The following is a 115,343-nucleotide window of genomic DNA, read 5'->3' as shown; positions in this document are numbered from 1 at the left end:
ACCCGACGACGCGAGTCCTCGGCCTGCATCGTTACGACGTTGCTCAAGGGTTCCAGCCTCGATCGGTCGGCTTCGCAGGCCGCTCGTCCGGGGACGTCATGACACAGGCCGCGACGGCTTACGGGAGTATCCCATCAGAAGTGTGGTCCTCAGCAGACACCGAAGGGTGGCATGCTCCGCCCGCGATCTGGGCGCAGTGGGGCCGTTGATCGTGGGCTGGGATCGTGAACTCGTGCGGCGATGGGTGGAGGAGTCGTGTGCTGCTCAGGGTGTGCCGGTGGCTGTGACTGATGCTGCGGTGGTTGACCGTCTTGGAGTGCTGTTGAGAGGGGCGGGCGTTCCGGCGACGGCCCGGAGGGTCGAGCGGAACGCCGCCCTCTCACAGCTTCCAAACGGGGGCCACGCGGGAGGGGTCTAGCGTTCGGGCGCCTGGGGTTCCGGCGTTGATCGTCGCGTAGTCCAAGACCGCTCGAACGATTGCTGCTTGTCTGTCGAGGTTCAGGGTGTCCCAGGCTGCCGCCAGCTCAGAGCCTCGCCCAACGAGCCCGCTCAGAGTGTCGGTTCCGCGCAATAGAGCTATCTGTCGTCGGGCTGCTTCGAGACGTGCTTCGAGCGTCTTTCGCGCTCGCGACCAATCGGCCCGGGAGATCTCTCCTTCGGTCCACATGTCGGTGAGCTCGTTCATCTTGTCCTCGACCGCTCGGCTCTCGTCGACGAGGATCTGATACTTGTCGTCGTGCTGCTCTCGACCCGTCAGCGTGTCCGCCATCTGCGGGGTGTCGAGTCGGAGAAGCACCGCGTCGGCAATGAGCCCTTCGACCGGTGGAGCGACGACCGTCAGCCGCCCGCACCCGCCGTGATCCGGACCCGAGAGGCAGACGTACCGGCGGCGGTCCTCGCGAGAGGAGCTGAACAGCGTGTGTCCGCACTTCCCGCACTTCAACAAACCGGACAACAAGTAGCGGCGCGGAGCACGGCGTCCCGACGCTTGACGACTTGCAAAGGTCAAGAGGATACGTTCGCGCTGCTCCGGAGAGATGATGGCCGGCCACGCCGCCGCACCGACGACTTGACCTCGGTGCTCGCGGAGGCCGGCGATGCGTCCTGATCGTAGAATCCCGCGAACGGTCGTTGTCCGCCAATCCGTGCCGCCAGCGGTCGTCGGCACGTCGCTCGCGTTCATCCACGCCGCCAATGAACGGACGGACTCGCCCGCCAGGAATCGCTCGGCGAGTGATCGGACGATCTGTGCCTCAGCTTCTCTGACGGTCATGCGGTCGTCCTCGAATCCGAACGGACGTTGCGCGCCTCCGTTGGGGAGACCCAGTTCGACGTTCTCTGCGATCTTCCGTCTGATACGCGCCGACTTGCGGTCCGACTCATTGGCCGCGACCGCCGCCGTGATGCGCGCGATCAACATCCCGTTGTCATTACCGAACGCAATATCCGACGTGACGGTGACGAGCTGCTCAACACCCGCACGGTCGCACAGCTCGACGAACTGCTCCCACTCGATCGGACGCCGCGTCAAACGATCCTGGTGGTACGCGATCACCGCGTCACGAGAACCGGACTCGATGTCCGCCAGCATCCGCTCATATGCGGGCCTCGCTTTGCCGCGAAAGGCCGACGTGTCATTGTCGACATACTCTTCGGCGACCGTCCAACCCCGCTCGGCCGCGAGCTTGCGACAGTCCTTCAACTGGCGCTGGACGCCCAGCCCCTCGCCTGTTTGATCGGACGAGATGCGAGCGTAGATTGCAGCCTTCGTGACCTTCTTCACGGGGGTCATATTACGGACGTGTCAGTAACGGCGTGCTTCTCTGCTGGTGGCATCATCGGATCATCGATTCCGGGCCCTGGCGGCTGCAGATGCAACGCGGAGTGCCTCACGTCCGCGGGCCCGGCCATCACAACTGGACCGTCGCGACCAAACGACGCACCATGATCACCGAACTCCGTGCGCCATCTCGTCGGTGGCGTGCCTCAGACGGACCGGAGCTCCGGAAGTCGGGATGACGAGAACTTCGGAAGTCGGGATGGAGTCATGGTCGTGCTCGGGACTTACGAGATTCCGACACGGCTCGACCCTGCCGGAATTCTGGCGCTGCGGCTGTGGCGGCTGCGGCGGCTGCGGCTGCGGCTCGGGTGGCCGCAGCCGAGATCAGCGTCGCCGAGTGGTTCCCGGCTCAGTCGAGGGTGGGGACCGACGCGAGCAGGCGTCGCGTGTAAGCGTGCTGCGGAGCGGCGAGCACCGTGTCGGTCGCGCCCTGCTCCACGACCTCGCCCTCCGTCATGACGACGACCCGGTCGCACAACCGGGCGACCACGCCGATGTCGTGGGAGACGAGGACGAGGGTGAAGCCGAGGTCCTGCTTGAGCGTGCCGACGAGGTCGAGGATCGACGCGCGCACCGTGACGTCGAGGGCGCTGAGCGGCTCGTCGCCCACGAGGAGCTTCGGCCGGTGCACGAGCGCCCGAGCGATCGCGACCCGCTGACGTTGACCACCCGACAGCTCGTGCGGGTAGCGGTCGCCGAACTCGGGACCGAGGCCCAGAAGCCGGAGCATCTCGCGCACTCGGCCGCGCCGGTCGCCGTCGACGCCGAGGGCGACGAGAGGCTCGGCGACGATCCGTCCGACCGTCATGCGGGGGTCGAGCGACGCGTACGGGTCCTGAAACACCACACCCACCTCGCGGCGCAGCCACCGTAAGGAGGCGTCCGAACGACCCGAGACGACCTGCCCGTCGAACAGCACCTCGCCCGAGGTCGGGGTGTCGAGGGCGGTGAGGAGCCGCACGAGCGTCGACTTGCCGGAGCCCGACTCGCCGATGACACCGAGGGCCTCGCCGGACTGCACGGCGAGCGTCGTGGGTGCGAGGGCGTGCGTGACCGCCGGGCGCGTGAAGAGATTCGCGCGCGGCAGCGTGTAGTCACGCGAGACGCCACGCAGCTCGACGAGGGGAGTGCCCGGCGTGACGCGTGGGGAGGCCGGAGTGGTGCTCATCGCGAGCCCTCCTCGTCCGTCGGAGCATCATCGAGCACGGGTATCCCTGATGTTCCGGGCATGTCGGGCGCCCCGGGCATGTCGGGTATCTCGGGCTCTCCGGGCGCCGTCGGTGCCCGGGGCGCTCCGGGCGCTCCGGGCGTCGTGGGCATTCCGGGCGTCCCGCGCTCTCCGGGCGTTTCGGCTGCGTCGGGAGCGCCTGCCGTCGCCGACCAGCTCGTCGCGCGCGCCGACGCGACGAGCCGGCGCACGAGCTCCGTGCGGGGCCGGTGAACGAGGTCGTCGACGGTGCCGTCCTCGACGATCGCGCCGTTCTGCAGCACGACCGCGCGATCGGCGATACGGCGCAGCACTGCGAGATCGTGCGTGATGAAGAGCAGGCCCGTGCCGAGCTCGCCGACGAGGCGATCGAACAGGTCGAGGATCTCCGCCTGGATCGTCACGTCGAGGGCCGTTGTCGGTTCGTCTGCGATGAGCAGCCGAGGGCTTCCGGCGAGAGCGAGAGCGATCGCCGCGCGCTGCAGCTGTCCGCCCGACACCTGGTGGGGATACCGGCGCACGATGGCCTGCGGATCGGGCAGGCGCACGAGCCGTGCGAGTTCGACGGCGCGAGCGGCGGCCTCCGTGCGGGAGACGCCCGCGAACCGCCGGACGGGGTCGGCGAGCTGACGGCCGATCGATCGGATCGGGTTGAACGACGACCGCGGCTCCTGGAACACGATGCCGACGCGGCTGCCGCGCAATCGCGCGACGTCGCGGTCGCTCGCACCGACGACCTCCTCGCCGTCGACGCGGATGCTGCCGGTGGCAACGGCGCCGTCGGGCAGCAGGCCGAGGATCGCGAGGGCGGTGAGCGACTTGCCCGACCCGGACTCGCCGATGAGGCCGACGCGCTCGCCGTCCTCCACGCGGAAGCTGATGCCATCGACGACGGCGCGCCCGTCGATCACGACCCGGAGATCCCTCACCTCGAGGCTCATGCGGTCACCACCGGAGCGCGAGTGAGCCGCGGATCGGTCACGTCACGGATGGCGTCGCCGAGGAGGTTGAACGCGAGCACCGTGAGGGTGATGGCGAGACCGGGCCACAGCACCGACCACGGATGGATGCCGATGTACGACTGCAGTTCGGCGAGCATCCGGCCCCAGGACGGCGTGTTCGACGGCGCGCCGTACCCGAGGTAGGAGAGTCCGGCCTCGGCGAGGATCGCGACCGCCATCGCCCACGACAACTGCACGATGAACACGGGCGCGACGTTCGGCAGCAGGTGCGTCGTGAGGTTGCGGACGGGACCCCGGCCCGCCGCGCGGCCGGCGAGGACGAAGTCGGCCCGTCGGACGCGTCGTAGTTCCGGCCGTGACACCCGACCGATGTTGACGCCGAACGAGAAGCCGACGGCGAGAACGACGACGAGCAGAGACCCGCCGAAGGCCGACGCGAGCATCATCGCGATGAGCAGCGTCGGGAACGCGATGAGCACGTCGACGAGCACCGCGACCCCCTCCCGGAGCCACCGAGCGGTGAGGGCACCGAGCGCGGCGAGACCGATGCCCACGACCGCCGCCACGAGAGCGCTCCCGACGGCCACCCCGACCGTGACACGCGCGCCGACGAGCAGCACGCTGAAGATGTCGCGGCCGATGTTGTCCGTCCCGAGCAGGTGCTCGAACGACGGAGCCAACCACTGGTCGTAGGGGTTCGCGCGCTGCGGGTCGTACGGCGTCCACACGTACGACAGCGCGGCGCCCGCGAGCAGCAGCACGATCACGGTGCTGCCGTAGATGGCCGAGGGGTGCCGGACGAAGGCCGCGAGCCAGCGCGGCGAGCGACGGGGCCTCCGCGGCACAGCCTCCAGCCGCGGCGGGTTCTGCTCACTCATGTCGTCTCCCGCTGTCGCGGATCGATCAGCCGCGCGAGGACGTCGATGAGCGCGCCGATCACGAGCACGATCGCGGTGAAGACGAAGACGGCACCCTGCACCATCTCGAGGTCGCGGTTGCCGACGTTCGTGACGAGCAGCCGACCGACGCCCGGGAGCGTGAAGAGCTGCTCCACGATGACGGCGCCGACGAGCAGTCCGGCGACCTGGAGCGCGAGGACCGAGACGACGGAGAGCGCCACGTTGGGAAGTCCGTGCGTGAGGAGCGCGCGCCGCCGCGTGAGTCCCGTGGCCGCGGCCGTGCGCACGTAGTCCTGGCCGGTCGCCTCGAGAGTCGCGGAACGCACGAACCGGAGCAGGACGGAGCCCTCGACCACGCCGATCGTGAGCGCCGGGAGCAGCAGCGAGCGGATCGCGTCACCCGGTTCCTCCCAGCCGTCGCGCGGGAATCCCTGCGGCGGCAGCCAGCCCAGCCACACGGCGAAGACGATCACGAGGATCATGCCGGCCCACACGACGGGAACGGCCGCGAGGGCCTGCGCCGTCACGGCGAACGCGGTGCCGGCGGCCGTGTTGCGCCGGAGCGCTGCGAGCACGCCGAACGGCACGCTCACGAGCAGGGCGATCACGAGGGCGAGCAGCGCGAGCGGCACCGTGACGGTCGCCTTCTCGGCGAGCTCCTCCACGACGGGGGTCCCGGTGACGAGCGAGGTGCCGAGGTCGCCGCGCAGGATCCCGCCGATCCAGTCGAGGTACTGGAGCGGCAGCGGCACGTTCAGCCCGAGCTGCTCCCGGATCTCCGCGACCTGTTCGGGCGTGCCCTGCGTACCCGCGATGATCTGGGCGACATCGCCCGGCAGCACGCGGAGGGTGAAGAAGATCAGTGCGCTCGCGATCACGAGACCGACGACGAGCAGCACCACGCGGGTGAGGACGAACCGGATCACCGAGGTGGTGCGCTTCCGGTGGCGCGGACGGTCACGTCGCTACTCGACCGCGAGTTCGCCCAGGTCGAGTCGTGCGTTGGGGGAGTCCGTCGGGAAGCCCGTGATCCCGTCGGCGATGGCCGTGAGCGCCGTGGCGTTGTAGAGCACGTCTCCGGCGTGGTCCTCGGCGACGATACGTGCGGCCTCGGCGAGCAGAGCGGATGCCTGCTCCTCGTCCGTTGCGGCGATCGACTCCTGGAAGAGCGACTGCACCTCCGGGTTGTCATAGCCGAAATAGTATTCCGGGTCGGCCCAGTTGCCGAAGTCGCGCGCCTCGAGGTGGTCGACGTAGCTGAGGTCGAAGTCCTTGTTCGTGTAGACGTCCTCGAGCCACGCGCCGAACTCGACCGACTCGACGTCGAGCGTCACGCCGACGTCCTTGAACTGCGACACGAGCAGGTTCGAGACGGTCGTCGCGTAGATGTTCGGGATCGTGAGCGTCAGCTCGAGGTCGCTCTGGCCCGCCTCGGCGAGGAGAGCCCTCGCGCGGTCCGGGTCGAACGGACGCACGTCGGTGAGGTCCTCGAAACCGGGGTCGAGCTCCGGGATCGGGCCGCCCTGCTCGATTCCCGCGCCGCCGATGGCGGCGATGATCGCCTCGTGGTCGATCGCGAGGCGGAGCGCCTCGCGCACGCGCACGTCGTCGAGCGGTGCGCGCTGGTTGTTGAAGGCGAGCGTGTACTTGTCGGTCGTGCGGCCCTCGGTGATCGTGAGCTCGTCGACGGCCTCGACCTGATCGCGCAGGTTCGCGTCGACCGGCGTGAGCACGTCGATGTCGCCCGCGACGATGGCGTTGACGCCGGCGGTCGCGTCGGGGATGTACTCGAAGACCACCTCGGAGACGTGAGCGGACTCGCCCCAGTAGTCGTCGAAGCGCGCGAGCGAGATGCTCGAACCCTGACGCCAGCGGTCGAGCGTGTACGGGCCGGTGCCGTTCGCGGCGGTCGACAGGTCGGTGTCGTCGGCCTCCTCGAAGACGAGCCCGCCGCGACCGGTGAGGTTCCAGAGGAAGTTCGAGTCGGGGGCCGACAGCGTGATGACGACGGTGTCGTCGCCCTCGGCCGCGATCGTTGCGACGTTCTCGAAGATCGCGTGGTCGACGAGGGCGTCGTCGTCCTTCACACCCGTGAGCGACCAGACGACGTCGTCGACCGTGAGCTCGTTGCCCGAGTGGAACGTGACGCCGTCATTGAGCGTGAACGTGTAGGTGAGGCCGTCGTCGCTGACCTCATGGCTCGCCGCGAGAGTGTCCACGATCTCGCCGTCGGCGGTACGCGACACGAGTCCTTCGTAGACGTTGTCGATGAGGACCTGCTCGAGGGCGGCGCCCGACGTACGACGGATGTCGAGATCCGTGGGTTCGAGGACGAGTCCGACCGTCACCGAGGAGTCGTCGCCGCCCGTCGGGTCGGTGTCGTTGCCCGAGGTGCACGAGGTGAGGGCGAGGGCCGCGACGAGCGCGAGCCCGACCACGGCGTTCCGGCGGAAGCGGGACATGACGGACGAGTTCCTTTCGACGTGCTGCAGGCCGGGGAAAAGCGTACCCGGCATCGGGTCACGCGCTGTGCGTGTCGGAGGACGAGGGGGACGGCGGGGAATCCGTGGTCCCGGTGGAGCGGTTCAGCGCCGACGCGATCGCCTCGGCGAGGGCGATCGGAGCGTCCTCCTGCAGGTTGTGCCTGCCCTCGATCGTCACCGAACGAGAACCCGGGACACGCGCGAGGAATTCCTCCTCGAGATCGTCCGTGAGGAAACCGCACGACGCGCGGACGAGGAGCACGGGGACGGTGAGGCGCTCGAACGCCGACCAGAGCCCGGACGTGTCCGCGTCGAAGAGGGGAGCGGCGCCGCCCCGCAGATTCGCGAGGTGGTGGCGGAAGATGAAACCGCCCTCGACGGGCTTCGAGTTGAGGAACACTCCGCGCGCGAGAGCGTCCCGGTCGGAGCCGATGCCGAAGGCGACGGCGCGATCGACGATCTCCTCCCGTGAGGCATAGACGTCGGGTCCGTCGAGGAAGTCGCGGACCGCTGCAGCACCCGTCGACGTGTCGACGCTCGGCGTGATGTCCACGACGACGAGGCCGCACACGGTGCCGGGGTTCGTTGAGGCGAGAGCGGCTGCGGTGAGCCCGCCGAGGGATTGCCCGACGACGAGCTGGCAATCGGCACCCACGTGCTCGAGCACCGAGAACACGGCTGATGCGTTCGTCTCGGCCCGGTAGTCGAGGTCGTCGCGCCAGTCGGAGTGCCCGTGCCCGGGGAGGTCGATCGCGAGCGCGGGGCGCCCGAGGGCGAGCGCCGTCGCGTCCCAGGTGTGGGCGTTGAGACCCGCACCGTGCAGGAAGGTGACCTCGGGGCCGCCCGTTCCCCATTCGATCGCACTCACGGTGCGACCGTCCCGATCGGTGACGTGCGCCCGGCGGTGAGGCGGGACGGACGCGGCGACGGGCTCGTCGACGGGACCGCCTCGAGCCGCCGAGACGGCGGCGGCCTGCTCCGGCAGGTAGCGGAACTCGTCGGTCGTGTCGACGTCGCTCATCGGGGTCTCCTTGATTTCCGTACTCGGTACAGTCTGGTGCATCGGTCGAGTCCGGCGATCCATCGCGACCGGATCGTGACGATCGGTGACGCCGGTGCCTGGGCGACCCCTGACAGGCATGCTGCGGTGAGGTTAGGCATGCCTATACTTGAGCTGTTATGTCGACCCCCTCTCGCGAGTCCTTCCGGCGCCGCTCGTCCGCAGCGGAGAGCCGCCGTCTCGCTCCCTTCCTGCTCGCATGCGACGAGTCCGCGATCGCGGAACTCGAGGCGATGATCGCCACCCTCCCGCTGTGCGCGAGCGGTCGCGTCTTCATCGAGGTGGCATCCGTCGACGACATCGGCATCGTCTCGGTGCCCTCGCGCATGACCGTCACATGGTTGGCGCGATCGTCGCGATCGGGTGCTCCCGGATCGGGCGCTGCGTGCGCTCGAGGCGAGGCGCTCTCCCGCGCCGTCCGCGCGTGGGCCGACGAGATGCTGTGCGACGCTCCCGAGAGCCGCGCCGGCGAAGTGCAGGTCTGGCTCGGCGGCGACTACCGCGGCGTGGCTCCCGTTTTCGAGCACCTCGTGCACACGCGCAACGTCGACGCCGACCGCGTCACGGCACCCGCGAGCTACCGCTTGTCCTGAGGTCTCTGCGCCCTACCACTCCGGGTTGGACTCGCGCGGGGTGAGGAAGAGCGCTTCGACGTGAGCCGTGGGCGGGTCGGCCGGGGCGTCGCCGCTCCGCAGGTCGACGCGCGGAGCGGCCGAGAGCACGATGTCGGAGCGGATGCTCTCGAGCACGGACGTGTTGCCCGATGCCGACGCGACCTTGTTGTGGTTGATGAACCCCTCGACGACCTCGATCGCCGGGCCGACGACGCCCGCGAACAGCCGCAGCGGCAGGTACCACGAATCCGATGCGAGGGCCGGGTCCCTCTGCTCGAAGCTGTTGCCGGCGGAGGGGGAGACCGCATAACCCACGGCGTCGCCGTTGACGAGTCCGTAGATGTAGCGTGTCACGTCATTGCCCGCCGCGTAGGCGACGTAGCGCGTGGTCTCCGACGGCAGCCACCCCGCGACCATGCCGACGCCGCCGAGCACGATTCGTGTCTCGAAGCGCGTGCCGAGCATCTCCGCGACGCCGCCGACGCTCGACCCGAAGCTGTGCTCGACGGAGGTGCGTGCGAGGGAGCCGACCGCGGTCGTGTCGAGCCCCTCGTTGAAACGGTGGAAGGAGACGCCGAGCTCGATCGAGCGGCGGTTGTCGAGGGGGCCGTCGCTGACGCTCCACTCGGGGAAGGACCCGATCTTCGAGACGAAGGCCACGGTCGGCTGCGACACGGGTGCCTTGGCGACCTCCCAGGAGGCGAGCGACTGCATGTTGCCCGTGTAGAAGTCGGTGAGAGACGCGGTCGTGCCGGGCGTGAACACCAGGGCGCGAGTCGCCGTGCCGGGGTCGCCGACGATCTCGACGATGGAGTCGCGAGCCACGTCGAAGGCGTAGAGGGACACGATCCCGGACGCGGCCTTCGCGAGGTAGGAGGCCTCGGCGCTCGCGAGGTCCGAGCCCGTGCGCGGGTAAGCGGCGAGAGTCCGCGCCGCCGTGAGCCGGTTCGCGGCGACGCGATCCTCGAGTGAGACTCCGTCGAGGTTGCCGACGAGGACGGGAGCCGCCGTCATGAGCCCGGCCCGCTCCGCCGCGTCCAGTCCGTTCCACCAGCGTTCGACGATCACCGCGGGGAGAGCGGCGTCGAGGACCCGGGTCACGGTCGAGGGGTTCGCGAACACGGTCGGTGTGGCGCGCGCGGAGTCGAGGAGGGCCATGGCGCTCTCGCGTTCGTCGAGGTCGACGTGGGCGGCGACGGCGATGGCGTGTCGCGTCGAGTCGGCCGCCGTGGTCGCTGCGGCCGTCACGGCGGAGCTGACCGTGGCGGCACCCGTGGAGACGGCGCTCGCGACGGTGACGGCTGTAGACATCATGGGGCTCAACCCGCGGCCCTCCTCCGACAACGCACCGCCGAGGAGCTGGACGACGAGCACGAGGCAGACGAGCAGGGGCAGGCGGCGGACGACCGGGAGGCGCCCGATCGGCTGGAGACGGCCGACGAGGGCGAAGCCGCTGATTTCGGGCTCGACGAAGACGCCGCTGGCGCTTCGGCGCAGGGTGACGTCGAGGAAATGCATGGCCGGCTCCCGCCGTCGGCTCACGTCGGGCTCTCACCGTGCGGGCTGGGGGGAATCCCTCACGCGGAACCGTCTCCCTGAGGGTACCCGGAAGGGGGGGTGGCGCGCACGTGATTCCCGTGATTCCACCCCCTCGGGTCACGATTCCGGCGCGTCGCCGTCCCGCCGAATGCGTCGGCGAGTAGGGGCCGCCGGCGTCGGGGCGGCCCCGGTCGTCGCGCGCCGACCGCTCCGACGTCGCGTCCGCACGTAGCCGCCCTTCTCGAGGCCCGCCTCGATCTCGAAGCGGTTCCGCAGCGGGTCACGTCCTGCGACGAAGTAGAGGAGCGGGAAGAGCATGCCGTAGCGCTGCCACTGCCGCTTGTGGACGGCTTCGTGTTCGAGGATGTCGTCTGAGACGTTCGTGTCGGTGAGGTAGCACCCGCCGACGCAGGATCCGCCGCGGCCGAATGCGTGCTTCGGCATCCCCGTGAAGACGAGCAGGCCGTTCCGCCGCTCGACAGGACCGGTCGACATCAGGAAGCCCCACGTCGCGCCCACGGCCGTGGCGAAGTAGTAGCCGGCGCGACTGACCGGGGAGTCGAGCAGGAACGACGTCACGCGGGGTACCGTTCGGTCTCGAGGATCCGGAGCCAGACCTCGTTCATGGTCGGGTAGGCGGGCACGGCGTGCCAGAGGCGGTCGAGCGGCACCTCGCCGACGACGGCGATCGTGGCGGCATGCAGCATCTCGGACACGTCCTGACCCACGAACGTCATCCCGAGGATGATGCGCCGTTCGATGTCGATGACGGCGCGGACCGTCCCCGTGTACCCGTCGGCGTGGACCGCGGAGCCGGCGACGGAGCCGAGGTCGTAGTCGATGACGCGCACGGGGTATCCGGCCTCCTGCGCGGCCGTCGAGGTGAGGCCGACGGTCGCGACCTCCGGATCGGTGAAGACGACGGACGGGACGTGCTCGTGGTCGGCCGTGGCCGCGAAGTCGCTCCACGGTTCGGGGCGCGCCGAGGGGGCCGCCGAGAGCGTCCCGGCGGCTCGGGCCGCGATCGCGAGGCCCGCTGCGCGGGCCTGGTACTTGCCCTGGTGGGTCAGGAGAGCGCGCCCGTTGATGTCGCCGACGGCGTAGAGCCAATCGTCGTGCACCCCTGCGACACGCATGGAGTCGTCGACCCGGAGGTCCTTCGGCTCGACACCCACCGTCTCGAGGCCGAGGTCCGATGTGGCGGGGTGCCGACCCGTCGCGACGAGGAGCTCACGCGCCTCGATCGCGGGGGCGTCCTCGCCGAGCTCGACGCGGACGAGGCCGTCGTCGTCGCGGCTCACAGCCGACGGCGAGCCCGTCACGATCCGGACGCCCGACTCCTCGAGACTCGAGCGCACAGCGTCGGAGGCGACGTCCTCGAGCGAACCGAGGAGGCGGCTCCGCACGATCATCGTGACCTCGGCGCCGAGCGAGCGGAAGATGGTCGCGAGTTCGGCGGCGACGACTCCGCCGCCGATGATGGCGATCGACTCCGGCACCTCGGTCATCGAGGTCGCCTCGCGACTCGTCCACGGCTTCGCGTCCGCGAGGCCCTCGATCGGCGGGAGGGTCGGCGTCGAGCCGGTGCACACGGCGACGGCGTGCGTCGCAGTGAGACGGCGGACGGTGCCGTCCGACTGGGTCACGTCGACGGCGCGCGGTCCCACGAGGCGACCGCGGCCGCGCACGAGGTCGATGCCGGCGCCCTCGAGCCAGGAAACCTGGCTCGAGTCGTCCCACGCGCTCGTGAATCCCGTGCGGCGTTCGAGCACGGCGGCGACGTCGAGGTCGCCCGTGATCGCTGCGCTCGCCCCCGCGACACGCCGAGCCGCGTTGAGCACGGAGGACGGACGCAGGAGGGCCTTCGAGGGCATGCACGCCCAGTACGAGCACTCGCCGCCGACGAGTTCGGCCTCGACGATCACCGTGCGGAGACCGCCTTTGGTGGCATAGTCGGCCACGTTCTCACCGACCGCTCCGGCTCCGATGACGATGAGGTCCCACGTGTCTGTCGTGCTCTCGGTCATGTGCGGACTCCTTATTGTCGGTGTCGGTGTCGGTGTCGGTGTCGGTGTCGGTGTCGGTATCGGTATCGGTGTCGGTATCGGTGCTCGTGCTCGTGCTGGTGTTCGGCGTGGGCGTCCGACCGGATGTCAGCGTCCCACGAAGTCGGGCGTCGTGCGGGTCGCGAAGGCGCGCATGCCGATGGCCGCGTCCTCGCTCGCGGCGAGGGACGCGAGGGCCGGGCCCAGTGCGGCCTCGGCGACGGCGTCTCCCTCGCGCACGGCGGTGCGAGCGTTGGCGAGGGCCGCCTGAACGGCGAGCGGAGCCTGCGCGGCGATGCGCTCGGCGAGCTCGAGAGCGCGATCCCGCTGGGCACCGGGTTCGACGACCTCCTGGACGAGGCCGATACGGTGCGCCTCCGCAGCATCGAAGGTGTCGCCTGTGAGGATCCAACGCATGGCGTCGCCCCAGCCCGCCACACGCGGGAACCGGATCGTCGCCCCTCCGAAGGGGAGGATCCCGCGGGAGACCTCGAGCTGTGCGAAGCGCGTGTCCGACGCGGCGACGACGATGTCACTCGCGAGCGCGAGCTCGATACCGAGCGTGAAGCACGTGCCCTGAACGGCGATCACGACGGGTTTCCGGAGGCTCCGTCCCTCGACCTGCCACGGGTGGATACCGCCGTCGGGGACGAAGTCCAATCCATCGGAACCGAGCCGCGGGCCGATGTCCGCGAGATCGAGTCCGCCCGTGAAGTGGTCGCCGACGGCCCAGACGACCCCGACGCGCAGCTCCGGGTCGTCGTCGAGCTCGCCGTACGCGGCGGCGAGCTGCTGCAGCATCTCGAAGGTCGCGGCGTTGCGCTTCTCGGAGCGGTTGAGGCCGATGAGGAACACGTGTCCCCGTCGTTCGGTGAGGACGAGCGACTCTCGCGTCGCGGGGGAAGGGGACGTCGCGGGAGAAGGCATGGCCTCATTCTGCCCGCCGTGATCCGCGTCCGTCGAGGGGTCTCCGGCGCTCGCCGCCCCGCCGCTCGCCGCCCCGGCGCTCGGTGACCCGTCCGGCGCCCGGATCAGGGACGCAGCGCACCGATGAGGCGCAGGATCGTCGTGAGGTCGTCGCCGATCGCCACGGAGTCGGCCGCATCGGAGTCGTCGGGCGCGAACTCGGTGATGCCGGCGCCGGCGAGGTCGAACTCCGCGCGGATCGCGCGCACCGTGTCGAGCAGCCCGGTCACCGAGAGTCCGAACGGTTCGGGGTGGTTCACGGCCGTGACCGACGACGGGTCGAGCACGTCGAGATCGATGTGGAGGTACACGCTCGACGCTCCCGTGGAGCGGAGTGCCGTCAGCACGGCGTCTGTCGTGGCGTCGTCACCCGGCAGGACGTGCACCCCTGAGGACGCGGCGAAGGCCTCCTCGCCGGGGTCCATCGATCGCGCGCCCGCGAGGACCGTGCGATCGGCCGGTACGGCGGCGCGGGAGGCGAACGCTCGCGGTCCGCCGCCGAGGATCGACCGGAGGACCATCCCGTGGAATGCGCCGGACGGCGACTCCTCGGGCACGTTGAGGTCGGCGTGGGCGTCGAACCAGACGACCGCGAGGTCGGGGTGCTGCACGACCGCGTGCTCGACCGCGGCGAGTTCGACACCGCAATCGCCGCCGATCGTGACGACGGGCACGGGCGAGTCGCCGAGCGTGGCGGCGAGGGTCTCGCGGACGCGCAGTACGGACGACGCGCGCACGACGCCGGTCTCGAGCGCCGAACCGGCCTCGAGGGGCACCTCGACGATCTCGGTCGCGGCGCGGGGCAGCTCGGCGGCGATGCGCTCGGCGCCGGTCGCGAGTCGCATCGCGCGATCGGATCCGGAGCCCTGCCACTGGGGCACCACGACGAAGCGGGCCATCGTCAGACCGTCGATCTCGTCGTCGCGGCGCTGGATCGCCGCACGAGGGAGCACCGCGGGGCGGGGCGAGTCGAACTCGCCCCGCCCCGCGACGCGAACGGAGTGATCGTCACTGACCGGGCGTGTAGGAGGTGCCCGGCGTCGCTTCCACGGCGGGGAGCGACGTGGCGGAGCCACCGCTCTTGAGGGCGGCGAGGCGCGCCTCGACCTCCGTCAGCTCGCCGAGGTCCTCGAGCGACTCGAACTGCGCGTCGAGGCTCGACGCGGCGAGCTCGGCCTGACCGGCGGCCTTCGCCTCCTCGCGACGGATCTTGTCCTCGAAGCGGGAGACCTCGCTCGTCGGGTCCATGATGTCGATGCTCTTGACGGCGTCGTGCACGCGCTGCTGGGCCTCGGCCGTCTTCGCGCGGGCGATGAGCTCGCTGCGCTTCGACTTCAACTGCTCGAGCTTGCCCTTCATGTTGTCGAGACCCGACTTGAGCTTGTCGACGACCTGCGTCTGGGCGGAGATCTGCGGCTCGGCGGCGCGCGCCTCGCGCTCTTCGCTCAGCTGGCGCTGCAGAGCCACCTTGGCGAGGTTGTCGAACTTGTCGGCGTCCGTCGTGTTCCCGGCGGAGCGCAACTCGTCGGCCTTGCGGCTCGCCGCGAGGGCCTTCTGGCCCCACTCCTGGGCGGCACGCACGTCCTCGGCGTGGTCCTGCTCGAGGAGGCGGAGGTTGCCGATGGTCTCGGCGATCGCGCTCTCCGCGTCGGCGATCGAGTTGGTGTAGTCGCGCACCATCTGGTCGAGCATCTTCTGCGGGTCCTCGGCCTGGTCGAGGAGGGCGTTGATGTTGGCGCGGGCGAGTTGGCTGATGCGTCCGAAGATCGACTGCTTGCTCATGGGGTGTTCCTCTCGTTGTGGTGCTGTCGTGTGGGGTTCGAGTCGACGGTGGTCACGTAGCCGGGGGTGAAGCCTGGGGGACCCGGCGAGGACGGTCTCGGCATCAGAACCGGCCGCCGCCGCGTCGGGAGCGTCCGCCGCCGCCTCGGGATCCGCCGAAGCTCGATCGCGATCGGGATCCTCCGAAGCTGCCGCCACCGGAGCGGGAGCGTCCGCCGCCGCCGAAGCCTCCGCCGAAGCCGCCGCTGAAGCCTCCGCCGAAGCCGCCGCTGAAGCCTCCGCCGCCCCCGCGTCCGCCACCGCCGAAGAGCATGTCGGTGAGGATGTTGCCGATCACGGCTCCCGTTGCGGCGTCTCCGATACCGCTGCCGGTCGACATGCGCGACGAGGAGTACGACCCCAGGTCGCTCTGCGCGGAGCTCATGGCCTCCCGCGCGAGCGCCTCCGCTCGCTGACCGTGCTGCAGGGCCGTCGCGGGGTCGGAATCGGCGAGCTGTTCGGACATCGAGAGCGCTTGTGCGGCGCTCGCGAGGCGAGTGCGGGCGTTCTCGCTGATCGCACCGCGGCGGGCGGAGATGAAGTCGGCGGCGGCGCTCACCTGGGCGCGCGCGGAGACCAGCACGGATTGCAGCATCCCGTTCGCACGCCGCCTCGCCTGTTCGGCCTCCCGGACCTGGTTCGTCGCGGCCTCGATGGCCTGGTCGGCGGTCGTGAGCCGATCGAGGGTCGCGAGGGGATCGGTCGGCGCTCCGCTGGATCCGGCCGCGCGCACCTCGGCGACGACCGTCTCGGCTCCCGCGATGGCGGCGGCGAGGTCACCACCCCGCGTCTCGCGGGCTCGGCCCGCGGCGATCTCCGCGTCGAGCTCCGAGAGAAGGCCGGGGATGGCCTGTTCGGCCTGCCCGAGCTGCTCGAGGTGCCGGTCGGTCGCGTCGAGGAGCGACTCGGCCTGGTCGACGGCCGTCTCGGCCGCGCGGATCGCGACGGCGGCCTCTCCCGTCCGTTGCGCCGCCATGTGGCCGCCTGCTTCGCCGAAGCGTGCGTCCGCGAAGGACAGGAGACCCGCGGCCTCATCGGCGTTGTCGACGATGGGCGCGAGGGCGCTCGGGGCGTAGCGGGCGGCAGCCGCGGCGATTCGCTCGCGGGAACCGGGGAGGCGCGTCGCCGCCGTCGCGGCATCCGTCCGGACCGAGGCGAGGACCTCCGGGGCCTTCTGTTCGATCGCTCGCAGCTGTGCGAACGACTCCGCCTGCGAGTCGAGGGCGTCGTCCGCCTCGTCGCACAGCGCGACGATGCGGGCGTTCCACTCGCGGACCTGCTGCTCCGAGTCCTCGATGTGGTCGTCCAGCTGCTGCTTGAGCGCGAACGCCTCGGTGAGCTTCGCCTTCGCCGCGTCGATCGAGGCGCGGTAGGGGGTGACGGCCTCGGAGCCGTACTGCGCGAGGGCGAAGCTCAGCTCCTGTTCGCTCGACCGCACGGCGTCGTCGGTCTGCACGAGCGCGACACCCGCCTGCCGCTGCAGCTCCTCGAGCGGCGCCGGGACCGGAGCGGAGGCCGAGCCCGTGACCCCTCCGCGCGACCGGCGGGACCGGACCAGGAGGAAGATGATCGCGCCCACGACCACGGCGCCAATCACGATGAACCAGAAGACTCCACCGCCTCCGCCGCTTCCGCCACCGCCCGACGAGGGCTCTTCGCCGATCGTGCCGCCCGTCACGACGGCGCGGAGCCCGTTCGCGGCGGCGACACCCGCTCCGGCCCAGTCGACGTCACGGAGTTCGGGGAGGATCGCGTCCTCCTCGATGCTCGTCAACTGCTCACCGGTCACGGGGCCGGACGTGTCGCCGGAGAGGTAGAACGTGCGACCCTCGGTCGCGACCGCGAGAAGGTACTGGCTCGGACCGAGACCGTTCTGCTCCGCCGTCGTGTTGGCCCACGACTCGGCGTCGGTAGGCGACTCGAACTCGTCGACGTACACGACCCAGAGGTCGAGACCCTCGTCCTGCAGCGTGGAGACGGCTTCCTCGATCGCGGCCGTTCCCGTCGCGTCGAGGGCACCGGCCTCGTCGACGATCGCTTCGGAACCGAGATCGACGGGCGACTCGGCGGGGACGGCGGCGAGACTGGCCGAGATGGCGGGTGAAACGAGGGATGACGATGCGGCAGAGGTGGCCGTCGGAGAAGCGACGGCGGGGGAGACAGCGCTCGTGAGCGCCACCATGACGGCGGCGAAAGCCGTTCCGAATCTCGCCAGCATCGGCCCACTCTCCCGTTTCCGCGCGTTCCTCGAAGTCTAGGCGGCGGGCTCCGGCGTCGTCCATCCACCCAGCTGGGTCCCAGTGCTCGCTCAGGAACCCCGACGGGAACCACCGATGCGCGGTCGACGAGGAGCGGCGTGGCTCGGCGGCTCGTCCGAGCGGCGGATTAGCGTGTCAGGGTGATGGACTCCCGCGACCCCTTCGACCGTTACGGAACGGACGTGCTCGCCGGCGACTGGCGCGGAGCCGGCAAGAAGGTCGCCCGCACGGTCCCCGTGGAGCGCGACCTCGTCGTCGAGGAGCTCGCGAGCGGCTGGGTGGGGGCCGTCGTGCGCGTCGACGCCCGCATGGTCGAGCTCGAGGACCGCCGCGGCATGGTCCGCGCCTTCCCCCTCGGCGGGGGCTTCCTCATCGACGGGGAGCCCGTCGTGCTCACAGCCGCGGCCGCGGCTCCCGCCGGCAAGAAGCGCACCGCGTCCGGCTCCTTCGCCGTCGAGAACCTCACCGCGCGCACGGCGCGCGCGAGCCGCATCTACGTCGAGGGACGGCACGATGCCGAACTCGTCGAGAAGGTCTGGGGGCACGACTTGCGCGTCGAGGGCGTCGTCGTGGAGTACCTCGGCGGCGTCGACGATCTCGCGAGTCACCTCGACGACGTCGCCCCGAACCGGGGCCGCCGGATCGGCGTGCTCGTCGACCACCTCGTCGAGGGGTCGAAGGAGAGCCGCATCGCCGCACGGGCCGTGAAGCCCGCCTACCGCGAGCACGTCCTCATCGTCGGTCACCCGTTCATCGACGTGTGGCAAGCGGTCAAGCCGTCGAGCCTCGGCATCCGGGCGTGGCCGACGATCCCGCGCGGCATCGAGTGGAAGAAGGGCATCTGCCAGGCGTTCGGCTGGCCCCACGAGACGCAAGCGGACATCGCGCGGGCGTGGCAACGGATCCTCTCGCGCGTCAACGGCTTCGGCGACCTCGAGCCCGAACTGCTCGGCCGGGTGGAGCAGCTCATCGACTTCGTCACCGAACCGACCGACTGATCACCCGGGAAGCGACCCGCTGACGCCGCCACAGGTCCCTCGCTAGGCTGCTCCTCAGCGAGGGAGGGGCCCGGTGGTCGTGACCGCTGCGCCACCCTCGTGGTGCTCTCGCCCGTGCGCTGGACCGCTGTGGGACTCGACGCCATCGCAGCGCTGCTCTCGGTCTCGAACCTCGTCTTCGCCGCGTGCGCGACCGACTACTTCGCTGACGGCCTCGTCCCGAGCCCGTTCCTGCATACGTGGTCGCTCGGTGTCGAGGAGCAGTTCTACCCCGTCTGGCCCGTGCTCATCGTGGGCGTCGCGTGGATCGCCCGACGGATGGGTGCGCGTCCCCGGCGCGCGCTCGCCGCCGCCTTCCTCGTCACGATCCTCTTCTCGTTCCTGCTCTCCGTGATCTGGACGCCGGTCCAACCGTCGTGGTCCTTCTACCTCCTGCCCGCCCGTGCGTGGGAGTTCGCGCTCGCCGGGCTGCTCGCCCTCGCGCCCCTCGAGCGGGTCGTGCGATCTCGCACGGTCGCCGACGTGTTCGCCGGGCTCGGAGTCGCGCTCCTCGTCGTGAGCATGCTCGCGATCGACCCCGGGTCGCCCTTTCCCGGCTGGATCGCGACGCTTCCCGTCATCGGCACCGTGCTCGTGATCGCGTCCGGATCGGGGCGAGCGCACGGACGGGTGTCGCGAGTGCTCGCCGCGCGACCGCTGCAGTGGATCGGCTCCGTGTCGTACTCCTGGTACCTGTGGCACTGGCCGTTCATCGTGCTCGCGGCCGTCGCCGTCCCCACGCGGTCGGTCGCCGACGGGGTGGGCGTCGGTTGCGCGGCCGGCCTCGCCTCGCTCGGCGCTGCGGCGCTGACGTCGCGGTTCGTCGAGACGCCCATCCGCTTCCGGCCGCGGCTCGTCGCCTCGCCTCGACGTACCGTCGCCGTCGTGGGAGGTGTGACCGCCGGCGCCCTCCTCGCCGCCGCGGGTCTCGCTGGCGGGGGAGTCGCCGTCACTTCGCACGAACCGTACCGCACCTTCGCGGAGGCGCTGTCCGCCGTCCCCGACCAGGCATGCACGCGCGAGAAGCCGGCCGCGAGCGGGCCGGCCGTGTGCGAACTCGGCGACGTCGACTCGGGCACGACCGTCATGCTCGTGGGCGACTCGCACGCCGGCCACTGGAAGGAGGCGATGAACGAGGCGGCACTCGCCGCCGACGTGCGGCTCGTCGTCCGTTGGCGATCGTCGTGCCCCGCGATCCCCGTCGCGCTCCTCGACACGGACGGCGTGCCCGACGACGAGTGCGCGCGCTTCCAGGAGGACACCCTCGCCCTCCTCGGCGAGGTCGGGCCCGACGTCGTGGTGCTCGCGCAGTCCGCGGCCTACGGCGCGCGCATCCTCTCGCCGGAGCTCGGACGTCTCGGCCCGGACGAGCGGCTCGACGAGTGGGAAGCGGCGATGCACGAGTTCTTCGACGTCGTCGACGTGACCGGTGCCCGACCGGCGCTCGTCGTCGACAACCCGCGGCTCGATTTCGACCCGATCGAGTGCGTCGCCCGCAATGCGGCGGACGAGAGCGAATGCTCGGCGGAGCGCTCGCATGCCCTGCACAGCGTCGAGGGCCTCAACGGCGTCGGGCTCGACGTGGTGAGCGAGCGGGGCGCCGTCGCGACCTTCGATGTGACCGACGACATCTGCGACGCCGAGCGGTGCTACGCCGCACGCGACGGGGTACCCGTCTTCCGCGACGGAAACCACCTCGCCGAGGTGTGGACGACGGGACGCGCCGACGACCTGCGCGACTGGCTCATCACGCTCGTCCGCTGAGGCCCCGCACCGGCCTCGGGCGCACACCAACCGGTCTCCGCCGCGTCACGCGTCGTTCATCCGCGAGTCGCCGTGTCGTCGCGTCGCGGTCATAACCTCCGGGTGGCAACCGAGTCCGACCCGTCCTCGGTGCACCACGAGAGGAAATGATGTCCACACGTCGAGGAATCGCCGCGCTCGCGGCGGCCGCGTCCATCACCCTGCTCCTCGGAGCATGCTCGTCCGGCCAGGCCGACGCCGACTCCGCGTCGTCGACCGATGCCGCGACGGCGACGAGCCTCGCCGATTTCGGTTCGCTCGAAGACCTCGAGGCCGCAGCGAAGGCCGAGGGACAGCTCAACGTCATCGCGCTGCCGCGCGACTGGGCCAACTACGGCGCCGTCCTCGACGCGTTCGCCGCGAAGTACCCCGAGATCACGATCAACGAGGCGTCGCCCGACGCCTCGAGCGCCGAGGAGATTCAGGCCGCCGAGACGAACGAGGGCCTCGACACGGCGCCCGACGTCTTCGACCTCGGCCTCACGGTCGCGCTCGAGAACACGGACATGTTCGCCGAGTACAAGGTGGAGCAGTGGGACGCCATCCCGGACGAGCTCAAGGATCCCGACGGCCTCTTCACCGGTGACTACGGCGGGTACATGTCGATCGGGTACGACTCCTCGAAGTTCGACGAGCCCGAGGCGCTCGAGGACCTCCTCGGCGACGAGTACCGTGGCTCCGTCGCGATCAACGGCGACCCGACGCAGGCGGGCGCGGCCTTCGCGGCCGTCGGTCTCGCGACCGTGCAGAACGGCGGCGACCTCGACGACTTCGGCCCCGGCATCGACTTCTTCTCGGAGCTCAACGCCGCGGGCAACATGCTGAAGCTCGACGTGACGAGCGCGACCGTCGCCTCCGGTGAGACCCCCGTCGTCTTCGACTGGGACTACCTCAACGTCACGCACGCGGCCGACAACCCCGACTGGAAGGTCAAGATCCTCCCGGGCACCGGTTACGCGGGCTACTACAACCAGGCCGTGAACAAGGACGCGCCGCACCCCGCTGCGGCTCGCCTCTGGCAGGAGTTCCTCTACAGCGACGAGGCGCAGAACCTGTGGCTCGCGGGTGGAGCCCGTCCGGTCCTCGCCGACGCGATGGCCGAGGCCGGGACCATCGACCAGGAGCTCTTCGAGGCCCTCCCCGAGGCTCCCACCGAGGTCGTCGTCCCGACGTCCGACCAGAGCGCCGCTGCCGGTGAGCTCCTCGGCAGCGAATGGGCCGCCGCGGTCGGCTGAGCCCCTTTCGTGGCGACAGCAGTACACGAGCGCGTCGGTGTCGTCGACTCCGGTCGACGGCGCCGGCGCGCCCCCGCCCCCGCAGCCCTCGGGTTGCTCCCGTTCGGCGTCTACATCGCCGTCTTCCTCGCCCTCCCGACGGGCATCGCCCTGGCGAGCGGTCTCTTCACCGCCGACGGCGCCTTCACGTTCGAGAATCTCGGGGCCCTCGGCGACCCGGTCATCCTCTCGGCGTTCGGGAACTCGATCTGGCTCTCGTTCCTCACCGCGATCATCGGTGCCGTCGTCGGCGCCGCCCTCAGCTACGCGATGCTCGGCTTCCCCGAGGGCGGCCGCGCCCGCGCGATCGTCGACGCCGCGAGCGGCGTCCTCGCCCAGTTCGGCGGCGTCATGCTCGCGTTCGCCTTCATCGCGACGATCGGCCTGCAGGGCGTCGTGACGCTCCTGCTGCGCGACGGCTTCGGCATCGACATCTTCGCGGACGGAGCGTGGATCTACGAGCTCCCGGGACTCGTCCTGCCGTACGTCTACTTCCAGGTGCCGCTCATGGTCATCACGTTCCTCCCGGCACTCGCCGGGATCAAGCCGCAATGGATGGAGGCGGTCCTGACCCTCGGAGGCACGCCCGGAGCGTTCTGGCGCAGGGTCGGCATCCCCGTGCTCGCGCCGTCGTTCCTCGCGAGCTTCCTTCTGCTCGTCGCCAACGCGTTCTCGTCCTACGCGACGGCCGCCGCGCTCTCGAGCCAGGGCTCGTCGATCGTGCCGCTCCAGATCCGCACGGCCCTCACGAGCGAGACCGTGCTCGGACGCGAGAACGTCGCGGGCGTGCTCGCCCTCGGCATGATCGTCATCATGGCGGTCGTCATGACCGCCTACGCGCTGGTCCAGCGGAGGGCGGCACGATGGCAGGCCTGAACAGGGCAGGCCTGAACCGGGCAGGCCTGAACCGCACCGCCCCGAACCGGACCGGGATCGCGCCGCGGCCCGTGACGACGGGGGTCATCCTCGGTGTCGTCGGGCTCGTCTTCCTGATCCCGATCGCGTCGATGATCGAGTTCACGCTCCGGGGTGTCGGGGGCGGCTACGACGGCAGTCACTGGGCCGCTCTCGTCGACCCCGCGAACGCCGGGAAGTACGCGCCCATCTGGCGCGGGCTCCAGGGCTCGCTCGTCCTGAGTCTCACGACCGTCGCGATCGTCCTGTTCCTGCTCGCGCCGACGATGATCCTCGTGACGCTGCGGTTCCCCGCCCTGCGCCGACCGCTCGAGTTCCTGTGCCTCCTGCCGCTGTCGATCCCCGCGATCGTGCTCGTCGTGGGCCTCTCGCCGATCTACCTGACGATCGGTCGCAGCGTCGGCACGGGTGTGTGGACGCTCGCCTTCGCGTACGGCGTGACGGTCCTCCCGTACGCGTACCGGGCGATCCAGGCGAACCTCGACGCGATCGACGTGCGCACGCTCACCGAGGCGGCACGCTCGCTCGGCGCCGGGTGGGGGAGCGTGCTCCTCACGGTGCTCGCCCCGAACCTGCGCGTCGGGCTCCTCTCCGCGTCGCTCATCTCGGTGGCCGTCGTGCTCGGGGAGTTCACGATCGCCTCGCTGCTCAACCGGCAGAACCTGCAGACGGCGCTCTTCGTCGTGAACAAGCAGGACCCGTACGTCGCCGTCATCCTCGCCCTGCTCGCGCTGCTCTTCGCGTTTCTGCTGCTCCTCGCGATCGGTCGCGTCGGCACGGCGGCGGCGCTCCGTCGCACCACCCCGAAGAAGGACCCGACATGACCATGGACACCAACGCCCACCCGAGCCAGGGCGTCCCCTCCTCGCTCGAGGCCGAGACCGACTCCCGCACGACGGGGTCGAATCCACTCGTCGCCTCGGGCGTCGACGGCGCGAGCGTCTCGTTCCGCGGCGTCGTGAAGGAGTACGGAGGGCACCGCGTGCTCCACGGACTCGACCTCGACATCGCGGCGGGCGAGTTCGTGTCGCTCCTCGGCCCGTCCGGGTGCGGGAAGACGACGGCGCTGCGCGTGCTCGCGGGACTCGAGTCCCCCGAGGGCGGCGTCGTGAGCATCGGCGGCACCGACGTCTCCCGGGTGCCCACGAACAAGCGCGACCTCGGGATGGTCTTCCAGGCGTATTCGCTCTTCCCCCACCTCACGGCCCTCGAGAACACGATGTTCGGGCTCGGCATGCGCAAGGTGAAGAAGACGGAGGCGCGGGAGCGCGCCGTCGCCGCGCTCGAACTCGTCGGGCTGCAGGCCTTCGGTGACCGCTACCCGGCGCAGCTCTCGGGCGGCCAGCAGCAGCGCGTCGCCCTCGCGCGTGCGCTCGTGACCGAGCCGCGCGTCCTCCTGCTCGACGAGCCCCTCTCGGCACTCGACGCGAAGGTGCGCGTGCAGCTGCGCGACGAGATCCGACGCATCCAGCTGCGACTCGCGATCACGACGGTCTTCGTGACGCACGACCAGGAGGAGGCGCTCGCCGTCTCCGACCGGATCGCTGTCATGAACGCCGGCCGCATCGAGCAGATCGGTTCTCCGGAGGACCTCTACCGCGATCCCGCGACGACGTTCGTCGCCGACTTCGTGGGGCTGTCGAGCGTCGTGCCGGCGACGGCGGCCGGGGGAGCGGTGACGGTCTTCGGGGCGTCGCTTCCGATGCGGTCGCGTCGCGCCGACGGCGAGGTCGAGGTGCTGCTGCGACCGGAGAACGTACGCATCGCGACGGACGGCCGGGGCGAGCGTGCGACGGTGCTCGAGAGCACCTTCCTCGGTTCCCTGCGCCGCACGCGACTCCGTACGGACGACGGCGTCACCATCCGCATGCAGCACTCCGCGGACGAGCGACTCTCCTTCGGCGACGTCGTCCGGATCGAGGTCGCGGCGGACTCGGTCGCGGTCCGCTAGCGCGGCTGCACGGTCCCTGAGCCTGTCGACGGGCGGAGACCCCCTTGAAGGGCGGCGACCCCTCAGGAACGGACGCCGACCCGACGATGCCGCCCCACGAGGAACAGTGTGCCACCCAGCACGACAGCACCGACCCCGAACCAGATCGCCGCGAGCCCGGATCCGCCCGTCACGGCGAGGCCGTCTCCGGACGCATCCCCTTCCCCGGCCGGCGCATCCGGGTCGAGGACCGTGAACGACGCGACCGCCGCCGCTCCGGAGCTGACCCCGAACGCGGACACCGTGCAGGTTCCGCTCGCACCCGCCGGGACCGTCAGCGGCGTGCTCGTGCTGCCGTCTCCGTCGGCGGTGTCGTCGATCTCCACGTCCCTGAGTCCGGGGCACGAGACGACGAGAGTGACGGTCTCTCCGGAGAGGAAGACGCGGTCGAACTGGGCACGGAGGACGGCACCGGGAGCGGGTCGGCCGGTGACGGACCCGGCGGAGACCTCTCCCGGAACGTAGGCGGAGGCGGCACTGGGAGTGGCGAGCAGGAGGGCGACGAGCACGCCGAGACCGGCGGCGAATGTCTTGAGCATGGTGTCCTTCGTATGGCGGTGGGCGAGGGCATCGCCGCTCCGCGCGACAGCGACAGCACCGAGCAAGCGACACCTGCACGGTAGGGCCGGCCGCGGCTGAGCAGTGCTCACTCGGACGGAGGCTGTGGAGAACCGCCCGTCAGTCGTCGAGGACACGAAAAAACGAGAAGGCCCCCGGACGAATCCGGGGGCCTTCTCGTCGTGACGCAGGGTCACGTGGTGGAGCTTCGATCAGACGGCGCCCGGAAGATCCGAGAGCCTTCGTCGGTGGTGACGCGCGTATTAGGCGTTCGAGTTACGGCGCAGCGTGCGGACCAGGAGGAGCACGATACCGAGGCCGAGGGCGCCGGCGGCGATCCAGATGGCAGTGAGCGCGGTGCCACCGGTGACGGCCAGGCCGTCGCCGTCCTCATCGCCCGCGCCGGAGCCGTCCTCGGCGACGACGGTGATGTCGGCCTGCGCGATGAGGCCGGACTCGAGGCCCGTTGCGGTGACGGTGTAGGTGCCGGTCGCGTCGGTGGGCAGGGTCACGTCGAAGGCGACCGTTCCGTCGACGGCGCTCTTCACGACGCTGTCTGTTGCGGCCTTGAAGATCGCGATCGTGGGCTGGCCGTTACCGGAGACCTGGCCGGAGACCTGCTCGTCTCCCTCGAAGACCTCGTCGAACGTGACCTCGACGGTCTCGCCCGGTGCGGGCTCGCCGTCGACGACGACACTCTCGTCCGGTCCGTAGACGGCCTGCGCGGCAGCGGGAGCGGCGAAGACGGCGACGAGAGCGATTCCCGCCCCTGCAATGATTTTCCTGAACAAAATGATCCCCCGTGAGGTCTAGGTGACTGCGATGTCTCGGTGGTGCGTGACCGAGATGACGGTGGCGACCCGAGTCGTGCGTGACCGGTTCCCCTGGTGCCGTCCGGTCGTGAGACCGTTGGCCGGTGCGAGCGGATGGCGTCCGCCCGAGACCAGTCTAGGGAAACTCGCAGCTAAACCGAAGGGTTTCTGTTGCGAATTGTTGAACGCCTGGCGTCATCTCTGTAACCGGGCGGGTCGTGAAATCCTCCGGTGCGAGGAATCTGGCGTGAATCGTGGCGGACTCGCCGGGTGCCAGTTCGACGGTCGTGAGAGTGACAGGAAGGTCGAAGTCACGCGCGGTCTGCGCCGGGATCGTTTCTCCATCTCGGGTGATCCCGACGAACTGGGAGTCGGTGGCGCCGTAAAACGACACGATAAACCGCACATTACCAGGGGTTACTCCGAACTGTCCGTTTCCCGTGACGTACGGGGGGAGACTCGTTGCCGCGTCGGCCGGAGCGGTGCTCGTGACCGTGAGCTCGATGTCGTGGAAAGGACGGCCGTCGTTGCGACACGTCGTGTCGCCGGTCGCGAGACGGTAGTCGAGGTAGACCCCCATCTTGGAGCCGGTCGCGTCGTTGACGTACACCCCGTACCGGTCTTGTCCCCCGTTTTGGGTGAGGTCTCCGTTGAGCGTCGTGCCGTCGAGAATGGCCTGCTCGGTCGCGTCCGAGCTCCAGACGAGTACGCGCCGCTCCTCGGACGCCTGGGTGAGGGCACCGATGAAGGCGACGGGATCGACGTCTCCCGACGAGACCGCCGAGAAGACCTCGGCGGCCGTCGACGCGAAGAACGCGTCCTGGACGCGCGGTTCCGGATACCGCTCGTAGACGTCCTGGAGGAGAAGCTTCACGGCGTTGTCCGGGGTCAACTCGTCACCCGTCGCGAGCGTGAGAGGACCGGTCGCCTCGAGCAGGTAGCTGAGCGTCGTCGGATCGAGAGCGATGACACCGTCGACCTCGGTGCCGAAGGAGTCCTGCCACCAGGCCTGCGCCATCCGACCGGAGAGCGGGAACTGAGGCGTGATGGTCGTGTTCTGTACGTAACGACCGGTGATGTCTCCATACAGGTTGACGGTCTCGGTCGGGAGGTCGATGATCGGCGTGTCTCGTCGGGGGAAGTCGCCGGCGGATGCCTGCTGCGTGAGCGAGATCACGCCGTCCTCCGTATGAACGAGCGCCATGGCGCTGGGGTTTCCGCCGCCCGACCGAGGCTCGGCCGAGTTCTGGAACAGCAGCAGGTAGTTGCGGGGCCGGTCGCTTCCGAGCACGAGCGGGAGAAGGCGGACCGCACGGTCGGCCGCGTCCGTCGCCGCGTACGCACTGTCGACGAGACCGCTCAAACGGCCGACGGCGTCCGTCACCGGTTGGAAGGTGCCGGACGTGTCGATCGCCTGCACGCGCTGGCGAGCCGCCGCCGTCGCGGCGGCGGCCCGGGCGACCGTGGGCTGCGCGTCGATGAGCGGCTGCACGTCGAGCCGGCCGTCGACCGGTTTGAACTGCTCGAGCCCGAACGTCTCGGTGAGGTCGAGGACAGGGGTGACGGCGTCGCGCGCGAGGCCGTCGACGGAGCCGGCGACGTCGCGGACGGCGCGCAGGTCGTCACCCACCCACGGCAGGATCTCGAAGGCGCGCCAGATCGGATCGCTCGTGAGGCTCGCCGCCGCCATGGTGTGGGAGACGAGTGCGCGCGACGTCCGGTGAGCAGCCGCGGTGTCGCCGTCGCCGATGGAGTCGGTGATGCGCGTCGCGAGCGGGACGGCGGCCTCGAGTTCGTTCTTCGCCAGGAGGGCTCGGCTACCGACCCACGCCACGGCCGCGATGAGAACGACGACGACGGCTGTGAGCGACCACCCGACGATGCGGCGACGACGGCGCAGACGGCGGCTCGACTGCTTGCGTCCCTTTCCGCCGCGGCCGGTGCTTCCTGTCCGCGCATCGGACCGCCTGCCGCTCGACGAGTCGGATCCGGCTGCCTCGAAATCCTCGAGGAACGTGGAGACGGCCTCGTCGTCGTGCCGTGGAGTGTCGTTCGTCACCAGGTGTTTCCTCCGTCGGTCGAGATGAGAAGCCGGTCGTCCACCCATGCCCAGATGGCGTCTGCAGTCCAGTCGATCGCCGTGGCGGTCGCGAGCTCGGATGCGCCGAGGGGGCTCTGCACACAGCCGACGTCGGTGCGGGCGCCATCGGAGTCGAAGGCGGCGAGCCGCGCGCCGTCGCATTCCGATGTGCCGACGAGCGCGACGAGGAAGCCCTCCTCGCTCTCCGTGAGAGCGACGGCTCCGTCCGTGTCGTCGATCCGAGTCCAGGTCTCGCCGGCGTCGGTCGTGACGTGGAGGGAGCTGTCGTCGCAGAGGACCGCGGCGCGGGCGTCGTCGAGCGGCGAGACGACGACGGCGCTCTCGCAGGGCGCGGCGACGTCACCGCCAGGGGCGTGCACGGTGTCCGAGCCGACGGGGGAGAGGTGCCAGGTGCCGTCGAGCTGCTCGGTGTTCTCTGCGAAGTCGTCGCCCGCCACGAAGGTGCGCACGAACTCCGGGTCGCACTCCTCTCCCGTGGCTCCGATGAAGGAGGCGGTATCCGCGCTCGTCACGAGGATCCGCTGCAGAGCACGGACATCGGTGCTCGCGGTGATGTCGGTCGACTTCCAGGTCGCACCGCCGTCGGTCGTGAGCTGCGGCATCGCCGGCGCGTCCGGGCAACTGCCGGTCGTCGCACGCCACGCCACCTGATCGTCGAGCGCGGAGAGCAGGCGCGTCGGCGCTGCCGCGGTGATGGAGGATGCGACCTCCACGTCCTCGTCCGCGTCCGCGTCCTCGTCGGTCGCCGGAGTGGCGGACGGAGTCGAGGTCGACTCACTCGAGGCGCTCGGGCGCGGCGTGGTCGGTCCGGGTGGGCGGGGTGCCGTCGATTGCAGCGCGAGCACGACGAGAAGGACGTCGACGACGAGGAACACGATCAGCGCGGTGAAGATCCACCAGGGCCTACGTGACTCCCGCGCTGCCGACTGGCGGCGTGACGTCGCCATCTCAGACGAGCCCGGCCGGAGTGGCGGACGTCGTGAGCGAAGCAGCGCGACGAATCACACGCGCCGCGATCTCCGCCGCGGGAACCAGCTGGGCGGCTGACTCGCGATAGACGGCCTCGCTCCGACGGTACGGGTCGACGATGTCGTCCTCCGCGGCGTCGAGCGGTCGCTCGACGAGTCCGCGGCGGGCGGTGACGGCGCGCACGAGTTCGGTGAGCCGCTCGGATACGGAGTCGAGGGGGAGCGCGGCCACGTCGACGAGCTCGTCGTCCGAGATGCCGTCGCTGAGCCGGGCGAACTCGCGGAGAGTGAACGTGATGCGCGTGGCGCGCGGACGCATCTCCACGATGGAGCGGCGGTGGTCGCGCGACATCGCGAAGATGAGCCCGCCCCCGTCGATCATCGCGGGCGTGAGGTCGCGTGCGATGTGGTGCTCGGCTCCGAGCCCACCGAACTCGGCCGAGAGAGCCGCAGCCTCCGGGGTCATCGGCCTTCCGGTGAGCGAGTAGACGCCGGCGCTCGCGACCGATACGCGAGGCAGGTCGCTCAACCGGGCACGCAGAACCTGCTCGGCCAATGGTGATCGGCAGATGTTCCCGGTGCACACGGTGAGGATCTCGAACATGGCGGTCATGAGGTCTCTCGGGTCGGAACGACGGAAGGGCGGTCGCGGAGATCCGCTAGGGTCGCGCCGCGGAGCGCGTCGGCTCCGTCAGGGCGTTCTCGTCGTCGTCGACGCCGTACCCGTAGCCGTATCCGTATCGCCCATAGCCGTAGGCATCCGGACCGGAGGTCGGCAGCATCGTGAGGATGATGCCCGAGACGGGAGCTCCGACGTGCTCGAGCGTCGTGACGGCGCCTTCGAGCTGGTGCTTCGTCGTGCGCCCGGCCGCGACCACGACGAGTGCGCCGCCGACGAGCTTGCCGAGGATCGCGCTGTCCGTGACGGGAAGCAGCGGGGGAGCGTCGAAGATCACGTGATCGAACTCACGGTTGAGTTCCTCGACGAGGGCCTCCATCGCGGGGGAGCCGAGCAGTTCGCTCGGGTTCGGAGGTATGCGACCCGCGGGCAGCACGGTGACGCTCGACCGACCCCACGGCTGCAGGACGTCCTGCAGTTCCGCCCGGCCGATGAGCACGTCCGTGAGGCCGACGGCACCCTCGATGCCCATGTAGTCGGCGACCTTCGGACGACGGAGATCGGCGTCGACCAGGACCACGCGTGAGCCGGCGGCCGCGAGAGCGATCGACAGGTTGGCGGCGGTCGTGCTCTTGCCTTCCGACTCGATCGAGGAGGTGACGACGAAGCTGTGGTGGCGCTGACCCGCGCCGAGGAACTGGAGGTTCGTGCGGAGGCTGCGGAAGGACTCGGCACGGGGGCTGCGGGGGTCGTCCTGAACGATGAGCGGACGGGCCGTCGCCTTCGGGTCGAAGGCGATGCCGCCGACGATCGCGGCCTCGGTGATGCCCTTGATGTCGCGCTCCGTGCGGATTCGCGTGTCGAGGATGTCGCGGAGAACGGCAAGGCCGACGCCGAGGGCGAGCCCGACGAGGAAGCCGAGCACGATGTTGACGGGAACGTTCGGGCTGACCGGGCTGTTGGGTACCGCAGCCTGCTGGACGAGCGTGAGCTTGACAGGGGAGACGGCGCCTTCCTCGAGCGGCCGCTCCAACGTGTCGACGACGTTCGTGAGGCTCTCCGAGGCGCTGTTCGCGATGTCGGAGGCGAGCACGGGGTCCGGGTCGACGACGGTGATCTCGATGAGCGAGGTGCTCTCGGGTGCCGACGAACTGATCGAACGGCCCAACACACCGGCGTCGGCGCTGAGACCCAGTTCGGCGATCACGGGGAGAAGAACAGCTGGAGTGGACACGAGATCCGCGTACGTCTGCACTCGCTGGGTCGTGAACGTGTTGCCCTGCGCGAGGTCGGAGACGGTGCCGCCCGACTGCGTCGAGACGAAGACCTTGCTCGTGGCGCTGTACTGCGGCGTCTGCAGCAGCGAATAGGCGGCGGCTGCGGCGATGCCGAGCAGCGTCAAGACGGTGATGAGGATCCAACTCTTGCGGAGGATCCGAATGTAGTCGCGCAACTCCACGCTGGCGGCCTTCCCTCTGTCCGTCGGCGCCGACCGGTCGCCTTCGGATCATGCTCCCATACATCCGGACGGGGATCGCGCTCGACCACGCCGCGCCCGATACGGTGGCAGGCATGTCGTCCCCCCGCCAGTGGAGCCTCCTCGTGCCGTTGATCGGGCTCGCTCTCGCGGTGGTGCTGCTTCCCGTGGCGACGGCCCGGTGGGTGCCGTTCGCAGTCCAGCAGGTCCTCGGGTACCTCGTCGTGTGGGTTCCGCTGGTCGCGGCCACCGTCGCCGCGGTGATCGTCGCATCTCGTCGCTCGGGCGAGCGCTGGTGGATCGCGATGAGTCTGCGCTCCACGCTCACCGGCGTGCTGCTGGGCGCCTTCGTCGGACTCGCCCTGCGGTCGATCGCTCTCGTCGTCGAGATCCTCGGCACCGGGCGCATCGCGGGCGGCTCGGTCGGCATCGGCGGCGGACCGGGCTTGGCGCAGGTTGTCGCCGTGGTCGTGGCCACAGCGATCGTCGCTCCCATCATCGAGGAGGTCTTCTTCCGCGGGGTGCTGCTCCCCGCCGTCGTGGAGAGGTCGGGTCCCTCCGCAGCGGGTCCGTGGGTCGGAGTGGTCGTCACCGCGGCCCTCTTCGCCGGGGTGCACGCCCTGGCCGGTGCTGACCTGCTCGGCACCGTCGTCACCTTCGTCGCGGGCATCGGATTCGGATTCGTCGCGCGTTCGTCGGGACTCGTCGCCGCCGTCGTCGCGCACGTCGTCTTCAACTCCTCCGGGATCGCGCTCGTGCTTGCGAACACGCCGGTGTCCCCCCTTGGGCCGACACTCGGACTGGGGTGAAGCGTCATGCGCCTGCACTCCGTCGCCGCGTAGGATTGACAGGTCGCGGGATGTCAGGATCTACGCGAGCAACCACCAGGGGGTCCCGTCGTGGGCACGAACGTCGAGGTGGGAGATGTGCTGCCGATGTCGTCAGCTGAAGCTCCGTCGCAGAGCGACACGAAGCGCCAGCGCGACTGGCGCCGATCTTATGCGCGCCGTCTCGCGGTCACCGACCTCGTCGCGCTCGTCTGGGTCGTCTTCGGGGTCCAATTCCTCTGGCTCGGCAATGACGGCGACGCGATGTCGATCCGGCAGCCGGGCGACGCTCCGCTCGTCGTCAACTACACGGTCATCTCTATTGTCCTGACGGGCCTATGGGTTCTGTCGCTTCGGCTCGGCGGCACTCACGACTACCGTGTCGTCGGCCAGGGGTCGACCGAGTACAAGCTCGTGGCCGACGCCTCCGGGCGACTCTTCGGGCTCGTCGCGATCGTGGCCTTCCTCTTCAAGATCGACCTCGCACGGGGCTACATCCTGCTCGCGTTCCCGGTCGGGATCCTCGTGCTGCTGTTCTTCCGCTGGGCCTGGCGACAGTGGCTCGCGGTCGAACGGGAGCAGGGAAGGTTCGCGTCGAACGTGCTGCTCATCGGGTCCGAGCAGAGCGTTCGTCACATCGCCACCCAGTTGGCTCGAGACACGAGCGCGGGATACCGCGTCGTCGGCGCCTGGGTGAAGGGTGTGCCGGCGGGGGCGGTCGTCGACGAGGTGCCCGTGCAGACCTCCGAGGGGTCGGATTCGATCGTCGAGGCGCTGGACTCGTTCGGCGCCGACACCGTCGTGGTGACGAGTAGCGACGCGTTGACCGCTGAGGAGTTGCGCGAGTTGAGTTGGCAGCTGGTCCCGGGTGTGCACCATCTCGTGCTCGCGCCGAGCCTCACCGATGTCGGTGGCCCGCGGATCCACACGCGCCCCGTCGCGGGCCTCCCGCTCATCCACGTGGAGACGCCGAGGAACGAGGGGTGGAAGAAGTACGGCAAGCGGTGGCTCGATATCCTCGGCTCTGCGTTCTTCCTCCTGCTTCTGAGCATTCCTTTGCTGGCCGTCGCCCTGCTGGTCAAGCTGACGAGCCGAGGGCCGGTGTTCTATCGCCAGGAACGGGTTGGCCTCAACGGTCAGCCCTTTCAGATGCTGAAGTTCCGCTCTATGCGGGCGAACGCGGATGCGGAATTGCATACGCTTCTCGCCGCTCAGGGCTCGGACGGTAAGCCACTTTTCAAAGTCAAGGACGACCCCCGGATCACACCTGTCGGCAAGTTCCTGCGGAAGTACTCGGTCGATGAGTTCCCGCAGCTCGTCAACGTGCTGAAGGGTGAAATGAGTCTCGTCGGACCTCGACCGCAGCGCGAGGCGGAGGTCGCGCTGTACGACAACATCGCGTATCGCAGGCTGCTGATCAAGCCGGGTATGAGCGGCCTCTGGCAGGTGAGCGGTCGGTCCGAGCTGTCGTGGGAGGACGCGATCCGGCTTGACCTCTTCTATGTCGAGAACTGGTCGTTGATGGGTGACATCGTGATCCTGTGGCGGACCGTGAAAGCCGTTGTCGCGCCCGGAGCGTCGGCGCATTGAGTATCGACGGCGGACTGCTCGTTCATGAGTGGATCTCGAAATCCGGAGGATCCGAAAAGGTCTTTGCGGAACTTGTCGCCACCTTTCCCACGGCAGATCTTCGGGTGCTCTGGTCGGATGTGCAGGCCCCATTCGGGGCCAGGCGCGTCGTGGAGTCGTGGCTCGCCCGGACTCCGTTGAGGAAAAGCAAGGCAGCTGCCCTCCCGTTCATGGTGGGGGCCTGGCGCCGGCTGCCGTCCGATCGTCCGTACGACTGGATGCTCGTGAGTTCGCACCTTTTCGCGCATCACGCTCGTCTGCGTCGAGGTTCGCAGCCCTTCGTGAAGTTGGTTTATGTCCACACGCCGGCGCGCTACATCTGGACCCCCGAATTGGACGCGCGCGGAAGCGGCCTCGTCGCTCGGATCGCCTCCACATTCTTGAAACCGCTCGATCGTCGGCGCGCCGCGGAAGCAAGCGAGATCGCGGCCAACTCGGAGTACGTCCGTGAGCGGATCCGTGACACCTGGGGCCTCGATGCACGTGTGATTTACCCGCCCGTGGACACGGCTCGGATTGCGCACGGTGCTCCCTGGGCCGACCGTCTCGACGAGGATGAGGCCGGGCTCCTCGCCTCTCTCCCGGAGGGCTTCGTTCTGGGGGCGTCCCGCTTCATTCCATATAAGCGGCTCGAGCTCGCGATCAAGGCGGGCGAGTCCGTGGGGCGGCCCGTCGTCATCGCTGGATCCGGTCCGGAGGAGGCTCGGTTGCGGGACGCGGCTGCCCAAGCCGAGGTGCCGGTCCACTTCGTTCTTAAGCCGTCGGACGCCCTCTTGTTCGCGCTTTACGAGAGGGCGTCTGTCTACGTGTTCCCGGCCGTGGAGGATTTCGGGATCATGCCGGTGGAAGCGATGGCGTGTGGGACACCGGTGATCGCGAATACAGTCGGTGGGGCGGGTGAGAGTGTCGGTGTCTGCGGCGGCGGAGTCCTTCTCGATGCGTTCGACCGACAGTCGCTCAGGACAGCGATCGAAGCTGTGCAGACGATCGACCGCAGCGCCCTGCGCGAGCGAGTCGGTCGGTTCTCAGCGGAAAGGTTCCGGTCGGAGATCCGCGAATGGGTAACCTCCTCGATGGGACGGGCGGCGACGTGACCGGTTCGTTGTGGATCGACACACGCTGGAACGGAGTGAGCGGGATAGGCCGGTTCAGTCGTGAGGTCACCAGCAGACTTCGCCCCGGTTGGAAGTCTCTCAGCTGTGGTTCTCCGTCGTCCGCGCTCGACGTCGTCAATCCGCGCCGGTTGTCCGCCGGACCGTCTGACCTGATCTACTCGCCCGGTTACAACGGGGGATTGGCACGCGCCCCTCAACTCCTCACGCTCCACGATCTGATGCATCTGAGGAGCGAACGATCCGAGCTGCGTGCGCGCTACTACGATCTCGTGATCCGGCCGATCGTCAAGAGATGCGGCGCGGTCCTGACAGTGTCGGAGGCGAGCCGCTCGGTTATCGAGGAGTGGCTCGGAGACGGCAGTGTCCGCGTGATCAATGTCGGCAACGGGCTGTCCCGGTCGATCGAGGCCGCGCCGGCGTCGACGTCCGCTTCCCGCCGCGTGCTCTATGTCGGCAATATGAAGGATCACAAGAAGTTCCCCCTCGTCGCGCGGGCGCTCGCCGGCATGAGCGACTGGTCACTCGACGTCGTCACCACGGACCCCGCGGAGGCCGGCGAGATGATCGGATCGTTGCCCGAGCTCGACGGCCGCGTGCGACTTCTCAGCCGGATCAGTGACGACGAGCTGGCGGGTGTCTACGCCACGGCCTCCGTGATCATGATGCCGTCGTCGGAGGAGGGCTTCGGGCTCCCCGCGATCGAGGCCCTTGCGGCCGACCGACGAGTCGTCTACTGGAGCGGCTGCGATGCGATCGGGGAAGTTCTCGGCAAATTCGGTGTCTGCGTCTCCGAACCCGACGACATTCGGGAGTGGCAAGCTTCCATTGTCCTCGCCGCCTCGATGACTCTGCCCTCGGAGCAGCCGGGCTACTCGGAGTGGCTGCAGCGATACGACTGGGACGATGTGGCCGGTCGAGTGCAGTCGGTGCTCGACGACCTCGGAGCCGCTCCACGGAAGGGTGACGCCGAATGACGCGACACAGCATCCTCTTCCTGAGCCACTCGAACGTCTTCGAGCACTTCAAGGTCGGGAGCCACCACTACGCCGCTGAACTGGCTCGTCGGGGTCATGACGTGTTCCACGTGTCCACGCCGATTTCGCTTATCCATCGCATACTCGGCCGGGCGGGTTCCGCGAGTATCGACGCGGTCAAGCGCGGCTGGATGACCGACGAGAACAATGTTCACCACCTCGTCCCCTCCTCGATCATCCCCGCCGGTCTCGTGGCCGGAACAGCCAATCGGATTATACGATCACTCCCCGAGGGGCAATTCGATCTGACTTTCGTGGACCAGCCGCTCCTGTGGTCATCGGAGGTGAGGACGGCGTCGCGCACGCTCGTCTACCGTCCGACCGACATCTACGACGAGGGGCGCAAGCGCCGACTCCAAGACGAGGCTATTGCGCAGGCCGACGGGGTCGTCGCGACCTCAGACGAGGTTCTTCGACGGCTCGGGCTTTCGGAGAGCAGGCCCAGCCTCGTTCTCCCGAACGGAGTCGACCTCCGGAACTTCGCCGTGCAAACCGGCACCCGCCGCGATGTCGCCGTCTACGTCGGGGCGCTGGATTCCCGTTTCGAGTGGAATGATGTGCGATTCCTCGCGGATTGCTTCCCATTGTGGCGCTTCGAGATCTACGGGCCGACCGGCAATGAACCGGCGGATCTCCCTGCGAATATTCAACTCAAGGGTGCCGTCGACTACGACGACCTCAACGCCGTCTTCTCGGCGAGCCGCATCGGCCTTCTACCGCTGACCGACGTGCCTGTGAACGCCGGTCGAAGCCCGATGAAGCTCTACGAATACTTGGCAGGGGGGCTTGGAGTACTGTCGACATCGACGCCGACCATTCAGGAGAACGACGCCGTGGGACTCCTCACCTACACATCGCAAGATGAACTCCACACGAAATTCGCGATGCTTGCTGTGGCCGCTCCCAACCCGGCCGGGAAATCTCTTGCTGTCGCAAACTCGTGGGACGCGAAAGCCGACCAACTGCTCCGGTTCGCGGAGTCTCTGTGAGGGACAAGCGGTCCTCGCGCGGTGGTGAGTTTGAAGCTCAACCTCCGGTGGGGCCTCGGATCAGGCGATTTTTTACACCCGTCTCCCTCATTCTCCTTCCGGTGCTCTTGAGCGCGCTTGCCTGGTTAATTCCGGGCGAATCGATCATTCTCCGGGGATTCTCCGAACGATCGGACGTGACTGGTATCGGAATACTCACTCTCGGCGTTTGGTATGGGTTAGTGGTCGCTGTGGCATCTCTTGGGACCTCGTTGGGCCGACGAGTAAGGCCGTCAGCGCACCTCAACTGGTCGGATCAGGACCAGGCGCGAGAGAAAGCCCTCTACCTAATCCTCACGATTTTCTCGGTGATAGGTATGGCAACGGTTCTGGCGAACGCTGGGGGAATCTCGGGTTTTCTCGCTGCTCTCAACGCCACCGACGCTAACTCCCTAAAGGAGGCCACAGGCGGTGCGGCTGGCCTAACGACATTGCGTTATACGACAGCAATCGCTGCGCCGCTCGGAATTCATCGACTCCTCAGAAATCGTCGAGGTTTCACTCTTGCCGCGCTTAATGCAGTACTTCTCTTCCTCAACGCAGCCGTCGCCTCGAGGCTCTCCTTGCTCATGGCTGTCATGGTGTTGCTCTATCTCTTAGTGACGAGGCCTGTTGGTTTCAGAATTCGGAAACGATGGATTTTGCCAGGGGCCGCCGCCGTCTTCGGATTGTTGACTCTCCTGAACTACACGCGGAATGCCCGCTATTACGAGGCCGCGGGCGTCTCGGATCCCGTCTCGATGAGTATCGTGCAGGCACTCACGTATCTTGGGACTCCGTTTCAGGTCGCACTTGGAACCGCCAACGCTATCCATTTCCGAGGCGCGACGTTCAGCCAGCCCCCGGATGAGTGGTGGACCGTCCTTGTCCCGACTTTCTTCCGCTCGGAGCCGCGCACAGGCGATGCGACAGGGACGAACCGGTACAGCCAGTTCGTTGACTACAACGCGTCGTTGACAACCAATTCTGCCTTCGCGGATACATTGGCGACGTTCGGGCCATGGGGTCTCGTCGCGAGTCTGGTGTTGATCGCGAGTGCTGCGCTACTCTTTGGGCACTTCGCTCAATATGGGAACGGACTGGCCCTGATTCCGGGAGTCGTGCTGTACGGGATGGCCGAGTACTGGAGAATCCTGCTTTTTAGTCAAGGCATTTTTGTCTACCTCGTTATCGCGACCCTGATCGCAGCGTGTGCGGTTGCTGCGTTTCGGGGAACTCCGAATCGATTGAGGGAACCCGACCTCGGTGGGGGCAAGCTGATGGACGCTGTTTCGCCGCGGAGCTTGTCATGAAGGTCACCTTCTTCTCCGACGACTTGTCGAGCAACTCGTTGGGCCGTGTGTACTGCCTCTGGCGGTTGGCGGATGCCCTGGGTTGGGACGCGTCGGTCATCTCACCACGCGGCGAAGAGGTGTGGGGCCCACTTCGCGACACTCCGTTCGCCCGCGCGTGTCACCGGCTCGCCGCCGACACCAAGCCAAGTCATGACGAGATGGGCGACCCGGATCTCCTCATCGCCGTCAAACCGCTCCCATCATCCTTCCTTCCTGCATGGGAGTGGAGCCGTGCACTCGGGATCCCGCTGCTCGTTGACATCGACGATCCCGACCTCGAGATGCAGTTCTCGTGGGAACGGCCGATCCGTCGTCTCGGGCGGATCCTGCTGAGGGCGCGGGGGCTTCGCGGGTCACGAGTCGTACGGAAGCGGCTGGTCGGCGTTCCACGCTTCGTGAGTAATCCCTGGCTCCAGTCGCGATACGGAGGGACACTGCTGCCTCATGTCCGAGACGATCGTGGCCCGGGAGCGGCTCACGCCTCTACTCAGCCCCGAATCGCCTTCGTCGGAACGAATCAGCAGCACAAAGGTGTCTCCATCCTTCGCCAGGCCGTCGCTGAGCTCGCCCCTGAAGGCTTCCGGCTGATCGTCACGGATGCGCCTCCCGCGGATGCGGCTCCGCACGAGGAATGGGTGGGCCGCACGTCGATGGAGGAGGGCCTCAGCCTCGTGAGTGGGTCGGATATCGTCGTGATCCCGAGCCTCGACGCGGTCCACGCGAGAGGCCAGCTGCCCGTGAAGCTCATCGACGCGATGATGTTAGGGCGCGCGATCGTCGTCACGGATGTCGATCCGCTCCCGTGGGCGATCGGTTCTGGTGGCGTCGTCATTCGCGCCGGTTCGGTGAGTGAACTCGTGCACGCCCTTCGATCGCTGTCTGATCCGAGCAAGAGGGCGCGTCTTGGGAGATCCGCACGTAGTATCGCGATCGCTCGTTACACGATCGGTGAGAATCGGCGAGCTTTCGAGGCGGCTTGCCGCGCTGCGGTTGGGGTGAGGGCTGATGGCTGAAGGAGCTACCTCACTTCATTCGCGAGGCAGCGATCAAGTGAGATCGCCAAAATGACGCGCGGGAGGGCGAGCAGACGACTTCTCGCATTCGTCGCAATTCCGATGCTCAGCGCCGTCACACCGCTACTTGCGTTTCCGGCGATCTCCTCGAATTTCGGGGCGTTCGGTTGGGCGGCGATCGCACTCGGCCAGTCCTTCGGTGCGGCAGCAGCCGTTCTGATCGAACTGGGATGGGGATTAACCGGATCCCAGCGAATAGCACGAGCCTCGGAGAAGAATCGAAGAAAACTCCTCGCCGCCTCTCTCGCGACGAAGCTGGTGGTGGTTCCGGTGGCCGTGCCGGTGGCTGTGATTGCCGCCATACTCGCTCCAGAATTCTCTACCGAAGCTGCCTTAGCTTGCATAGGAAGCGCTCTCGTCGGCTTGAGTTCCATTTGGTTCTTTATTGGCGCAGGAAGCCCAGGCAAGATCCTCGTCACGGACTCCATTCCACGGCTAGTATTCGTCACGAGCGCGGCGCTCTGGATGAACGCTGGAGGTCCTCTGGTTTCGTTCGGGCTCGCACTAATTCTTAGCTCCCTGATTGCCCTCGCCCTAGCCTTGAGGACCGCCGGCGTTCGCCCTCGCGATTTCTCAATTGTTCGCGGTCGACGGCTTTGGCTATTCCTTCGGGCCCAGATGACCGCACTCTCTGGCCGGGCTGTTAGCGCCCTCTACATCGCTCTTCCGGTCGCGTTGGTCGGAATAGTAGCGCCCTCCGTTCTGCCAGTGTTTGCTGCGGCAGAGCGCCTCCAGCGGTTGGGGTTGTCAGTACTACAGGCGGTACCCAATTCGCTTCAAGGCTGGGTAGGGGGCGCCCGAACCGCGGAGTTGCGACTGCGGAGAGCAGGCCAGGCACTAGGACTCAACGTCGTTCTTGGACTCATCTCAGGAGTCGGGTTTGTTCTGATAGCTCCCGTGATGTCGGAGTGGATTTTTGCAGGGACGGCGACTCTCCCCATTGAAATTTGCTTGGTGTCCGGCCTGGTCATCTTCTTGGTGTGCGTGTCTCGGGCGACGGGCGGCATCGTCCTCGTGGCTCTGAAGAAGGTCGGGATAATCAGTGTCAGCGCCTTCGCCGGTGCCGTTGTTGGCGTTCCCGCGATCCTCTTGCTCGCAGCTACGTTCGGCGCGATTGGAGCGCTCCTAGGCGAGGTCATTGCCGAAGGAACTGTCCTGGCTGTCCAAAGCTCAGCGGTTGTCAGGGGAATCGGTCGAGGCCGCCGCTGACTATCCCGCGCTCTAACCGCTCATGATTAGATCAGCATTGAATGCCCGGGCGGCGTAACCCGAGCTCGAGCAGACCTCCTGTAGGCGGGGGCCGGCGCCCACGTAACCGCGGCCGCAACTCGCAACCCTGGCCGTGGAGCGGCACTTAATCGGTGCTGGCGCCTACCTTCCGGGTTTAGTCCCGCGGAGGGAGCGGACTCTGCTGACCCGAAAGCTTCTCGGGTTCGGTCTCCCCCGATCGGGCCGACTCAGGCTGCCCGATCCTTCGGGCAATTGTGTGGATGGGCCGTTCGATGTATCGGAGAAGTACTGTCACGAACTCAAACGAGATTGCAATGGACACCCCGGGAGCGACCCAGCCGGGAGAACCTTGAAATGCAAAAGCGCAGGCAATAATGATTGGCTCGTGAGTCAGGTAGAGCTGAACGATACTTTGCGGAGCCAGCGGAGCACCCCTCGATCGCTCCGCCCGCATCTACGTCGCGGGTCACCGTGGGCTCGTCGGGTCCGCGATCTGGCGGAAACTCGAGGCCGAGGGCTTCACTGACATCGTCGGACGCACCTCGTCGGAGCTCGACCTGAAGGATCGCGCCGCCGTCTTCGCGTTCTTCCAGGAGACGAAGCCGCGCCACGTCGTGCTCGCCGAGGGGTGGGTCAGGAGCCGAGGCCGGAGCGTGCTTCCGTGAACAGGTCGGAGAGGTCGCCGGACACCTCGCGACGCCCCGCGGCGCGGGAGAAGACGATGGCCGGTCCGGGAGCGGTCGCGGACACGGCGGTGCCGTCGATCCGGGCCGCGTCATCGTCCACTGCCAGCCAGGTGCCCTCGCGCAGGCCGAGCACCGGCACGTCGTTCTCCTCGAGGAACTCGGTGAGCCGTTGTTCGCGTGTCTCGCCGCGGTGGGTGCTGTCCGGGTCGGCGTCGAGGTAGTGCGGGTTGAGCTGGAACGGCACAAGCCCGAGTGCCTCGAAGGAGGTGGGCTCGACGATCGGCATGTCATTGGTCGTACGGATCGTGGGACCGGCGATGTTCGTGCCGGCACTCGCGCCCATGTACGGCATCCCCTCACGAGCGCGGCGGCGCAGAGTGTCGAGCAGACCGAGCCGCTGCAGCGTATCGAGCAGGCGGAACGTATTACCGCCGCCGACGAACACCGCCTCCGCCTCGGCGACAGCGGCGACAGGGTCCCCAGCGGTGTGAATGCCCCGGACCTCGACGCCGTGGGGTTCGAGGGCGCCGGCGACCTTCGCGGTGTAGGCGTCGCGGTTCGCGAGCGCATACGGCACGAACGTCAGGCGGGCGCCGGCGAGGAAACCGGTGACCGTCTCGATGGCGTGTTCGAGGTAGCCGGAGGCATGGTTGGTCGAGTTGGACAGCAGCAGGAGACGCATCGGGGTCCTTTCCGGACGTCGGGCGGTGGTCAGCGGCGAGGAGCGAGCGTTCGGCCGCGGCGCCAGTCGCGCTGGGGCAGCGCGGGCGCACGGTTGGACAGGAGATCGGCTAGTCGGGCGGCTGCAGCCTGAAGGGCGGGTACATGCTCGCGGAGGTCGTCGTCGAAGTGGAAAACCTTCGGCTCGACCACCGACATCGATCCGACCGGCGTAGTGCCGATGAGTACGGGAGCGGCGATCGCGCGGGTCGTCGAGTCGTATTCGCCCTCGGAATACGCCCAGCCCGTGCGATAGGTCTCATCGAGCATCCTCTCGAGGCGGGCCTCGTCCACCTCGGTGAGTTCGGTGTAGCGGGCGAATGGACGGCCGGCGAGCATGTTGCGCCGCTCCAACGGGTCGAGGAAGGCGAAATGCGCGCGTGAGGTCGCGCCTGCGTGCGCGGGATACAGGTCGCCCACGAGCGGATGGGAGCGGACGGGCCCCTGTTCCCCGTCCACGGCGGCGATGCAGCGGACGTGGAATCCGTCCGGCACGGTGAACGACACCGTCCGTCCGGTGTGTGCCGCTAGACCCGTGAGGACGTGCTCGGCGAGTTGGGCGAGCCCCCCGCCGCGTTCCCAGAGCGCGGCCATGTGCCACATGGCGGGGCCCAAACGATAACGGCGGCTGTACGGGTCGGCGATCAGGAAGCCGCGAGCAGCCAGTGCCGCGAGCAGCCGCTGGCTCGTCGACTTGTTCCAGCCGAAATCCTCGGCGAGCTCGAATACGCCCCACTCACGCCGCGTCTCGCTGTACGACAGCAGGATCTGGAGCGCACGGTCCACGGTTTGCAGTGGCGACGGTGCACTCTCGGACGCAGGCTGCGGCATCGGTTCTCCTCGGGGTCTGCGCCGAGCGTAGCGTGATGGTTCGAAATATGACTGTAACTCCCAGATAGCGGGATTCGGTTGCATCGCCGGGCGCATCCAGCGGAGCGTAGTCCACTATCCGGGAACCGTTCCTCCGCTGCCCGGGACTCCCCTGAAGACGAAGGAATACCGCTATGCACGCTTCCGAGACGCGTTCCCCGGCCGACACCGACACGCGCCACCCCCGGGCCTTCGAGCCGACGACGGCGATCATCACGCTCATCGTGAGCGTGCTCGGTGCTGCGATCGGCATCCACATGATCACGACGCTCGGGGTGTCGCCGAATACGAGCGTCATCGGTGCCGTGATCGCGATGCTGATCGGCCGGGTCGGATTCCTCGGGCTGCACCGCATGCGCGATGTGAACCGGCAGAACCTCGTCCAGTCGTCCATCTCCGGCGCGACCTTCGCCTCCGCGAACTCGCTTCTCACGCCGATCGCGATCCCCTTCCTGTTCGGTCGGCCCGACCTGGTCTGGCCGATGCTGCTGGGTGCCAGCCTGGGACTCGCGATCGACGTGTACGTCCTCTACCGTGCCTACGGCTCTCGCTTCTTCCCGGCGAACGCCGCCTGGCCCCCCGGAGTCGCCGCGGCAGAGACGATCAAGGCCGGGGATCAGGGTGGCAAGCAGGCCGCACTGCTCGTGGGCGGCGGTGTGGTCGGCTTCACGGCCGCGGCCTTCGGACTGCCGATGTCGGCGGCGGGCATCGCGATGATCGGCAACGTCTGGGCGTTGCTGATGTTCTCCGCCGGCCTCCTCATCGCCCAGTACGTGCCGACGCTGTTCGACGTCAACCTGGCGGCCCTGTACGTGCCGCACGGGGTGATGATCGGTGCGGGCATCGTGGCGCTCATCCAGATCGGCATCATCATGTTCGCCCGCCCGTCCGCCAAGCAGCTCGAGAACACAGCGGCGCTGGACAAAGCGGCGCTGACCGATCCGTCGCTCCTTCCCACAGTGGACGAGCCCACACTGCGCCGCGCACTCGGCTCCGGGTTCGTGATGTTCACCGCCGGAGCTGTGGCGCTCGCCGTCGCCGGTGGCCTGTGGGTCGAGTTGCCCTGGTGGGGCATCATCGCCTTCGCGCTCTTTGCCGCCGTGGCAGCGATCGTGCACGAGCTCATCGTCGGACTCGCCGCCATGCACGCGGGCTGGTTCCCCGCGTTCGCGGTCACGCTGATCTTTCTCATCCTCGGCCTGATCCTGCAGTTCCCCGCCATCCCGCTCGCGCTCCTGGTCGGCTACTGCGCCTCCACCGGCCCCGCCTTCGCCGACATGGGGTACGACTTCAAGGCCGGATGGATCCTGCGGCGCGACCGGCGTCCGTACACGGAGTACGAGCTCGACGGACGGCGCGAGCAGCTCAAGGCGTCGATCCTCGGCTTCGTCGTCGCGATCGGCATGGTCGCTCTCGTCTGGCCGAGCCTGTTCGCCGACGGGCTCGTCCCGCCCACCTCGCGGGTCTACGCGGACACCATCGCCGCCGGGCTGACGGACCCGAGTGTGCTTGTGAACCTCTTCATCTGGGCCGTGCCGGGCGCGATCGTGCAACTCGTCGGTGGACCCAGCCGCCAGATGGGTGTGCTCCTGGCCACCGGTCTGCTCGTGGCGACACCGAATGCGGGATGGCTCGTCCTGGTCGCGCTGGTGGTCCGGGTCCTCTGGCGGCGGTGGCGCGGTGAGGAGGGCGAGCGCGAGACGGCCCTCGTCGGTGCCGGCCTGATCGCGGGCGACTCCATCCACTCCGTGAGCAAGATGGTCTGGCGATGAACGCCATGAGACTCGGTGTCGTCACGATCGGGCAGACCCCCCGGGTGGACCTCGCACCGGAGCTCGAGGACCTCCTTCCCGGCATCGAACTCGTCGAACGGGGCGTGCTCGATGGCTGCAGTCAGGAGGAGATCGCCTCCTTCGCCCCGACCGACGGCGATCACGCGCTCACCACCCGCCTCGCCGACGGAGGCTCAGCCATCATCGGCGAAGCATCCGTGATGCGGCGACTGCCCCGCATCCTCATCGCTCTCGAGGAGGAGGTCGACGCGATCCTCCTCGCGTGCACGGGCCCATTCCCTGCGATGCCCCTGTCGAAGCCGTTCTTCGTCCCGGATCGGATCATCGCTCACGCCGTCGCGGCGACAGCTCCCCACGGCGCGACCGTCGGAATCATCGCGCCGCTGCCGGAGCAAGAGGCCGACACGCTGCAGAAGTTCCGCACGGTCGTCGGCGTGGACGTCAGCGTCATCGTGTCGGCCGCATCCCCGTATACGGACACCGAGGAACGGCTGAGGGAGGCCGCACGCGAGCTCGCGTCGGGCGGCGCGAGGCTGATCGCGATGGACTGCTTCGGCTACACCGCGGCGATGCGCGCGGCCGTTGCCGCCGAGACCGGCTTACCCGTCGTTGTGGCGCGCTCCGTCGCTGCGCGCCTCGCCGCCGAGACGCTCGGGGTGCCGGTGACGGGAAGCGGAGTCGCATGAGGATCGGCGTGATCCGTGTGCTCACCACCGACGACCCGCACCTGCTCGATCAGCACGGCACCGTGATCCGCGCCACCTACGGTGTCGAGACGGTCTCCCGAAGCATCCCCGAGCAGCCACGCGGCGTGTTCTCCGAGGAGACGTTCGCCCTCGCCGCGCCGAAGGTCGCGGACCTCGCTGCGCGGATGGAACGCGAAGACGGCGTCGAGGCGATCGTGCTCAGTTGCGCCGCGGGCCCCGGCCTGGCAGCAGCGCGTGATCGCGTCACCGTGCCTGTCCACGGGGCAGGCGCATCGGCGGCACGTGCGGCACTGGGACTGGGGGACAGGGTCGGGGTGCTCGACCTTACGAAGGACACGCCGCTCGCCGTCACGGAGGTGCTCGGAGACCGGCTCGTCGCTGCGGTCGTCCCCGACGGGGTCAGCGAGACGCGCCACCTCCTCACCCCCGAGGGCCTCAGCGCGGCCGTCGCCGCCGCCCACCACCTCGTCGACCGCGGAGCGAACGTCATCATGTTCGCCTGCACGGGTATGACGACGATCGGTCTGAAAGCGACCCTCGCCGAACAGATCGACGTGCCGATCGTCGACGCCGTCCTAGCCGCCGCCGACGCGGCCATCCACGACCCGGCCATCACCGGGCGCTGACCGAGATCCACAACGCACACGCACCATCAACGGGAGGAAACACACCATGTCCTGGTCCCATCTCATCACCGCCTACGATCTGCTCGATGACCCGGCGGTGCGCGGCACCGCCGTCGCCGACTACCTGCGGGGGATCTCCGCCGGCGCTGACATCGCTGTGGAAACCGTCGCAGGCGACCGTGGCGAGACGGACTTCGTGCGCATCACGATCCCCGGCACGGACGGCCGCGCCGCAGGCGGCTCGGCGCCGACTCTCGGGATCCTCGGCCGCCTCGGGGGGCTCGGCGCGCGCCCGGAGCAGATCGGGTTCGTCAGCGACGGCGACGGCGCCCTCGCCGCGGTGACCATCGCGGCGAAGCTCCTCGCGATGTCCGAGCGGGGAGATCGCCTGCCCGGTGATGTGATCGTCGCCACGCACATCGACCCGGACGCGCCGACCCAGCCGCACGACCCGGTGCCGTTCATGGGATCCGTCATCGAGCAGGACGTCAGCAACGCTCACGAGGTCACCGCCGACATGGACGCGATCATCTCCATCGACACGACCAAGGGCAACCGGGTCTGCAATCGGAAGGGGATCGCCATCACCCCGACGATCGCCGACGGCTGGATCCTGCGCGTCTCCGAGACGCTCTTGGACATCGTCGGCCGCACCACCGGCCGAGCGCCGGTGGTCATGCCCATCACGACGCAGGACATCACCCCGTACGGCAACGACGTCTACCACGTGAACTCGATCGTGCAGCCCTGCACCGCGACGAGCGCTCCCGTGGTCGGTGTCGCGATCGTCACCGAGACGGCCGTCGCCGGATCGGCGACGGGCGCGACCGATCTGCACGACGTCGAGCAGGCCGTCCGATTCGCGATCGAGACCGCGAAGGACTTCGGACGCGGCATCGCGTCGTTCCACGACGAGGTCGAGCTCGCCCATCTCATGTCGCTGTACGGGAGCATGTCGGTGCTGCGGACCCGCGGGACGAACTGACCGGCTCTGAGCTGTCCAGAGCGCGCGGGAGCGCCCGATGAGCTACGGACGTCGGGCGGTCCCGCGCCACGGTTGCGATGCAGCGAGCCGAGACCGGCCGACTGGACGAAGCGATCCTGTCCGCGCACGAGAACTGAGCTCTCCTCGACCAGGCTGTGACGTCGTGTGAGGCGGCCCACGAGCGGAGCCGCCGCAACGCACGAGTCCGAAGCCCCAACATCACCCATTCAGCTGCATGTTGGGACTTCGGACCTTGGGTGCCCCCGGAGGGATTCGAACCCCCGACCTTCGGTACCGGAAACCGGCGCTCTATCCCCTGAGCTACGGAGGCGCAGTGCTCTGCCACGTTAGCAGATGCGGCAGTGGCTCCCGCGCGCCCAGCTCCCCGAGGGTGGCGGGGCTCACGAGCCCGGCCCCGGAACGGGGGGACGAGAGAGGGGACGGCCGTCCGATAGTGTCCAGAGCGGACCGTCCGCCCTGTGCACACCCGAATCGATACACGTGCGCTGCGACGGTCCCCTTCTCCCCGTCGCCTAGCCCCAACGGACACGATGCTCTCCACCCTGCCCGGTCGCGCACGCCTGCTCGCAATGTCGATCGTCACCGCCCTTCTCGCCGCCGTCCTCACCGTCGGAGTCGTGGCTCCCGCGGCCCAAGCCGACGGCGTCATCTCGCTCACGGCCACGACGCCCGAGAGCATCCTCGCGGGGGAGACGGAGACGGTGGCCCTCGAGGCGCGCAACTCCTCGTCGACCGATCGCTACAACCTGTCCTTCCGGTACGAGATGCTCCCCGGCATCTCCTACGTGGCCGGCTCGACGGTGCCGGCGGGGCTCGGCGATCCGACGATCGTGACGGTGACCGACGGCACCGAGCCGCTCGTGACCCACCAGGTGCTCCTCTGGTCGAACGTCTCCGACCTGGCGGGAAACGACGTCTCGGGCATCCGGTTCACCATCCGCGCCGACCCCGAACTCTTCCCCGTGGGGAGCGTCTATCGGGCAGAGGCCGGCGCGTTCGCCCACTCCGACGCTCGCATGGTTCCGAAGTTCGACGCCACAGGGGTCCCGATCGCGTCGTCGTACACCGACGACGATCAGCTGACCTCCGAAGCCACGAGCGTGAGCGCCCTCGACCTCACGAAGTCCGAGCCGAGCCCCGAGCACGAGCTCCTGCGCGGCGTCCACGATCAGGCGACCGTCTACTCCATCCGCGTCGTCAACACCGAGGAGGGGGCGACGACGGGCGTGACGGTCGTCGACTACCTCCCGTCCTGGCTCGAGTTCCTCGGCTGCGGTCGCGTCGACAACTCCACGACCGGTGTCGAGTACGACGGGGCCCCCGCCCTGACCTCCACGACGGCTCCCGGGCTGACGCCCGGCGAGTGCACGACGCCGACCTCGGTGGAGACGGTCGAGAACCCGAGCGGGCGCCCCGCCGGGATCTACACGAAGGTCACCTGGACGCTCGGGACCCTCGCCGCGGGAGCCTCGCGAACGATCGACTACGCCGCGGCCGTCCCGTTGCGAGCGAACACGATGGCCTTCGCCGCCGGCACCCCGGCCCCGACGAGCGGTGGCCAGGCGGCGAACCTCGACAACAACACGGGGGCGTCGACGCGACATGTCGACGACGCTTCGGCCATCACGAACACCGCCACGGCCTCCGGCACATACACAGGTCTCGTCGCCCCCGGCGCCACGACGACCACGGTCTCCTCCGACAGTGTCACCGTGACCGCGTCAGACCTCTCCATCATCAAGTCGGTCGACCGGACCGATTTCGAGGCGGGTGAGATCGCGACGTACGAGCTGCTCCTGCGTGCGAGCGAGTATGCGAGCACGTCAGCCATGACGATCGTCGACACGCTCGACAACGGGCTCTGCCCCGCCTTCCCCGTCGGGACGACGCGCCTCGGCGACACGTTCCCCGCGGAGTGCGACCCGGCCCGCGACCCGCGGCTCGACGAGGCGCCGTCGGGCGCGACGATCGAGAGCGTCCGCTTCACCGCCGCGACGGGTGAGTTCGAGATCACCATGACGCCGGACACGGCGACGCTCGCGACGAACGCGACGGCGACCATCTCGTATCCGGTCCTCATGCGCAGCACGTTCTCGGGAAGTCTCGGCGGCCCGACCGCAGCGGGGGACACCTTCGACAACGCCGTCGAGATCGACGGAACGAGCACGGCCCGACCGGCGACCGAGCAGTCGCCGACGACGCAGCCGGTCCGCGACGACTCTCACGCCGCCCTCGCGACGGATGAGACCCGCATCTCGAAGTCGGTCCTCGAGCGCACGCCCGTCTCGACCGCCGCAGAGTGCGCCGCAGCGCCCACGACGGGCTACACGACGACGCCGACCTCCGCCTTCCTGCTCGGCGACGCGCTCTGCTTCCGGCTCGAGATCGACTTCGCCGACACGACCGAGAGTCGGAACGCGCGTGTGACGGACATGGTCCCCGTCGGCACGACGTTCGCCGGCTGGGCGTACGGCGCCGAGAGCACCGTCCCAGCTCCCCAGGTCGTCCTGGCCTCCTCCGGCGAGACCCAGGCGACGTGGAACCTCGGTCGCGCGGAGGGAACGAGCGGGCGCTATGTCGCGAAGGGTCAGGTCGCGGTGCTCTACGTCCTCGCGACGATCGACGCGCAGGGGTCGAACGCCGCGAAGCCCGACCTCGTCGACAACCTCATGAAGTACCGGCAGGAGAACTCGGTCGGGTCCGTCGCCTCGCTGCGCACGAACGTCGGCTATGCGGTCGCGTCGGCGCCGTCCGTCGCTCTCGACAAGGCCATCGTGTCCCGCAACGGCTCGGCCGTCGCCCCGACCTCGAGCACGACAGCGGGCGGCGGCACGGCCCTCGGCTATCGCCTGTCCGTCTCGAACACCGGCACGGCGGCCGCCGGCACGGACGTCCCTGTCGGCTCCGTCACCGTGTGGGACGCGCTGCCCGTGGGCGTCGCCTGCGAGGACGTGTCGGGGATCACCGCGGGCGGCACGTGCGGTCCGGCCCCCGCCGGCATCGCCGCGTCGCACGCCGACCGGGACGTGATCCTGTGGACGATCGCGAGCCTCGCGCCGTCCGCCGTGTCCGAGCTCGCGTACACGGTCACTGTGCCCGCCGGCATCAGCGTCTCGTCGCGTCTCGTGAACGACGCGTCGGTCACGCGCTTCTCGACCGTCACGACCTCGGGCGCCACCACCACGTACCGCACGCGCGACTCCCTCGACGCATCAGCGCCCGCGGAGGGCGACGGCTCGGCTCCTGCAGCGAACGACACCGCGACGGTGACGCTTCCCGACGCGACCGTCGCGAAGACGGGCGGCGGAGTCGCGAGCGCCGCGACCAACGTCAGCGGGGCCTCCGCCGTGAACGGACAGGGTGTCGAGTACACCTACTCCGTCACCATCCCCGCCGGGACGACGGTGTTCAACGGATCGCTCACCGATCCGTTGCCCGCCACGCTCGACCCCTCGAACGCCGCATACACGGTCACGGGACCCGACGGAGCGGTGCACGAGCCCGGTGCCTTCGCCGCCACCGCCGGTGCGAGCGCCGACTTCTCGCTCTCGACCGACGGAACCGTCGAGTTCCCCGCCGTCTTCCGCAACGACGGTGCGACGCCCCTCGTCTTCACCGTGCGCGTGACCGGCCTCACCGTCACGCCCGGGGCCGCTCTCGGCACCCTCCGCAACACGGTGCGCTTCGACAGCACGACGACCGAAGCAGGCACGACGGCCGTGCCGACGCGCACGGCGAACCGCGACCTCACCGTCGTCGCCCCGTCGCCGCGCATCACGAAGACCGCGAGCAAGACGGCGGGACTCACGGCGGGGGAGACCGTCACGTTCACGCTCACGGCGAGCAACACGTCGAGCGCGACGGGAGCGGACGTCGTGATCGCCGACTGCCTGCCCACCGGGCTCACGTTCGCCTCCTATCAGTCGCCGCTGCCCGACGGTGTCATGACGTTCGGTCCCGATGACGCTCCGGCAGGCATCGGCTGCTCGACGGGCACTCGTGCCTACGGCTACCTCGTCCCGACCCTCGCCAACGGGGCGTCGCGGACCCTCACGATCTCCGCGACGATCGACACCGCCGCCGCCGGCTCCGCCTCGTACACGAACACGGCGCGCGTCGTCACGTCCTCGCTCGCCGACGGGCAGCGCGACACCGCCGTCGAGAGCGTCCAGTCGGCTTCGAGCGGGGACGTCGTCGTGACGGTGGCGCCGCCGACCATCGGCAAGACGGTCACCGTCGGCGATGCGACCGGCGCGACCGGCAACGTCCCCGCCGGCGGTTCCGCGAGCTACACGCTCACGGCGACCGTCCCCGCGAGCGTCAACCTCTACGACGCCGTGATCGTCGACGCGCTGCCGACCGGCGTCACGGTCTCCGGCGCCCCCACATGCTCGGTCGGCACGACCGGGCTCGCGTGCTCGCAATTCACGACGGGCACTGCGAGCCCCGTCGGATTCGCGCTCGGCACCATCTCCGCAGCCCCGACCGCCCGCACACTCACCGTATCGATCCCCGTCACCGTGACCGCGGCGGCGGCAGCGGGGACGAGGTACGACAACCGGGCGTACCTCGCCTGGAACTCGACGGCGAAGGGCACCACCCCGAGCACCACGACCACCTCGCCGACCTACACGAACCGGGTGGCTTCGCCCGTGGCATCGCTCACGGCGACGGTCCCGTCGGTGTCCATGTCGAAGGCGGTTTCGAACGGCGCGCCGAAGCCGGGTGACACCTTCACCTACACCGTGACGGCCACGAACGCCGCGACGGCGACCTCGAGCACGGCCCACGACGTCACGATCGTCGACAACGTCCCGGTGGGCGTCGTCGTCTCGGACGTCCCGGGCGGCGGCGTCGTGAGCGCCGACGGCCGGACCGTGACGTGGACCGTCACGGCGATCCCGACGGGCGGCTCGGCGAGCTTCACGTACCGCGGCGTCCTCGCCGCGTCCGCGGATCTCGACGGGACCGCGCAGGTCAACACCGTGCGCGCCACGGAGTACTTCTCCCTGCCGGGCGCGAGCGGGGGCCGTTATGCGAGCGCTCCTGCGTCGGCGGCGGTGACTCCGGTCTTCCCCGAGGTCACAGCCACCAAGTCGACCGTGACGACGTCGCCCGCGACCATCGGTTCGGCGTTCACGTGGGGCGTCTCGCTCCAGAACACGGGATCGGACGCTGCGCGCGTGCGCGCCGACGACGTGCTGCCCGCGAACTGGACGTTCGTGAGCGGCTCGGCCACGATCACGCGCGGTTCCACGACGACGGCCGTCGCCGACCCGACCGTGTCGACAGCCGACGGGGTCCAGACGCTCGTCTGGACGGACCTCGGCGGGCTCGCGGGCGGCGAGACAGCGGTGCTGCGGTACGCGGCCGTGCCCACGGAAGCCGTCGTCGACGCCCCGGGAGTCGGGGCGAGCGTCCCGCACACCAACCGTGTGTCGGTGACCGCCTACGACGCCACGGGAGCGAGCTCGTCTCAGGCCGGACCGTACGCGGGACCGGACGCCTCCGCCTCCACGTCGATCCACTCGGCCGACCTCTCGATCGAGAAGGTCGCCTCGGCCGCGCCGCTGACAGCGGGCACGAGCGGAACGGGGTGGACTCTGTCCGTCTCGAACGACGGCCCCGACGCGGCCGTCGGCCCGATCACCGTGACCGACATCCCGGAGCTCCCGGCCGGCGTCACCGTGACGGGGGCGGCAGGCGCGGGCTGGTCGTGCTCGGTTCCTGAGACCGACGGCTCCTTCACGTGCGTGCCCGCCGACAGGACCGCGACGCTCGCACCAGGCGCGTCGTTCCCCGACATCACGGTGACCGTGGGCGTCGCCTCGAGCGTGGCCGCCGGAACGAGCATCCCGAACACCGCGACCGTGTCCTCGGCGACCCACGACGGGGACCCGACAGGCGACACGTCGACGGCGGAGCTCGAGACGGCCGCGACCGCCGACCTCTCCATCGAGAAGATCACCTCGGGCGCCGTCGGCGCCGGGCGGACCGTCTCGTGGCTCCTGCGCGCGGCTAACGCCGGTCCGTCGGACGCCCTCGGGACCGTCACGGTCACCGACGACGTTCCTGCCGGCGTGTCCGGCGTCACCGCCGACGGCGGCGACGCCTGGTCCTGCGACGTCGACGGCAACACCGTCACATGCGAACGCGACGGACTCGCACGAGGCTCCTCGGTCGAGCCGATCGTCGTAACCGGACGCGTGGACTCGGGCCTCACGGGAACGCTCGCCAACACCGCGACCGTCGAGAACGACACGAACGACCCGGTGAGCGACGACAACACCTCGAGCACCGAGGACGCGATCGACACCGACACGACGCTCGCGGTCGAGAAGACCCTCCCCGGCGGCGAGCTCGTACCCGGCACGCGAGCCACGTACCGGATCGCCGTCACGGCGACCGGAGACGCGGACGCCCGGGACGTGTCCGTCGCGGACGCCCTGCCCACCGGTCTCAGCTTCGTGTCGGCGGCCTCGGTCGCGGGCGACTGGAGCTGCGCGGCCGCGGACGGGACGAACGTGGTGTGCGAGCTCGACGGCGTCATCCCCGCCTCCGAGACCCGCACGCTGGACGTGACCGTCGCGGTCTCGCCGTCGCTCACGGGCGACGTCGTCAACAGGGCCGTCGCGAGCGCGGAGAACGCGCCGGACGCGACCGGATCCTGGACGAACGCGTCGACGCCCCTCGCGGACCTGACCGTGTCGAAGAGCCACCCGGCGGGTGACGTCGTCGCGGGCACTGACCTCGACTACACGATCGTCGTCGGGAACGCCGGCCCGTCGGACATCCCCTCCGGCTCGCCGACCACCGTCACGGACGTGCTCCCCGCCGGCCAGGAGTTCGTCTCCGCCAGCGGCGACGGGTGGACCTCGTCCTACGAGTCGGACACCCGCACCGTCACCCTCACGACGTCCGCGGCCGTTCCGGTGTCCGGGTCGTTCCCGGCCGTCACGCTCACCGTCGCCCTCGACGCGAGCCTCACCGAGCAGTCGATGCGCAATACCGTGACCGCGGTGAACGCACTCGCGAGCGGTTCCGTCACCGCGTCGGACGACGTGCTCGTCACCACGGAAGCCGACGTGAGCATCGAGAAGTCGCTCACGAGCTCCCCGGTGGCCGCCGCCGGAACCGAGGCGACGTTCGACATCGTCGTCTCCAACGCCGGTCCCTCGAACGCCGCTGCGCTCGAGATCGCGGATCTCCTCCCGCCGGGGATGACGGCGACCGAGATCTCGGGCGACGGCTGGACCTGCGACGTCGAGGCCGTGCAGTGCACGCTCGCGACGCTCGCGCCCGGCGCGACGACGGTGTCCGTGACCGTCGCCATCGATCCGGCTGTGCGTGCCTCCCGTCTCGAGAACACCGCGACCCTCACCTGGACGGACTCCGACGGCGGGCACTCCGACCAGTCCTCTGCGACCGTCGAGGTCGTCGAGCGCGCGGACATCTCGCTCGAGAAGACCGCTGTCGACGAGGACGGAAAGGAGGTGTCGACGGCCATCGCAGGTCTCGAGCAGCGCTACAGCATCGTCGTCTCGAACGCGGGACCGTCAGACGCGTCCGGACCCGTGACCGTCGTCGACACCCTGCCGGAGGGCGTGTCGTTCGTGGGATCCAACGACGGCTGGACCTGCGCGGTCGACGCCGTGGACGCTCGCACGGTGACGTGCTCGACTCGCGGAGCCATCGCGGCCGACGGAACGGGGCCGGAGCTGATCCTCACGACGGCGATCGACGGATCTCTGCCCGCCGGTGAACTCACGAACAGCGTCACCGCCTCCACGGGTTCGCCGAGCGGCATCCCGGTCGAGCCGGCCGACGCCACGGTCACGGTAGAGCCCCTCGCCAACGTCTCGATCGACATCGCCCATGCGGGCGATGGGGCCATCGACGCCCGCGTCCCGTTCACGGTGTCGGTCGCGAACGACGGGCCCTCGGCGGCCCGCGACGTGACGGTCGTCGTCCACGTCCCCGCCGGGCTCCGGATCGACGGAACGCTCGGATCGGACCAGCGGTGGACCTGCGCGGAGCCGGTCTCCACCGACACCGGCGCCGACGTCACGTGCGTGCTCGACGGCGTCCTGGCCTCGGGCACGTCGGCACCGCCGCTCGTGCTCGGGACCATCGTGACCGGCGGCGCCTACCCCTCCGTCTCCGTGACGGCGGAGGTGTCGACCTCGACGCCCGAGCCGACGCTCGAGGACAACGCCGACGTCGACGCCCTGCCCGTGGCCGCGCTGTCGTCGTTGTCGATCACCAAGACGCACGAGGGTCCGCTCACGCGCGGCGAGACGGTGGATTACACCATCACCGTCACGAACAGTGGGCCCACCGAGGACCCCGGCCCGGTCGTCGTGACCGACGCCTTGCCCCGCGGGCTCGCCTCCCTCGCCGTGTCGAGCGACGGTGCGACGTGCGAGCTCGGCCAGATCGTGCGCTGTGTCGTCGACGGACCGCTCGGCGCCGGCGAGTCCGTCGTGGTCGAGCTCACCGCTCGCGTCGCCGCGGATGCACCGGAGCGGGTCGTCAACACCGCGGTCGTCGAGACGGAGAGCGCCCAGGTGTCCGACTCCGGTCCCGTCGAGGGCGCCAGGACGGCAGAGGATCCCGCCGAGGTGACGGGCGAAGCCGCGCTTCCCTTCACGGGAGCCTCCGTCTGGTCGCTCCTCGTGATGGCGATCGCCGCTCTCGCCGCCGGAGGCGTGCTCCTGCTCGCCCGACGGCGCGCCCCGTCGGTCTGACGTGCGGCGGGGAACCGGTGATCCGGTTCCCCGCCGGCGCTCGTCGGCACCGCGACCGCCTACCACGTCGTCGGTGCGAGTGTCGCCCCGTCGGGACTCGCGTCGGACGTTTGTAGGCTCGCGCTATGACAACCGGCCACGATGTGTCCTTCCGCGACGTCCTCCGCTCGATCCCGACGCGTCCCAGCGAGCAGCCGGTGCTGAGTGCCACGGGCGCGCCGGCGAATCCGCTGCACCTCCTGAGGTCGTGGCTCGAGGAGGAGGCGGACAGGGGAACCCACGTGCCGCACGCCTTCGCCCTCGCGACGGTCTCGGCCGATGGAGCGCCGCAGGGCCGCACCGTGATCCTCAAGGACCTGGACGACGAGGCCCTCTGGTTTGCGTCCTCCGCCCGCAGCCCGAAGGGACTCGCGATCTCGGAGAACCCCGTCGCCGAGGCCGTCTTCTATTGGGCCGAGACGGGTCGGCAGATCCGGGTGTCCGGGCCGGTCGCGCCGGGACCCCGCGAAGTCTCCGACGCCGACTTCATGGGGCGGCACCCGAAGGCTCGAGCCGGCGTCATCGTGGGCCGCCAGGGCACCGAACGGCCCGACCCGGACGAGGCGGGCTCCCTCCTCCGCGACGCCCTCGCGCACGTCGAGGCGGACCCGGACGACGTCCCCGGGCACTGGATCGCGTACCGTCTCGAGGCGCGCTCGGTGGACGTCGTCCAACTCCGTCCCGCGAGCGGTGGAGAACGCATCCGGTACGAGCGGGGCGACGACGGCTGGGCGGTCGTCGACCTCTGGCCGTGACGGGCCTCCCGTCCGCACCGTTGCGCCCCGCCGCGTGTGAGGATTGACCCGATGCCCGCCACCGTCTCCTCGACGCTCGAATTCCGGCTCGCCGCCCCGAGCGACGTCATCCTGTCCATCGCCGTCGCCGCGGGCACCCCGATTCAGCACGAATCGCTCATGGTGTTCGGGAACGGACTGCAGCATCCCGTGCACGAGGTCGTCGACCGCCACGGCTCCCGGCTGCACCGCTTCTCCGCTCCCGCCGGCTCCTATCGCGTCGACTACGCCGCCGCGGTCCTCGGGCAGCGTCCGCCGTCGCCGACCACGGAGATGGACCTCATCGAGTACCTCCGTCCGAGCCGCTACAGCGAGTCCGACGAGGTGTACGGCTTCGCGAAGCAGACGTTCGGCCACCTGAGCGGCGGTCACCTCATCGACGCGATCAGCAGCTGGGTCGCCGACAGCTTCTCCTACGTCTCGGGTTCGACGACGGGTACCGACAGCGCCTCGACGACTCTCGCCACCCGCCAGGGCGTCTGCCGCGACTACGCTCACACCGTCGTCGCGCTCTTGCGCGCTCGCGACATCCCCGCGCGGATCGCGTCGGTCTACGCTCCCGGGGTCTCGCCCATGGACTTCCACGCCGTCGCCGAGGCGTGGATCGAGGGCCGCTGGTTCGTCATCGACGCCACCCGACTCGCACCGCGCCCGTCCTTCGTGCGCATCGCGACGGGCCGCGACGCCGCGGACGTCGCGTTCCTCACCAACCACTTCGGCGCCCTCACGCTCGACAGTGTCATCGTGTCGGCCGTCGCAGACGTGCTGCCCTTCGACGACTACCGCTCGCCGCTCAGCATCGGCTGAGGCCGCACGGCGGCGTATCCCGTCTTGCCTCCCTGACCCGGGCCGCCAGTCTGTCGAGCAGGAGTTCGCCACTGGTGACGTCGATCTCGACGAACGGGGGCGACCGTTGGCCTATACCGTCGCTTCCGGCGACGTGCTGGACGTGATCGGTGACCCCTTCTGCATCGTCAACGGCGGGGCGCTCTCCACGCTGGACAACTACCACGGTGGCGCCGTGATCCAGCCGGGTGACGTGATCATCCCGTACGCGGACGACGCGACGATTTCGAATACCCCTACGCGACCGGATAGAGAGTGCTCGCGACGGCGCCCGTCGGCAAACTCAGGGCCGTGCGTCAGAGGTCGAGGTTCGCGAGGATCGGCGCGACGATCTCGCCAGCGTCGGTCGCCTCGCCGAAGAACGGGCTCGAGACGACGATCCAGTGGTCGCCCGCGAAGACCTGCGCGACACCCGCGCCGTCGACGACGTCGAAGAAGGCCGCGTCCCCGCCGAGGCCCGGCGCCGGCGTGCTCGACGACGCGTCCTCCTCGACGCGGTCGAGGTTCTCGGACCCGGGGATCGTCACTGCGATGTCGACCGGTGCCGAGTTCGTGTCGTTGCTCCAGCGACACAGTCGACCGCCGAGGTCGGCGGCCTCGGCGAGAGCCGATCCGGCGGCGGGAGTCGGTGCGGCGACGGCGCTGTAGTTCGGGTTGTAGGCGTACACGTCGTCGGCGGAGAGCACGTCGGTGCACTCGGGCGCCGCCTCGCCGAGGTCGGGCTGCTCCGGGAGGGTCGCCGTGGGATCGGGTGATTCCGCTCCCGGCCCGGACGAGGAGGGACTCGGGGACGCGCCGCCCGACGGCGTCGGGCCGGGCTCCGGAGTGCACGCGCTCAGCAGGAGGGCGCCGCCGGCGAGCATCGCGGCGGCGGCGGTGATGCGCACCTCGACGCGCGGGGAGCGGAGCCTCATGACGAGTCCTCTTTCTCAGGAGCTGGGGGCCCGGCGGAGGTGCGGACAGCCCGACGATAGCAACTACGCCACCGCCGCAGTCGCTCTCCCGGCGGCGAGCCCCCTCCGCCCCGGTAGAATCGACCCCCGTGACCCCGACTGATCTCGCCCAGACCCTGTACGACCTCGTCCTGCCGCTCGCCGAGCGACGCCAGGCCGGTTTCGCAGAGTCGATCACGCGCGAGTCCATCACGATCGAGCGGCCCAAGAACCGCGAGCACGGCGACTGGACGTCGAACCTCGCGATGCGCCTCGCGAAGCCCCTCGGCACCAACCCGCGCGAACTGGCCACCGAGCTCGCGGAGGGCCTCGCCCAGGTCGACGGCATCGATTCCGCCGAGGTCGCTGGCCCCGGCTTCATCAACATCCGACTCTCCGCTTCCGCGGCAGGTCAGCTCGCGAAGACGATCGTCGACGCCGGGCCGGACTATGGAAAGGGAGACCTGTACACGGGCATCCCGATCAACCTCGAATTCGTCTCCGCGAACCCGACGGGCCCCATCCACATGGGCGGGGTCCGCTGGGCGGCCGTCGGCGACTCGCTCGCGCGCGTCCTCCAGGCGGAGGGCGCATCGGTGACGCGCGAGTACTACTTCAACGACCACGGCTCGCAGATCGACCGTTTCGCACGCAGCCTGCTCGCCCACTACCTCGGCGAGCCGACCCCGGAGGACGGCTACGGCGGCGCGTACATCGGCGAGATCGCCGAGCGCGTCGTCTCCGAGTACGACGGCGACATGTCGACTCTCGACCGCGACGCGCAGCAGGAGATCTTCCGCTCGCGCGGCACCGAGATGATGTTCGAGGAGATCAAGCGGAAGCTGCACGGCTTCGGCGTCGACTTCGACGTCTACTTCCACGAGGACCACCTGCACGAGTCGGGTGCCGTCGAGCGCGCCATCGAGCGGTTGCGCGCGCTCGGCCACGTCTTCGAGGAGGACGGCGCCGTCTGGCTCCGCACCACGACCTTCGGCGACGACCGCGACCGCGTCATCATCCGCAGCAACGGTGAGCCCGCCTACATCTCGGGCGACCTCGGCTACTACCTCGACAAGCGCGAGCGCGGCTTCGAGCAGAACCTCATCATGCTCGGCGCGGACCACCACGGCTACGTCGGCCGCATGATGGCGATGGTCGAGGCGTTCGGGGACGTCCCGGGCGTCAACCTGCAGATCCTCATCGGCCAGATGGTCAACCTGCTGAAGGACGGCGAGCCCGTCCGGATGTCGAAGCGCGCCGGCACGATCGTGACGCTCGACGACCTCGTCGACGCCGTCGGCGTCGACGCCGGCCGGTATGCCCTCGTGCGCTCCTCGAGCGACTCGCCGCTCGACATCGACCTCGACCTGCTCGCCAAGCGTTCGAACGACAACCCCGTCTTCTACGTGCAGTACGCCCACGCGCGCACGAGCGCCGTCGACCGGAACGCCGCGACGGTCGGCGTCGACCGCTCGGCGTTCGCGCCGGAGCTCCTCGAGCACGAGACCGAGTCGGCGCTCCTCGGTGCGCTCCAGGAGTTCCCGCGCATCGTCGCTCAAGCGGCGGAGCTGCGCGAGCCGCACCGCATCGCGCGCTACCTCGAAGAGGTCGCGGGACTCTACCACCGCTGGTACGACAACTGCCGCGTGCTCCCGCTCGGAGACGAATCCGTCTCCGACCTGCACCGCACGCGCTTGTGGCTGAACGACGCGACCGGTCAGGTGATCCGCAACGGACTCGGCCTGCTCGGCGTGTCCGCACCCGAACGGATGTGACATGACCGACGACTTCTTCGTGGCCAGACCCGTCGAGAAGAACCCCAGCAGAGGACGGCGCTGGGTGATCGGGCTCGTCGTCGCGATCATCCTGATCGTGCTCGGCGTGATCGCGCTGTTCGCGGGCGACTCGATCGCGCGCGCGATCGCGGAGGACGTCGTCAAGAGTCAGGTCGAGCAGCGCCTCCCCGAGAACGTCGAGGCGGATGTCGACGTGTCGATCGAGGGCGACTGGGTCATCGCGCAGCTCGTCAGCGGTCGGCTCGACAACGTCGTGATGAGCGATGAGAACGCGGTGCTCGACGGGGTGCCCGTCGGCATCCGCATCGACGCGACCGACGTACCGACCGACGTGAAGCAGACCGTCGGCCACGTCGACGCCACCGCGACACTCGACGCCGCCGCTCTCAACGCGTTCCTCACGTTGCCGGCGGGGGACCCCGACCTCTCCCTCGGCGACGGCACGCTCGCCTACGAGAACAGCTCGGCGTTCCTCGGCATCCCCTTCTCGTACCTGTTGAGCGTCACTCCTCAAGCGGCCGGGACGTCGCTCATCCTCACGCCCGAATCGGCGGAGCTCACGACGGATCTCGGTTCCGTCGATGTTGCGCCGGTGATCGAGAGGCTCGTCGGCGACGCGCCCGTGACGGTGTGCGTCGCGGAGTACCTGCCGGAGGGTGCTCAGCTGACGGCTCTCGCGGTGGCGCCGGAGGCAGCGGATCTCACGATCAGCATGTCGGACGTCGAGCTGTCCGGTGCGCTCCTCGAGTCGCGCGGCAGCTGCGGCTGAACGGACGCGGTCCTGGATTCCCGCGGCGGAATCCGGCGTGTGCGACGATCGGTAGACTTCCGGGAGCCTCCACCGAGGCCCAGACGGCGACGTTCCCACCCATCCGCGGGGCCGCTCCAGTCTCTCGAACGATCAGAACCACAGCATCGATCAGAACCACAGCATCGATCAGAACCACAGCATTGACCAGAACCACAGCATCGACCAGCACCTCCACGACCCGAGGCTTCCCGTGATTCCAGAACAGTCGTCGCCCGCTCCGACGGGCGGATCGAATCCGCTCGCGCCCGACTGGCTCGCCGTGCCCGCCGACGTCAACGCACTCGCCCCCGGCGTGTGGCCGACCGGTGCCGACCGTCGTGACGACGGGGTCGTCGAGATCGCGGGAGTCGCCGTCACCGATCTCGCCGCGTCCTTCGGGACCCCGCTCTACGTCGTCGACGAGCAGATGGCGCGCGACAACGCGAAGCGTATCTCCGGAGCGCTGAACGACGCGATGACCGCGATCGGTTCGAGTGCCACGTGCTACTACGCGGGCAAGGCGTTCCTCTCCGCTGACGTCGTGCGGTGGATGCTCGACTCCGGGCTCGGGATCGACGTGTGCTCGGGGGGAGAGCTGGCCCTCGCGCTCGCGGCCGGCGCCCCGCCCGCCCGCATCGGCTTCCACGGCAACAACAAGTCCCAGACGGAGATCGACCGGGCGGTGACGAGCGGCGTCGGCACGATCGTGCTCGACAGTCTGCAGGAGATCGACCGCGTCGCCGCGGCCGCCGCCCGCCACGGCGTCCGCCAGGGCGTGCGGTTGAGGATCAACTCGGGCGTGCACGCCCAGACGCACGATTTCCTCGCGACGGCCCACGAGGACCAGAAGTTCGGCCTCGCGCTCACGGCGGCGGAGAGCGCCGTCGCGGAGATCCGCGCCCACGATTCCCTCGACTTCATCGGCCTGCACTGCCACATCGGTTCGCAGATCTTCGATGCCGGCGGATTCTCGGAGTCCGCGCACCGGCTGCTCGCCGTGCACGCTCGCCTCCTCGAGCACGGCCCCGTTCCCTCGCTCAACCTCGGAGGCGGATTCGGCATCGCCTACACGGAGGCCGACGAACCGACGGCGATCGAGACGATCGCGGGGCGGATCGCGGAGACCGTGGAGGCGCGCTGCGTCGAGCTCGGCATTCCGGTCCCCGCGCTCGCGTTCGAGCCCGGCCGATCCATCATCGGGGGAGCGGGAGTCACCCTCTACACGGTCGGCACGACGAAGGACGTCACCGTCGACGTGGGCGTCGACCACGACCTCGGCGTCGGACCGGGCGCGGAGGGCCGCACCGACGGGGCCGCCGCTGCGGCGACCTCGGGCGAGAGAGAGGACGGAACGGCCGACGGAGGCACGGCACTCCGCCGTTACGTGAGCGTCGACGGCGGCATGAGCGACAACGCCCGCCCCTCGCTCTACGGAGCGGACTACACCGTCCGCATCGTCGATCGGGCGTCGGACGCCGAACCCCAACTCGTCCGTCTCGCGGGAAAGCACTGCGAGTCCGGCGACATCGTCGTGAACGCCGACTACCTCCCCGCCGACGTGCGCCCCGGCGACCTCGTCGCCGTGCCCGCGACGGGCGCCTACTGCTTCTCCCTGGCGAGCAACTACAACTTCCTCACGAGACCCGCGGTCGTCGCCGTCCACGACGGTCGCGCCCGCGTCCTCGTCCGAGGAGAGACCGAAGACCAACTGTTGGCGCGAGACGCCGGATTGGATGGCCGATGAGCGACACCCGCAGCCTTCGAGTGGCCCTGCTCGGGGCAGGAACGGTCGGCGGCCACGTCGCCCGGCTCCTTCTCGAGCACCACGACGAGCTCGCCGCTCGGGCGGGCGTCTCGATCGACCTCGTCGGCATCGCCGTGCGCGACGTGAACGCGAAGCGCGCCGTCGACCTGCCCGCCGAGCTCTTCACGACCGACGCCGAGACGCTCATCCAGGGCGCAGACATCGTCGTCGAGCTCATCGGCGGCATCGAGCCCGCGAAGTCCTACATCCTCGCGGCGATCGGCTCGGGAGCGGACGTCGTGACGGGCAACAAGGCGCTCCTCGCCGAGCACGGCGCCGAGATCTTCGCAGCGGCCGCCCGCGTGGGTGCCGAGGTCTACTACGAGGCGGCCGTGGCTGCGGCGATCCCCATCATCCGGCCGCTGCGCGACAGCCTCGCGGGTGACCACGTCGAGCGCATCCTCGCGATCGTGAACGGCAGCACCAACTACATCCTCGACCGCATGGACCGCTTCGGCGACAGCATGGAGGACGCGCAGCGCGTCGCCCTCGAGCTCGGCTACCTCGAGGCGGACCCCACGCTCGACGTCGAGGGCTACGACGCGGCGCAGAAGGCCGCGATCCTCGCGGGGCTCGCGTTCCACACCTCGGTTCCCGCCGCGGGCGTCCACCGCGAGGGGATCTCGTCGATCACGCTCGAGGACGTCGAGTCGGCCCGCGAGGCCGGCTACGTCATCAAGCTGCTCGCGATCGCGGAGCGCGTCGTCGACGACGCCGGTCTCGAAGGCGTGTCGGCGCGCGTGCACCCCGCGCTGGTGCGCCGCGACCACCCGCTCGCGAGTGTGCACGGCGGCAACAACGCCGTGTTCGTGGAGGCGGAGGCCGCCGGCCCGCTCATGTTCTACGGTGCGGGAGCCGGGGGAGTGCAGACCGCTTCCGCTGTCCTCGGCGACGTCGTCTCGATCGCGCGTCGCCACCTCGCTGGTGGCGTCGGTGTCGGGGAATCGGTCGCCGCGGACCTCCCTGTCCACCCGATCGGCGCCGCCGAAACCCGGTACCGCATCAGCCTCGAAGTCGACGACCGTCCCGGCGTCCTCGCGGAACTCGCGGGCATCCTCGCGAGCCGCGGCGTCTCGGTCGAGACCCTGCAACAATCGGCGAGCACGCCCGCCGACGGGGAGGCCGATCGCGCCACCGCTACGCTGGTGATCGGCACCCACACCGCGCGCGACGCGGCTCTCGCAGCCGCCGTCGACGCCCTCTCGGCCTCCGACGCCGTCGAGTCCGTGCGAAGTGTCCTGAGAATCGAAGGAGCCTGACGATGGCCAAGCAGTGGCGTGGAGTCCTGCACGAATACCGTGACCGCCTCGATGTGACGGACGCGACGCCGATCGTGACGCTGGGGGAGGGCGGCACTCCGCTCATCCCCGCTCCGGCGCTGTCGGCCCGCACGGGCGCTCGTGTCTTCGTGAAGTACGAGGGCATGAACCCCACGGGCTCCTTCAAGGATCGCGGCATGACGATGGCGATCTCGAAGGCCGTCGAGCACGGCGCGAAAGCCGTCATCTGCGCGTCGACCGGCAACACGTCGGCGTCGGCCGCTGCGTACGCGGCCCACGCGGGGATCACCGCGGCTGTGCTCGTGCCCGAGGGAAAGATCGCCATGGGCAAGCTCAGCCAGGCCATCGCGCACAACGGTGAGCTCATTCAGATCCAGGGCAACTTCGACGATTGCCTCGACATCGCGCGCGAGCTCGCCGAGCACTACCCCGTCCACCTCGTGAACTCGGTCAACAACGACCGCATCGAGGGCCAGAAGACGGCGGCCTTCGAGGTCGTCGAGGTCCTCGAGGACGCGCCGGACCTCCACTTCATCCCCGTCGGCAACGCAGGCAACTACACCGCATACACGCGCGGCTACTCCGAGGAGCTCGAGCGCGGCGGCGCCACGAAGCTGCCCCGCATGTTCGGCTTCCAGGCCGCCGGCAGCGCGCCGCTCGTCTCGGGTTCCGTCGTGAAGCACCCCGAGACGATCGCGAGCGCGATCCGCATCGGCAACCCCGCGTCGTGGGAGCTCGCCCTCGCCGCCCGCGAGAAGACCGACGGCTACTTCGGCGCCATCGAGGACGACCAGATCCTCGAGGCACAGCGCATCCTGTCGCGCGAGGTCGGCGTCTTCGTCGAGCCCGCGTCGGCGATCTCCGTCGCGGGGCTGCTCGAGCGCGCCGAGGCAGGTCACGTGCCGGCCGGATCCGTGTGCGTGCTCACGGTCACGGGCCACGGCCTGAAGGACCCGCAGTGGGCACTCCGCACCGCCGACGGCTCCGACGTGACGCCGACGGTCGTCGGTGCCGACGTCTCCGAGGTCGCGGGAGTCCTCGGGCTCCGGGCGGAGACAACGGAGTGAGCCTCGTCGGCCGCCGCGTCGCCGTTCGGGTGCCGGCGACCACAGCGAATCTCGGGCCGGGATTCGACACGCTCGGCCTCGCGCTCTCCGTCTACGACGAACTGACGGTCGAGGCCGTCGAACGCCCCGGCGTGCGCGTGTACGTCGAGGGCGTCGGCGCGGGGGAGGTGCCGACGGACGAGTCCAACCTCGTCGCGTCCTCCCTCCTGCACGCGCTCTCGGCTCTCGCCGTCGAGGCTCCGGGTCTCGAGCTGCACGCGCGCAACACGATTCCGCACGGGCGAGGGCTCGGCTCCTCCGGAGCGGCCGTCGTCGCGGGCATCATGGCGGCGAAGGGACTCGTCGAGGGCGTCGTCGACGTCGACGACGAGACGCTCCTGCGGCTCGCGACAGAGATCGAGGGACACCCGGACAACGTCGCGCCCGCGCTCTTCGGCGGTCTCGCGATCGCGTGGACGACCGTAGCGGGTCCCGCACAGAAGACGCTGCTCGTGCACCGCGGCGTCTCGCCTCTCATCCTCGTGCCGGAGACGACACTCTCGACGAAGGTCGCCCGGAGCCTCCAGCCCGAGCACGTCCCGCACGAGGACGCCGTGTTCAACGTCTCCCGTTCGGCGCTCCTCGTCGCGGCCCTCACGCAGAGCCCCGAGCTGCTGTTCGCGGCGACGGAGGACAAGCTGCACCAGAGCTACCGCGCGTCGGCCATGCCGGAGACCGCGCAGGTCGTCGCGCTGCTCCGTGAGCACGGCCTCCCCGCCGTCGTCTCGGGAGCCGGTCCCTCGGTGCTCGTGCTCGCCAACGGGGCCGGCGAGCGGCTCGAAGCCGCCGATCTTATCGCGCGACACGCAGGCGTGCACTGGACTCCGCTCATGCTGGCCGTCGACGTCAAGGGTGCTACAGTGGAGAGGATCCCGGGGGATCCCGCCTAGCACGCGGATTCGCCGCTCGGATCGATTCCACTCACTCATCACCTTCGCTCTGGTCGATGCGTCCGCGCCCTCTTGCGCGGACATCCCGGCAGCGTGCTTCGAGAGGCAGTGTTCTCTCCAGGCCGACGCCGGGCCTGATCGCCGACGAACGGCTCTCCTCTCGTGGTCATCGGACCACACCGTAGGAGAAAGGAAAATCTCTTAGTGTCAGACGTCAGTCTCCGCGATCGCATCGCGGACAACAGTGTCGCCATCGGATCCCTCAAGGTCGCCGAACTCAAGCAGTTGGCCGCCGAATGGGGCATCGCCGATGCATCCAAGCTCCGTAAGGGCGAGCTCGTCGAGGCGATCACCGCCGCGAGCAACCAGCTCGCCTCCGTCGACGAGTCGGGCGACAGCACGCTCGACGGCTCGGCGGCGCCCACCGAGGCGAGCCTCGCGACCGCCGGTGTCGCCACCGAGGTCGACGTCGACGAGGCGAACGCGCCCGCCGGCGACGCGCCCGAGCAGTCCGCCGCACAGGCAGAGGCTGCTCCCGCCGCCGTCGCGCCGTCCGCCGCGGTCGAGACGGCTCCCGCCACGGCCCCGACGGGTCGTCGTCGCGGTTCGCGCCGCGCCACGAGCGAGGACGTGCAGCGCGCGTCCGTGCCGGCGGCCGGTCACGTCAACGCCGACCAGCCCGCGCAGATCCCCTCGACCCCCGCCGTGCAGCCCGTCGACGTCGTCGCCGACGCTTCCCCCGCGGCTCCCGTCGAGGCCGACGCGCCCGCCGAGGTCGCGGCTCCGTCCGAGTCCGTGTCGGATGAGTCGACCGGCGCCGAGCAGCAGAACGACCAGCAGGGCGAGCAGCAGAACGCCGACCAGCAGGGTCGCGAGCGCCAGAACAAGCGCGGCAACCGTCGCGGTCGCGGTCGTCGCAACAACGACCAGGACCAGCAGGACCAGGACCGCACCGAGGACTCCGCCGAGCAGCAGCCGGAGGAGGAGCAGCCCGAGCGCGCCGAGCAGACGGACGGCGGGGAGCAGCAGCCGCGCCAGGGCCGCTCGCGCGGTCGCAACCGCAACCGCGGCGGCGACCAGAACGGCAACGCTTCCGCCCAGAACGGCAACGGGCAGAACGAGCAGTCGCAGAGCGGTCAGTCCGGAAACGGCCAGAACGCCGCAGCCCAGAACGGCAACGGCAACGGCAACGGCAATGGTCGCGGCCAGAGCAATGCGCAGGCCGAACAGCAGGGCCGCGATCGCACCGAGAAGGCGGACAACGAGCAGCAGGGCCGCGACCGCAACCGCACGACGGCCCAGCAGCAGCAGGACGACGCCGAGGGTCGCGGCCGCGGACGCTACCGCGACCGCAAGCGCCGCGGGGGAGCAGCCGGCGAGGACGCCGAACCGGAGATCTCCGAGGACGACGTCCTGATCCCCGTCGCGGGCATCCTCGACGTGCTCGACAACTACGCGTTCGTCCGCACCACGGGCTACCTGCCCGGCACCAACGACGTGTACGTGTCGCTCGGCCAGGTCAAGAAGTACAACCTCCGCAAGGGCGACGCCGTCGTCGGCGCCATCCGTCAGCCGCGCGAGGGCGAGAACAACTCGCGCCAGAAGTACAACGCGATCGTCAAGGTCGACAGCGTCAACGGCCAGCCGGTCGACGAGGCGGGCACGCGTGTCGAGTTCGGCAAGCTCACGCCGCTCTACCCGCAGGAGCGCTTGCGCCTCGAGACGGAGCAGGGCAAGCTCACGCAGCGCATCATCGACCTCGTCGCGCCGATCGGCAAGGGCCAGCGCGGCCTCATCGTCGCGCCCCCGAAGGCCGGCAAGACGATCGTGCTGCAGCAGATCGCCAACGCGATCTCGATCAACAACCCCGAGGTCCACCTCATGGTCGTGCTCGTCGACGAGCGCCCCGAAGAGGTCACCGACATGCAGCGCACGGTGAAGGGCGAGGTCATCGCCTCGACCTTCGACCGTCCCGCCGAGGACCACACGACGGTCGCCGAGCTCGCCATCGAGCGTGCGAAGCGCCTCGTGGAGCTCGGTCACGACGTGGTCGTGCTGCTCGACTCCATCACGCGCCTCGGCCGTGCGTACAACCTCGCAGCCCCCGCGTCGGGACGCATCCTCTCGGGCGGTGTCGACGCATCGGCCCTCTACCCGCCGAAGCGCTTCTTCGGAGCCGCGCGCAACATCGAGAACGGTGGCTCGCTCACCATCCTCGCGACGGCGCTCGTCGAGACCGGGTCCAAGATGGACGAGGTCATCTTCGAGGAGTTCAAGGGCACCGGCAACTCGGAGCTGCGCCTCTCGCGTCAGCTCGCCGACAAGCGGATCTTCCCGGCCGTCGACGTCAACGCGTCGTCCACGCGTCGCGAGGAGATGCTCCTGTCGAACGACGAGGTCAAGATCACCTGGAAGCTGCGTCGGGCCCTCGCGGGTCTCGACCAGCAGCAGGCGCTCGAGGTCGTGCTCGGCAAGCTCAAGGAGACGAGCTCGAACGTCGAGTTCCTCGTCCAGATGCAGAAGTCGATGCCGCAGCCCGCGGCGAACGGCCACAGCCACGGTCACGAGCGCGACCACCGCTAGCGACCCCACCGAACCCACCCGGAGAGCCGGAGGCGAGAGCCTCCGGCGCCGCCGGGTGGGTTCGTTGCATTCCGCGTAGGGTTTCTCAGGAGGAAGTCACCATGTTCGAATCGGTCGAGGTGCTCAAGAAGGAGCACAAGGAGCTGCAGGACGAGCTCGCCGACCCCGCGCTGCACGCGGATCCCGCACGATCGAAGCGCGTGAACCGTCGGTACGCCGAGCTGTCGCGCATCGTCGCGGCCGAGGCCGCCTGGAACCAGGCGAGGGACGACCTCGAGGCCGCTCGCGAGCTCGCCAAGGAGGACGAGGCGTTCGCCGAGGAGGTGCCGGCGCTCGAGGAGCTCGTGCAGAGCTCGCAGGAGAAGCTGCGCCGCCTCCTCATCCCGCGCGACCCGGACGACGGCCGCGACGTCATCATGGAGATCAAGGGCGGCGAGGGCGGAGCGGAGAGCGCACTGTTCGCGGCCGACCTGCTGCGGATGTACCTGCACTACGCCGAGTCGAAGGGCTGGAAGACAGAGCTCCTCGAGCGCACCGAGAGCGACCTCGGCGGTTACAAGGACGTGCAGGTCGCGATCAAGTCGAACGCGACGGACCCGTCGCAAGGTGTCTGGGCTCACCTCAAGTACGAGGGCGGCGTCCACCGCGTGCAGCGCGTGCCCGTGACCGAGTCCCAGGGGCGCATCCACACCTCGACGACCGGTGTGCTCGTCTTCCCCGAGGTCGACGAGCCCGAGGAGGTCGAGATAAACCAGAACGACCTGAAGATCGACGTCTACCGTTCGAGCGGTCCCGGCGGTCAGTCCGTCAACACGACCGACTCCGCCGTACGCATCACGCACCTCCCGACCGGGATCGTCGTGTCGATGCAGAACGAGAAGAGCCAGCTCCAGAACCGCGAGGCGGGAATGCGTGTGCTGCGCGCTCGCATCCTCGCGCGACGCCAGGAGGAGCAGGCCGAGCTCGACAGCGCCGCGCGCAAGAGCCAGATCCGCACGATGGATCGCTCGGAGCGTATCCGCACGTACAACTTCCCGGAGAACCGCATCGCGGACCACCGCACGGGCTACAAGGCGTACAACCTCGACGCGGTCATGAACGGCGCGCTCGAGCCGATCATCGAGTCGGCGATCCAGGCCGACGAGGAGGCCCGCCTCTCCGCCGTCGCCGACTGACCCCCGGCACATTGATTCGGCGATGGTGCGCGCAACTACGCGCACCATCGCCGATTCAATGTCCTCAGATGAGGTATTCGGGGGTCGGAAGGCCGTGCGAGGCCGCGGTTCCGCGCGGGCGGGCGCGTGCGGGTACTCCCACGAGGAGCGAGTCAGGGGGAGCGTCCTTCGTCACGACGGCGTTCGCGCCCACGATGCTGCCGTGACCGATCAGGATCGGGCCGAGGATCTTCGCGCCCGCGCCCACCTGGACGCCGTCGCCGAGCGTGGGATGGCGCTTGCCCCTGCCCCTGCTCTTCCCGCCGAGAGTGACGCCGTGGTACAGCATGACGTCGTCGCCGATCTCGGCCGTCTCCCCGATCACGACGCCCATACCGTGGTCGATGAAGAAGCGACGCCCGATCGAGGCACCGGGGTGGATCTCGATGCCGGTGAGGAACCGCACGAACTGCGACCCCAGCCGCGCCGGTAGCCGCAGTCCAGCCCGCCACAATCGGGCGTTGACGCGATGGGCCCAGATGGCGTGCAGACCGGAGTACCCGAGCACGATCTCGAGATCGGTGCGTGCCGCGGGATCGTGGACGCGCGCGGCGATCACGTCCTCACGGAGACGGGAGAACAGAGTCACGGGGCGACTAGTCGGAGAGGTCGGCCCAGAGCGGGGTCGAGATGTACCGCTCGCCGGTGTCGCACACGATCGCGACGATCGTCTTGCCCGCGTTCTCGGGCCGCTTCGCGAGCTGGAGGGCCGCCCACATGATGGCGCCGGAGGAGACGCCCGCGAGGATGCCCTCCTTGGCGGCGAGATCCTTCGCGACCGCGATCGCGTCGTCGAAGGAGACGTCGACGACGTCGTCGTACACGGTCGTGTCGAGCACCTCGGGGACGAAGTTCGCGCCGATGCCCTGGATCTTGTGGGGGCCGGGCTTGCCGCCGTTGAGGATGGGGGAGTCGAGAGGTTCGACCGCGACGACCTGCACGCCGGGCTTCCGCTCCTTGAGCACCTGTCCGACGCCGGTGATCGTGCCGCCCGTGCCCACGCCAGCAACGAAGATGTCGACGCCGCCGTCGGTGTCGCGCCAGATCTCCTCCGCGGTGGTCTTCCGATGGATCTCGGCGTTGGCGGCGTTCGCGAACTGCTTCGCCCAGATCGCGCCGGGCGTGGACTCGACGATCTCCTGCGCCTTCTCGACGGCCCCCTTCATACCGAGAGCCGGCTCCGTGAGGACGAGTTCGGCCCCGAACGCGCGCAGCAGCACGCGACGCTCCTGGCTCATCGACGACGGCATCGTGAGGATGACGCGGTATCCGCGTGCCGCGCCGACGAGGGCCAAGGCGATGCCCGTGTTGCCGCTCGTCCCCTCGACGATCGTTCCGCCCGGCTTCAACTCTCCCGACCGTTCCGCCGCGTCGACGATCGCGACGCCGAGCCGGTCCTTGACGCTCGAGCCGGGGTTGTAGAACTCGAGTTTGGCGAGGATGGTCGCGTCGGTCTCGTCGGCGAGACGGTTGATGCGGACGAGGGGGGTGTTGCCGAACGCCGCGGTGATGTCGGAGTGGATCGTGCCGGTCATGAGGGTCCTTCGTCGGAGAGATGCGTCGATGAGTACAGGGCCCAGCCTAAACCGCGGTCCCGCACGTGTCCCGGAGATGACGAGGACCTGCGCATGGGGCACGCGGGGGCCGCCGATTGGCTAGGCTGTGTGACCGACCCCCGCCTTCTCCGTCGGAACCCCCATGAGCACCCCTCCCGAACCCACCCTCGCCGCTGCGCGCGCCGCCGCCGTCGAGCGACTCGCCGCCGCGGGCGTCGCCTCGCCGGAGGTCGACGCCGATCTGCTCATCGGGCACGTCACGGGACTCGGTCGGGGTGAGCTCGCCGCCGCCATCGTCGTGGGCCGGTCGCTGTCCGCGCGCGACGCGGCCCAGCTCGACGAGTACCTCGCGCGCCGAGCCGCGCGCGAGCCCGTGCAGCACATCACCGGTACGGCGTGGTTCCGTTCGCTCCGCCTCTCCGTGGGACCCGGCGTCTTCGTCCCGCGTCCCGAGACCGAACTGCTCGTGCAGTACGCGATCGACGAATTGCGCGCCCTGCCCGACCCGGAGCCCGTCGCGGTCGATCTCGGCACGGGATCCGGTGCGATCGCGCTCTCGATCGCCACCGAGGTGCCTCAGTCGACGGTCTTCGCCGTCGAGAACTCGGTCGACGCGTTCGTCTGGGCGCGCCAGAATGCCGAGCAGGTGGGCGCGACCAACGCGACGGTCGTCTTCGACGACATCTCGCACGCCCTCGCCCGACTCGACGGGACGGTCGCGCTCGTCGTGTCGAACCCGCCGTACGTTCCCGACGCCGCGGTCCCGCGCGACCCCGAGGTGCGGCTGCACGACCCGTCGCACGCGCTCTACGGGGGAGCGGACGGCCTCGACGTCGTGCGCGAGGTGTCCACGACGGCGCTCCGGTTGCTCCGCCCGGGCGGCCGCGTCCTCATCGAGCACGGCGAGCTTCAGGGTGGGGCGATCCGCGATCTCCTCGCGGCCGACGGGTGGGGGAGTCCCGCGACGTTCCGCGACCTCACGCAGCGCGATCGCATCACGAGCGCCACTCGCTGAGACGCGTCGTCGCACCGCCGTATCGCGTCGTGGAGGGCGCTCACGGTCCGCGCCGGTAGAATCGCACGCGATGTCCCGCGTCTACGACTGCTCCGTCGATTCCCAGTTGCTCACCGGCATGCGCCTCGCCCGTCAGGCGATCGGCAAGGGTGAGCTCGTCGTCATCCCCACCGACACGGTCTACGGGGTCGCCGCCGACGCCTTCACGCCGAAGGCCGTCGCGCGACTCCTCGACGCGAAGGGTCGGACCCGATCGCAGCCGCCGCCCGTGCTCGTGCCCGGCGTGGCGACGCTCGAGGCGCTCGTCGCCGAGCTGCCCGACGTCGTCCGCGACCTCGTGACCGAGTTCTGGCCGGGTGGACTCACGATCGTCCTGCAGGCGCAGCCCTCGCTCGCGTGGGACCTCGGCGACACCGCCGGAACCGTCGCCGTGCGTATGCCGGCGAACCCGCTCGCCCTCGAACTCCTCGAGGAGACCGGCCCGCTCGCCGTCTCCTCCGCCAACCTCACCGGTCGACCGGCCGCGACGAACGCCGCTGACGCCGAGGCGATGCTCGGCGATAGCGTCGCGGTCTACCTCGACGGCGGCCCGAGCGGCGACTCCGGAGCCTCGACGATCATCGATGCGACGGGACTCGCGCTCCCGGACGGCACGATCACGATCCTGCGCAACGGCGCCGTCTCGGGCGACGAGCTGCGCCGCGTCCTCGGGCCGACGCTCGCCGGCGGCGGGTGGCCGGACGACTCATGATCCAGTACGTCCTGATCGCCGCGTTCGCCGCTCTCGTCACCTTCGTGCTGTGCCTCGCGGTGCTGAAGGCGGCGCACAAGTGGAAGCTGTACCCGGAGATCCGGACGCGTGACGTGCACACACGACCCACCCCGCGCCTCGGGGGCATCGCGATGTTCTTCGGTGTCGTCGCCGCGTTCTTCGTCGCGTCGTTCAATCCCTACTACCGGCTGATCTTCGCGAATCCCGGACCCGTCTGGGCCATCCTCGGAGCCGCACTGCTCATCGTCGTGCTCGGCCTGGCCGATGACATCTGGGATCTCGACTGGATGATCAAGCTCGCCGGACAGTTCCTCGCCGCCGGGCTCATCGCGTGGCTCGGCGTTCAGATCTACTCGCTTCCCATCGGCGGTCTCACGGTCGGATCCGGCTGGATGTCGGTCGCGATGACGGTCTTCGCGATCGTGCTCGTCATGAACGCCGTCAACTTCATCGACGGGCTCGACGGACTCGTCGCCGGTGTGAGCCTCATCGCCAACGGCGTCTTCTTCCTCTACGGCTATCTCCTGGTGCGCCAGATCAGCCCGTCGGACTACTTCAGCCTGTCCCTCCTGATCTCCGCCGTGGTGTGCGGGATCTGCGCGGGCTTCCTGCCGCTCAACTGGCACCCCGCCAAACTCTTCATGGGTGACGCCGGCGCCCTTCTCGTCGGTCTCCTGATGGCCACGAGCGCGATCGCCATCACCGGTCAGATGGATCCCGCCTTCATCGAGGGACCCGACCGGTTCGGCCGGACGCAGCTCATCGGCGCCTTCATCCCGATCATCCTGCCGTTCGCGATCCTCGTCGTCCCGCTCCTCGATTTCGGGCTCGCGGTCACGCGTCGCCTCCGTGCGGGCAAGTCGCCGTTCAGCGCCGACCGCCTCCACCTGCACCACCGGCTCCTCGACATGGGGCACTCCCAGGTCGCCGCGGTCCTCATCTTCTACGCGTGGACGATCGTCATCTCGGTGTCGAGCCTCATGTTCTACGTCTTCCAGCCGTACACGATCGCCCTCACGTTCCTCATCGTGGGAGTCGTCACGTGCACGATCGTCACGCTCGCCCCGCTCGGGCGCCGGAAACGCGCCCAGAGTACGGCGCAGTCCGTGCCGGAGGAGATGGCGGCACAGCTCGACATCGCGGCGTACGACCCTCTCGACGAGGCAGCCAACCCGCTCCCGCCCGACGCCGTCGTGCCCGATGACATCGTCGAGCTCGCCGGGCGCATCGAGATCGATGCCCTCGACACTCAACAGACGGCCCCCGACGGCCAGAAGAAGGAAGACATCCGGTGAGTTCCAACCCCATTTTGCGCACAGCCCTCGTCTGGGGCGGCGTTTTCGCCCTCGTCCTCGCCGTCGTCGCCGGGGGAGTGGGCTTCGCCGTCGACGGGTCCCGGGGGCTCGTGAGCGGGCTGCTCGGCACCCTGATCGCGGCGTTCTTCCTCGGTATCACGGCGGGCAGCATCCTCTTCGCGAACCGGTTCTCGTCCTCCGACATGTTCGTGCCGATCTACTTCGGCGTCGTCATGGGCGGCTGGATCCTCAAGTTCGTGCTCTTCCTCGTCGCCGCGTGGATCCTCCGCGAACAGCCGTGGGTCGATCCGCAGATCCTCTTCCTCAGCCTCATCGTCGGCGTGATCGGCACGCTCGTGATCGACTGCATCGTCATCGCGCGTTCGCGCATGCCCTACGCGAGCGACGTACGTCTTCCGGAATACACGGGGACCGACGACTGATCTCCCCGCGCGGATTCGCGCTTGTCCGGAATATTGATAGAGTTAGAGGAGATTCCCCAACCGATTCCCACACGTGAAGTGTGTCCGGGCGTTGCCGCCTCGGGCTCTTCTCGAATCGGGCTGGCGTCTTCCGAACGTTCGTCGTCGCGAGAGCAGAGCTCCACGCCCCGAAACAGGAGATAGCGCTGAAAGCACTCGCTGTGAACTTGCTGGTCCAGGCTGCAACCGATGACGGTGGCTTCCACGCACCCTCGATCGACGAGTTCTTCCCCGGGGCCCTGTTCTTCGAGGGCACCCCCTTCGAGATCAACCGCATCATGCTCGTCCGCTTCATCGCGGTCGCCGCGCTGCTGATCGTCTTCTACCTCGGCACGCGCCGCATGAAGGTCGTTCCGGGTCGCTTCCAGTCCATCATCGAGATGGGCCTCGGACTCGTCCGCAACAACATCGCTTTCGACCTCCTCGGGGAGAAGGACGGCAAGCGGTTCCTGCCGATCCTCACCACGATCTTCTTCATGGTGCTGTTCATGAACATCACGGGAATCATCCCGTTGCTGAACATCGCCGGGACGAGCGTCATCGGCGTCCCGCTCGTGCTCGCTGTCGTCGCGTACGTCGCGTTCATCTACGCGGGCATCCGGAACAATGCGGGAGCGTTCTTCAAGAACGCCCTCTTCCCGCCCGGCGTGCCGAAGTTCCTCTACATCATCGTGACCCCGATCGAGTTCGTCTCGGCGTTCGTGCTGCGTCCCGTCACGCTCACTCTCCGACTCCTCATGAACATGGTCGTCGGACACCTCCTGCTCGTCCTGTTCTTCTCGGCGACGCAGTTCTTCCTCTTCACGGCCGGCGGCTGGTACACGCTCTTCGGAGTCGGCACCCTCGCCTTCGGTTTCGTGTTCACCCTGTTCGAGATCCTGGTGGCCGTCCTCCAGGCATACGTCTTCACCCTCCTCACCGCGGTCTACATCCAGCTCGCGGTCGCCGAAGAGCACTAATCCGTCGGGCGCCCGCCTCGACGTCCCTACGAAAGGAAACACAGTGGACTCCACCACCCTTCTCGCCGAGATCAACGGAAACATCGCGACCGTCGGCTACGGCCTCGCCGCGATCGGCCCGGCCATCGGCGTCGGCATCGTCGTCGGAAAGACGATCGAGGGTGTCGCCCGCCAGCCCGAGCTCGCCGGCCGCCTGCAGGTGCTGATGTACATCGGTATCGCGTTCACCGAGGCGCTCGCCTTCATCGGTATCGCGACGTACTTCATCTTCACCAACTGACCTCGCCCCACCGAATCTAGGAGGCATGATGCTTCACGCATCGCTTGTAGCGGCAGCCGCCGAGGGTGAGACGCACAACCCGGTCATCCCGGAGTTGTACGACATCGTCTGGTCGGCGGTCTGCTTCGCCGTCATCCTGATCGCGTTCTGGCGCGTCTTCCTCCCGCGGCTGCAGAAGATGCTCGACGAGCGCTCCGCGGCGATCGAGGGCAACATCGCGAAGGCGGACGAGGCTCAGCGCCAGGCCGAGGCCGCGCTCGAGCAGTACACCGCTCAGCTCGCCGAGGCCCGCCAGGAGGCCGCCGCGATCCGCGAGGGTGCTCGCGAAGACGGAAAGAAGATCATCGCCGAGGCTCGTGAGCAGGCCGTCGTCGAGGCGCAGCGCGTCACGGTCGGTGCGCAGGCCCAGATCGAGGCCGAGCGTCAGGCCGCCGTCGTGACCCTGCGTCGCGACGTGGGGACGCTCGCGCTCGACCTCGCAGGCAACGTCATCGGAGAGACCCTCGCGGACGACGCCAAGGCGTCCGCTCTCGTGGACCGCTTCCTCGCGGACCTCGAGGCATCGGAGAAGGCCAGCCCTTCAGCAAGGAACAACTAACCAGTCATGGGTAGCGCAACTCGGGAGGCACTCGCCGCGTCGAAGCAGGTCCTCGACGCGACGGGTTCCGTCGACCTCACGGTCGCGGCGGAACTGTTCCAGGTCGGGCGGATCGTCGGCGACTCCCTCCAGCTGCGGAGCCTCCTCCACGACTCCGCCATCCCGGCGGCCACGAAGTCGGCCATCGTCGAGCGGGTGTTCGGCGCGGGAACGGGAGAGACCACGCGGTCTCTCGTGACGGCTCTCGTCACGTCGCGCTGGTCGACGGCCGAGGACCTCCTCGAAGGCATCGAAGACCTCGCACTCCGTGCCTCGGCTGTCGCCACGGGCGATCAGGCGTCGATCGCGTCCGAGTTGTTCGCGTTCGGCCGCGTCGTGTCGAGTGACGCCCAGCTCGAGCTCGCGCTCGGGACCAAGCTCGGCCGTCCCGAGGCGAAGGGCGTCCTCGTGTCGCGCCTGCTCGACGACAAGGCCTCGCCGGCGACGGTCACGATCCTGAGCGCTCTCGTGCAGCAGCCCCGCGGCCGCCGCATCGGAGAGTTGTTGCGGCACGCTGCTCGCGTCGTCGCGGATCAGAAGGGGCAGACGGTCGCCACCGTCACGAGCGCGACCCCGCTCGGGGAGCAGCAGCTCGAGCGGCTCCGTTCCGCACTGTCGGCCAGCTACGGCCGCAACCTCACGATCAACGAAGTCGTCGATCGTGCGGTCATCGGCGGGCTCCGCATCCAGGTGGCGGACGACGTCATCGACGGAAGCATCTCGACCCGTTTGGGCGAGCTCAGAAGACAACTCGCCGGCTGACGCCAGGCGACGGCAATACACGGGAACACCCCACAGATAGGGAAGAAGATGGCAGAACTCACGATCAGCCCGGACGAGATCCGGAATGCGCTGAAGGACTTCGTCGGATCGTACGAGCCGAACGGCGCGACGACGACCGAGGTCGGCCACGTCACGAACGCGTCCGACGGCATCGCCCACGTCGAGGGGCTCCCCGGCGTGATGGCCAACGAGCTCGTCCGTTTCGCGGACGGCACGCTCGGCCTCGCCCTCAACCTCGACGAGGACGAGATCGGTGTCGTCGTGCTCGGTGAGTTCACCGGCATCGAAGAGGGCCAGGAAGTCACCCGCACGGGCGAGGTCCTCTCGGTGCCCGTCGGCGACGGCTACCTCGGCCGCGTCGTCGACGCGCTCGGCAACCCGATCGACGGCCTCGGCGAGGTCGCCTCGGAGTCGCGCCGCGCACTCGAACTTCAGGCTCCCGGCGTCATGCAGCGCAAGTCGGTGCACGAGCCGCTCCAGACGGGCATCAAGGCGATCGACGCCATGATCCCCGTCGGCCGCGGTCAGCGCCAGCTCATCATCGGCGACCGCCAGACCGGTAAGACGGCCATCGCGATCGACACGATCATCAACCAGAAGGCCAACTGGGAGTCGGGCGACGAGAACAAGCAGGTCCGCTGCATCTACGTCGCCATCGGTCAGAAGGGCTCCACGATCGCCTCCGTCAAGGGCGCGCTCGAGGATGCCGGGGCCATGGAGTACACGACGATCGTCGCGGCTCCCGCCTCCGACCCCGCCGGCTTCAAGTACCTCGCCCCCTACACGGGCTCGGCCATCGGCCAGCACTGGATGTACGGCGGCAAGCACGTCCTGATCATCTTCGACGACCTGTCCAAGCAGGCAGAGGCGTACCGCGCCGTGTCGCTCCTCCTCCGTCGTCCGCCGGGGCGCGAGGCGTACCCCGGCGACGTCTTCTACCTGCACTCCCGTCTGCTCGAGCGTTGCGCGAAGCTGTCGGACGAGCTGGGTGCCGGATCGATGACCGGTCTCCCGATCATCGAGACCAAGGCGAACGACGTCTCGGCGTACATCCCCACGAACGTGATCTCGATCACCGACGGCCAGATCTTCCTCCAGTCGGACCTCTTCAACGCCAATCAGCGTCCCGCTGTCGACGTCGGAATCTCGGTCTCGCGAGTCGGCGGTGACGCTCAGGTCAAGTCGATCAAGAAGGTCTCGGGAACGCTCAAGCTCGAGCTCGCCCAGTACCGTTCGCTCGAGGCGTTCGCGATGTTCGCGTCCGACCTCGATCCGGCCAGCCGCCGTCAGCTCGCCCGAGGCGCCCGCCTCACCGAGCTGCTCAAGCAGCCGCAGTACTCGCCGTACCCCGTGGAGGAGCAGGTCGTCTCGATCTGGGCCGGCACCAAGGGCAAGCTCGACAACATCGCGATCGAGGACGTCCTGCGGTTCGAGCGCGAGATGCTCGACTACCTGGGACGCAACACCAACGTCCTGACGACCCTGCGTGAGACGAACGTCCTCGACGACGACACCACGGCCGAGCTCGAGAAGGCGGTCGACGCCTTCGCCCTCGAGTTCCAGGCCGGCAACGGTCAGGGCATCGGTGACCCGGGTTCGGAGGACGTCGACGCGCTCGAGGCCGAGAACGTCGGCCAGGAGAAGATCGTGAAGGGTCGCCGCTAGTCCATGGCAGCCTCACTCCGGGTCTACACGCAGAAGATCAAGTCTGCGCAGACGACCAAGAAGATCACCAAGGCGATGGAGCTCATCGCCGCCTCGCGCATCCAGAAGGCGCAGGCACGGGTACAGGCGTCCGCGCCGTACTCGCGGGCGATCACGCGTGCGGTGTCGGCGGTCGCGACGCACTCGAACGTCGACCACCCGCTCACCACGGAACCCGAGCGCATCACGCGTACGGCGGTCGTCGTGTTCTCGTCCGACCGCGGACTCGCGGGAGCGTTCAACTCCCAGATCCTCCGCGAGGCGGGCGAGCTCACCGAGCTGCTCCGTGATCAGGGCAAGGACGTCGTCCACTACCTCGTGGGTCGCAAGGCCGTCGGGTACTTCCAGTTCCGCCGTCGCTCGTTCGTCAAGGATTGGCAGGGCGGGACGGACAATCCCGACTTCGAGACGGCGCGCGAGATCGCGTCGACCCTTCTGGAGGCGTTCGCTCAGGACGCCGCCGACGGGGGAGTCGACGAGATCGTCCTCGTGTTCAACCGCTTCGTCAGCATGATCACGCAGACACCGGAGACGGTGCGTCTGTTGCCGCTCGAGGTCGTCGAGGCGGAGGAGGACGACACCACGTCGGAGATCCTCCCGCTCTACGAGTTCGAGCCGGACGCGGCGACGGTGCTCGACCAGCTGCTCCCGGTGTACATCGAGAGTCGCATCTTCAATGCCATGCTCCAGTCCGCCGCGGCGAAGCACGCCGCCACGCAGAAGGCGATGAAGTCGGCGAGCGACAACGCCGACACCCTCATCACCGATTACACCCGACTGCGTAACAACGCACGTCAGGCCGAGATCACCCAGCAGATCGCGGAGATCGTCGGCGGCGCCGACGCCCTCTCCACATCCAAGTGACGACAGACCACGAAGAGAGAAGAAGACCAATGACTATCACTGCCGAAGCCACGGGCCCGGCGTCCGAGCAGAAGGCCGGAGTCGGCCGGATCGCGCGAGTGACCGGTCCCGTCGTCGACATCGAGTTCCCTCACGACGCGATTCCCGACATCTACAACGCGCTCAAGACGACGATCACGATCGGCGACGAGTCGAGCGTCATCACGCTCGAGGTCGCCCAGCACCTCGGTGACGACCTCGTCCGCGCGATCGCCCTCAAGCCGACGGACGGTCTCGTCCGGGGCCAGGAGGTCACCGACACGGGCGAGGCCATCTCGGTCCCCGTCGGCGACGTCACCAAGGGCAAGGTCTTCAACGTCATCGGCGAGGTGCTCAACGCTGAGCCTGGCGAGACCATCGAGATCACGGAGCGGTGGCCCATCCACCGCAAGCCCCCGCGCTTCGACCAGCTCGAGTCCAAGACCCAGCTGTTCGAGACGGGCATCAAGGTCATCGACCTCCTCACCCCGTACGTCCAGGGTGGCAAGATCGGCCTCTTCGGCGGTGCGGGCGTCGGCAAGACCGTCCTCATCCAGGAGATGATCCAGCGCGTCGCGCAGGACCACGGTGGTGTGTCGGTGTTCGCCGGTGTCGGTGAGCGCACCCGTGAGGGCAACGACCTCATCAGCGAGATGGAGGAGGCGGGCGTCTTCGACAAGACCGCCCTCGTCTTCGGTCAGATGGACGAGCCGCCGGGAACGCGACTCCGCGTGGCCCTGTCGGCGCTCACGATGGCGGAGTACTTCCGCGACGTGCAGAAGCAGGACGTGCTGCTCTTCATCGACAACATCTTCCGCTTCACGCAGGCCGGTTCCGAGGTCTCCACGCTGCTCGGCCGTATGCCGTCCGCCGTGGGGTACCAGCCGAACCTCGCCGACGAGATGGGTCAGCTGCAGGAGCGCATCACCTCGACGCGTGGTCACTCGATCACGTCGCTCCAGGCGATCTACGTCCCCGCCGACGACTACACCGACCCCGCGCCGGCCACGACGTTCGCGCACCTCGACGCCACGACGGAGCTCTCGCGAGAGATCGCGTCGAAGGGTCTCTACCCGGCCGTCGACCCGCTCACGTCCACGAGCCGTATCCTCGACCCCCGTTACTTGGGTGAGGACCACTACCGTGTGGCCACGACCGTCAAGCAGATCCTCCAGAAGAACAAGGAGCTGCAGGAGATCATCGCCATCCTCGGTGTCGACGAGCTCTCCGAAGAGGACAAGGTCACCGTCTCGCGCGCGCGCCGCATCCAGCAGTTCCTCTCGCAGAACACCTACATGGCGAAGAAGTTCACCGGTGTGGAAGGCTCGACGGTTCCGCTCAAGGAGACCATCGAGTCCTTCGACGCCATCGCCAAGGGCGAGTTCGACCACGTGGCCGAGCAGGCGTTCTTCAACGTCGGCGCGATCAGCGACGTCGAGGAGAAGTGGGCTCAGATCCAGAAGGAGAACGGCTGATCATGGCGAGCGCTCCGCTCACCGTCAACGTCGTCGCGGCGGACCACGAAGTGTGGTCCGGCGAGGCGTCGATGGTCGTCGCTCGCACCGTCGAGGGCGAGATCGGTATCCTTCCGGGCCACGAGCCCATGCTCGCGATCCTCGCGAAGGGCGAGGTCCGCTTGACGCTTGCCGACGGTCGCAAGCTCACCGCCGACGCTGAAGACGGGTTCCTCTCGGTCGAGAAGAACGTCGTGACGATCGTCGCGGGCACCGCGAGCCTCGTCTCGTAGTTCCCCGTCCTGCTCTTCCTGCCACCGAACGCCCCGTGCTCCTCCTGCTGCCTCCGTCCGAGACGAAGGTGCAGGGAGGCACGGGGCGTTCGTTGTTGCTGCGACAGTTGAGCTTCCCCGAGCTGACCGCGGTGCGATCGCGGGTGCTGAACGCCGTCGTCGAGTTGTCCCGCGATCCGGAGGCGGCGATCCGGGCCCTCAAGCTCGGACCGAAGGGGCACGGCGAGGTCGCGATCAACAGGGCGGTCCGCCGCTCGGCGACGCTTCCCGCGATCGACCGCTACACCGGGGTCCTGTACGACGCCCTCGATGCCCGGTCGCTCTCCCCGGAGGCGAGGCGCTTCGCGGAGGATCACGTCGTCATCCAGTCGGCGTTGTTCGGTCCGGTCGGGGCCCTCGACCCCGTTCCCGGCTACCGTCTCTCGCATTCGTCGAGACTGCCGGGACTCCGGCTCACGCCGACGTGGGCGGAAGCGGCGGGTCCCGTTCTCGAGCGCGTCGATGGGCTGATCGTGGACCTGCGCTCCGAGGGATACGCGGAGCTGGGGCCCGTGCGCGCTTCCGACCGCGTCGCCTACATCCGTGTCGTCGCGGTCGATGACGAAGGGCGCCGCCGTGCCCTCAACCACTTCAACAAGAAGACGAAGGGGCTCTTCACTCGAGCGGTCCTCGAGAGCGGGCAGGACTTCGGCGACATCGAGGAGCTCGCCGCGTGGGCGGCGGGTGCCGGGTTCTCGCTCGGGCCGGGCTCGGCGGCGGGGGAGTGGGACCTCGTCGTGCCGGAGGTCGCCCTGCCGCCCACGGGCTCGACGACCGGCGCACGCACGAGCTCACCGATCGGCTGAGCGTCCGTCCGCCTCGTCGGCCCTCCAGCACCCCTCGAGATGGTCGTCGACGAGTCCGCCCGACTGCATGAGCGCGTACATGGTGGTCGGTCCGACGAAACGGAACCCCCGGGCCTTGAGCTCGGAACTCAGCGCCGTCGACTCGGCCGTCGTCGCGGGGACCTCCTCCCACGACCGCGGTCGGCGCCGCTGTCCCGGCTTCGATGCGAACCGCCACACGATGGCGGACAGCGGCTCGTCGAGCGCGAGGACGGCCTTCGCATTCGCGATGGTCGCCTCGATCTTGCGGCGGTTCCGGATGATCGACGCATGGCCCATGAGCCGGATGACGTCGCCATCGTCCATGCGCGCGACGACCTCGGGATCGAAGCCGTGGAAGGCGGAACGGAAGGCCTCGCGGCGTCGCAGGATCGTGATCCACGAGAGGCCGGATTGGAAGCCCTCCAGACTGATCTTCTCGAACAGGTCACGATCACCGAGGAGCGGCCGGCCCCACTCCTCGTCGTGGTAGCGCTGGTATTCGGCGTCGAGCCCGCTCCACGCGCAGCGCCTCACGCCGTCGGCGCCCAGCAGGGTCGTGGCGCGGGCGGAGCCGCCGGCACGGGCCGGAGTGTTGTCGGGATGGTCGGGGGCTGTATCCATAAACCGAGACTACGCACGGCGGCCGACGATGGATCGGACGACGTTCGGGCGGTGTCGAAGAGCACGGAAAGCGCACCTGTGGACGGCAGGTGCCATTCCGCTTCGCACGACGGGCCGGTGCGCGGCTAGCCTGGAAGGCATGGCACACATGGAATATCGTCCCCTCGGTCCATCCGGTCTCATGGTCTCCACGGTCGGTATCGGCTGCAACAACTTCGGGCGCGCCGGAACGGTCACGGAGACGCAGGAGGGCACGGACGCCGTCATCGACGCCGCCATCGAGGCCGGCGTCAACTTCTTCGACACCGCTGACATGTACGGCAAGGAAGCCGGCCTCAGCGAGACCTTGATGGGGAACAGCCTCAAGGGCCGCCGCGACTCCGTCGTGATCGCGACGAAGTTCGGACACAGCGGCTTCGACGCGGGCATCCCGAGCTGGGGGGCGAAAGGCTCGCGCCGATACGTCCGCCTCGCCGTCGAGGCGTCGCTGCGTCGCCTGCAGACCGAGTGGATCGATCTGTACCAACTGCACACGCCGGATCCCGTCACTCCGATCGAGGAGACCCTCGCGGCCCTCGACGAACTCGTCAGAGAGGGCAAGGTCCGCTACATCGGGCACTCGAACTTCTCAGCGTGGCAGGCGGTCGAAGCGGACTGGGCCGCCCAGACGGCGGGTAGCTCGCGATTCATCTCGGCACAGAACGAGTACAGCCTCATCGTCCGCGAGGCGGAGCGGGAACTGCTTCCGGCGCTGGACGAATACGGTCTCGGGTTCCTGCCCTACTTCCCGCTCTACAACGGGCTCTTCACGGGCAAGTTCTCACGCTCCGGCGGACCGAGCGACTCCAGGATCATCCGGCAGCGTCCGCACCTGCTCGAGAACGCCCCATGGGATGCCATGGAAGCGTTCGATGCCTTCTGTTCCGAGCGCGGCGTCACGATGCTGCAGGCGACGATCGCCTGGCTGCTCGCCCAGCCGGCGCTCACGAGCGTGATCGCCGGAGCGACGCGGCCCGAGCAGATCACACAGAACGCCGAGGCGGCGACGGCGTGGGACGCAACCGACGACGAGATCGCCGAGATCGGCGCTCTCTTCGCCTGATGGCGGTGGCGTGTCGGCGTGGACAACGCCGCGCCGACTCGCCGACTAGGATTCTCAGGAAGGCGTCTACCTCGACGTCGAACGATCTCGAAGGGTTCACCGGTGACCGAGACCATCGCGTTCGCGTCCTCCCGCGTCGTCGACGCGGGGAACGGCAGGCGGGTGGAGCTGCGCTGGGCGGCGATCAGTGACAGCGGTCGTCGGCGCGAGGTCAATCAGGACTCACTCGTCGTCGAGTTCCCCATCCTCGCGGTCGCCGACGGCATGGGCGGCTACACGGCCGGTGAGGTCGCGAGCGCGGCCGTCACCGGTCGCCTCGAGGAACTCGCCTCCGCGGCGTCGATCGACGTGTCGACGGAAGGGATCGAGTCCGCGTTGCGTCTCGCGGTCTCCGACCTCGCCGAGTCTCTCGAGGACGTGTCCCCGGGAACCGGGACGACCGTCACGGGATTGGTCTTCGGGCTCCGGGAGGGGCGACCGGAGTGGACCGTCTTCAACATCGGTGATTCACGGGTGTACAGACTCGACGGTGACGTGCTCTCGCAGGTCACCACCGACCACTCCGTCGTCCAGGAGCTCATCGCGATCGGCGCGATCACTCCGGACGAGGCCGATTCCCATCCGCACGGCAACGTCATCACGCGAGCGGTGGGGTTCTCCGAGGATCCCGTGCCGGACTACCTGACGGTCGCGATCGAGTCCGATGCCCGGTGGGTCATCTGTTCGGACGGTCTCACGAAGGAATTGACCGACTACGGCATCCGCCACTACCTGCTCCTCGGTACGACGCCGGAGGAGGCGGCTCGCCTCCTCGTGGATGCCGCCGTGGAGAACGGCGGGCGGGACAACATCTCGGTCATCGTGCTCGATGTCCTCGAGCTCGATGACGACACGGCTCCCACACGGACGAACGCCACGACCGACTGACGGTACCGCTGCGTCGGGTCATCGATCCTCCCGCGCCGAGTGACGGTCGCGAGCCGTCCTCGGAACCGCCGTCCACAGGACGGGCGAGGTGTCCTCGTGTCCCCGGTCCCGTCGTCCCCGGCCGGGCGTCGTGACGTCTCCTGGTGGAATCGCGTCATGCCGATCCCGAGTCCGTCCCTGTCCGTCGTCCCGGCTCGCATCACCCTGCCCGCTCCTCCGACCCCACGAGAAGCCCAGCCGTTCCCCACGCTCGCGACGATCGCGCCCGTGGTCGTCGCCCTCGCGATGTGGGCGGTCACCCGATCGCCGTTCGCGTTGATGTTCGCCGCGTTCGGGCCGGTCATGGCCATCGCCGGTTACCTCGACGCTGGCGTGGGCGGACGGCGGCGGCATCGGTCCGCCTGCACACGTCATGCCGCCGCGCTCCTCGAGGTCGAGGCCGCCATCACACGCGCCCACGAGACGGAGCGGCGAGAGCGGATCGCCGAGCATCCCCCTGCAGCGCTCGTTGTCGAGATCGGTCGCACCGATGCGCGCTGGCGGGTGCCGGTCGAGCGCGCGACTCTCGTGAGTATCGGAAGGGGATCGGCTCGGAGCACGCTCCGCGTCGAGGGGACGGACGACGCGGCGACGGAGGACCTGCGGCAGCGGGCCGCCACCATCGAGGACGTGCCCGTCACCGTCGATGCGCGCCACGGTATCGGCGTCGTCGGCCCACTGCCGCTCGCTCGAGCGGTGGCTCGGGGGCTCCTCGTCCAGGTGACGCACGCGATGCCGCCGGACGCGCTCACCGTCGTGTCGATGCCGTCGTCGGGCTGGGACGAGTTCCGCGCGTTGCCCCACCTCGGCAGCCGCTCGCACAGCGTCGGTACCGGACGTCCCGCCCTCACCCTGAGCGTCGACGAGAGGAGCGGAGAGTTCGAGGCCGAGGTCGCCCCTGCCGACCTCCGGCTCGTCGTCGCTCGTTCCGTCGCGGATCTCCCATCGACATGCGTCGAGATCGTCGAGTGCGAGTCGCCGCTCGCGGTGCGCTGGCGCCGCGCCGACGCCGTGCACGGCATCGCGGCTCGACCGGATCCCGTGTCCGCGCCGGATGCACGGCGCTTCGCCGAGGCGATGGAGTCGGATGCCGTGGCGCTCGGGCTCTCGAGGGAACGGAACGAACCACCGGCGAGCCTGCGGTTCGACGAGCTTCCCGGCGCCGAGCGGACGTCCGTGCACCGGCTCGCGGTTCCTCTCGGCGCCACGTCGAACGGGCCGCTCGTGGTCGATCTCGTCGCCGACGGACCGCACGCCGTGATCGGTGGAACGACGGGAAGCGGGAAGAGCGAACTCCTCATCACCTGGATCGTCGGCCTCGCGTCGGCGGCTTCAGCCGACCAGGTATCGCTGCTGCTCTTCGACTTCAAGGGTGGTGCGACGTTCGGCGCGCTGCACGACGTACCCAACGTCGTGGGGCTCGTGACGGATCTCGACGAGGCGACGGCCGCTCGAGCACTCGAGAGCCTCCGAGCCGAGGTGCGACATCGGGAACGGTGGTTGCACGAGTCCGGCCTGCGCGACGTCCGCGATGCGACCGACGGGGCGATGCCGCGGCTCGTCATCGTCGTCGACGAGTTCGCGGCGATGATCGAGATGTTCCCCGACCTGCACGCCGTGTTCGTCGATCTCGCGGCGCGCGGACGATCCCTCGGTGTTCACCTGGTCCTGTGCACTCAGCGCCCAGCCTCCGCCGTCCGCGACGGAGTGCTCGCCAATTGCGACATCCGCATCAGCTTGAGGGTCAACAATGCGGGAGACAGCCTGGCCGTCGTCGGATCTCCGGACGCTGCGGCTCTCCCGCCGTCGCAGCCCGGCCGGGTCATCGTCTCCCTGGGCGGACGGCCGGGGGTCGTGGCGCAGATCGCGACGACCACGTCGGCCCACATCGACATGCTCGCCCGCCGTCCGTCGGCCACGGGCGTGCGGCGCCCCTGGCTCGACCCGCTGCCCGAACGGATCCCGCTGGAGGATCTGACGGACGCGAGGACCGAGGGCGACGTCGACGGATTCGGACTGGGGCGATTCGACCTCCCCGGTGAACAACGCCAGCCCGTCGCCTGGTACCGCCCGGAGGACGACGGGCATCTCCTCGTCCTCGGTTCCGCTGGGCGGGGCTCCTCGACACTCCTCGCGCTCATCGTCGCCCAGTCCCGGCCGGGGTGGACCGTGCAGTCCGTGCCGGTCGATCCGGAATGGGCGTGGGACGCTCTGCAGGAGATCGGCCGACAGGTGCGGACGGGGGAGCCCGGTGCCGATCGGGTCCTCGTGCTGATCGACGACGTCGATCTCCTCATGGCGCGGTGGGGCGACGACTACGCGCGTGCGGCTCGTGACGAGCTCTCCGAGATCCTCCGGGCGGGCCCAGGCCGAGGAGTCCACGTCGTGCTCGCCGCTCACCGGGCGACGGGAGACATCCTGGCCCTGGCCTCGCTCGTCGGCTCGACCCTCCGACTCGGAGCCGCGAACAAGCAGGAGCACGTGCTGTCGGGAGGCGACGGTGCGACCTTCCGCGGCGATCGCCGGCCGGGAAGCGGCACCTGGCACGGTCACGAGCTCCAAGTGGCGATTCCCGACGGGACGACCCGTGTGCCGGAGCGGCTGCGGCCCGCCGCCGTTCCCCTCCGGCCGGGGCTCCTCATGATCGTCACTCGACGGCCAGCCCTTCGCGCGCGTTGGGCGCGGCAGAGGGGAGCGGAGGACGTCCTCGTGCTGGGCGCACCCAGCCAGGGCACGCTCCGGGTGGACGATCTCGCGGTGGGAGCCGGAACGAGTGTCGTGGTCGGCGAGCTCGACGCATGGCAGCAGCAGTGGGCGTTGTTGCCGGCGCTCCGTTCGAGCGCCACCGTCGTCCTCGAGGACACGAGCATCTCCGAGTGGCGCGCCCTCACCCGCCGTGCGGAGCTGCCGCCGTGGGTGGCGCCGGGATCCCCGCATGGGTGGCTGCTCCGTCCAGACGGGCACGTCGAACGCGTGTCGTTCGACACCGACACCCTCCGGCCCGAGGAACCCGCTCCGGTGTCGGGATCCCGACGTTCGGCGCGCCGGGGCTCGGCAACGAATCGGCTGGAGCCGGGACGATGAGCCGCGCGTCAGCCTCCGACGACGGAACGGATCCGACCGACGGGGGCTCCGCCCCCGAGCACGTCGAGGTGGAGATCCGGCAGAACGGCGTCGACGGACGACGCCTCGAGTGCACCGGCTTCGACGAGGAGCGCGAGCGCCACGACGGTCGCCGCGCGCGAACTACCGTCGAGCGTCTTCGAGGTGACGGTCGTGCCGTCCGGCGCCGTCATGACCATGACACCCTCAGCGCCGCCCTTCGCGAAGACCCCCAGGCGTTCGATCACGATCGTGTTGTCGCGACCCGTTCCGTCGATGGCCCAGGGGTGGCGCCGCACGGCATCGACGATCGTCGCCGCGTTGCGGTAGAGCGCGAAAGGAGAGGACATCGACGACGTCGCGAACTTCTGGATGCCGCGGGCGAGAGCCGTGAGACCGATCGCGAGCACGGGGGCGCCGCATCCGTCGACGGCGGTCGCGGCCGGTCGCTCGCCCGTGAGTCGCTCGACGGTGTCACGAACGGCGGCCTGCAGGGGATGCGCAGGATCGAGATAGGAGTCGATCGGCCACCCATTGGCGACGCACGCGATCAACATCGCGGCGTGCTTACCCGAACAGTTCATCGTGACGCGAGCGGGCGCGTGGCCGGATGCGACCGCCTCGTCCCGGGCCCGTCGATCGAGCGGCCAGTCGGCGGGGCACTGCAGAGCGTCCTCGGAGAGCGCGGCGGAGGCGAGCATGGCCCGCACCACCGACACGTGGCGAGCGGTGCCGGCGTGGCTCGCAGTCGCGAGCGCCGCGTGCTCGTCTCGAAGGGGAACGCCGGCGTTCAACACCGCGAGCGCCTGGAAGGGCTTGAGGCTCGAGCGGGGGAAGACGGGCGAATCGGGCGAACCCAGCCTCTTCGTGATCGCGCCGTCTGGAGCGATCACCACGGCCGAGCCGATGTGTCGCGACTCCACGAAACCCGAACGTTCCACGACCGCCAGTTCGACGGCTTCCGCCGGCGTGAACGTGCCAAGCGACGACATCCGTGCTCCCTCCGCCTCGGGTCCATCCCGACGACGCTCCAGCCTATCCGCGGGGCGTGCTCCGCTTCCCGGACGACACGTCCCGTGCGTGTGGAACACTGGTCCCATGCCGGGAACACACCATTACGCCGTCGACATCGACTGGCAGGGCAACCTCGGTTCGGGGACGAGCGGCTACCGCGACTACTCCCGACAGGTCGAGATCCGCAGCATCGCTGCCGATCCGATCGCCGGATCCGCCGACAAGCCCTTCCGCGGCGACCCGGAGCGATGGAACCCGGAGCAACTGCTCCTGGGCGCGCTCGCACAGTGCCATCTGCTCTCCTACCTCTACGCCGCGGTCACCGCCGGGGTCGTCGTGACGGACTACCGGGACTCCGCCGTCGGCACCCTGACGGAGGACGGCGCCGCGAGCGGCGCGTTCAGCGACGTCCTCCTGCGGCCCGTCGTCACGGTCGCGTCGGCCGACATGGTCGACGCGGCGACGGCGGCACACGCCGAGGCCAATCGGTTGTGCTTCATCGCGAACTCCGTGAACTTCCCGGTGCGGCACGAACCGACGATCCTCGTGGCAGGACAGGACACCGAAAGCGGCTCCTGATCCGGGGATCAGAATCGTTCGGGCCGCAGGACCGCGCGCTTGATCTTCTCCATCGCGTCGACCGGCGGAGCCTCGTTGTACGTCCCGGCGAGCTCCTGGCCGCTCAGGGCGTGGATCGCGGCCATGATCTCGTCCGTCGCGAGTCGACGCGCCTTGCCCGACTCGGCCGGACCGAGATGCGACACGTCGATGGGCTCGCCGAAGCGCACCGTGATGCGCTTGAACCGGGGGCGCGTCGAACCGACCGGCATCACCTCCGCCGTTCCCACGAGCCCGACGGGGACCACGACTGCTCCCGTCGAGAGGGCGAGCCATGCGACTCCCGTGCGTCCCTTGTAGAGGCGGCCGTCGAGCGAGCGGGTGCCCTCGGGGTAGATCGCGAACGCGCTCTCCGTCTCGAGGATGCGCTTGCCCTGGTCGAGGGCTGCCTGCGCTGCCTGCGCCGAGCGGCGGTCGACTCCGACGGCTCCGATCGCTCCGAAGAACGTCCGGCTCACCCATCCGGAGAAGCCCGTCCCCTCGAAGTACGACGACTTCGCGAGGAACTGAACGGGGCGCGGAGCGGCGACGGGGATGGCGACACTGTCGATGAACGACAGGTGATTGCTCGCGAAGATCACACGTCCTCGCTTCGGGACGTTGCGTCGCCCCTCGATGCGCGGCCTCCAGAGCACGCGGACGACGGGACGGAGGATCGCCCGCCCCAGCCAGTAGACGGCACCGGGACGACCGGTGCCGTCTCGGGGGGAATCGATGACAACGGTCTCTGGCACGCATCGAGCGTAGGCGAGGAGTCATGCCGTGCTCGGCATGACAACCGGTCGGGCGCGAGATCATCGCGGGCCGTTCCATGCGCACTCCACCGTCGCTCGAACGTGTGCAGGTTTCCATCACCTTGATGGGGCAGGCTAGGGATACACCGCCCCCACCGAAAGTGCTCACATGCGTCGTCGTGCCCTGTCCCTGCTCGCTGCCGTCCCGGCGTCGGTCCTCGTCCTCGCTGCGTGTGCCGGCGCACCGGCTCCCGGAGCCAGCACCCCGGCTCCGTCGGCCGCTTCGGGGACGTGCGCCGACACCGCATCGGGCGATGCCGTCGACTCCGTCACGGTGAGCGATGACTTCGGGACGGCCCCGACGGTCGAGATCCCGACGCCCGTCTCGGTGGACACGACCGAGCGCCGGGCCGTGGTCGAGGGCGACGGAGACGAGACGAAGCCGGGCGACACCGTCGGCGTCGAGCTCACCGTGTACGGCGCCGCCACGGGGACGCAGTTCTCGCAGACCGCGTACGGTGAAGGCACCGCCCAGCAGATCACGGTCGACGACACACAATTCATCCCCGGGCTCGTCCGCACGATCGAGTGCGCGACCGTCGGTTCGCGCATGGTCTCCGTGGTCACGGCTGCCGACGCTTTCGGAGACCAGGGCTCGCAGGGCGGCGAGGTCGCCCCGGGCGATTCGATCGTCATCGTCGCGGACATCGTGTCGATCCTTCCGACGCGAGCGACGGGAACGCCTGTCGACCCGACGCCCGGACTGCCCGAGGTGGAACTCGACGATTCGGGTGCGCCCACCGTCACGATTCCGGACACCGATGCGCCGAGCGAGCTCCAGTTGGCGGTGCTCAAGCAGGGTGACGGCGACACCGTCGCGGCGGGCGACAACGTCACCGTCCAGTACGAGGGCGTCATCTGGCGCACCGGCGAGGTCTTCGACGGCAGCTGGGACCGCGGCACCCCCGCGTCCTTCAACACCGAACAGGTCGTCCCCGGCTTCAAGCAGGCGCTCGTCGGTCAGCAGGTCGGCAGCCAGGTGGTCGTCGTGATCCCGCCGGCCCTCGGCTACGGCGAGGCCGGCAACTCGCAAGCGGGCATCGAAGGCACGGACACGCTCGTCTTCGTCGTCGACATCCTCGCGACGAGCACGGTCCCGGCGCCCGCCGGAACCGACTGAGCGACCGGTCCTGTCCGCCCGGCGGACGCTAGCCTGACGATATGCGCCGCGTCATCATCCTCGGATCCACCGGTTCCATCGGTACCCAGGCCCTCGACGTGATCCGGGCCAACCCCGAACGCTTCGAGATCGTCGGTCTCGCCGCCGGCCGCGACAGTGAGGGGCTCGCAGCGCAAGCGGAGGCCTTCTCGGTCGACGAGACGGCGCTGGGAGCGGACGACGCCGAACGACTCGTCCGCGGTGTCGAGGCGGACGTCGTCCTCAACGGCATCACCGGGTCCGTCGGGCTCGGGCCCACGATGGCGGCCCTCGAGTCGGGGGCGACTCTCGCTCTCGCCAACAAGGAGTCCCTCATCGTCGGGGGCGACCTCGTGAAGCGCGTTGCGCGCCCCGGGCAGATCGTTCCCGTCGACTCGGAACACTCGGCGATCGCGCAAGCGCTCCGGGCCGGCGAGGCCTCCGAGGTCCGTCGACTCGTCCTCACCGCTTCCGGCGGACCCTTCCGGGGGCGTCGCCGTGCCCAGCTCGAGAACGTCACGCCCGCTGAGGCTCTCGCCCACCCGACATGGGACATGGGACGCGTCGTCACGACGAACTCGGCGACCCTCGTCAACAAGGGGCTCGAGGTGATCGAGGCGCACATTCTCTTCGACGTGCCGTACGAGCGCATCGACGTCGTCGTGCACCCGCAATCGATCGTGCACTCGCTCGTCGAATTCGTCGACGGAAGCTCGATCGTCCAGGCCTCCCCTCCCGACATGCGGCTCCCGATCTCCCTCGGGCTCGACTGGCCGAATCGGGTCGCGGGCGTCGGACGTCCGCTGGATTGGACCACGGCGAGTTCGTGGACCTTCGAGCCCCTCGACGCCGAGGCATTCCCCGCCCTCGACCTCGCGAAGGTCGTCGGCCGCGCCGGCGGGACCTTCCCCGCCGTCTTCAACGCCGCGAACGAGGAGGCCGTCGACGCCTTCCATGACGGCGCGATCCGCTACCTCGAGATCGTCGAGACCGTGCGCCGGGTGGTCGACGCGCACGAGGGAGCGGAGGACGTGAACCGGGAGACCCTTGCAGACGCCGAGGACTGGGCGCGTCGAACCGCGCGGTCGCTCATCGCCGCGCGTTGACGCCGGTTGCGTCGTCGCCGCTGAATCAGCCCGCGGTCAGCGAGCGACCATCGGGTCAGTGCCAGCCGGCCTCGTGCAGCGCGGCCGTCGTCTCGCCGGGGACGGAGAACGGCACGGTCGTCCCGTCGAGCTCGCGGTAGTCCTTGCCCGCGAGACCCATCCACACGACGACGTCACCTTCGCGGGCGGCACCGACGGCGGCGCGGATCGCCGTCGAGGGGTCGGCGATGTCCCGGACGTCGGCATCCGGCCGCGCCGCCTTCGCTCCCGCGATGACGGCCGCGCGGATCGCTGCGGGATCCTCACCGCGGGGATGATGATCGGTGACGACGACGAGGTCGCTGCCGAGGGCGGCGGTTGCCCCCATGTCGGCCCGTTTCGTCGTGTCCCGATCGCCGTTCGCCCCGATGACGGCGATGACGCGCCCGCGAGCGAGCCGGCGCAACGAGGCGAGGGTCTTATCGAAGGCGTCGGGGCTGTGACCCGAGTCGATGAACACCGCGGGCCCCGATGCCGCGGGGATGCGGACGGCCCGCGCCGGCAGATCGGCCTCGATGAGGCCGTCGCGACCGAGGGCGCCCGCGATCTCCTCGAGGGAGTGCCCGGACTCGACGAGCATCGCGATCGCGAGGCCCCCGTTCGCGGCCATGTGACGACCGACGACCGGTACGCGCGCGTTCAGCGCACCGTGCTCGCGGTGACGCACGGTGAAGGCGGTGTGGTCGAGCGACTCCTCGACGATCTCGACGACCCAGTCGGCGTCGACGACGGCACCCGGTTCCGCCGCCGTCGCGATCGTCGCTACGGGAACCTGGGACCGCTCGACGACGGTCGCGCCGGCCGGAGTGTCGAGGTTGACGACGGCCCGCCGCGAGCGGGACGACGTGAACAGCTCGATCTTCGCGGCGAGGTACGCATCCATGTCGGCGTAGTCGTCGAGGTGATCGTGGCTCAGGTTGGTGAACGCTGCCACGTCGAAGACGAAGCCGTCGACGCGGTGACGGGTGAGGGCGTGAGCGCTCACCTCGATGACGAGCGAACGCGCACCGAGTTCCGCCATCCGCGCGACGATCGCGTGCAGCTCGGCGGCCTCGGGCGTCGTGAGTTTCGACGGGATGACCGTCGAGCCGATCCGTCGCTCGGCGGTCGAGCTGACTCCGGGAACGAGGCCCATGCCGGTGAGCAGAGCCTCGAGGAAGTGCGTCGTCGACGTCTTGCCGTTCGTCCCGGTGACGGCGAAGGTCGGCAGGCCGAGGGAACCGGTGTCGTACACCGACGCGGCGATCATACCGACGAGCGGCCGGAGCGGCCGGCTCCAGACGAGGACGGGGACGCCGATCTGGCGTTCGAGGAGGAGCATCCCGTCGTCGTCCGTGAGGATCGCGACGGCACCGGCCTCGACGGCTTGCCCGGCGAAGGCGGCGCCGTGGTGGCGGGCGCCCGGGAGACCGATGTAGAGGTCGCCCTGGACGACGGCCGCGCCGTCGATCGAGACCCCGGACACGAACGGGTCCCCGGCGGCGAGGCCGCGCACGCGGCGGAGTCCGAACGAGCGCTCGAGATCCGAGAGGGGGACCGATCGCAGCGAGGTGGGGCGCATCGACGCGGGTCCGTATGAATCCACTGCGCCTCACTTGCCCTCTCGACCTCCGGAGCGACCGCTCGGGAGGTTATCCATCGTCTCACAGCCGCGCGACAGCCTCCGCGTGGGTGGCGGCTGTATCGTGTGCGAGTGGAATCGGTCCTGCTCTACCTGCTCGGCGTGTTGATCATCGTCGTGGGCCTCGTCGTCTCGATCGGGCTCCACGAGGTCGGCCATCTCGTCCCCGCCAAGCTCTTCGGAGTGAGGGTCACGCAGTACATGATCGGTTTCGGCAAGACCATCTGGTCGCGGCGGAAGGGCGAGACCGAATACGGCGTCAAGGCGATTCCGCTCGGCGGCTACATCTCGATGATCGGGATGTTCCCGCCCAAGGCTCCGGGCGACCGAGCCGTCGAGTCGAGCACCGGTTTCTTCCAACAGCTCTCCACGAGCCCGCAGGCTCAGGAGCAGAGCTCCCGTTCCCGCTACTTCGACACCCTCGTGCAGGACGCGCGGCAGGCGAGCGCCGACACCATCGGCGCGGGAGACGAGGATCGCACCTTCTACCGGTTGCCCGTCTGGAAGCGCGTCATCGTCATGCTCGGCGGTCCGTTCATGAACCTCCTCATCGCGATCGTCCTCTTCGCCGTCCTCCTCATGGGCTTCGGAACGGCGCAGCCGACGACGACGGTCGGCGCGATCTCGCAGTGCGCCCTGCCAGCGACCTCTGATCGCACGACGTGCGCGGAGGGCGACCCCGTCGCCCCCGGAGCCGCCGCGGGACTCGAGCCGGGCGACACGATCGTGAGCATCGACGGCGAGGCCATCGAGGGTTGGGAGGAGTCGACCGCGATCATCCGGGAGTCCGCCGGCCGGACACTCTCCCTCGTCGTCGACCGCGACGGGGAGGAGGTGAGCCTCGAACTCACTCCGTTGCTCACCGAGCGGTACGTCTACGACGACGCCAACCAGCCCATCGAGGAGAACGGCGAGCCCATCGTCGAAGAGGTCGGCTTCGCGGGGATATCGCCGATGTCGGCCCTCGTGCAGCAACCCGCGACGGAGGTACTGCCGACCGTCGGCAACGCACTCGGTTCGATGGTCCACCTCATCCTCAACTTGCCCCAGCGCCTCATCGACGTCGCAGAGGCCGCGTTCGGCCCCGGTGAGCGCGACCCGAACGGCCCGATGAGCGTCGTGGGCGTCGGGCGTATCGCCGGTGAGGTGGCCGCGCTCGAGGAGGTGCCCGTCGCGAGCAAGGCCGCGACGATGATCGGCATGCTCGCCTCGCTCAACGTCGCCCTCTTCGTCTTCAACCTCGTCCCCCTCATGCCGCTCGACGGCGGTCACATCATCACGGCGCTCTACGAGGGCGTGCGTCGGGGCTTCGCGAAGCTGCGTCGCAAGCCCGATCCCGGCCCCGTTGACTCGGCGAAGCTCATGCCGCTGACCTTCGGCGTCGTGATCGTGCTCGGAGCGATGAGCCTCCTGCTGATCTACGCCGACCTCGTCAAACCGATCGACCTCTTCGGCTGATCCCTGCGCCGGGTCCGCGCGTCAGTCACGCGGCCGGTTGTCAGTCGGCCGCGCGTAGGATGACAGCGTGCCAGCCGTGAATCTGGGGATGCCGAGCGTCCCGGACGTACTCGCCCCTCGCCGCAAGTCGCGCCAGATCCGAGTGGGAAGCGTGCTCGTGGGCGGTGACGCCCCCGTGAGCGTCCAATCGATGACGACGACGCCGACCCCGGACATCAACGCGACACTGCAGCAGATCGCCGAGCTCACCGCCGCCGGGTGCGACATCGTGCGTGTAGCCGTCCCCAGCCGCGACGACGCCGAAGCCCTCCCCATCATCGCGAAGAAGAGCCAGATCCCGGTCATCGCGGACATCCACTTCCAGCCGAACTACGTGTTCGCCGCGATCGACGCCGGGTGCGCCGCCGTCCGCGTGAACCCCGGCAACATCCGCAAGTTCGACGACCGCGTCGGCGAGATCGCGAAGGCCGCGAAGGACGCGGGCGTCAGCCTCCGCATCGGCGTCAATGCGGGCTCCCTCGACCCGCGACTCCTTCAGAAGTACGGCAAGGCGACGCCGGAGGCGCTCGCCGAGAGCGCGCAGTGGGAGGCGAGCCTCTTCGAGGAGCACGACTTCCACGACTTCAAGATCTCGGTGAAGCACAACGACCCCATCGTGATGGTGAAGGCCTACCGTTTGCTCGCCGAGCGCGGCGACTGGCCGCTCCACCTCGGTGTCACCGAGGCGGGCCCCGCCTTCCAGGGCACCATCAAGAGCGCGACGGCCTTCGGCATCCTGCTGTCGGAGGGGATCGGCGACACCATCCGCGTCTCCCTCTCCGCTCCGCCCGTCGAAGAGGTCAAGGTCGGCCTGCAGATCCTGCAGTCGCTCAACCTCCGCGAGCGCAAGCTCGAGATCGTCTCGTGCCCGAGCTGCGGACGCGCCCAGGTGGACGTCTACACGCTCGCCGAAGAGGTCACGACGGGGCTCGAGGGCATGTCTGTCCCGCTCCGCGTCGCCGTCATGGGCTGCGTCGTCAACGGACCTGGCGAAGCGCGCGAAGCGGACCTCGGTGTCGCGTCGGGCAACGGCAAGGGCCAGATCTTCGTGAAGGGCGAGGTCATCGCGACCGTCCCCGAGTCGGAGATCGTCGCGACCCTCATCCGCGAGGCCAACCGAATCGCCGCGGAACTGCCCGCCGACGACACATCGACGGGCGCGCCGACCGTCTCCGTCGGAGCGCACTAGCGCCGTCGCGACCGAGGGAGACCTCGCAGGATCGGCGCTTAGACTGAGCGGACGATTCTCTGGCATGGACGCCCGAGCACAGCCACGAACCGGGGAGCATACGCCGTGATCGAGCAGCCCACGACCACGCCCACCGTCACGCGCGACGAACTCGAGCGCGCTCGTGCCGTGATCGGCGCGATCGCCGCTCGATTCGACGAGAAGGTCGTCGGCCAATCGAGCCTCCGGACGAGTCTGCTCGTCGCTCTGCTCACGGGCGGACACGTTTTGCTCGAGAGCGTGCCGGGGCTCGCGAAGACGACGGCCGCCGAGACGATCGCCGACGCGGTCGGCGGAAGTTTCCGGCGCATCCAGTGCACGCCGGACCTCCTCCCCTCGGACATCGTCGGAACGCAGATCTACGACCCGAGAACGGCCGAGTTCACGACCCAGCTCGGTCCCGTGCACGCCAACTTCGTGTTGCTCGACGAGGTCAACCGGTCGAGCGCGAAGACGCAGTCCGCGATGCTCGAGGCGATGCAGGAGAAGCAGACGTCGATCGGGGGAGTGGACTACGCCCTCCCTGATCCGTTCCTCGTCCTCGCGACCCAGAACCCCATCGAGCAGGAGGGGACGTACCACCTGCCGGAGGCCCAGCTCGACCGCTTCCTCATCAAGGAGGTGCTCGACTACCCGACGATCGCGGAAGAGGCCGAGATCGTGCGGCGCGTCAACGCCGGGGTGTACAAGCACGACGGCCGCGCACCGCGCGTGAGCATCGACGACGTCCTCTTCCTCCAGTCGCTCGTCCCGCGCGTCTACCTCGATCCTGCGATCCTCGCGTACATCGTCCAGACGGTCTACGTCACGCGCAACGCGTCGTCCTATCTCCCTGAACGCATGGCGTCCTACGTGGAGTACGGGGCGAGTCCCCGTGCCAGCATCGCCTTCGCCACCGTCGCCCGGGCGCTCGCGCTCCTCGCGGGGCGTGAGCACGTGATCCCGGAGGACGTGAAGGCGTACCGCCACCAGGTGCTGCGGCACCGCATCATCCTCGGCTTCGAGGCGATCGCGGACGACGTGCGCCCCGAGGCGATCATCGACGCGATCTTCGGCGTCGTCCAGGTGCCGTGAGCCCGTCGTGACCGCGCTCCTCACCCGCGTGAAGTCGACCCTCTCGATCCGTGCCCATCGGCGCGTGCGCGGCATGCTCGACGGCGAGTACGCATCGATCTTCCGCGGCAAGAGCCACGAGTTCGACGACATCCGCCCCTACGTCCCCGGCGACGAGATCCGCGACATCGACTGGAAGGCCACGGCACGGGCGGGCTATCCGCTCACGAAGCAGTTCATCGCTCACCGGAAGCAGACGGTCATGCTCGTCGTCGACACGGGCCGTGACCTCGCGGCCGTCGGCGCGGGAGGGGAACCGAAGCGCGACGTCGCGGTCCTCGCGGCAGGCGCCCTCGGCTACATCGCCGTGCGTCACGGCGACAGGGTCGGGCTCATCGCGGGCGACGCCGACGGTGTGCGGCTCGTCGAGCCCAAGGGCGCCGAGTCGCATCTCGAGCGCATCCTCCAGGTCGTCGTCGAACGCGCCCGACTCGACGGCGCGCGAAGCGACCTGCGAGCCGTCCTCGAACGCGTCGTGCGCACGGTACGGCGACGCATGCTCCTCGTGATCGTCGCCGACGATGCGGCCGTCGACGCGGCCACGGCCGCCCTCGTCCGCCGCCTCACCGTCCAGCATGAGATCCTCTGGATCACGGTCGGCGACGCCGACGTCATGTCGGCGCGCTGGACGGCGACCCCGATGTTCGACGTCGCCGACGAGCGCGGAATCCCCGACTTCCTCCGACGGGATCGACGGTTGCGCGCGGCGTTCGCGGAAGCGGAGCAGGCTCGCGGTTCGGCGCGCGACGATCGGCTGGACTCTCTCGCGATCTCTCACGTCCGCGTCACGAGCCAGTCCGACGTCGTCCCGACCCTCTTCCGACTCATCGAGGCCCACAACCATGCTCGGCGATGAGGTCGGCTACAACCCCCTCGCCCAGTACTGGTGGGGGTGGATGGCGATCGCGCTCGCGCTCGTCGTCCTCGTCGTGGGCTGGTACGTCTTCGTCTGGTGGGTCTCGCGCCGCGCGACGGAACTCGTCCCCGTCGCCGACGTCGAGGCGCCGAGCGCTCCGTCGCGCGAGGAGGTGCGTGCGCGGTATCTGTCACTCGTCGACGAGGTCGTCGCGTCGTACGACGCCGGGCGGCTGTCCACTCGCGCAGCGCATCAGAAGCTCGGAACCCTCGTGCGGTTCTACGCGCAGGAGTCGTCGGGCGTGCGGGCGGACGTCATGACCCTCGACGATCTCACGCACGCGCGGCTCGGCGCGATCGCCCACGCCGTCGCGGTGTACTACCCGGCGGAGTTCGCGAGCGTCGAGAACGGCGACGTCCACCGGTCAGCCGACGTGGCTCGTAACGCCGTGGCGTCGTGGTGGTGATGCGGCCGTGACCCTCGTCAACCTCTGGCTCGTCCTCGCGTGGTTCGTCGCCGCGCTCGTCGTCGTGGGCGTCGTGGTCGTGCTGCAGATACGGGGACGGCGGCGCGCGACGGACGCCGTGCCCGTCGCGCACTCGGAGCGGTTGACGGCGCTTCCCGCGTACGCGTCGGCCCTCCGGCGGTATCGCGCACTGCTCTGGACCGTCATCGTGGCCGTCGTCCTCCTCGTCGGCGCGAGCGCCGTGCTCTCCGGGCGGCTCGTCTCGCTGACGACGGTGCAACCGGAACTCCGGAATCGCGACATCGTGCTGTGCCTCGACGTCTCCGGGTCGATGATCGACTACGACGCGCAGATCGTCGAGACGTTCTCCGAGCTCACGGAGGAGTTCGACGGCGAACGCATCGGTCTCGTGCTCTTCAATGCGTCGGCGATCACGGCGTTCCCCCTCACGAGCGACTACGCGTACGCACGGGCGCAGCTCGACGCCCTCCACGCCGACCTCGTCGATCCCGACACCGACTGGTCGTTCGCGAACGGCACCCTCCTCGGCAACGGGTCGTCGATGATCGGCGACGGGCTCGCGTCGTGCGTCATGCGGTTCGACGACCTCGACGCCGAGCGTTCGCGTTCGGTCGTCTTCGCGACCGACAACTACGTGGCCGGCGAGCAGATCATGACGCTACCGGAGGCCGGCGAGTTCGCGAGCTCGAAGGACGTCGTCGTGTTCGGACTCAACCCGGGCGACGTCGAGAGCCTCGACTACATCGCCGAGTTCGCGGACGAGATGCGCGACGTGGTCGAGGGGACCGACGGCACGTACTGGGCGCTCGAGGATCCCGCGGCCGTGCCCGGGATCGTCGATCAGGTCCAGGATCGGCAGGCCGAGCGGTTCACGGGCGAACCGGTCCTCACCGTGACGGACGAACCGACGGCCCCCGTGCTCGCGGGGTTCGCGGCCCTCGCCGCCGTCATGTTCGCGGGGTGGAGGCTGCGGCGATGATCATCGACCCGGTGATCCCCGTGTGGCTCATCAGCGTGCTCGGAGCAGCGCTCGCGGGCTTCGCGATCGTGCAGCTCGTCCTCCCCGGTCGCGGGCGCTCCCGTTGGTTGTGGGCGTCGCGCCTCGTGATGGTGCTCCTCCTCGTCGGCATCGCCCTCCGGCCCGGTGTCCCGGCTCCGTCGCTGCCTCCGGCCGCCTCCGGTGACGTGGACCTCTACTTCGTGGTCGACACGACGAGCAGCATGGCCGCGGAGGACTGGGACGACGGTGCTCCCCGACTGGACGGGGTCCGCGAGGACGTCCTGGCGATCTCCGAGGCCCTCATCGGGTCGCGCGTATCGCTCGTCACATTCGACGCCGTGACCGTGCACCGGGTCCCTCTCACGACCGACGTCTCGGCGCTCGCCCAGGCGACGCGGGCGTTGCAGCAGGAGATCACGTCGTACTCGGCGGGGAGCAGCATCGACGAGCCCGTCGAGTACCTCACCGGTGTGCTCGAAGCGGACGCCGAGGAGAACCCGGAGCGCTCCCGAGTGCTCTTCTACCTCGGCGACGGGGAGCAGACGAGCGGCGAGCAGCCGGGCTCTTTCGCCGGGCTCGCGCCGTTCATCGACGGGGGAGCCGTGCTCGGCTACGGCACGGAGGCAGGTGGACCGATGCGCACCTACACGGGCTACGACGACGGCACGGAGCCGTCGTACATCCAGGACTACTCCACGGGACAGGACGCGATCTCGCACATCGACGAGGGGGCGCTGTCCACGATCGCCGACGAGTTGGGCGTCGAGTACCTGCATCGGGACGCCGAGACGTCCGCAGCACCGGCGACCGCCGGCATCGAGGTGGGGGACGTCGAGAGCGGCGGCGATGTTCCCGCGGAGACCGGGGAACTCTACTGGCTCCTCGCCATCCCGCTCACGGCGCTCGCGCTCCTCGAACTGGGCTGGATGCTGCGGACCGTCCTGCGCTCGGGCATCGCCGGCACGACGGGCGGACGGCGGGCCGATCGGACGGCCCTGAGGAGGGCGACTGATGGCTGACACGCTCACGAGACCCGAATCGGCGGCCGCACCCCGCATGAAACGCCTCCGGACCACTTCCGCTATGCGGCGACGACGGAAGCGCCTCCTCTGGTGGTCGCTCCCGGTCGTCCTGCTCGCGCTCGCCACGTCGCTCAAGCTCGCGAGTCTCTCGCTGACCGCCCAGGACGCGATCGACGCGGCGGAGACCGCCCGATTCGACGAGAGCATCGCCGCAAGCGACTCGCTCATGACCCTCAACTGGTTCGAACCCTGGCTCGCGTACTACGACCGCGGTACCGCCTCGGCTCTCGCGCAGGAGTACAACGACGCGACCGATGACCTCTCGGTCGCGCTCGAGCTCGCGCCCGCCGAGCGCTCGTGCGATGTGCGCGTCAACCTCGCACTCGCATGGGAGGAGCTCGGGGACATCTATGCGGAGGGCGGGTACCTGCGTGGCGCATCGCTCCTCTACGACACGGCGCTCGCCGTGATCCGCGGGGGCGAGGAGGACGGGTGCTTCGAGGGCGAGACGGAGGACGACTCGACACCGCCGGAGGAACCGGCGGAGGAGTCGGGGACCGACGCGGGGGAGCGGCTCGAGAACGCCCGCGATCGCATCGAGGGCAAGCAGGGCGAGGTCGAACGCCAGGAGGAGGGCGAGGGCTCGACGACTCCGGGCGAGGAGGACGCCGACGGCGGCTCGCCGACGGACGATCTCCAGGACCGCGGCGACGCCGCCGAGCAGGACCGTCGCGACCAGGACGCCGACCAGCGCGGCGGAGGCGAGTACGTCGAGAAGCCGTGGTGACGCCCGGGCGTCCGGCGACGCTCGGTTCGCGCGGGCTAGCATGGACGCGTGGTTACACGCCTTTCGACATACTTCCTCCGCACGCTCCGTGAAGACCCCTCCGGCGCGGAGGTGACGAGCCACCGGTTGCTCGTCCGCGCCGGCTACATCCGGCGCCAGGCGCCGGGCGTCTTCGCGTGGCTGCCGATCGGCCTGCGTGTGAAGGCGAAGATCGAGACGATCGTGCGCGAGGAGATGGCCGCGGCCGGCGCCTTCGAGGTGCACTTCCCGGCCCTGCTGCCCCGCGAGCCCTACGAGGCGACCGGGCGCTGGGAGGAGTACGGCGACGCCCTCTTCCGTCTGCAGGACCGCAAGGGCGCCGACTACCTTCTCGCCCCGACGCACGAGGAGGTCTTCACCCTCCTCGTGAAAGACCTCTACTCGAGCTACAAGGACCTGCCGCTGTCGATCTTCCAGATCCAGGACAAGTACCGCGACGAGGCACGTCCGCGTGCCGGTCTGCTCCGCGGACGCGAGTTCACGATGAAGGACGCGTACTCGTTCGACTACACGGACGCGGGCCTCGACGCGAGCTACCAGAGTCAGCGTGACGCCTACGAGCGCATCTTCTCCCGCCTCGGCCTCGAGTACGTCATCGTCCACGCCGATGCCGGCGCCATGGGCGGGTCCCGGAGCGAGGAGTTCCTGCACCCCACGCCGATCGGTGAGGACACGTTCGTGCGGTCGGCGGGCGGATACGCCGCCAACGTCGAGGCGTTCACGACGGTCGTCCCCGACGCCCGTCCCATCGAGGGGCTCCCCGCCGCGGTGGTCCACGACACCCCGGACACGCCCACGATCCAGACCCTCGTCGATCTCGCGAACGCCGAGCACCCGCGCGAGGACGGTCGCGAGTGGACGGCCGCCGACACGCTCAAGAACGTCGTGCTCGCCCTCACCGACCTCGAGGGCACGCGCGAGCTCGTCGTCGTCGGTCTCCCGGGCGACCGTGAGGTCGAGATGAAGCGCGTCGAGGTCGCCTTCGCCCCGGCGGAGGTCGAGCCCGCGACGGACGAGGACTTCGCGAAGCACCCCGGTCTCGTGAAGGGCTACATCGGGCCGTGGTCGGCCGACGGCGCCGTGCTCGGCGAGGAGTCGAGCACGGGGATCCGGTTCGTCCTCGACCCCCGCATCGTCGACGGCACCGAGTGGATCACGGGTGCGAACGAGAAGGGACGCCACGTCTTCGGGCTCGTCGCGGGTCGCGACTTCACGGCCGACGGCGTCGTGGAGGCAGCAGCGGTGCGCGCGGGCGACCCCGCCCCCGACGGCTCCGGCCCCGTCGAACTCGCTCGAGGCATGGAGCTCGGGCACGTCTTCCAACTCGGTCGCAAGTACGCCGAGTCCCTCGGCCTCAAGGTCCTCGACGAGAACGGCAAGCTCGTCACCGTCACGATGGGCTCCTACGGCATCGGCATCACGCGCATCCTCGCGACGATCGCCGAGCTCAACAACGACGACAAGGGTCTCGTGTGGCCGACCCAGGTCGCTCCGTTCGACGTGCACCTCGTCGCGACGGGACGGGAGGCCGCCGTCTTCGAGACCGCCGACTGGATCTCCGACCAGCTCGAGACCGCCGGCGTCGACGTGCTCTACGACGACCGGCCGAAGGTCTCTCCCGGCGTGAAGTTCGGCGACGCCGAGCTCATCGGCGTGCCGATCATCGTCATCGCCGGCCGCGGCGTCGCCGACGGCATCGTCGAGGTGTGGGACCGCCGCACGGGCGAGCGCGAGCCGGTCGCGATCGCCGAGGTCGTCGACGCCGTGGCGCGGTTGCGCGCTTCCTGACGGGATTCGTCCTCGAGCCCTCTCCCCGTGCATCTGCGTGGGGGGAGGGCTCGTTTTAGCGCAAGCGAGTCGCGTCCGGGATCGTCAGAGGCCCCGTGACGGTGAGCTCGTCCTCCCAGCACTCGATTCCTGTCACGCCGGGTAGGCGATCACGGGTGAAGACGGGATTGATGCCGCGGCGCCGCTGCTCCGTGTAGTCCTTCAGGAGTTTGAAGGCGACGCCCGACAGCAAGCCGATGGCCACGAGATTCACGAGTGCCATGAGTCCCATGATGCCGTCCGCCGTGTTCCAGATGAGATCGGCCGACGCGATCGAGCCTCCGAAGATGGCGGCCACGACGAGGACACGGTAGGTCGTCAGTACGGACCGCCGAGAGGAGATGAACTCGATGTTCGACTCGCCGTAGTAGTAGTTGCCGAGGATGGAGCTGAACGCGAGCAGGAAGATGATGCTGCTGAGCAGGACGTTGGACCATTCGCCGAGATTCCCGACGATGGCCTCCTGTGTGAGCCCGATGCCCTGAGTCGCATTCGCGAGGTCGGGTGTCGACACGAGGATGATGAATGCGGTGATGGAGCATACGAGGAAGGTGTCGAAGTAGACGCCGAGCGTCTGCACGAGTCCTTGCTTCACCGGGTGCGTCACCGCGGCGCTCGCTCCGGCGTTGGGAGCGGATCCGAGTCCCGCCTCGTTCGAGAACATCCCGCGCTTGACGCCCGTCATGATGATGACGCCGATCGCTGCTCCGACGACCTCGTTGAAGCCGAACGCCTGGGTGAAGATCGAGGCGAACGCCGCCGGAACCTTGTCGATGTTCATCGCCACGATGACGAGGCCGAGCAGGAGGTAGCCGAGAGCCATCGCGGGCACGACGGCTTGCGTGACACTCGCGATGCGGCGGATGCCGCCGAAGACGACGAGAGCGGTGAGCACGGCGAGGACCACGCCGACCACGACCGGGATCCAGGTCGTCCCTCCGAAGCTCGACGACACCGTCGCGCTGATGGTGTTCGCCTGCAGGGAGCTGAATGCGAAAGGGAAGCAGACGATGAGGATGATGGCGAAGAGGATGCCCATCCAGCGGGCCTTCAGTCCGCGTTCCATGTAGTACGCCGGCCCGCCACGGAAGCCGTCGGCGTCCCGCACTTTGTAGAGCTGTCCGAGAGTCGACTCGACGAAGCTCGACGCGCCACCGATGAACGCCATGGTCCACATCCAGAACACCGCGCCGGGGCCCCCGATCGCGATCGCCGTCCCGACGCCGGCGATGTTGCCGACACCTACGCGCGACGCGGCCGAGACGCTGAACGCCTGGAAGGCGGAGATCGATTGCGGCTTCCCGTCGACGGTGAGTGGTGTCTTGTCCGCGAGTGTGCGGAACATCTCCGGGATGAGGCGGAACTGGACGACGCCCGATCGGACGGTGAAGTAGACGCCGAGAAGAGCGAGCACGGGGAGCACCGCCCACGTCCAGAGGGTGTCGCCGGCAGAGAGGATGAATCCGTTGAGTGCGTCCATCGTGCAACTGTGCCCGAGAACCGCCGCGAAGGCGAGCGGACGCATGCGGCTCCCGTCCTGAGAAGCTCCCCTCCGACGGATCCGTCTAGTACCCTTGACAGGTAGTCCGGCGCGCGGTTCGCGCCGGCAAGAGCTGAATATGGAGGTGGCCGTCGTGGACATCGATCTCACTGTCCTGAAGATGATGGAACGGGAGCGGGAGATCCCGTTCGACGAACTCGTGCACATCATCGAGCAGGCGATCCTCACCGCCTACCAGAAGAACGAGACCCAGTCGGGTGGCGACGCGACGGATGCTCGCGTGCACCTCGATCGGAAGACCGGCCACGTCGCCGTGCTCATCCCCGAGAAGGACGACGACGGCAACGTCATCGGCGAGTCGGAGACGATGCCCGAGGACTTCGGCCGGATCGCGGCGTTCGCCGCGAAGCAGGTCATCAACCAGCGGCTGCGCGACATCGCGGACGACGCGGTGCTCGGGGAGTTCAAGGGTCGCGAGGGCGACATCGTCGCGGGCGTCATCCAGCAGGGTCCGAACCCGAAGATGATCCACGTCGACCTCGGCACGATCGAGGCGATCATGCCTCCAGAGGAGCAGGTCCCGGGCGAGCAGTACCCGCACGGCTCCCGCATCCGCGTCTACGTGACGAGCGTTTCGAAGGGCGTCAAGGGGCCGTCGATCACGGTGTCGCGGACGCACCCGTCGCTCGTGCGGAAGCTCTTCGCGCTCGAGGTGCCGGAGATCGCCTCCGGTCTCGTCGAGATCGTCTCGCTCGCACGCGAGGCGGGCCATCGGACCAAGATCGCCGTCCGCGCGACGGACCCGGCGATCAACGCGAAGGGCGCGTGCATCGGCGAGATGGGCCGCCGCGTGCGGGCGGTCACGGAGGAGCTCGGCACCGAGAAGATCGACATCGTCGACTACTCGCCCGACCTCGCGACGTTCGTCGGGAACGCGTTGTCGCCCGCGAAGGTCACGTCGACCTTCGTCCTCGATCAGAGCATCAAGGCCGTCCGGGCACTGGTTCCGGACTACCAGCTCTCGCTCGCCATCGGCAAGGAGGGCCAGAACGCCCGCCTCGCCGCGAAGCTGACGGGCGCGAAGATCGACATCCAGCCGGATTCGATCCTCGACGAATAGGAGTGGTCCGGGCCGCGCCCGCTCGTCGGGCGTGTTCGCCCCGAGCGTGCCGCCCATCGGCGGCGCGCTCAGGGAGCGGGCCGGGGGAGGTGTAGGATGGAACCTGTCAGAACGTGCGTCGGATGCCGTTCGCGTGCCAACAGGTCCACTCTCGTGCGGCTTGTCGCCCGGGAGACGCAGATCGTCGTGGACGATCGTGCCTCTCTCCCCGGACGTGGGGCGTGGCTGCATCCCGACATCGAGTGCTTCCGACTCGCCGAGAAGAAGCGGGCTTTCGCCCGGGCCTTCCGCGTACGGACCCCTCTCGACACGAACTCACTAGAGAACAGGCTGAACGGCTAATGGACAACTGATGAGCGGCTCGAAATGAGACCCGTCCACAACTAACGGTCCCCCCTGCCTGGGGAGACCCAGACAGGAGAGAAGTGGCTGCCAAACCACGCGTACACGAGATCGCATCCGAACTCGGTGTAGACAGCAAGGTCGCCCTCGCGAAGCTCAAGGAATTGGGCGAGTTCGTGAAGGGACCGTCCTCGAGCATTGAACCCCCCGTCGCGCGCAAGCTGCGCGCGGCCCTCGCCGACGCCGCGCCCGCGGCATCGGCCGCACCCGCGACGAAGCCGGCCTCGCCGTCGGCCGCTCGTCCCGGCGGCGCGTCGGCGAACCGTCCGGCGTCCCCGTCGTCGAGCCGTCCAGGACCGGCTCCGGCTCCGGCTCCGGCTCCGGCCCCGGCACCGGCTCCCAAGGCCGCTCCCGCGCCGAGCCCCGCTCCCCGCGAAGAGACCGCTCCGGCGGCGAAGGCCGCTCCGGCGCCCGCCGCCACTCCCGCTCCGGCTCCCGAGTCGAAGCCGACGGCCGCGGCACCCGGTGGCGCTCCGCGTCCCGGTGGCACCCCGCGTCCAGGCAACAACCCGTTCTCGAGCGCTCAGGGCATGGGCTCGCGCCCAGCCGGTCCGCGCCCCGGTAACAACCCGTTCGCGAGCGCTCAGGGCATGGGCCAGCGCCCGACCCCGTCGCCCTCGAACATTCCGCGTCCGCAGGCTCCGCGTCCCGGTTCGCCGCGACCCGGCGGCCCCCGTCCGGCCGGTGCCGGCGGACGTCCCGGCGGCGGCGGTTTCCAGCGTCCCGGCGGTGCCGGTGGCGGTCGTCCCGGTGGCGGTGGTTTCCAGCGCCCCGGTGGCGGAGGAGGCGCTCCGGGCGCAGCGGGCGGCTTCGCCCAGCGTCCCGCCGGCGGGTTCGCCGGTCGTCCGGGTGGCGGCGGTGGCCGTGGCCGTGGTCCCGGTGGTGGTACCGCCGGTGCGTTCGGTCGTGGCGGCGGCAAGAGCAAGTCGCGCAAGTCGAAGCGGACGAAGCGGCAAGAGTTCGAGATGCGGGAGGCCCCGTCGATCGGCGGTGTGCAGGTCCCGCGCGGCGACGGCAACACCGTGGTGCGTCTGCGCCGCGGCGCCTCGATCGCGGACTTCGCCGACAAGATCGACGCGAGCCCCGGCAACCTCGTGACCGTGCTGTTCCACCTCGGTGAGATGGCCACGGCGACGGAGTCGCTCGACGAGTCGACCTTCGCGGTGCTCGGCGACGAACTCGGCTACAAGATCCAGATGGTCTCCCCCGAGGACGAGGACCGCGAGCTCCTCGAGGGCTTCGACATCGACATCGACGCCGAGCTCGAGGCCGAGGACGACGAGGACCTCGAGGCACGTCCTCCGGTCGTCACCGTCATGGGTCACGTCGACCACGGTAAGACGCGACTGCTCGACGCCATCCGCAACGCGAACGTCGTGGCGGGTGAGGCCGGCGGCATCACGCAGCACATCGGTGCCTACCAGGTCTCGACCGAGCACGAGGGCATCGAGCGCGCCATCACCTTCATCGACACCCCGGGTCATGAGGCGTTCACCGCCATGCGTGCTCGTGGTGCGCAGGTGACGGACATCGCGATCCTCGTTGTCGCGGCGGACGACGGCATCATGCCGCAGACGGTCGAGGCGTTGAACCACGCCCAGGCCGCCAACGTCCCGATCGTCGTCGCGGTGAACAAGATCGACAAGCCCGACGCCAACCCCGCCAAGGTGCGCCAGCAGCTCACCGAGTACGGGCTCGTCGCCGAGGAGTACGGCGGAGACGTCATGTTCGTCGACGTGTCGGCGCGCGAGAACATCGGCATCGCCGAGCTTCTCGACGCCGTGCTGCTCACGGCGGACGCGGGCCTCGACATGCGGGCGAACCCCAACAAGGACGCTCGTGGTGTCGCGATCGAGGCCAAGCTCGACAAGGGTCGCGGTTCGGTCGCCACGGTGCTCATCCAGTCCGGAACGCTCCGGGTCGGCGACGCGATCGTCGCGGGTACCGCTTACGGACGCGTCCGCGCCATGGTCGACGAGAACGGCGAGACCGTCCTCGAGGCCGGCCCGTCGCGTCCCGTCCAGGTGCAGGGTCTCTCGAGCGTCCCGCGCGCCGGCGACACCTTCCTCGTCACCGAGGAGGACCGCACGGCCCGTCAGATCGCCGAGAAGCGCGAAGCCGCGGAGCGCAACGCCTCGCTGGCCAAGGCGCGCAAGCGCATCAGCCTCGAGGACTTCACGCGTGCTCTCGAAGAGGGCAAGGTCGAGTCGCTCAACCTCATCATCAAGGGTGACGTCTCGGGTGCCGTGGAGGCCCTCGAGGAGTCGCTCCTCAAGATCGAGGTCGACGACTCGGTGCAGCTGCGCATCATCCACCGCGGTGTCGGTGCGGTGACGGAGTCGGACGTGAACCTCGCGACGATCGACAACGCGATCATCATCGGGTTCAACGTGCGCCCCGACCCGAAGGCTCGAGAGCGTGCCGCTCGCGAGGGTGTGGACATCCGGTTCTACTCGGTCATCTACAACGCCCTCGACGATGTCGAGTCGAGCCTCACGGGCATGCTCAAGCCGGAGTACGAAGAGGTCCAGTCGGGTGTCGCGGAGATCCGCGAGATCTTCCGCTCCTCGAAGTTCGGCAACATCGCCGGTGTCATCGTGCGCTCGGGCACGATCACGAGGAACGCCAAGGCGCGCGTCATCCGCGAGGGTGTCGTCGTCGGGGACAATCTCGCGATCGAGTCGCTGCGTCGCTTCAAGGACGACGTCACCGAGGTGCGGACGGACTTCGAGGCCGGTATCGGTCTCGGCAAGTTCAACGACATCCAGATCGGTGACGAGATCGAGACGATCGAGATGAAGGAGAAGCCGCGCGGCTAGCCTGCGCGGTGCGCCCGCCGACCTTCCGGGTCGGCGGGCGTTTCCCGTTTTCACCGCTCTTCAGCGGACCAGAGGAAGGATGAGCCATGGTTGACGTCGCTCGCGCGAGGAAGCTCGCGGACAGGATCAAGGAGATCGTCGCCGCTCGACTGCAGCGGGGTCTGCGGGATCCGCGGCTCGGCTTCGTGACGATCACGGACGTGCAGATGACGGGGGACCTGCAGCACGCGACGGTCTTCTACACCGTCTACGGCACGGACGAGGAGCGCGCGGACAGTTCGGCGGCGCTCAAGGCGGCCACGGGGCTGCTCCGCAGCGAGGTCGGGCGGAACATCACGGCTCGGCTCACGCCGACGCTCGAGTTCCAGCTCGACGCCGTGCCCGAGAATGCGGCGGCGATCGACGACCTGCTCCGCGAGGCGCGCGAGCGCGACGCGGAGACGGAGCGCCTCGCCGCCACCGCGGCGTACGCCGGTGACGCCGACCCCTACGTCAAGCCGCGTGACCTCGACGAGGACGACGACCTCGACGAGGACGATGAAGACGACGACGAGTCACCGTCGGACGGCGCCGACGCGCGCTAGCTCCCTCTCACCCCTGAAAATCCCCTCTGTGCACGTGATCGCGTGCACAGGGGGGATTTTCAGTGGGGTGAGCGGGTCAGGAGGAGAAGAGCGGAGCCACGGCCTTCACGAGCTCGTTGACGCCGAGGGCGACGAAGAGCGCCGCGATGACACCGAGGATCAGGTTGAGGTACCACGTGTTCCGGTGCTGCTTCGGCATGTGCCGCGAGTTGAGCAGGTAGAGGAGCGTCGTCGCGAGGAACGGCATGAAGAGCGCTCCGAGCGCACCGTAGGCGACGATGAGCCCGATCGGCTTGCCGAGGAACAGGAGCGCCATCGGCGGGATCGTCAGCCAGACGATGTACAGGCGGTAGTAGAGTCCGCCGATCCTCCGGCGCGGGTCGTCCGCGCCCAGTCCGCGCAGGTTGCCGAGGAAGTCGGCGAACATGAGCGACACCCCGTTCCACACGCCGAGGATCGAGGAGAACGACGAGGCCCAGAAGCCGATGAGGAAGAAGTAGCTCATGAACGTGCCGTAGCGCTCTCCGAGCACGCCCGCGAGATCGAGCAGGCCCCCTTCGCCGTCCTCGACCGTGAGTCCCGAGGAATACAGCAGCTCGGCACCGACGACGAGCATAGAGACGACGAAGACGCCCGAGACGACGTACGCGACCGTGTTGTCGATCCGCATGACCCGAATCCACCGCGGCGTCGTCCAGCCCTTCTCCTTGAGCCAGTAGCCGTAGGCGGCGAGCGTGATGGTGCCTCCCACTCCGCCGGCGAGGCTCAACGTGTAGATGAGAGCGCCGTCGGGGATGCGGGGGATGAGTCCGGTGACGACGGCCCCGAGGTTCGGGAGCGTCACGACGGCCGCGCCGACGACCGTGACGAACATGAGCCCGACGAAGAACGCGATGATGTACTCGAAGGTCTTGTACCGCCCGAACCACACGATGACGGCCCCAAGGAGGCCGGAGACGATCGCGAAGACGTTGAGGTCGACGGCGGGGAAGAGTGCTGCGAGCGGCAGGGCGGTGCTCGACATCGCGGCGGCGCCGTACACGAGGCCCCAGATCAGGATGTACGGCGCGAAGAAGACGACCGTCCAGCGTCCCGCGAGCCGCCACCCCTCGAAGATGGACTTCCCGCTCGCCAGCGTCCAGCGCCCGGCGCCCTCGACGAGTGCGATCTTGATGAGCACCCCGACGATCGCAGCCCACAGGAGCGTGTAGCCGAAGCGGCTTCCGGCCACGAGCGTCGCGACGAGATCACCGGCACCGATGCCCGTCGCGGCGACGACGAGGCCCGGACCGATCACTCGCCACTTGTGCGGCGGTTCGACCGAGGACGGACGGAGGGCGGCGGCTTCGTCGTTCACCATCGTCCGACCCTAGCGGCGCGCCACCTCCCGACTCCACCCTCCGCGCCGGCGACTCGGCTCGCGGGACTCAAGGGAGCAGGTACCCGCCGCGGGAGGAGCGAACCGCGAGTCCGTCGGCGAGGAGGCCCGCGAGGGCTCGGTCGCGTTGGACGCTCTCGGGCCACAGCGAGGCGATCTCGGCGTCGGTGACGGGAACGTGCGCCGCTCTGAGCTCCCGCATGATGAGGCCTCGGACATGACGGTCACTGCCTTCGTACGCTTTCTGGACACCCTTCGTCGGCCCGTCGTACGCGGGGTAGCCGGTCGCCCGCCACGCGCACAGCTCGGCGACGGGGCACTCGTCGCAGCGGGGGGAGCGGGCGACGCACACGACCGCCCCGAGCTCCATCATCGCGGCGTTGACGACGGCGGCGTCTCCGTCGTCGTCGGGGAGCAGGGCGTCCATCGCCGCGAGGTCCCGGCGAGCGTGCGGGGGACCCGGCTGCCCCTGCCCGTGCACGGCTCGGGCGATGACGCGGCGCGTGTTCGTGTCGACGACGGGATGCCTGTCACCGAACGAGAAGACCGCGACGGCTCGAGCCGTGTAGTCGCCGATGCCCGTGAGCGCGAGCAGGGCCTCGACGTCGCGCGGCACGTCGCCGCCGTGGCGCTCGGTGATCTGCACGGCCGCGGCGTGCAGCCAGAGCGCGCGACGCGGATAACCCAGGTTGGCCCACGCGCGGACCGCCTCGCCGGCCGGTGAGGCAGCGAGGTCTGCGGGGGTCGGCCAGCGGTCGAGCCACTCCTCGAGGCGTGGGATCACTCGCGCGACCGGCGTCTGCTGCAGCATGAACTCGCTCACGAGGGTGCCCCAGGCGGTGAAGCCGGGGCGTCGCCAGGGGAGGTCGCGGTGATCCTCGCGGTACCAGTCGGCGACGCGACCGGCGATCGCCGGTCGCTGGTCATCGGCGCCGTCCATCACCCTTCGACTCTAAGCGGTGGCGTCGGCTCGCAGGCGCGCCCGGCCGGGCTCGAAGACGCCGGCACCCTGGCCCTGCGCGAGTAGGCTCGACGTATGAGCGCCGCCACGAATCCGCGCCTCGAGGTACTGCGCGAGCTGCGCGACGAGGTCCTGCACAACTACGGGACCGGGCGTCCCCTCGTCGCGGTCGACGGCATCGACGGCGCGGGCACGACGGCGTTCGCCGACGACCTCGCAGCGGTCTTCGCCGAGGTGGGGCATCCCACCGAGCGCGCGGACGTCGACGACTTCCGCTCGGGGGACACCGAGGCGTCAGCGGAATCCCACTTCCTCGACGAGGCCGCCTTCCGCAGCGCTCTCGTCATCCCGTTCCGAGCGGGCGGCGAGACCTCGTACCGAACGTCGGCGACGGCGGGGGTGGAGGAGAAGACCGCTCCGGCCGACACCGTGCTGATCGTCGCCGGTCCCTTCCTCCACCGCCCCGGACTCGTCGGGCTGTGGAACTACTCCGTGTTCCTCGAGGTCCCGAGCCAGTCCGCTCCCGACGACGAGCGTCGCTACCTCGCCGAGGTGCGGCCACGGACACGTGCCGTCGCGATCGTCGACAACGCCGACCCCGAGCGACCCGTCCGCCGGTTCGCGGACAGCTGCTGACGCGATGCCGAACGGAATCCTGCTCGTCGACAAGCCCGACGGGATGACGAGTCACGGCGTCGTAGCGCGCGTCCGGCGACTCGCCGGGACGAAGAAGGTCGGCCACGCGGGCACGCTCGACCCCATGGCGACGGGACTGCTCGTCCTCGGCCTCGGAGCCTCGACCCGCCTGCTGACGTGGATCGTGGGCGCCGACAAGGAGTACCTCGCGACCATCCGCCTCGGCAGTACGACGGTGACGGACGACGCGGAGGGCGACGTCGTGGCCGTCGCGGACCCCGGCGTGCTCGCGGCCGTTCCGATGGAGCGCATTCGCGACGGCATCACCGATCTCACGGGCGACATCGAACAGGTGCCGTCGTCGGTGAGCGCGATCAAGGTCGATGGGGTCCGCTCCTACGCGAAGGTGCGCGCGGGCGAAGAGGTCTCCCTCGCCGCGCGTCCCGTCACGGTGTCGGAGTTCGAGGTGCTCGAGGAGCGACGGTCCGCCGGTGCCATCGATCTCGACGTGAGGGTCGTGTGTTCGAGCGGGACCTACATCCGCGCCCTCGCGCGGGACCTCGGCGGCGCTCTCGGTGTCGGCGGCCATCTGACGGCGCTCCGCCGTTCCCGCATCGGCGCGTTCACGGTGACGGAGGCCGCGACGCTCGACGAGCTCGGCGAGAGTGCCGACACGAACGCGGCGGTGGCCGCTGTCCTCCTCCCGCCGTCTGCCGCAGCCGCGCGCTTACTCCCCGTCATCGACCTCGATGAGCAGGCGACGATCGATCTCGGGCACGGGAAGATCGTCACGCTCACGGGAAACCCGCCGGAGGACGTGCCCGTCGCGGCCGTCGCGCCGGACGGCCGTCTCGTCGGCATCGCTCGCGTCGACCGCGGCAGGATGCGCAGTCTCGTGAACTTCCCGACGGAGGCGCCGTGATCGAGTGGCTCACCGTCGCTCAGGTCGCCGTCGCGATCGTCGCGGGACTGCTGTGCCTTGTCGTCGGGCTCGCTGGACGCAGGCCGAGCGACCTGACCCTCGGCGCCACGGCGCTCGTGGAACTCCTCCTCCTCGTGCAGCTCGTCGTCTCGATCGTCTCGCCGGCCGCCGGCAACACCCCGACGGGCGATGCGCTCGAATTCGGCCTCTATCTGGGATCCGCGATCCTACTGCCGGTCGGCGCGGGCTTCTGGGCTCTCGTCGATCGATCGAAGTGGGCGACGGTCATCCTCGGCGTCGCGAACCTCGCGATCGCCG

General features: G+C 69.1%; 97 protein-coding genes, 1 tRNA gene and 2 pseudogenes (2 of these 100 only partly in view). 67 read left to right on the top strand and 33 right to left on the bottom strand.

Annotation, left to right across the window (positions count from 1 at the left end):
• Positions 1 to 209, top strand: the 3' portion of a protein-coding gene (locus ELQ90_RS17220; RefSeq protein WP_424980831.1) for a rolling circle replication-associated protein. The gene continues 565 nt to the left of window position 1, outside the view; only the last 209 of its 774 coding nucleotides appear in the window; its start codon lies off the left edge, out of view; it ends in the stop codon at positions 207 to 209.
• A 170-nt stretch (positions 210 to 379) separates the two neighbouring features.
• Here ELQ90_RS17220 and ELQ90_RS14455 read toward each other — a convergent pair whose 3' ends face one another.
• The 7 genes from ELQ90_RS14455 to ELQ90_RS14420 form a co-directional block, all read right to left on the bottom strand.
• Positions 380 to 1,792 carry a recombinase family protein gene (locus tag ELQ90_RS14455; protein ID WP_128495980.1) on the bottom strand — a complete coding sequence of 471 codons (1,413 nt, stop codon included), beginning with the start codon at positions 1,790 to 1,792 and terminating at the stop codon, positions 380 to 382.
• Positions 1,793 to 2,189: 397 nt separating this feature from the next.
• Positions 2,190 to 3,008, bottom strand: a complete 819-nt coding sequence (locus tag ELQ90_RS14445) for an ABC transporter ATP-binding protein (RefSeq protein ID WP_128495979.1) — start codon at positions 3,006 to 3,008, stop codon at positions 2,190 to 2,192.
• Entirely contained in the window at positions 3,005 to 3,988 is a 984-nt protein-coding gene (locus ELQ90_RS14440) for an ABC transporter ATP-binding protein (RefSeq protein ID WP_128495978.1), read from the bottom strand. The genes ELQ90_RS14445 and ELQ90_RS14440 overlap by 4 nt, the downstream gene beginning before the upstream one ends.
• Positions 3,985 to 4,887, bottom strand: a complete 903-nt coding sequence (locus ELQ90_RS14435; protein ID WP_128495977.1) for an ABC transporter permease — start codon at positions 4,885 to 4,887, stop codon at positions 3,985 to 3,987. Before ELQ90_RS14435 ends, ELQ90_RS14440 begins: the two co-directional genes overlap by 4 nt.
• Positions 4,884 to 5,834, bottom strand: coding sequence for an ABC transporter permease (locus tag ELQ90_RS14430; protein WP_128495976.1), 951 nt, complete (start codon positions 5,832 to 5,834; stop codon positions 4,884 to 4,886). Before ELQ90_RS14430 ends, ELQ90_RS14435 begins: the two co-directional genes overlap by 4 nt.
• 39 nt (positions 5,835 to 5,873) lie before the next feature.
• Positions 5,874 to 7,370, bottom strand: a complete 1,497-nt coding sequence (locus ELQ90_RS14425) for an ABC transporter substrate-binding protein (protein ID WP_128495975.1) — start codon at positions 7,368 to 7,370, stop codon at positions 5,874 to 5,876.
• Positions 7,371 to 7,428: 58 nt separating this feature from the next.
• A complete protein-coding gene (locus ELQ90_RS14420) occupies positions 7,429 to 8,412 on the bottom strand; it encodes an alpha/beta fold hydrolase (protein WP_128495974.1) in 984 nt (327 codons plus the stop codon).
• Between the two features lie 158 nt (positions 8,413 to 8,570).
• On the opposite strand from ELQ90_RS14420, the gene ELQ90_RS14415 reads away from it, so the two are divergent.
• Entirely contained in the window at positions 8,571 to 9,044 is a 474-nt protein-coding gene (locus tag ELQ90_RS14415) for an SIP domain-containing protein (protein ID WP_128495973.1), read from the top strand.
• Positions 9,045 to 9,056: 12 nt separating this feature from the next.
• Here the strand turns inward: ELQ90_RS14415 and ELQ90_RS16700 are convergent, their stop codons facing one another.
• From ELQ90_RS16700 to ELQ90_RS14375, 7 genes and pseudogenes are all read right to left on the bottom strand, one after another.
• On the bottom strand, positions 9,057 to 10,583 hold the full coding sequence (locus tag ELQ90_RS16700) for a hypothetical protein (protein WP_166409076.1): 1,527 nt from the start codon (positions 10,581 to 10,583) through the stop codon (positions 9,057 to 9,059).
• A 246-nt stretch (positions 10,584 to 10,829) separates the two neighbouring features.
• Positions 10,830 to 11,219: pseudogene (locus ELQ90_RS14405) on the bottom strand (Fe-S oxidoreductase); the annotation flags it as partial.
• Entirely contained in the window at positions 11,180 to 12,631 is a 1,452-nt protein-coding gene (locus tag ELQ90_RS14400; RefSeq protein ID WP_128495972.1) for a dihydrolipoyl dehydrogenase family protein, read from the bottom strand. The pseudogene ELQ90_RS14405 and the gene ELQ90_RS14400, both read right to left, overlap by 40 nt.
• A gap of 126 nt (positions 12,632 to 12,757) precedes the next feature.
• Positions 12,758 to 13,576, bottom strand: coding sequence for a crotonase/enoyl-CoA hydratase family protein (locus ELQ90_RS14390; protein ID WP_128495971.1), 819 nt, complete (start codon positions 13,574 to 13,576; stop codon positions 12,758 to 12,760).
• Positions 13,577 to 13,680: 104 nt separating this feature from the next.
• Positions 13,681 to 14,568 (bottom strand): arginase family protein, encoded by an 888-nt coding sequence (locus ELQ90_RS14385; RefSeq protein ID WP_243696197.1) that lies wholly within the window; start codon positions 14,566 to 14,568, stop codon positions 13,681 to 13,683.
• 55 nt (positions 14,569 to 14,623) lie between these two features.
• On the bottom strand, positions 14,624 to 15,397 hold the full coding sequence (locus tag ELQ90_RS14380; protein WP_128495970.1) for a PspA/IM30 family protein: 774 nt from the start codon (positions 15,395 to 15,397) through the stop codon (positions 14,624 to 14,626).
• 103 nt (positions 15,398 to 15,500) lie between these two features.
• Complete coding sequence (locus tag ELQ90_RS14375) at positions 15,501 to 17,654, bottom strand: TPM domain-containing protein (RefSeq protein WP_128495969.1); 2,154 nt, start codon at positions 17,652 to 17,654, stop codon at positions 15,501 to 15,503.
• A gap of 183 nt (positions 17,655 to 17,837) precedes the next feature.
• Between ELQ90_RS14375 and ELQ90_RS14370 the strand changes: the two genes are divergently transcribed.
• The 6 genes from ELQ90_RS14370 to ELQ90_RS14345 all read left to right on the top strand — a co-directional run bounded on the left by ELQ90_RS14370 (position 17,838) and on the right by ELQ90_RS14345 (position 24,674).
• On the top strand, positions 17,838 to 18,692 hold the full coding sequence (locus ELQ90_RS14370) for a DUF3097 domain-containing protein (protein WP_128496012.1): 855 nt from the start codon (positions 17,838 to 17,840) through the stop codon (positions 18,690 to 18,692).
• A gap of 114 nt (positions 18,693 to 18,806) precedes the next feature.
• Positions 18,807 to 20,495, top strand: a complete 1,689-nt coding sequence (locus ELQ90_RS14365) for an acyltransferase family protein (RefSeq protein ID WP_166409074.1) — start codon at positions 18,807 to 18,809, stop codon at positions 20,493 to 20,495.
• A gap of 149 nt (positions 20,496 to 20,644) precedes the next feature.
• Positions 20,645 to 21,769, top strand: a complete 1,125-nt coding sequence (locus ELQ90_RS14360; RefSeq protein ID WP_128495967.1) for an ABC transporter substrate-binding protein — start codon at positions 20,645 to 20,647, stop codon at positions 21,767 to 21,769.
• A 9-nt stretch (positions 21,770 to 21,778) separates the two neighbouring features.
• On the top strand, positions 21,779 to 22,684 hold the full coding sequence (locus tag ELQ90_RS14355; RefSeq protein WP_128495966.1) for an ABC transporter permease: 906 nt from the start codon (positions 21,779 to 21,781) through the stop codon (positions 22,682 to 22,684).
• The gene (locus tag ELQ90_RS14350) at positions 22,672 to 23,547 is read left to right on the top strand and encodes an ABC transporter permease (protein WP_128495965.1); all 876 of its coding nucleotides are present in this window, start codon (positions 22,672 to 22,674) and stop codon (positions 23,545 to 23,547) included. Before ELQ90_RS14355 ends, ELQ90_RS14350 begins: the two co-directional genes overlap by 13 nt.
• Positions 23,544 to 24,674: an ABC transporter ATP-binding protein gene (locus tag ELQ90_RS14345; protein ID WP_243696196.1), complete on the top strand. Its 1,131-nt coding sequence runs from the start codon at positions 23,544 to 23,546 to the stop codon at positions 24,672 to 24,674. Before ELQ90_RS14350 ends, ELQ90_RS14345 begins: the two co-directional genes overlap by 4 nt.
• A gap of 62 nt (positions 24,675 to 24,736) precedes the next feature.
• On the opposite strand, the gene ELQ90_RS14340 is transcribed toward ELQ90_RS14345, so the two are convergent.
• The 6 genes from ELQ90_RS14340 to ELQ90_RS14315 all read right to left on the bottom strand — a co-directional run bounded on the left by ELQ90_RS14340 (position 24,737) and on the right by ELQ90_RS14315 (position 31,230).
• Positions 24,737 to 25,252 (bottom strand): hypothetical protein, encoded by a 516-nt coding sequence (locus ELQ90_RS14340; RefSeq protein WP_128495964.1) that lies wholly within the window; start codon positions 25,250 to 25,252, stop codon positions 24,737 to 24,739.
• 282 nt (positions 25,253 to 25,534) lie between these two features.
• A complete protein-coding gene (locus ELQ90_RS14335; RefSeq protein ID WP_128495963.1) occupies positions 25,535 to 26,062 on the bottom strand; it encodes a hypothetical protein in 528 nt (175 codons plus the stop codon).
• Positions 26,063 to 26,219: 157 nt separating this feature from the next.
• Positions 26,220 to 28,142, bottom strand: coding sequence for a DUF4012 domain-containing protein (locus ELQ90_RS14330; RefSeq protein ID WP_128495962.1), 1,923 nt, complete (start codon positions 28,140 to 28,142; stop codon positions 26,220 to 26,222).
• Positions 28,139 to 29,131, bottom strand: a complete 993-nt coding sequence (locus tag ELQ90_RS14325; RefSeq protein ID WP_128495961.1) for a hypothetical protein — start codon at positions 29,129 to 29,131, stop codon at positions 28,139 to 28,141. Before ELQ90_RS14325 ends, ELQ90_RS14330 begins: the two co-directional genes overlap by 4 nt.
• Position 29,132: 1 nt before the next feature.
• Entirely contained in the window at positions 29,133 to 29,765 is a 633-nt protein-coding gene (locus tag ELQ90_RS14320) for an arsenate reductase/protein-tyrosine-phosphatase family protein (protein ID WP_243696195.1), read from the bottom strand.
• A gap of 46 nt (positions 29,766 to 29,811) precedes the next feature.
• Complete coding sequence (locus ELQ90_RS14315) at positions 29,812 to 31,230, bottom strand: tyrosine-protein kinase domain-containing protein (RefSeq protein WP_128495960.1); 1,419 nt, start codon at positions 31,228 to 31,230, stop codon at positions 29,812 to 29,814.
• A 50-nt stretch (positions 31,231 to 31,280) separates the two neighbouring features.
• On the opposite strand from ELQ90_RS14315, the gene ELQ90_RS14310 reads away from it, so the two are divergent.
• From ELQ90_RS14310 to ELQ90_RS14270, 9 genes and pseudogenes are all read left to right on the top strand, one after another.
• Entirely contained in the window at positions 31,281 to 32,057 is a 777-nt protein-coding gene (locus ELQ90_RS14310; protein WP_128495959.1) for a CPBP family intramembrane glutamic endopeptidase, read from the top strand.
• Positions 32,058 to 32,147: 90 nt separating this feature from the next.
• A complete protein-coding gene (locus ELQ90_RS14305; protein ID WP_243696194.1) occupies positions 32,148 to 33,665 on the top strand; it encodes a sugar transferase in 1,518 nt (505 codons plus the stop codon).
• Positions 33,662 to 34,798 (top strand): glycosyltransferase, encoded by a 1,137-nt coding sequence (locus ELQ90_RS14300; protein ID WP_243696193.1) that lies wholly within the window; start codon positions 33,662 to 33,664, stop codon positions 34,796 to 34,798. The genes ELQ90_RS14305 and ELQ90_RS14300 overlap by 4 nt, the downstream gene beginning before the upstream one ends.
• The gene (locus ELQ90_RS14295; protein ID WP_128495957.1) at positions 34,762 to 35,793 is read left to right on the top strand and encodes a glycosyltransferase; all 1,032 of its coding nucleotides are present in this window, start codon (positions 34,762 to 34,764) and stop codon (positions 35,791 to 35,793) included. Before ELQ90_RS14300 ends, ELQ90_RS14295 begins: the two co-directional genes overlap by 37 nt.
• Positions 35,790 to 36,842 (top strand): glycosyltransferase family protein, encoded by a 1,053-nt coding sequence (locus tag ELQ90_RS14290; RefSeq protein ID WP_128495956.1) that lies wholly within the window; start codon positions 35,790 to 35,792, stop codon positions 36,840 to 36,842. The genes ELQ90_RS14295 and ELQ90_RS14290 overlap by 4 nt, the downstream gene beginning before the upstream one ends.
• Positions 36,843 to 37,018: 176 nt before the next feature.
• Entirely contained in the window at positions 37,019 to 38,173 is a 1,155-nt protein-coding gene (locus ELQ90_RS14285; protein ID WP_166409072.1) for a hypothetical protein, read from the top strand.
• Complete coding sequence (locus tag ELQ90_RS14280; protein ID WP_128495954.1) at positions 38,170 to 39,228, top strand: glycosyltransferase family 4 protein; 1,059 nt, start codon at positions 38,170 to 38,172, stop codon at positions 39,226 to 39,228. The genes ELQ90_RS14285 and ELQ90_RS14280 overlap by 4 nt, the downstream gene beginning before the upstream one ends.
• A gap of 102 nt (positions 39,229 to 39,330) precedes the next feature.
• Positions 39,331 to 40,497, top strand: coding sequence for an MATE family efflux transporter (locus ELQ90_RS14275; protein ID WP_128495953.1), 1,167 nt, complete (start codon positions 39,331 to 39,333; stop codon positions 40,495 to 40,497).
• Between the two features lie 428 nt (positions 40,498 to 40,925).
• Positions 40,926 to 41,141 (top strand): annotated as a pseudogene (locus ELQ90_RS14270) (NAD-dependent epimerase/dehydratase family protein); the annotation flags it as partial.
• Between the two features lie 10 nt (positions 41,142 to 41,151).
• Here ELQ90_RS14270 and pepE read toward each other — a convergent pair.
• Both pepE and ELQ90_RS14260 read right to left on the bottom strand, forming a co-directional pair.
• Positions 41,152 to 41,886 carry a dipeptidase PepE gene (pepE, locus tag ELQ90_RS14265; RefSeq protein WP_128495952.1) on the bottom strand — a complete coding sequence of 245 codons (735 nt, stop codon included), beginning with the start codon at positions 41,884 to 41,886 and terminating at the stop codon, positions 41,152 to 41,154.
• Positions 41,887 to 41,915: 29 nt separating this feature from the next.
• Positions 41,916 to 42,710, bottom strand: coding sequence for an IclR family transcriptional regulator (locus tag ELQ90_RS14260; protein WP_208020668.1), 795 nt, complete (start codon positions 42,708 to 42,710; stop codon positions 41,916 to 41,918).
• Positions 42,711 to 42,928: 218 nt separating this feature from the next.
• On the opposite strand from ELQ90_RS14260, the gene ELQ90_RS14255 reads away from it, so the two are divergent.
• Genes ELQ90_RS14255 through ELQ90_RS14240 form a run of 4 tightly spaced genes read left to right on the top strand, consistent with a single transcriptional unit; the run spans position 42,929 to position 46,905 of the window.
• On the top strand, positions 42,929 to 44,566 hold the full coding sequence (locus ELQ90_RS14255; RefSeq protein ID WP_128495951.1) for an OPT/YSL family transporter: 1,638 nt from the start codon (positions 42,929 to 42,931) through the stop codon (positions 44,564 to 44,566).
• Positions 44,563 to 45,273 carry an AroM family protein gene (locus ELQ90_RS14250; RefSeq protein ID WP_208020667.1) on the top strand — a complete coding sequence of 237 codons (711 nt, stop codon included), beginning with the start codon at positions 44,563 to 44,565 and terminating at the stop codon, positions 45,271 to 45,273. Before ELQ90_RS14255 ends, ELQ90_RS14250 begins: the two co-directional genes overlap by 4 nt.
• Positions 45,270 to 45,920, top strand: coding sequence for an aspartate/glutamate racemase family protein (locus ELQ90_RS14245; protein WP_128495950.1), 651 nt, complete (start codon positions 45,270 to 45,272; stop codon positions 45,918 to 45,920). Before ELQ90_RS14250 ends, ELQ90_RS14245 begins: the two co-directional genes overlap by 4 nt.
• Positions 45,921 to 45,966: 46 nt before the next feature.
• Positions 45,967 to 46,905, top strand: coding sequence for a DUF1177 domain-containing protein (locus tag ELQ90_RS14240; RefSeq protein ID WP_128495949.1), 939 nt, complete (start codon positions 45,967 to 45,969; stop codon positions 46,903 to 46,905).
• Between the two features lie 258 nt (positions 46,906 to 47,163).
• Here the strand turns inward: ELQ90_RS14240 and ELQ90_RS14235 are convergent.
• A tRNA-Arg gene (locus ELQ90_RS14235) sits at positions 47,164 to 47,236 on the bottom strand.
• Between the two features lie 220 nt (positions 47,237 to 47,456).
• On the opposite strand from ELQ90_RS14235, the gene ELQ90_RS14230 reads away from it, so the two are divergent.
• The 3 genes from ELQ90_RS14230 (at position 47,457) to ELQ90_RS14220 (ending at position 57,313) form a co-directional block, all read left to right on the top strand.
• The gene (locus tag ELQ90_RS14230; protein WP_128495948.1) at positions 47,457 to 55,673 is read left to right on the top strand and encodes a DUF11 domain-containing protein; all 8,217 of its coding nucleotides are present in this window, start codon (positions 47,457 to 47,459) and stop codon (positions 55,671 to 55,673) included.
• Between the two features lie 125 nt (positions 55,674 to 55,798).
• Entirely contained in the window at positions 55,799 to 56,467 is a 669-nt protein-coding gene (locus ELQ90_RS14225) for a pyridoxine/pyridoxamine 5'-phosphate oxidase (RefSeq protein ID WP_128495947.1), read from the top strand.
• A 51-nt stretch (positions 56,468 to 56,518) separates the two neighbouring features.
• The gene (locus ELQ90_RS14220; RefSeq protein WP_128495946.1) at positions 56,519 to 57,313 is read left to right on the top strand and encodes a transglutaminase-like domain-containing protein; all 795 of its coding nucleotides are present in this window, start codon (positions 56,519 to 56,521) and stop codon (positions 57,311 to 57,313) included.
• A 335-nt stretch (positions 57,314 to 57,648) separates the two neighbouring features.
• On the opposite strand, the gene ELQ90_RS14215 is transcribed toward ELQ90_RS14220, so the two are convergent.
• Positions 57,649 to 58,266, bottom strand: coding sequence for a hypothetical protein (locus ELQ90_RS14215; protein WP_128495945.1), 618 nt, complete (start codon positions 58,264 to 58,266; stop codon positions 57,649 to 57,651).
• Between the two features lie 128 nt (positions 58,267 to 58,394).
• On the opposite strand from ELQ90_RS14215, the gene argS reads away from it, so the two are divergent.
• From argS to prfA, 8 genes are all read left to right on the top strand, one after another.
• Complete coding sequence (argS, locus tag ELQ90_RS14210) at positions 58,395 to 60,059, top strand: arginine--tRNA ligase (protein WP_128495944.1); 1,665 nt, start codon at positions 58,395 to 58,397, stop codon at positions 60,057 to 60,059.
• A gap of 1 nt (position 60,060) precedes the next feature.
• A complete protein-coding gene (locus ELQ90_RS14205; RefSeq protein WP_128495943.1) occupies positions 60,061 to 60,849 on the top strand; it encodes an LmeA family phospholipid-binding protein in 789 nt (262 codons plus the stop codon).
• A gap of 232 nt (positions 60,850 to 61,081) precedes the next feature.
• Positions 61,082 to 62,614, top strand: coding sequence for a diaminopimelate decarboxylase family protein (locus ELQ90_RS14200; protein WP_243696192.1), 1,533 nt, complete (start codon positions 61,082 to 61,084; stop codon positions 62,612 to 62,614).
• Positions 62,611 to 63,933, top strand: a complete 1,323-nt coding sequence (locus ELQ90_RS14195; protein ID WP_128495942.1) for a homoserine dehydrogenase — start codon at positions 62,611 to 62,613, stop codon at positions 63,931 to 63,933. The genes ELQ90_RS14200 and ELQ90_RS14195 overlap by 4 nt, the downstream gene beginning before the upstream one ends.
• Before the next feature lie 2 nt (positions 63,934 to 63,935).
• Positions 63,936 to 65,021 carry a threonine synthase gene (gene thrC, locus ELQ90_RS14190; protein ID WP_128495941.1) on the top strand — a complete coding sequence of 362 codons (1,086 nt, stop codon included), beginning with the start codon at positions 63,936 to 63,938 and terminating at the stop codon, positions 65,019 to 65,021.
• Positions 65,018 to 65,950, top strand: a complete 933-nt coding sequence (gene thrB, locus ELQ90_RS14185) for a homoserine kinase (protein WP_128495940.1) — start codon at positions 65,018 to 65,020, stop codon at positions 65,948 to 65,950. Before thrC ends, thrB begins: the two co-directional genes overlap by 4 nt.
• Before the next feature lie 204 nt (positions 65,951 to 66,154).
• Positions 66,155 to 68,533 (top strand): transcription termination factor Rho, encoded by a 2,379-nt coding sequence (gene rho / locus ELQ90_RS14180; RefSeq protein WP_128495939.1) that lies wholly within the window; start codon positions 66,155 to 66,157, stop codon positions 68,531 to 68,533.
• 101 nt (positions 68,534 to 68,634) lie between these two features.
• A complete protein-coding gene (prfA, locus tag ELQ90_RS14175; RefSeq protein ID WP_128495938.1) occupies positions 68,635 to 69,708 on the top strand; it encodes a peptide chain release factor 1 in 1,074 nt (357 codons plus the stop codon).
• Between the two features lie 64 nt (positions 69,709 to 69,772).
• On the opposite strand, the gene epsC is transcribed toward prfA, so the two are convergent.
• Together epsC and cysK are read right to left on the bottom strand one after the other, a co-directional pair.
• Entirely contained in the window at positions 69,773 to 70,336 is a 564-nt protein-coding gene (gene epsC, locus ELQ90_RS14170) for a serine O-acetyltransferase EpsC (protein ID WP_128495937.1), read from the bottom strand.
• A gap of 7 nt (positions 70,337 to 70,343) precedes the next feature.
• Entirely contained in the window at positions 70,344 to 71,282 is a 939-nt protein-coding gene (cysK, locus tag ELQ90_RS14165; RefSeq protein WP_128495936.1) for a cysteine synthase A, read from the bottom strand.
• 163 nt (positions 71,283 to 71,445) lie between these two features.
• On the opposite strand from cysK, the gene prmC reads away from it, so the two are divergent.
• From prmC to ELQ90_RS14100, 13 genes are all read left to right on the top strand, one after another.
• Positions 71,446 to 72,318, top strand: a complete 873-nt coding sequence (prmC, locus tag ELQ90_RS14160) for a peptide chain release factor N(5)-glutamine methyltransferase (RefSeq protein WP_128495935.1) — start codon at positions 71,446 to 71,448, stop codon at positions 72,316 to 72,318.
• A 70-nt stretch (positions 72,319 to 72,388) separates the two neighbouring features.
• Positions 72,389 to 73,069 carry an L-threonylcarbamoyladenylate synthase gene (locus ELQ90_RS14155; protein WP_128495934.1) on the top strand — a complete coding sequence of 227 codons (681 nt, stop codon included), beginning with the start codon at positions 72,389 to 72,391 and terminating at the stop codon, positions 73,067 to 73,069.
• Positions 73,066 to 74,385 (top strand): MraY family glycosyltransferase, encoded by a 1,320-nt coding sequence (locus ELQ90_RS14150; protein WP_128495933.1) that lies wholly within the window; start codon positions 73,066 to 73,068, stop codon positions 74,383 to 74,385. The genes ELQ90_RS14155 and ELQ90_RS14150 overlap by 4 nt, the downstream gene beginning before the upstream one ends.
• On the top strand, positions 74,382 to 74,828 hold the full coding sequence (locus ELQ90_RS14145; protein WP_128495932.1) for a Cg1360 family ATP-synthase-associated protein: 447 nt from the start codon (positions 74,382 to 74,384) through the stop codon (positions 74,826 to 74,828). Before ELQ90_RS14150 ends, ELQ90_RS14145 begins: the two co-directional genes overlap by 4 nt.
• 200 nt (positions 74,829 to 75,028) lie before the next feature.
• A complete protein-coding gene (gene atpB / locus ELQ90_RS14140; RefSeq protein ID WP_128495931.1) occupies positions 75,029 to 75,826 on the top strand; it encodes a F0F1 ATP synthase subunit A in 798 nt (265 codons plus the stop codon).
• Between the two features lie 43 nt (positions 75,827 to 75,869).
• Positions 75,870 to 76,106 carry an ATP synthase F0 subunit C gene (atpE, locus tag ELQ90_RS14135; RefSeq protein WP_128495930.1) on the top strand — a complete coding sequence of 79 codons (237 nt, stop codon included), beginning with the start codon at positions 75,870 to 75,872 and terminating at the stop codon, positions 76,104 to 76,106.
• Positions 76,107 to 76,134: 28 nt separating this feature from the next.
• Positions 76,135 to 76,704: a F0F1 ATP synthase subunit B gene (locus tag ELQ90_RS14130; protein ID WP_128496004.1), complete on the top strand. Its 570-nt coding sequence runs from the start codon at positions 76,135 to 76,137 to the stop codon at positions 76,702 to 76,704.
• Between the two features lie 6 nt (positions 76,705 to 76,710).
• Positions 76,711 to 77,505, top strand: coding sequence for a F0F1 ATP synthase subunit delta (locus tag ELQ90_RS14125; protein ID WP_128495929.1), 795 nt, complete (start codon positions 76,711 to 76,713; stop codon positions 77,503 to 77,505).
• A 48-nt stretch (positions 77,506 to 77,553) separates the two neighbouring features.
• Positions 77,554 to 79,191 carry a F0F1 ATP synthase subunit alpha gene (gene atpA, locus ELQ90_RS14120; protein WP_128495928.1) on the top strand — a complete coding sequence of 546 codons (1,638 nt, stop codon included), beginning with the start codon at positions 77,554 to 77,556 and terminating at the stop codon, positions 79,189 to 79,191.
• Between the two features lie 3 nt (positions 79,192 to 79,194).
• Positions 79,195 to 80,094, top strand: a complete 900-nt coding sequence (locus ELQ90_RS14115) for a F0F1 ATP synthase subunit gamma (RefSeq protein WP_128495927.1) — start codon at positions 79,195 to 79,197, stop codon at positions 80,092 to 80,094.
• A gap of 35 nt (positions 80,095 to 80,129) precedes the next feature.
• Entirely contained in the window at positions 80,130 to 81,587 is a 1,458-nt protein-coding gene (gene atpD / locus ELQ90_RS14110; protein WP_208020674.1) for a F0F1 ATP synthase subunit beta, read from the top strand.
• 2 nt (positions 81,588 to 81,589) lie between these two features.
• Positions 81,590 to 81,859, top strand: a complete 270-nt coding sequence (locus tag ELQ90_RS14105) for a F0F1 ATP synthase subunit epsilon (RefSeq protein WP_128495925.1) — start codon at positions 81,590 to 81,592, stop codon at positions 81,857 to 81,859.
• A 35-nt stretch (positions 81,860 to 81,894) separates the two neighbouring features.
• A complete protein-coding gene (locus ELQ90_RS14100) occupies positions 81,895 to 82,704 on the top strand; it encodes a YaaA family protein (RefSeq protein WP_128495924.1) in 810 nt (269 codons plus the stop codon).
• Here the strand turns inward: ELQ90_RS14100 and ELQ90_RS14095 are convergent.
• Positions 82,690 to 83,346, bottom strand: coding sequence for a DNA-3-methyladenine glycosylase I (locus ELQ90_RS14095; protein WP_128495923.1), 657 nt, complete (start codon positions 83,344 to 83,346; stop codon positions 82,690 to 82,692). The genes ELQ90_RS14100 and ELQ90_RS14095 overlap by 15 nt on opposite strands.
• Positions 83,347 to 83,485: 139 nt before the next feature.
• Between ELQ90_RS14095 and ELQ90_RS14090 the strand changes: the two genes are divergently transcribed.
• The 3 genes from ELQ90_RS14090 (at position 83,486) to ELQ90_RS14080 (ending at position 88,498) form a co-directional block, all read left to right on the top strand.
• On the top strand, positions 83,486 to 84,448 hold the full coding sequence (locus ELQ90_RS14090) for an aldo/keto reductase (protein WP_128495922.1): 963 nt from the start codon (positions 83,486 to 83,488) through the stop codon (positions 84,446 to 84,448).
• Between the two features lie 102 nt (positions 84,449 to 84,550).
• Positions 84,551 to 85,375 carry a PP2C family protein-serine/threonine phosphatase gene (locus tag ELQ90_RS14085; RefSeq protein WP_243696191.1) on the top strand — a complete coding sequence of 275 codons (825 nt, stop codon included), beginning with the start codon at positions 84,551 to 84,553 and terminating at the stop codon, positions 85,373 to 85,375.
• 156 nt (positions 85,376 to 85,531) lie between these two features.
• Positions 85,532 to 88,498: an FtsK/SpoIIIE domain-containing protein gene (locus ELQ90_RS14080; protein ID WP_128495921.1), complete on the top strand. Its 2,967-nt coding sequence runs from the start codon at positions 85,532 to 85,534 to the stop codon at positions 88,496 to 88,498.
• 8 nt (positions 88,499 to 88,506) lie between these two features.
• Here ELQ90_RS14080 and ELQ90_RS14075 read toward each other — a convergent pair whose 3' ends face one another.
• Positions 88,507 to 89,508: an asparaginase gene (locus tag ELQ90_RS14075; protein ID WP_128495920.1), complete on the bottom strand. Its 1,002-nt coding sequence runs from the start codon at positions 89,506 to 89,508 to the stop codon at positions 88,507 to 88,509.
• Between the two features lie 106 nt (positions 89,509 to 89,614).
• Here ELQ90_RS14075 and ELQ90_RS14070 point away from each other — a divergent pair, with 106 nt between their 5' ends.
• Positions 89,615 to 90,109 carry an OsmC family protein gene (locus ELQ90_RS14070; RefSeq protein WP_128495919.1) on the top strand — a complete coding sequence of 165 codons (495 nt, stop codon included), beginning with the start codon at positions 89,615 to 89,617 and terminating at the stop codon, positions 90,107 to 90,109.
• An 8-nt stretch (positions 90,110 to 90,117) separates the two neighbouring features.
• Here ELQ90_RS14070 and ELQ90_RS14065 read toward each other — a convergent pair whose 3' ends face one another.
• Positions 90,118 to 90,882: a lysophospholipid acyltransferase family protein gene (locus tag ELQ90_RS14065; protein WP_208020666.1), complete on the bottom strand. Its 765-nt coding sequence runs from the start codon at positions 90,880 to 90,882 to the stop codon at positions 90,118 to 90,120.
• A gap of 169 nt (positions 90,883 to 91,051) precedes the next feature.
• Here ELQ90_RS14065 and ELQ90_RS14060 point away from each other — a divergent pair, with 169 nt between their 5' ends.
• Together ELQ90_RS14060 and dxr are read left to right on the top strand one after the other, a co-directional pair.
• On the top strand, positions 91,052 to 92,062 hold the full coding sequence (locus tag ELQ90_RS14060) for an FKBP-type peptidyl-prolyl cis-trans isomerase (RefSeq protein WP_128495918.1): 1,011 nt from the start codon (positions 91,052 to 91,054) through the stop codon (positions 92,060 to 92,062).
• A 41-nt stretch (positions 92,063 to 92,103) separates the two neighbouring features.
• The gene (gene dxr / locus ELQ90_RS14055) at positions 92,104 to 93,186 is read left to right on the top strand and encodes a 1-deoxy-D-xylulose-5-phosphate reductoisomerase (protein WP_128495917.1); all 1,083 of its coding nucleotides are present in this window, start codon (positions 92,104 to 92,106) and stop codon (positions 93,184 to 93,186) included.
• 55 nt (positions 93,187 to 93,241) lie between these two features.
• On the opposite strand, the gene ELQ90_RS14050 is transcribed toward dxr, so the two are convergent.
• Positions 93,242 to 94,786, bottom strand: a complete 1,545-nt coding sequence (locus ELQ90_RS14050; protein WP_128496001.1) for a Mur ligase family protein — start codon at positions 94,784 to 94,786, stop codon at positions 93,242 to 93,244.
• Positions 94,787 to 94,918: 132 nt separating this feature from the next.
• Here ELQ90_RS14050 and ELQ90_RS14045 point away from each other — a divergent pair, with 132 nt between their 5' ends.
• The 9 genes from ELQ90_RS14045 (at position 94,919) to ELQ90_RS14005 (ending at position 104,663) form a co-directional block, all read left to right on the top strand.
• Positions 94,919 to 96,304: a M50 family metallopeptidase gene (locus ELQ90_RS14045; RefSeq protein ID WP_128495916.1), complete on the top strand. Its 1,386-nt coding sequence runs from the start codon at positions 94,919 to 94,921 to the stop codon at positions 96,302 to 96,304.
• A gap of 88 nt (positions 96,305 to 96,392) precedes the next feature.
• Positions 96,393 to 97,532: a flavodoxin-dependent (E)-4-hydroxy-3-methylbut-2-enyl-diphosphate synthase gene (gene ispG, locus ELQ90_RS14040; protein ID WP_128496000.1), complete on the top strand. Its 1,140-nt coding sequence runs from the start codon at positions 96,393 to 96,395 to the stop codon at positions 97,530 to 97,532.
• Positions 97,533 to 97,640: 108 nt separating this feature from the next.
• On the top strand, positions 97,641 to 98,645 hold the full coding sequence (locus ELQ90_RS14035; protein ID WP_128495999.1) for an AAA family ATPase: 1,005 nt from the start codon (positions 97,641 to 97,643) through the stop codon (positions 98,643 to 98,645).
• A gap of 7 nt (positions 98,646 to 98,652) precedes the next feature.
• Positions 98,653 to 99,540 (top strand): DUF58 domain-containing protein, encoded by an 888-nt coding sequence (locus ELQ90_RS14030; RefSeq protein ID WP_128495915.1) that lies wholly within the window; start codon positions 98,653 to 98,655, stop codon positions 99,538 to 99,540.
• The gene (locus ELQ90_RS14025) at positions 99,527 to 100,006 is read left to right on the top strand and encodes a hypothetical protein (protein WP_128495914.1); all 480 of its coding nucleotides are present in this window, start codon (positions 99,527 to 99,529) and stop codon (positions 100,004 to 100,006) included. Before ELQ90_RS14030 ends, ELQ90_RS14025 begins: the two co-directional genes overlap by 14 nt.
• 7 nt (positions 100,007 to 100,013) lie before the next feature.
• Positions 100,014 to 101,006, top strand: coding sequence for a vWA domain-containing protein (locus tag ELQ90_RS14020; RefSeq protein WP_128495913.1), 993 nt, complete (start codon positions 100,014 to 100,016; stop codon positions 101,004 to 101,006).
• Positions 101,003 to 102,046, top strand: coding sequence for a vWA domain-containing protein (locus ELQ90_RS14015; RefSeq protein WP_128495912.1), 1,044 nt, complete (start codon positions 101,003 to 101,005; stop codon positions 102,044 to 102,046). Before ELQ90_RS14020 ends, ELQ90_RS14015 begins: the two co-directional genes overlap by 4 nt.
• Positions 102,039 to 102,836 (top strand): tetratricopeptide repeat protein, encoded by a 798-nt coding sequence (locus ELQ90_RS14010; RefSeq protein WP_128495911.1) that lies wholly within the window; start codon positions 102,039 to 102,041, stop codon positions 102,834 to 102,836. The genes ELQ90_RS14015 and ELQ90_RS14010 overlap by 8 nt, the downstream gene beginning before the upstream one ends.
• A 48-nt stretch (positions 102,837 to 102,884) precedes the next feature.
• A complete protein-coding gene (locus tag ELQ90_RS14005) occupies positions 102,885 to 104,663 on the top strand; it encodes a proline--tRNA ligase (RefSeq protein ID WP_128495910.1) in 1,779 nt (592 codons plus the stop codon).
• 55 nt (positions 104,664 to 104,718) lie between these two features.
• On the opposite strand, the gene ELQ90_RS14000 is transcribed toward ELQ90_RS14005, so the two are convergent.
• Entirely contained in the window at positions 104,719 to 106,182 is a 1,464-nt protein-coding gene (locus ELQ90_RS14000; protein ID WP_128495909.1) for an alanine/glycine:cation symporter family protein, read from the bottom strand.
• A gap of 154 nt (positions 106,183 to 106,336) precedes the next feature.
• Between ELQ90_RS14000 and nusA the strand changes: the two genes are divergently transcribed.
• The 4 genes from nusA (at position 106,337) to rbfA (ending at position 111,128) form a co-directional block, all read left to right on the top strand.
• Positions 106,337 to 107,323 carry a transcription termination factor NusA gene (gene nusA / locus ELQ90_RS13995; protein WP_128495908.1) on the top strand — a complete coding sequence of 329 codons (987 nt, stop codon included), beginning with the start codon at positions 106,337 to 106,339 and terminating at the stop codon, positions 107,321 to 107,323.
• Between the two features lie 96 nt (positions 107,324 to 107,419).
• Positions 107,420 to 107,665, top strand: coding sequence for a YlxR family protein (locus ELQ90_RS13990; RefSeq protein ID WP_128495907.1), 246 nt, complete (start codon positions 107,420 to 107,422; stop codon positions 107,663 to 107,665).
• 83 nt (positions 107,666 to 107,748) lie between these two features.
• Positions 107,749 to 110,544, top strand: a complete 2,796-nt coding sequence (gene infB / locus ELQ90_RS13985; protein WP_128495906.1) for a translation initiation factor IF-2 — start codon at positions 107,749 to 107,751, stop codon at positions 110,542 to 110,544.
• Between the two features lie 86 nt (positions 110,545 to 110,630).
• Positions 110,631 to 111,128: a 30S ribosome-binding factor RbfA gene (rbfA, locus tag ELQ90_RS13980; RefSeq protein WP_128495905.1), complete on the top strand. Its 498-nt coding sequence runs from the start codon at positions 110,631 to 110,633 to the stop codon at positions 111,126 to 111,128.
• A gap of 76 nt (positions 111,129 to 111,204) precedes the next feature.
• Here the strand turns inward: rbfA and ELQ90_RS13975 are convergent, their stop codons facing one another.
• Positions 111,205 to 112,488 carry an Nramp family divalent metal transporter gene (locus ELQ90_RS13975; RefSeq protein WP_128495904.1) on the bottom strand — a complete coding sequence of 428 codons (1,284 nt, stop codon included), beginning with the start codon at positions 112,486 to 112,488 and terminating at the stop codon, positions 111,205 to 111,207.
• A gap of 67 nt (positions 112,489 to 112,555) precedes the next feature.
• A complete protein-coding gene (locus ELQ90_RS13970; RefSeq protein ID WP_128495903.1) occupies positions 112,556 to 113,446 on the bottom strand; it encodes an HhH-GPD family protein in 891 nt (296 codons plus the stop codon).
• Between the two features lie 96 nt (positions 113,447 to 113,542).
• Here ELQ90_RS13970 and ELQ90_RS13965 point away from each other — a divergent pair, with 96 nt between their 5' ends.
• The 3 genes in view from ELQ90_RS13965 to ELQ90_RS13955 are tightly spaced (at most 4 nt apart) and all read left to right on the top strand, a layout consistent with a single transcriptional unit that may run on beyond the window.
• A complete protein-coding gene (locus tag ELQ90_RS13965) occupies positions 113,543 to 114,103 on the top strand; it encodes a nucleoside/nucleotide kinase family protein (RefSeq protein WP_128495902.1) in 561 nt (186 codons plus the stop codon).
• Between the two features lie 4 nt (positions 114,104 to 114,107).
• The gene (truB, locus tag ELQ90_RS13960; protein ID WP_128495901.1) at positions 114,108 to 115,025 is read left to right on the top strand and encodes a tRNA pseudouridine(55) synthase TruB; all 918 of its coding nucleotides are present in this window, start codon (positions 114,108 to 114,110) and stop codon (positions 115,023 to 115,025) included.
• On the top strand, positions 115,022 to 115,343 hold the 5' portion of the coding sequence (locus ELQ90_RS13955) for a hypothetical protein (protein WP_128495900.1). The gene runs 47 nt beyond the window's last position; only the first 322 of its 369 coding nucleotides appear in the window; it begins with the start codon at positions 115,022 to 115,024; its stop codon lies beyond the right edge, outside the window. Before truB ends, ELQ90_RS13955 begins: the two co-directional genes overlap by 4 nt.

Origin of the sequence: Labedella phragmitis (assembly GCF_004078635.1) — a bacterium.
Taxonomy (GTDB): domain Bacteria; phylum Actinomycetota; class Actinomycetes; order Actinomycetales; family Microbacteriaceae; genus Labedella; species Labedella phragmitis.
The sequence above is the reverse complement of the archived record's forward strand: the minus strand, read 5'-3'. Positions and strand labels throughout refer to the sequence as shown.

Bases quoted from the DNA above. Each gene is read 5' to 3' on its own strand.
- ELQ90_RS14415 (WP_128495973.1), top strand. From the start codon at position 8,571: ATGTCGACCCCCTCTCGCGAGTCCTTCCGGCGCCGCTCGTCCGCAGCG.
- dxr (WP_128495917.1), top strand. From the start codon at position 92,104: ATGCGCCGCGTCATCATCCTCGGATCCACCGGTTCCATCGGTACCCAG.
- ELQ90_RS14150 (WP_128495933.1), top strand. From the start codon at position 73,066: ATGATCCAGTACGTCCTGATCGCCGCGTTCGCCGCTCTCGTCACCTTC.
- pepE (WP_128495952.1), bottom strand. From the start codon at position 41,886: ATGCGTCTCCTGCTGCTGTCCAACTCGACCAACCATGCCTCCGGCTAC.
- ELQ90_RS14015 (WP_128495912.1), top strand. From the start codon at position 101,003: ATGATCATCGACCCGGTGATCCCCGTGTGGCTCATCAGCGTGCTCGGA.
- ELQ90_RS14370 (WP_128496012.1), top strand. From the start codon at position 17,838: ATGGACTCCCGCGACCCCTTCGACCGTTACGGAACGGACGTGCTCGCC.
- ELQ90_RS14345 (WP_243696196.1), top strand. From the start codon at position 23,544: ATGACCATGGACACCAACGCCCACCCGAGCCAGGGCGTCCCCTCCTCG.
- ELQ90_RS14400 (WP_128495972.1), bottom strand. From the start codon at position 12,631: ATGACCGAGAGCACGACAGACACGTGGGACCTCATCGTCATCGGAGCC.
- ELQ90_RS14090 (WP_128495922.1), top strand. From the start codon at position 83,486: ATGGCACACATGGAATATCGTCCCCTCGGTCCATCCGGTCTCATGGTC.
- ELQ90_RS13965 (WP_128495902.1), top strand. From the start codon at position 113,543: ATGAGCGCCGCCACGAATCCGCGCCTCGAGGTACTGCGCGAGCTGCGC.
- ELQ90_RS14060 (WP_128495918.1), top strand. From the start codon at position 91,052: ATGCGTCGTCGTGCCCTGTCCCTGCTCGCTGCCGTCCCGGCGTCGGTC.
- ELQ90_RS14070 (WP_128495919.1), top strand. From the start codon at position 89,615: ATGCCGGGAACACACCATTACGCCGTCGACATCGACTGGCAGGGCAAC.
- ELQ90_RS14230 (WP_128495948.1), top strand. From the start codon at position 47,457: ATGCTCTCCACCCTGCCCGGTCGCGCACGCCTGCTCGCAATGTCGATC.
- ELQ90_RS14340 (WP_128495964.1), bottom strand. From the start codon at position 25,252: ATGCTCAAGACATTCGCCGCCGGTCTCGGCGTGCTCGTCGCCCTCCTG.
- ELQ90_RS14425 (WP_128495975.1), bottom strand. From the start codon at position 7,370: ATGTCCCGCTTCCGCCGGAACGCCGTGGTCGGGCTCGCGCTCGTCGCG.
- ELQ90_RS14380 (WP_128495970.1), bottom strand. From the start codon at position 15,397: ATGAGCAAGCAGTCGATCTTCGGACGCATCAGCCAACTCGCCCGCGCC.
- ELQ90_RS14155 (WP_128495934.1), top strand. From the start codon at position 72,389: ATGTCCCGCGTCTACGACTGCTCCGTCGATTCCCAGTTGCTCACCGGC.
- ELQ90_RS14445 (WP_128495979.1), bottom strand. From the start codon at position 3,008: ATGAGCACCACTCCGGCCTCCCCACGCGTCACGCCGGGCACTCCCCTC.
- ELQ90_RS14440 (WP_128495978.1), bottom strand. From the start codon at position 3,988: ATGAGCCTCGAGGTGAGGGATCTCCGGGTCGTGATCGACGGGCGCGCC.
- prmC (WP_128495935.1), top strand. From the start codon at position 71,446: ATGAGCACCCCTCCCGAACCCACCCTCGCCGCTGCGCGCGCCGCCGCC.
- ELQ90_RS14375 (WP_128495969.1), bottom strand. From the start codon at position 17,654: ATGCTGGCGAGATTCGGAACGGCTTTCGCCGCCGTCATGGTGGCGCTC.
- ELQ90_RS14255 (WP_128495951.1), top strand. From the start codon at position 42,929: ATGCACGCTTCCGAGACGCGTTCCCCGGCCGACACCGACACGCGCCAC.
- ELQ90_RS13975 (WP_128495904.1), bottom strand. From the start codon at position 112,488: ATGGTGAACGACGAAGCCGCCGCCCTCCGTCCGTCCTCGGTCGAACCG.
- ELQ90_RS14075 (WP_128495920.1), bottom strand. From the start codon at position 89,508: ATGTCGTCGCTTGGCACGTTCACGCCGGCGGAAGCCGTCGAACTGGCG.
- ELQ90_RS14220 (WP_128495946.1), top strand. From the start codon at position 56,519: ATGCCCGCCACCGTCTCCTCGACGCTCGAATTCCGGCTCGCCGCCCCG.
- rbfA (WP_128495905.1), top strand. From the start codon at position 110,631: ATGGTTGACGTCGCTCGCGCGAGGAAGCTCGCGGACAGGATCAAGGAG.
- ELQ90_RS14080 (WP_128495921.1), top strand. From the start codon at position 85,532: ATGCCGATCCCGAGTCCGTCCCTGTCCGTCGTCCCGGCTCGCATCACC.
- ELQ90_RS14360 (WP_128495967.1), top strand. From the start codon at position 20,645: ATGTCCACACGTCGAGGAATCGCCGCGCTCGCGGCGGCCGCGTCCATC.
- ELQ90_RS13970 (WP_128495903.1), bottom strand. From the start codon at position 113,446: ATGGACGGCGCCGATGACCAGCGACCGGCGATCGCCGGTCGCGTCGCC.
- ELQ90_RS14390 (WP_128495971.1), bottom strand. From the start codon at position 13,576: ATGCCTTCTCCCGCGACGTCCCCTTCCCCCGCGACGCGAGAGTCGCTC.
- atpA (WP_128495928.1), top strand. From the start codon at position 77,554: ATGGCAGAACTCACGATCAGCCCGGACGAGATCCGGAATGCGCTGAAG.
- ELQ90_RS14275 (WP_128495953.1), top strand. From the start codon at position 39,331: ATGCTCAGCGCCGTCACACCGCTACTTGCGTTTCCGGCGATCTCCTCG.
- ELQ90_RS14325 (WP_128495961.1), bottom strand. From the start codon at position 29,131: ATGGCGACGTCACGCCGCCAGTCGGCAGCGCGGGAGTCACGTAGGCCC.
- ELQ90_RS14025 (WP_128495914.1), top strand. From the start codon at position 99,527: ATGCTCGGCGATGAGGTCGGCTACAACCCCCTCGCCCAGTACTGGTGG.
- ELQ90_RS14420 (WP_128495974.1), bottom strand. From the start codon at position 8,412: ATGAGCGACGTCGACACGACCGACGAGTTCCGCTACCTGCCGGAGCAG.
- ELQ90_RS14010 (WP_128495911.1), top strand. From the start codon at position 102,039: ATGGCTGACACGCTCACGAGACCCGAATCGGCGGCCGCACCCCGCATG.
- ELQ90_RS14000 (WP_128495909.1), bottom strand. From the start codon at position 106,182: ATGGACGCACTCAACGGATTCATCCTCTCTGCCGGCGACACCCTCTGG.
- ELQ90_RS14125 (WP_128495929.1), top strand. From the start codon at position 76,711: ATGGGTAGCGCAACTCGGGAGGCACTCGCCGCGTCGAAGCAGGTCCTC.
- prfA (WP_128495938.1), top strand. From the start codon at position 68,635: ATGTTCGAATCGGTCGAGGTGCTCAAGAAGGAGCACAAGGAGCTGCAG.
- thrC (WP_128495941.1), top strand. From the start codon at position 63,936: ATGGCCAAGCAGTGGCGTGGAGTCCTGCACGAATACCGTGACCGCCTC.
- ELQ90_RS14130 (WP_128496004.1), top strand. From the start codon at position 76,135: ATGCTTCACGCATCGCTTGTAGCGGCAGCCGCCGAGGGTGAGACGCAC.
- ispG (WP_128496000.1), top strand. From the start codon at position 96,393: ATGCCGAGCGTCCCGGACGTACTCGCCCCTCGCCGCAAGTCGCGCCAG.
- ELQ90_RS14240 (WP_128495949.1), top strand. From the start codon at position 45,967: ATGTCCTGGTCCCATCTCATCACCGCCTACGATCTGCTCGATGACCCG.
- ELQ90_RS14215 (WP_128495945.1), bottom strand. From the start codon at position 58,266: ATGAGGCTCCGCTCCCCGCGCGTCGAGGTGCGCATCACCGCCGCCGCC.
- ELQ90_RS14320 (WP_243696195.1), bottom strand. From the start codon at position 29,765: ATGACCGCCATGTTCGAGATCCTCACCGTGTGCACCGGGAACATCTGC.
- ELQ90_RS14115 (WP_128495927.1), top strand. From the start codon at position 79,195: ATGGCAGCCTCACTCCGGGTCTACACGCAGAAGATCAAGTCTGCGCAG.
- ELQ90_RS14105 (WP_128495925.1), top strand. From the start codon at position 81,590: ATGGCGAGCGCTCCGCTCACCGTCAACGTCGTCGCGGCGGACCACGAA.
- ELQ90_RS14250 (WP_208020667.1), top strand. From the start codon at position 44,563: ATGAACGCCATGAGACTCGGTGTCGTCACGATCGGGCAGACCCCCCGG.
- ELQ90_RS14290 (WP_128495956.1), top strand. From the start codon at position 35,790: ATGACGCGACACAGCATCCTCTTCCTGAGCCACTCGAACGTCTTCGAG.
- ELQ90_RS14050 (WP_128496001.1), bottom strand. From the start codon at position 94,786: ATGCGCCCCACCTCGCTGCGATCGGTCCCCCTCTCGGATCTCGAGCGC.
- ELQ90_RS14280 (WP_128495954.1), top strand. From the start codon at position 38,170: ATGAAGGTCACCTTCTTCTCCGACGACTTGTCGAGCAACTCGTTGGGC.
- truB (WP_128495901.1), top strand. From the start codon at position 114,108: ATGCCGAACGGAATCCTGCTCGTCGACAAGCCCGACGGGATGACGAGT.
- ELQ90_RS14350 (WP_128495965.1), top strand. From the start codon at position 22,672: ATGGCAGGCCTGAACAGGGCAGGCCTGAACCGGGCAGGCCTGAACCGC.
- ELQ90_RS14435 (WP_128495977.1), bottom strand. From the start codon at position 4,887: ATGAGTGAGCAGAACCCGCCGCGGCTGGAGGCTGTGCCGCGGAGGCCC.
- ELQ90_RS16700 (WP_166409076.1), bottom strand. From the start codon at position 10,583: ATGCATTTCCTCGACGTCACCCTGCGCCGAAGCGCCAGCGGCGTCTTC.
- ELQ90_RS14195 (WP_128495942.1), top strand. From the start codon at position 62,611: ATGAGCGACACCCGCAGCCTTCGAGTGGCCCTGCTCGGGGCAGGAACG.
- ELQ90_RS14295 (WP_128495957.1), top strand. From the start codon at position 34,762: ATGGGTAACCTCCTCGATGGGACGGGCGGCGACGTGACCGGTTCGTTG.
- ELQ90_RS14310 (WP_128495959.1), top strand. From the start codon at position 31,281: ATGCTCCCATACATCCGGACGGGGATCGCGCTCGACCACGCCGCGCCC.
- ELQ90_RS14455 (WP_128495980.1), bottom strand. From the start codon at position 1,792: ATGACCCCCGTGAAGAAGGTCACGAAGGCTGCAATCTACGCTCGCATC.
- ELQ90_RS14205 (WP_128495943.1), top strand. From the start codon at position 60,061: ATGACCGACGACTTCTTCGTGGCCAGACCCGTCGAGAAGAACCCCAGC.
- ELQ90_RS14245 (WP_128495950.1), top strand. From the start codon at position 45,270: ATGAGGATCGGCGTGATCCGTGTGCTCACCACCGACGACCCGCACCTG.
- ELQ90_RS13990 (WP_128495907.1), top strand. From the start codon at position 107,420: ATGGAACCTGTCAGAACGTGCGTCGGATGCCGTTCGCGTGCCAACAGG.
- ELQ90_RS14225 (WP_128495947.1), top strand. From the start codon at position 55,799: ATGACAACCGGCCACGATGTGTCCTTCCGCGACGTCCTCCGCTCGATC.
- ELQ90_RS14095 (WP_128495923.1), bottom strand. From the start codon at position 83,346: ATGGATACAGCCCCCGACCATCCCGACAACACTCCGGCCCGTGCCGGC.
- cysK (WP_128495936.1), bottom strand. From the start codon at position 71,282: ATGACCGGCACGATCCACTCCGACATCACCGCGGCGTTCGGCAACACC.